This is a genomic window from Burkholderia sp. BE17, from assembly GCF_009362305.1.
GTDB lineage: Bacteria > Pseudomonadota > Gammaproteobacteria > Burkholderiales > Burkholderiaceae > Burkholderia > Burkholderia pyrrocinia_C.
Map to the genome: position 1 here is coordinate 1 of NZ_WHNU01000031.1, position 112169 is coordinate 112169.

Sequence of the window (112169 nt, forward strand, 5' to 3'; positions counted from 1 at the left end):
ACCCGCCGCCGCCCCCGCCGCCGCCCGACGACGCGGCAGCGGCCGCCGCCGCGCTCGCCGAGGAACTGCAGCGCGTGCGCGACGCCGCGCACGCCGAAGGCCATGCGGCCGGCCACGTCGAAGGCCAGGCACTCGGCTACCAGGCCGGTTTCGAGCAGGGCCGCGAACAGGGTTTCGAGGCCGGCCAGGCCGATGCGCGCGAACAGGCCGCGCAGCTCGCGGCACTCGCCGCGTCGTTCCGCGAGGCCGTGTCGAGCGCCGAGCACGACCTCGCATCCGACATCGCGCAGCTCGCGCTCGATATCGCGCAGCAGGTCGTGCGCCAGCACGTGAAGCACGACCCGGCGGCGCTCGTCGCCGCCGTGCGCGACGTGCTCGCGACCGAACCCGCGCTGTCCGGCGCGCCGCATCTCACGGTGAACCCGGCCGACCTGCCCGTCGTCGAAGCCTATCTGCAGGACGATCTCGATACGCTCGGCTGGAACGTGCGCACCGATGCGTCGATCGAGCGCGGCGGCTGCCGCGCGCACGCCGCGACCGGCGAGGTCGACGCGACGCTGCCCACGCGCTGGCAGCGCGTCGCCGCCGCGATCGGCAAGGTGAGCACGTGGTGACGCGGTCGCCCGAATCGCTCGCGCATGACGGCATGACGCCGCTCGAGCGCGAACTCGCGCTCGCGTCGTTCGGCCCCGCCGGCGCGCACGACACCGCACCCGACACGAAACCGCACACCGGCGTGGCCGCCGCACACGAAACGGCGCCGCGCGCGCCGCACAATCCGCATCTCGCGCACTGGCGCACGCACCTGAACGGGCTCGCCGCGCGCAGCCATCGCGCGCTGCCGCTGCGGCCGTGCGGGCGCCTCACGCGCGCGGCGGGCCTCGTGCTCGAGGCGATCGGGCTGCGCCTGTCGGTCGGCGCCGAATGCACGATCGAATTGCCGCCCGGCAGCACGCTGCCGCACGCGGAAGCGGAAGTCGTCGGCTTTGCCGGCGACCGCCTGTTCCTGATGCCGACCACCGACGTCGCCGGCGTGCTGCCCGGCGCGCGCGTGTGGCCGCTCGAAAGCGCGCCCGTCGCCGATCCGCTCGCGGGCGCGAAGCGGCTGCCGGTCGGCTGGGAGATGCTCGGGCGCGTCGTCGACGCGTCGGGCCGCCCGCTCGACGGCCTCGGCCCGCTCGCGTCGAAGGTCGATGCGCCGCTGTCGGCGCCGTCGATCAACCCGCTCGAACGCGAACCGATCCACCACGTGCTCGACGTCGGCGTGCGCGCGATCAACGCGCTGCTCACCGTCGGCCGCGGGCAGCGGATGGGGCTGTTCGCGGGCTCCGGCGTCGGCAAGTCGGTGCTGCTCGGCACAATGGCGCGCTACACGAGCGCGGAAGTGATCGTGATCGGGCTGATCGGCGAGCGCGGCCGCGAAGTGAAGGAATTCATCGAACAGATCCTCGGCGAGGACGGGCTCGCGCGCTCGGTCGTCGTCGCAGCACCGGCCGACGTGTCGCCGCTGCTGCGGATGCAGGGCGCGGCCTACGCGACGTCGCTCGCCGAGTATTTCCGCGACCAGGGCAAGCACGTGCTGCTGCTGATGGATTCGCTGACGCGCTACGCGATGGCGCAGCGCGAGATCGCGCTGGCGATCGGCGAGCCGCCCGCGACGAAGGGCTATCCGCCGTCGGTGTTCGCGAAGCTGCCCGCGCTCGTCGAGCGCACCGGCAACGGGCCGGAGGGCGGCGGCTCGATCACCGCGTTCTACACGGTGCTGACCGAAGGCGACGACCAGCAGGACCCGATCGCCGATTCGGCGCGCGCGATCCTCGACGGCCACATCGTGCTGTCGCGTGCGCTCGCCGAGGCCGGCCACTATCCGGCGATCGACATCGAGGCGTCGATCAGCCGCGCGATGACCGCGCTGATCGACGAAACGCATCTCGACCACGTGCGGCAGTTCAAGCAGATGCTGTCGCGCTACCAGCGCAATCGCGACCTGATCGCGGTCGGCGCGTACGCACCCGGCCGCGACGCGCAGCTCGACCGCGCGATCGCGCTTTATCCGCGCATCGAGACGTTCCTGCAGCAGGGCTTTCGCGAATGCGCGCCGTTCGCATCGAGCCTCGCCGGGCTCGATGCGCTGTTCGACGCTTACGGAGGCTGATCACGATGGCTCACGGCTTTCCCCTTCAACTGCTGCTCGACCGCGCGCAGGAAGATCTCGACTCGGCCGCGAAGCAGCTCGGCACCGCGCAGCGCGACCGCACGTCGGCCGCCGAGCAGCTCGACGCGCTGCTGCGCTATCGCGACGAATATCACGCGCGTTTCTCGCAATCCGCGCAGCACGGGATGCCGGCCGGCAACTGGCGCAATTTCCAGGCATTCATCGACACGCTCGACGCGGCGATCGCGCAGCAGCGCAACGTGCTGACCGCGGCCGAAGTCCGCATCGACGAGGCACGCCCGAACTGGCAACAGAAGAAACGCACCGTCGGCTCGTATGAAATCCTGCAGGCGCGCGGCGTCGCGCAGGAAGCGCGGCTCGACGCCCGGCGCGAACAGCGCGACGCCGACGAACACGCCGCGAAAATCCTGCGCATGCGGGCCGACGCGGCCCGCTCGTCGTAACCGACCACCGCATTCGAACGAGAGAACCGCCATGCTTCCCCTGCCCCTGCTCGGCGCGCTGATCGACACCGCCGGCGCCGCACTCAAGGCCGCCCGCGGCTCGGGTTCGTCCGGCACCGCCGCCGGCAACGACACCGCGACCACCACGGCCGCCGTGCCGTTCGCTCAGACGCTGAAGCAAAGCGTCGTCACACGGCGCGACGCGGCGCCTTCCGGCACGCCGGATGCTTCGACGACGCAGGCTTCGTCGAAGCCGGCCGCCGGCGCGAAGCCGTCCGGCACCGACGATGGCCCGTCGACCGACGACACGAAGGCCACCACCAACCCCGACGCCGGCGCACTCGCGGCCGCCGCGGCCGTGCAGGCGCAACTGCAGGCGCGCACGGACAACACGACGCCGGCCGATGCCGCCGCCGCTGCCACCGCCACCGTCACCACCGCCGCTGCCGCGCAACAGACGGCCGTGTCCGGCCAGCCCGACGCGACGGCCGCTCTGGCGGACCACGCGGCCAAGGATGCGGCCGCCCAGCCGGCCACGCCGGCGTCGAGCCGCGACGCGCTGCAGGCGGCGCTCGCCAAGCTGACCGGCGGGTCCGGCGCGATCGCGACGCCCGCGAGCGGCACGACGGCTTCGACATCGACATCGGAACCGGCATCTTCTGCATCGACCGCCGCCACCGCACCGCTGACGCCGAAGGTGCCGACGTTCGATCGCACGCTCGCCGACGCGAAAGGTGCGCTCGCCACGCAGCAGACGCCGACGCAGGCCACCGCGCAGGCGCTGCAGGCCGACGCGAGCGTGCAGTCCGGCGCGCAGCATGCGCTCGCGGCAGCCAGCGAAGCAACGGACCCTGCCGCCAGCGCAACGCTCGCGGCCGGCGCATCGGCTGCGGCCGCGGCGCAGGCGAACCTGCAGTTGTCGCCCGCCGCGAGCGCGATCGCCGCCGCCAACCCGCACGTGCTCGCGCCGCACGTCGGCACCGCCGACTGGACGGACGCGTTGAGCCAGAAGGTCGTATTCCTGTCGAACGCGCACCAGCAGACCGCCGAGCTGACGCTCAACCCGCCCGATCTCGGGCCGCTGCAGGTGGTGCTGCGCGTCGCGGACAACCACGCGCACGCGCTGTTCGTGTCGCAGCACGCGCAGGTGCGCGACGCGGTCGAAGCCGCGCTGCCGAAGCTGCGTGAAGCGATGGAAGCCGGCGGGCTCGGGCTCGGCAGCGCGAGTGTCAGCGACGGCGGCTTCGCGTCGCAGCAGCAGAACCCGCAACAGACCTTCGCTCACGGCCAGTCGCCGCGCCGCGGGCACGGCGGATCGTCAGCCGTCGATGCACCGGCCGACGTTGCGCAATCCGCACCGGCCGCCGCGAGCGTGAGCCGCGCCGGCCTCGTCGATACGTTTGCATAGGGCCTGTTCCCGCTAATAACGGGCTTGCGAGCGTGCGTTGCCGGTCGTCCCCCAAGGGGACTTCCTTCGGGCGCATGCAAGAGGTGAGGAGCACCGTTTGGCCGTGCCGAACGCGCCGACGGAAGTCCCCTTGCCGCCGCGCGGCCCGGTGCACGCTCAGCGGCCGTGCACCGCCGCGGCCGCCTCGCCGCGCGGCACGCCGCCCTTGCGCGCCGCGACGATGAAATCCGCCGCGCGTTCGCCGATCATCACCGACGGCGCATTCGTGTTCCCGCCGACCAGCGTCGGCATCACCGACGCATCCACCACGCGCAGCCCTTCGACGCCGCGCACGCGCAGTTGCGGATCGACGACCGCGCGCGCATCGGAGCCCATCCGGCACGTGCCGACCGGATGATAGATCGTGTCGGCATGCGCGACGATCGTCGCGCGCAGCTCGGCTTCGCTCTGGTCCGCCCGCGTGTACAGCTCGCGCCCGCCCTGCGACGCGAGCGGCGCCTGCGACAGGATGCGGCGCATCGCCTGCGCGCCGCGCAGGAGCAGGTCGAGATCGCGCGGATCGCTGAAGAAACGCGGATCGATCAGCGGCGCGTCGCGCGCATCGCCGCTCGCGAGCGCCACCGTGCCGCGGCTGAACGGCCGCAGCGCGCATACGTGCAGCGAATAGCCGAAGCCCCAGTGCATCTTGCGGTTGTGGTCGTCGACGAGCGCCGTGCAGAAATGCAGTTGCAGGTCGGGACGCTCGAGCGACGGATCGCTCTTGATGAAGCCGCCGGCCTCCGCGACGTTGCTCGTCATCATCCCCGTGCGGCTCGAGAAATAGCGCGCGAGCGCCGGCGTCATCTTCGCGATCCCGCGCAGGCACACGCCGACCAGTTCAGACGAATTCACGCGCGTGTTGATGATGAAGTCGATGTGGTCGATCAGGTTCGCGCCGACGTCCGGCGCATCCTGCACGACCGCGATCCCGTGCCGGCGCAATTGCTCGGCCGGACCGATCCCCGAACACATCAGCAGTTGCGGCGAATTGAACGCGCCGGCGGACAGGATCACTTCCGCACGCGCGCCGAGCGTCTCGACGCGGCCGTTGCGCGACACCGCGACGCCGACCGCGCGCTTGCCGTCGAAGCCGACGCGCAGCACCGTCGCGTCGGTGATCACGTGCAGGTTCGGCCGGTTGCGGCCATAGATGTAAGCACGCGCGACGCTGCAGCGCGAGCCGTCGCGATGCGTGACCTGATAGAAGCCGACGCCTTCCTGCGTCGCGCCGTTGAAGTCGTCGTTCAGCGGATAGCCGGCCGCGTGCGCGGCCTGGATGAATCGTTCGGAGAACGGATTGCGAAAGCGCAGATCCGACACCGACAGCGGGCCGTCCGCACCGTGCCACGCATCGGCGCCGCGCTCGTTGCCTTCCGCGCGACGGAAATACGGCAGCACGTCCTGCCAGCCCCAGCCCGTTGCGCCGAGCTGCGCCCACTCGTCGTAGTCGCCCGGGTGGCCGCGCGTATAGATCATCGCGTTGATCGCGCTCGAACCGCCCATCCCGCGCCCGCGCGGCTGGTAGCCGCGCCGCCCGCCGAGGCCCGGCTGCGGCACCGTCTCGTAGCCGTAGTTCGTGCCGAGCTTGAACGGCACCAGCGCCGCGATGCCGACCGGCATGTTGACGAGCAGGTTGCGCTCCGTATGCGAGCCGGCTTCGATCAGCGCGATCGTCGCATCGGGGCAGGCATCGGCGAGACGGCCGGCCAGGCTCGAACCGCCCGAACCGCCGCCGACGATGATGTAGTCGTATTGCATGTCACGTCTCCGTCGTGTCATGGAAGGCGCCCGGCACCGCCGCGCGACCGCGTCCCCTCTTGTAATGTTCGGGCATTGTAGGAATGGCCGTCGTGCGCGCGGCGTGCGGATTCAAGAGCGATTCCTCTAAACGCCCGCGTGAACTAAATTTAAGATGTATCGATTCACTTCGCGCGATGCGCCGGCCACGAGAAGCCGATCCGTCGCGAAACGGGAGAGACGAAGATGCAGCGCCAGATTCTGCAGGCCGTGTGCCGACCGGGTTGCCCGGATGCGACGCGCGCGGCCCGCATTTCATTTCAAACGACTGCCCGCGCGGAGACCTGCGGCGACATGCGCGCGGCCGATCGAAATCGAACGGCACGTGTCGTCGCCGACCGTTTGGACGGCCGTCTGACTCAGCGGCACGATGCGCGGCAACCCACATTGGAGTGCGCGTCTCGCTGTCCCGCTTCGTTGCACCGGCAGGCGCTCGCGCTGCAGCGTCGCATGTCCGCCAACAGTCGTATCGCGCGGCACGCGCACACGCCGCGGCGCAGTTTTCGGATGCGGATACCGTCGCGCGGATGCGACGCCCGCCGCGCGCTGCAACCGATTTTCGAGCATGCGTCGCGTCAGGCCCCGCGCCGCGCGACGCGCACCACCCCGATCCGCGTCGCCGCGCTCGCCGAGCGCTCGCGTGCGGCGTGACGGCTGGCCGACAAGCCAGGCCCAACTGGAGGAGACAACATGAAAAACGACCTGCCCGAACTGGCCCCGCAAGCACTGTCGTCGGCCGATGCGCTGACGTCGCTGCTGCGCGACCAGCGCGCGGCCTACCTGCGCGCACCGTACCCGGCATGGGAAACGCGTGTGCAGCACCTGCGCGCGCTGCGCACGATGCTGATCGACAACGCGGACGCGCTCGCCGAAGCGATCAGCGCCGATTTCGGCCATCGCGCGAAGCAGGAAGTGCTGCTGTCGGAAATCTGGATGGCGAAGGAAGAGATCGACGACGCGCTCAAGCACGGCAAGCGCTGGATGAAGCCGATCCGCAAGCCGATGAACAAGTGGCTGCGCCCGGCGCGCGCGAAGGTGATTCCTCAGCCGCTCGGCGTGGTCGGCATCGTCGTGCCGTGGAACTACCCGGTGCTGCTCGCGGCCGGCCCGCTGATCTGCGCGCTCGCGGCCGGCAACCGCGCGATCGTCAAGATGTCCGAACTGACGCCGCGCACGTCGGCGCTGTTCGAGCAGTTGATCGCGAAGACCTTCACGCGCGACCACGTCGCGGTCGTGAACGGCGATGCGGAGGTCGGCGCCGCGTTCAGCGGGCTGCCGTTCGATCACCTGCTGTTCACCGGCTCGACGCAGGTCGGCCGTCACGTGATGCGCGCGGCCGCGGACAACCTCACGCCCGTCACGCTCGAACTCGGCGGCAAGTCGCCGGCGATCGTCGGACCGAATGCACGCTTCGATGCGGCCGTCGACGCGATCGTCGCGGGCAAGACGCTGAACGCCGGCCAGACCTGCATCGCGCCCGACTACGTGTTGCTGCCGCGCGGCATGGAAGCCGCGTTCATCGAGCGCGCGCGGGCGCGGTTCGCGAAGATGTATCCCGACCTGTCGGCCAACGGCGACTACACGACGATCGTGTCGCCGCGCCATTACGCCCGGCTGCAGCAACTCGCGAGCGACGCGCAGGCCGCCGGCGCGCAACTGCACCCGCTCTCCGACGCGCAGTCCGATCCCGCGTCGCGCCGCTTCGTGCCGTGCGCGATCACGCAGGTGCCGCCCGCGTCGCAACTGATGCAGGAGGAAATCTTCGGGCCGCTGCTGCCGCTCGTGCCGTACGAGCGGCTCGACGAGGCGATCGCATACGTGAATGCGCGCCCGCGCCCGCTCGCGCTCTACCTGTTCGACGAGGACGGCGGCACGATCGACCGCGTGATGCGCGAAACGATTTCGGGTGGCGTGTCGATCAACGAAACGCTGATGCACATCGCGTGCGGCAGCCTGCCGTTCGGCGGCGTCGGTGCGAGCGGCATGGGTGCGTACCACGGCTACGACGGCTTCGTGACGTTCTCGAAGATGAAGCCCGTGCTCACGCAGCCGCGCCTGAACGCGCGCAACCTGCTCGCGCCGCCGTACGGCAAGCGCTTCGCCGCGCTGATCAAGCTGATGCTGAAGTTCTGAGCCGGCCGGGCCGCGCGCATCGCGCCGCGGCCCCGCGCAAGCCTGCCGCGCGGCGCCGGTGCCGCGCGCGCCGTCACACGGGCCAGAGCGGCCCTTCCTGCATCGCGCCGATCTGCTCGCGCAGTTCGAGAACGCGCGCCTCCCAGTAACGATGCGTGTTGAACCACGGAAATGCGGCCGGGAACGCGGGATCGTCCCAGCGCCGTGCGAGCCATGCCGCGTAGTGGATCAGCCGCAGCGTGCGCAGCGCTTCGACGAGATGCAGCTCGCGCGGCTCGAATTCGCAGAAATCCTCGTAGCCGGCCAGCAGGTCCGCCAGCGCGCGCGACGCGCCTTCGCGATCGCCCGGCAGCAGCAGCCACAGATCCTGGATCGCGGGCGCCATGCGGCTGTCGTCGAAATCGACGAAATGCGGGCCGCCATCGGTCCACAGCACATTGCTCGGATGACAATCGCCGTGCGTGCGCAGCAGGCGGATCTCGCCCGCACGTTCGAACGCGGCCTCGACACCTTCGAGCGCGAGCGTGACCGCAGTCTCGTACGCGGGTCGTACGTCATCCGGAATGAAATCGTGCGTGAGCAGGTAGTCGCGCGGCTCGTAGCCGAAGGTATCGATGCCGAGCACGGGACGCGCGACATACGGCTGCGTCGCGCCGACCGCATGAATCCGGCCGATGAAGCGGCCGAGCCATTCGAGCGTGTCGCTGCGATCGAGATCGGGCGCGCGGCCGCCGCGCCGCTCGAAGATCGAGAAGCGAAAGCCGTCGAACGCGTGCAGCGTGCGGCCGTCGAATGTGCGCGCAGGCACCGCGGGAATCTCGCGCTCGGCGAGTTCGGCGACGAACGCGTGCTCCTCGAGGATCGCATCGTCCGACCAGCGCGCCGGGCGGTAGAACTTCGCGACGACCGGCGGGCCGTCTTCGATGCCGACCTGGTAGACGCGGTTTTCGTAGCTGTTGAGGGCAAGCAGGCGCCCGTCGGTGCGCAGGCCGGCCGGCATCAGCACGCTGTCGAGCGCGTCGAGCACGCACTCGGGCGTGAGGCCGGCGAACGGCGGGCCGGCGGGAGAAGCGGGAGCGGAAGTGGCGTCTGTCATGCCCCGCATTGTGCCGCCAGCCGGGCCGAAAGACGAGCGTCCGGTGCAGTGTGCGCTTAGTGGAGCGCCGCGCCGGCCGGCAGCACGGATTCGCCGGTGTCGATCAGATCCTCGAGAAAGAACGGCTCGGTGTTGAGTTCTTTCGACTCACCCGGCACGCCCGCGTACCAGGTCACCATGGCCATGTCGCCCAGGACGCGCTGGACGATGCCGCGCGCGCCCTTCGGCACCGCGATATGGGTAGTGCAGACAATCGACCCGACATGCATGATGGTTCCCCACTCTTGAATCTTGAAACCCGGCCCGCTGGCGAGCCGGCAAATGCGCGATCCGCGCCGCTCTCGGCGGAGCGTTGCGCGTAATCCCATTGTTCACGGTTTATCGAAGCGCGAAAAGAAGAAGAAGCAGGCGAAGTGCCGCGAATTCGTCAACTGTCTCCAATCAACCACTGCGCCGCGCGTGCGCTTGCACGGGCGGACACCCCCATCATACCCTGTCGAATGTGACTGCCCGCCGAATCCGCCCGGCGCCGCGGCGCACCCGCGATCGACGCAACGCGCGCATCGTTTGCCGCGTGCCGGGCCGCCAGGAGATTTCGCGTGACCGAGCCTGCCGGAATCACGCCGCTGGTCTCGCACGCCGCCGCCTCCTTCCCCTGTCTCGAACCCGGCTCGCGCAGCCGCCGCGCACAAGCGTCGCCCGGCATCGCCGCAACGCGTCTTTCGTCATGCGCCGCCACCGACAGTTGTTGCGCCGGATGCCGGCCTTGCAGTACCTTTGCGTTCAATCGCGTTCAACCGCATTCCGACACGATGCATTCGCTCACGTCCGCCCTCGCAAAATCCCGGCCGCAGTTCGACGCGCGGCCGCAGGCGTGCGCGCATCCGTCGGTCCTCCCGCCTCCTGTCGCACCGCCGCTCGTCGGCGCCGCGCCGCCCCCTCCGGCGGCACGCGCCGGCTGACCGGCCGGCTTCCGTTTCGTTTTCCATTCGCCCGTCGGCTTCCGTTCGTGCGTCGTGACGCACGGCGCCTTGCCGCGCGCGCGGATGGAACGTTCCGATCCGTTCGACAGGTGGACTCACATGGTTTCGTTCAAACGCGCGCTTGCCGCGCATGGAGCGACGTCGCTCTTCGTGCTGCTGTGGAGCAGCGGCGCGATCTTCGCTGAACTCGGCCTGCGTCACGCATCCGCGTTCGTCTTTCTCACCGCGCGTTTCGCGCTCGCGTCGCTCGTGCTGCTCGCGCTGGCCTTCGTGCGCAAACGCTGGCTGCCGCCGCGCGGCGAGCGGCGCATGGCCGCGCTGACCGGCTTGCTGATGATGGGCGGCTATTCGATCTTCTATCTGCTCGCGCTCGAGCGCGGGATCGCGCCGGGCGTGCTCGCGACGATCCTCGGCGTGCAGCCGATCCTCACGCTCGCGATCGTCGAGCGGCGCTGGCAGCCTGCACGCGTCGCGGGGCTCGCGCTGTCGCTGGCCGGCCTGGCGCTCGTCGTCTGTCGCGGCGTGGGCGACGCCGGCCTGCCGGTCACGGGCATCGCGTGCGCGCTCACGGCACTCGTCGCGCTGACCGCCGGCTCGCTGCTGCAAAAGCGCGTACGCGCGGCGCCCGCCGACGTGCTGCCGCTGCAGAACGCGATCGGCCTCGCACTATGCGTGGCGATCGTGCCGTTCCGGCCGATTTCGTTGGACATGAGCTGGGCGTTCGTCGTGCCGCTCCTGTGGCTCGGCATCGTGATTTCGGTGATCGCGCAACTGCTGTTCTACCGGTTGATGCAGCGCGGCGATCTCGTCAACGTGACGAGCCTGTTCTATCTCGTGCCCGTCGTCACCACGCTGATGGATGCCGTGTGGCTCGGCAACCGGCCCGAGCCGCTCGCGCTCGCCGGCATGGGTGCGATCGTCGCGGGGCTCGCGCTCGTGTTCCGTGCGCCGGCCGCCCGCACGCAACCCGACCGCGCATGAGCGGGCGGGCCGCCGCACCCGCGGGCGCGGCGGCCCGCATCGGACACGTAAGACAATTCCGCGAAAACCGAAAGGGACAGGAAAGATGCGTGCAAGGCGTTCGTCGAACTTGCGGGAAAAATGCGCGACTCGCCAGGCTTTCCGCTGATTTTTAATGGTTCGGATAGCGAAAAACGCGACCGGTTGCCTATACTCGAATTGACCGCCCTGCTCGCAATCGGGTCGGACCAAGACTAGAAATACCCGGCATGGGACTGGAGTCAGCACTGAAGCGCCAACTCCGGCCGACGTCCCGCAAGGGGATGGGGCCTGAGTAAGCGCTAAAGCGCTAACTCAGGCCAACACTGGAGACACGCATGACGACTTATTTCACGATCGGCGACTTCATCCTGTTGATTCCGATGGCGCTGGCCGGAGCGCTATTTCTCGGCGCGGTGCCGTGCGCAACCGAATTCCGCCACAACCTGCTGCGCGTGCTGGGCGTCATCCTCGGCGTCGGCGTCGCGGTATTGCTCGTCGAAGGCCTGCCTGCACTGCTCTAGCCGCACACCGCGTGTCTGACGCGCATCGCTGCGCCGCAGCGATGCGCCCTGCTACCTGAAAGCCCGCGATACCGGCACGCGATGCTTCGCATGCCGTATCGACCGCCGGTCAGATGGCCTGATCGGTGGACGGTTTTTCCCACAGATTGATGCCGCCTTCCGTCGCGTAACGATCGATCTCCGCGAGTTCCTCCGCCGAGAATTCGAGGTTCTTCAGCGCGCCGACGTTTTCACGCACCTGCTCCGCACGGCTCGCGCCGATCAGCGCGGACGTCACGCGGCCATTGCGTAGCACCCACGCAAGCGCCATCTGCGCGAGGCTTTGCTCGCGCCGTTCGGCGATCGCGTTGAGCTTGCGCACATGCTCGAGGTTGTCCGCGCTCAGGTGATCCTGCTTCAGCGATCCGCCGCCCGGCTTGTTCACGCGCGCGTCGGCCGGCACGCCGTTCAGGTACTTCGACGTGAGCAGCCCCTGCGCGAGCGGCGTGAACGCGATGCTGCCCGCGCCGACGTCGTCGAGCGTGCCGAGCAGGTCGCTCTCGATCCAGCGGTTCAGCATGTTGTACGAAGGCTGGTGGATCAGCAGCGGCACCTTGTACTGCGCGAGCAATTCGGCCATCTCGCGCGTCTTCGCCGCCGAATACGACGAAATGCCGATGTAGAGCGCCTTGCCCTGCTGCACGGCCGACGCGAGCGCGCCCGCCGTTTCCTCGAGCGGCGTATGCGCGTCGAAGCGATGCGAATAGAAGATGTCGACATAGTCGAGCCCCATCCGCTGCAGGCTCTGGTCGAGGCTCGCGAGCACGTACTTGCGCGATCCGCCGCCGCTGCCGTACGGCCCCGGCCACATGTCCCAGCCGGCCTTCGTCGAGATCAGCAACTCGTCGCGATACGGCCGGAAATCCTCCTTCAGCAGCCGGCCGAAGTTGGTTTCCGCGCTGCCGTACGGCGGCCCGTAGTTGTTCGCGAGATCGAAGTGGTTGATGCCGAGGTCGAACGCGGTGCGCAGGATCTCGCGCTGCGTCGAGATCGGCGTCGAGTCGCCGAAGTTGTGCCACAGGCCGAGCGACAGCGCGGGCAGTTTGAGTCCGGATTTGCCGCAGGTGCGGTATTGCATGTCCGCATAACGTTCGGAAGCTGCTTCGTAGGCCATGAGTATTTCCCGTCAGGACGTCGGAGGGAGGGGCGCGCACCGGCCGCGCCCAGCGCGCGACGGCGGCGAAGAAAACGCACGACGGCTATGGTAACGAAGGCGGCCGATGCGCGCACGGCGATGGACGCGAACGCGATCGTCGCCTACACTGCGGCGTCTCGAATCACCGTTTCAGCGAGGTTGGTATGTCCCGGGTCATCTCGGTCGCGCTGCTCGTCGGCGGCGTCGTGCTGCTGTATTTCGGCGGCCAGTCGTTCCATTCGATCAACGACAACGTGTCGCGCTTCTTCACCGGCTCGCCCGCCACGAAGACGATCCTGCTGATCGTGGGCGGCGCCGTCGCATCGTTCGCCGGCCTGATCGGCCTCGCGATGCCGGGCGGCAAGCGCTGATCGCGCAGCCGCGCGAACGGCCCGCGTCACCCGGAACGGGCCGCGCAAAACGAAACGGGCGGCTAGGCCGCCCGTTGCTTCATTCGCCCGCGATGCGCCGCATCGCGTGATCGTCGCGGCCTTGCCGCGCCGACCGATCCGCACCTAGAACTGCACTTCCGGCTTCGCCGCCGAGCGCGTGCCGGGCATCGGCCGGTTGCTCGCGCCGTGGTACGTGTACACGAGCGAGAACTTCACCTGGTCGGAACGGTTCTGCCCGGCCGAATGCAGCGTGTTGCTGTGGAAGAACACGACGTCGCCCGCCTGGAGCGTCGGACACGTGGCCGCGTCGATCATCTTCCGGTTCTCAGGCAGGTCACTGCGGAAGAACTTCGCTTCGTCGAACGCTTCAGGCCCGAATTCGGCCGCATGCGAACCCGGCACGAGCCACAGCGCGCCGTTCTCGTTCGTTTCCGGCCCAAGTGCGAGCCATACCGACACCATGTCCGAACGCTCGAACGCCCAGTAGCGGAAGTCGCGATGCCAGCCCGTCAGGCTGCCGTACGCGGGATGCTTCGTCATCATGCAGTTGTGATGCGCGCGCGACAGCACGGGCTCTTCGCCGAAGTACTCGCGCATCCACACGCCGATTTCGGGTGCGACCGCGCGCTCGGCGAACGCCGGATCGCGCGAATACGCATCGAGCAGCCGCCGCACCGTGTGCCCGCCCGGCGCATGCTTCGACTCGGGCGCGCCCGGGTAGCGCAGGTCCGCCTCGAACTCGATCGGTTCGGCGGCCTCCTGCAACTGGCGCTCCGCAATCCGCTTGAGCGCCGCGCATTGCTGCTCGCCGACGAGGCCACGCGCGACGACGAACCCGCGTTCGCGCAATTCCGCGACTTGAGCGCGGATCGATTCCGACTGCAATGGAGACGACATGGGATGCCAGACGTTTATTGTGTGAATGTGACGATTGTAAATCGGCGCCGGATGCCGCGAACAGCGCCATTGTCGTACGCAGGAGCATGCCAATCGCCGATTTGATCTGGCTCAAGGGAACTGTGCGGCGCGGCGTTGGCCTCACCGACAGGCGGTATGCGGCACACGCCTTGCGGCACAAGGGTTTATCGCGACTTTTGCCGGTCATGAATCCCCTGTAGCCTGACGCGGCCTGTCAATTCTGGCGGGCGCGGCGCGCAGCGGCTTTCAGTAAGATCCGTTGCGCAATCCGAGGCCGTTCATACCAGTGCGCTCTTCAAGGGCGCCATCCATACAAGCGAAGCATCGTTCACATGCCATTCCGTCTGACTTCCCGTCTCAACCGCGCTGCGAAGCGCGTCGCGCCGTCCGCTCCCGCCCGCCCGCTGCGCCATCACCGCGCACGCACGCAGGCGCTGGCCGAGCGCGCGCCCGCGCACGGCCGGCTCGACGGCATCCGCGCGTGGTTCCACGCGTTTTTCTCGATGATGAGCGCGCAGACGTTCGCACGCCGTGCCGGCCTGCGCTCGCTGCTGCAGAAGCCTTCGTCGCTGCGTGCGCTCGCGCTGCGCCGCGCGCTCGGCCCGCAGCGCCGCGTCAACCGCCCGCGCCGCCTCGCGGCCAGCAACGGCTGGTTCGGGTTCGGCGCGCGCTGAAGCCGCGCCGGCGGGCACTGCCCGCCATGATCGCCGCCGTTGCGCCGGCGATCGGAATCCATAAAAAAACCCCGGCAATGCCGGGGTTTTTCGTTTCGGAGCGAACGACGCTTACGCGACGCGTGCCGTCGGCTCCACGCCGGCCGCTTCGGCCAGTGCGAGCGCCTTGTCGGTCGCTTCCCACGAGAATTCCGGCTCTTCGCGGCCGAAGTGGCCGTAGGCAGCGGTCTTCTCGTAGATCGGGCGCAGCAGGTCGAGCATCTTGATGATGCCCTTCGGACGCAGGTCGAAGTGCTCGCGCACGAGCTTCGTGATCACCGCATCCGACACGCGGCCCGTGCCGAACGTGTTGACCATCACCGAGGTCGGCTCGGCAACGCCGATCGCGTACGACACCTGGATCAGCGCGCGCGACGCGAGGCCGGCGGCGACGATGTTCTTCGCGACGTAGCGGCCTGCATACGCAGCCGAACGGTCGACCTTCGACGGATCCTTGCCCGAGAATGCGCCGCCGCCGTGCGGTGCGGCACCGCCGTACGTATCGACGATGATCTTGCGGCCCGTCAGGCCGCAGTCGCCCTGCGGGCCGCCGATCACGAACCGGCCGGTCGGGTTCACGAGGAACTTGATGTCGCCCTTGATCAGGTCGGCCGGCAGCGTCGGCTTGATGATTTCCTCGATCACGGCTTCGCGCAGCGCGGGCAGCTCGATGTCCGGCGCGTGCTGCGTCGACAGCACGACGGTGTCGATCGAATCGGGCTTGCCGTCGACGTAGCGGACCGTCACCTGCGACTTCGCGTCCGGGCGCAGCCATTGCAGGCGGCCGTCGCGGCGCAGGCTGGCCTGGCGCTCGACGAGACGGTGCGACAGGTAGATCGGCAGCGGCATCAGTTCCGGCGTTTCGTCGCACGCGTAGCCGAACATCAGGCCCTGGTCGCCCGCGCCTTGGTCGAGGTTGTCGTCGTGGGCACGATCGACGCCCTGGGCGATGTCCGGCGACTGCTTGTCGTACGCGACGAGCACCGCGCAACCCTTGTAGTCGATGCCGTAGTCGGTGTTGTCGTAGCCGATGCGCTTGATCGTGTCGCGCGCGATCTGGATGTAATCGATGTTGGCCGTCGTGGTGATTTCACCGGCCAGGACGACGAGACCCGTGTTGCACAGCGTTTCCGCCGCAACGCGCGAATATTTGTCCTGCTCGAGGATGGCGTCGAGAATCGCGTCCGAGATCTGGTCCGCGACTTTGTCCGGATGGCCTTCGGAGACGGATTCGGACGTGAAGAGATAATCGTTTGCCACTTTTTCAGGCTCCTGTGTGGTTACGGTTGGTTTCACGTAGCCAGCTTCGTTGGGCCTGAAGCGGCGACGCTTTAGCGGATTACCAGGACCGGGCAGCGCGCTTCGCGCCAGCCGGCTTCGCCCCGCAAGTTGTCAGTTAACTCGGCGAAGCCCGTATTATAGCGGCTTTCCTGAATTGTCACAGAGCGCCGCCCGTGCTGTTTCTTCCGCTGCCTTACCACCCTGTTCGCAACGCGCCGGCCAGCCGGTCCCACGGAGGTTCCGCATGCTAGGCCGCCTCGGCACGCATCTCGCCATCGGCTTCCTGAAGCTGCTCGCCCTGTTGCCGTACGGCCTGACCGCGCGGCTCGGCGACGGTCTCGGCTGGCTGCTGTACCAGATCCCCAGCGGGCGAAAGCGCATCGTACATACCAATCTGAAACTCTGCTTCCCGGACTGGAGCGACGAGCGGCGCGAGGAAGTGGCCGGCCTGCATTTCCGCCACGCGATCCGCAGTTACGTCGAACGCAGCTACCAGTGGTTCGCGTCGGAACAGGCCTACCGCAAGCTGTTTACGGTCGAGAGCGAGGTCGACCTCAGCGATCCGGATATGCCGCCGACGCTCTTGCTCGGTTTCCATTTCGTCGGCATCGAGGCCGGCTCGATGGCGATCAATCTCGCACTTGGCCGCACGTGCGGCTCGCTCTACACGCCGATGAAGAACCCGGAAATCGAAGCCGCGGCCAAAGCCGGCCGCAGCCGCTTCGGTGCGGAGCTGGCGAGCCGGGCAGACAGTGCGCGTACCGTGCTGCGCTGGCTGCGCGACCGCAAACCGGTCATGCTGGGCGCCGACATGGACTACGGGCTGCGCAACTCGACGTTCGTGCCCTTCTTCGGCGTACCCGCCTGCACGCTGACCGCTGTCGGCCGGTTCGCCAAGACCGGCCACGCGCAGGTTCTGCCCTTTATCGGCGAGGTGCTGCCGAACTACAAGGGCTACCGGCTGAAGGTCTTCAAGCCGTGGGCCAACTACCCGACCGGCGACGACGATCTCGACGCGCGGCGGATGAACGAATTCCTCGAGGAACAGATCCCGCTGATGCCCGAGCAGTACTACTGGGTCCACAAGCGCTTCAAGACGCGCCCGCCCGGCGAACCGAGCCTGTACTGACCTGACCCTGCCGGGGCGAAAGCCGCGGGCGCGCCGTCATGCGCGCGCCTGCGCTCTCGCCACCTTCGGCACGCCTTTCGCGCGCGCCCGCCACAGATCGAACGCAACCTGCTGCGCGAGCCATAGCTCGGCACGCCCGCCATTGTCCTCGCCCAGCCACGCTTCGAGACGCAGCGCCATTTCCGGCGAGATGCCGGCATGCCCGTGCAGAATTCGCGACAGTGCCGCGCGCGTCACCCCGAGCTGTGCGGCGGCCTCGGTGACGGTCAGGCCGAGCGCCGGCAGCACGTCGTCGCGCAGCGTTTCGCCCGGATGAGGCGGATTGAAGATGCGTGTCATGGCTTGAATCATCTCAGTGATAGTCCTGGTAATTGACCAGGATGACATCGGGGCCATCGAACCTGAACGCACGCGCCAGTTGCTGCTCACGCTCACCGAGTAGTAACCGTCCAGCCCGCCGGCAAGGCCGTGAAATCGCCAGCCGGGAACGTTCATGTCGAGCGGCCGGCTCGCCACGTCGAGACGGGCAAGCTGGCGCCGCAGTCTTGGAGCATGGTCCGGCCGGATGCCCGCCTTGCTCCCGTTCACGAAAAACGCTTCCAGCCCCTTGTGCTGCCATGACTTGATCATGGACCTCCCGCGCTCGAGTCGCGATGTCGACAGCATGGCCTGCATGCGTATAGCCACACTATACGAATCGCTCGATTACCTTGTCAATTTGACCCGTACGAAAACGCGCGTCCGGGTCGTTCCGTGCTTTCGCCGCGCGTCGGGCACGCATCGCCGGCCTCGCCTCTGCCGCGACAACACTCGCCACACCGCGTCAATTTGTCCCCTCACCAATGACCCGACCAGTCGACCGATCGACAGATGCCGCCCATTCCGTCTCCGCCGGCAACGCGAAACGCCCGCCCGCGCAGGACGCCCCTGTCGGCTGCATGTATCATTTGCGGTTGAGATCGGCACGACGAACGAGGCCGCCCGGTGTGGCGGCGCGCCGTTCGCGTCGTGCCGACCGCCTTGTTCGCCATGGAATCCCGGACCCAGTGAAACTCTCGTTCACCAAGATGCACGGCGCGGGCAACGACTTCGTCGTGCTCGACGGCTATTCGCGCGCGTTGCCGCCGCTCACCGAAGCGCAGGTGCGCGCGCTCGCCAACCGGCACTTCGGCATCGGCGCCGACCAGTTGCTGCTCGTCGAAAAGCCGACCGTCGAAGGCGCGGATTTCAAGTACCGGATCTTCAATTGCGACGGCGGCGAGGTCGAGCACTGCGGCAACGGCGCGCGCTGCTTCGTGAAATTCGTCAGCGACCGCGGCCTGACCGACCAGCGCAGCGTGCGCGTGCAGGTCATGAAGGGCCTGATCACACTGACGTTGCAGGACAACGGCGAAGTCGTCGTCGACATGGGTGCGCCCGTGTTCGCGCCGGCGCAGGTGCCGTTCGATACGGCCGGTCCAGGCGCATCGGGCCTCGAGGGCCGCACCGAAGGCCGCGACACGCTGTGGCCGCTCGACGTCGGCGGCGCGACACGCTGGATCTCGACCGTGTCGATGGGCAATCCACATGCGGTGCAGATCGTCGACGATACCGAAGCGTATCCCGTGCTGGAAGAAGGCCCGCTGATCGAGCACCACGCGCGCTTTCCGCAGCGCGTGAACGCGGGCTTCATGCAGATCGTGTCGCGCAATGAGGTGAAGCTGCGCGTGTACGAGCGCGGCGCGGGCGAGACGCTCGCGTGCGGTACGGGTGCGTGCGCGGCGGTCGCGGCCGGCATCCGGCGCGGCCTGCTCGATTCGCCGGTGACCGTGCACACGCACGGCGGCACGCTGACGATCGGCTGGGACGGCGCGCGCGACGAAACCGCCGCGCTGATGATGGCCGGGCCCGCCACGACCGTGTTCGAAGGCGAGATCGACCTGAACGCCTGACCCTGCAACGCCCTTGATAACTGAACGCTCCAGCCACATGAACGATCGCGAAGTCGCCGACTACCTGCTCGCCAATCCCGAATTCTTCGCGCAGCACGCCGAACTGCTCGCGACGATCCGCCTCGCGAACCCGCACGGCAAGGCCGCGATCTCGCTGCAGGAGCGGCAGATGGAGATGCTGCGCGACAAGAACAAGCATCTCGAGCGCCGCCTCGCCGAACTCGTGCGCTATGGCCACGAGAACGACAGCCTGTCCGCGAAGTTCAGCCGCTGGACCGCGCGCGTGATCGCGGAACGCGATCCGTACGCGCTGCCGCGCACGATCTCCGACGGCATCGCCGACGTGTTCGACGTGCCGCAAACCGCGCTGCGTGTGTGGGACGTCGCCGACACCTACGCGCAGGCCGACTTCGCGCGCCAGGTCGGCGAGGAGGTACGCCTGTTCACGAACGGCCTGTCGACGCCGTACTGCGGCGCGAACACGGGCTTCGAGGCCGCGCAGTGGCTCGCGCCCGCGGTAGCCGCCTCGGCCGCCTCGGCCGCGAATGCGGCGGAAGGCGCTGAAGCCGCGCCGGCCGGCGACGGCTCGGCCACATCGGTCGCACTTCTCGCGCTGCGCGCGCCGCTCGCCGGCACCGACGCGCCCGCGTTCGGCCTGCTGGTGCTCGGCTCGCCCGACCCGCGCCGCTTCCACGACGGGATGGCCACCGACTTCCTCGCGCAGATCGCGACGCTCGCGAGCGCGGCGCTCACACGCCTGCTGCCGCACTGACCGCACACGCGATGACAGACGATCCGGTCGCCGCCTACCTGTCGAACCTGAAACACGTCAGGCAGCTGTCGGAACATACGCTGCGCGCGTATACGCACGAACTCGACGAACTGAAGAAGCTCGCGGCCGGCCGGCCGCTCGAAGCGCTGACGGCCGCCGACATGCGCGGCGCGGTCGCGCGCGCGCATGCGGGCGGGCTGTCCGCGCGCTCGATCTCGCACCGCCTTTCGGCATGGCGCGCGTTCTACCGCTGGCTCGCGCAGCGCATCGAGATGCCCGCGAACCCGGTTGCCGCGGTGCGCGCGCCGAAGCGGCCGAAAACGCTGCCGAAGGCGCTGTCGGTCGACGACGCGTCGGCGTTGATGGACGCGCCGCTCGCCGGCACGACCGAGAGCATCCGCGATCACGCGATCCTCGAGCTGTTCTATTCGTCCGGGCTGCGCCTGGCCGAGCTGATCGGGCTCGACGTCAGGTACACGCAGGCCGACGGCTACCGCTCGGCGGGCTGGCTCGATCTTGCCGAAGCCGAAGTCACCGTGCGCGGCAAGGGCAACAAGGAGCGCAAGGTGCCGGTCGGCCGCAAGGCGATCGACGCGCTGAATGCGTGGCTCGCAGTGCGCGGCGAGTTCGTGAAGCACGACCCGCATCCGCTGTTCGTGTCCGTGCGCGGCAACCGGATGTCGCCCGGCGTCGTGCGCGAGCGCGTGAAGCGCGCGGCGCTCGCCGCCGGCATTCCCGCCAACGTCCACCCGCACGTGCTGCGCCACTCGTTCGCGACGCACGTGCTGCAGTCGAGCGGCGACCTGCGCGCGGTGCAGGAACTGCTCGGCCACGCGAGCGTCTCCGCGACGCAGGTCTATACGTCGCTCGACTTCCAGCATCTCGCGAAGATTTACGACAGCGCGCATCCGCGCGCGAAGAAGCGCGACTGACGCGCGTCCCGTGTTACCCGCCGCGCGCGGCGACCGGCAACGGTCGGCGACGGGCGCGGCCCATTTCGATCCCATCATGCAAACCGTCACACTCAAGCCGTCCAAGGAAAAATCGCTGCTGCGTCGCCATCCCTGGATCTACGCCAATGCGATCGACCGCGTCGACGGCAAGCCCGCGCCCGGCGCAACCGTGATCGTGCGCTCGCACGACGGCCGCTTCCTCGCGCGCGGCGCGTACAGCCCGCAGTCGCAGATCCGCGTGCGCGTATGGAGCTTCGACGAGAACGAGCCGATCGACCACGCGTTCTTCAAGCGCCGCGTGCAGCGCGCGGTCGCGCACCGCACGACGATGGTGTCGGGCACCGGCGCGGTGCGGCTCGTGTTCGGCGAGGCCGACGGGCTGCCGGGGCTGATCGTCGACTACTACATCGCGGACACCGCGGAAGCCGGCGCGGCGCCGCGCGGCCAGCTCGTCTGCCAGTTCATGGCCGCGGGCGTCGAAGCGTGGAAGGACGCGATCGTCGCGGCGCTCACCGGCGCGACGGGCTGCCCGAACGTGTACGAGCGCTCGGACGTATCGATCCGCGACAAGGAAGGACTCGAACAGACGACCGGCGTGCTGGCAGGAGACGCGCCGCCCGCGACGCTGATCGCGAACGAAAACGGCGTGCGCTATCACGTCGACGTGCCGAACGGCCACAAGACCGGCTTCTACGTCGACCAGCGCGACAACCGCGCGCTCGTCGCGCAGTACGCGGCCGGCCGCGACGTGCTGAACTGCTTCTGCTACACGGGCGGCTTCTCGCTCGCGGCGCTCAAGGGCGGCGCGAAACGCGTGGTGTCGATCGACTCGTCGGGCGATGCGCTCGCGCTCGCGCAGCAGAACGTCGTCGCCAACGGCTTCGACGCCGAACGCGCGACCTGGCTCGACGCCGACGCATTCAAGACGCTGCGCCGCCTCGTCGACGAAGGCGAGCGTTTCGACCTGATCGTGCTCGATCCGCCGAAGTTCGCGCCGACCCGCGACAGCGTCGATCGCGCGGCGCGCGCATACAAGGACATCAACCTGAGCGGCTTCAAGCTGCTGCGTCCGGGCGGCCTGCTGTTCACGTACTCGTGCTCGGGCGCGATCGACATGGACCTGTTCCAGAAGATCGTCGCGGGCGCGGCCGCCGACGCGAAGGTCGACGCGCGCATCCTGAAGCGGCTCGGCGCGGGCGTCGATCACCCGCTGCTCGCCGCGTTCCCGGAAGGCGAATATCTGAAGGGCCTGCTGTTGCAAATCGTCTGATCGCCCCGATCTTGGCGGACACCCTCGCCCGCCGGCCCCGCCTGGCGGGCCAGCGCTTTCGCCTGTCGTCCGGACGACGGGCGAGGGCTTGACAGGTATGTTTCAATGGATGGTTGTGCGCCCCGGCTCGCAGCGCGAGGGCGCGACGCACATCCTGGTTTTGACCCCGATTCACGAACCACAGGCGACCGACATGGCCACTCCCGTCACCATCCTTACCGGCTTTCTCGGCAGCGGCAAGACGACGCTGCTCAAGCGCATCCTGAACGAACAGCACGGCATGAAGATCGCCGTGATCGAGAACGAGTTCGGCGAAGAGAACATCGACAACGAAATCCTCGTGCAGGATTCGAACGAGCAGATCATCCAGATGAGCAACGGCTGCATCTGCTGCACGATCCGCGGCGACCTCGCACGCGCGCTCGGCGATCTGGCCGCGAAGAAGCGCGAAGGCAAGCTCGACTTCGACCGCATCGTGATCGAGACGACCGGCCTCGCGAACCCGGGCCCCGTCGCGCAAACCTTCTTCATCGACAGCGAAATCGCCGACGACTTCCTGCTCGACGCGGTCATCACGCTCGTCGACGCAAAGCATGCGGACGCGCAGCTCGACGAACACGAAGTCGTGCAGCGCCAGGTCGGTTTCGCCGACCGCCTGTTCATCACGAAGTCGGACCTCGTCGACGACCAGACCGTCGCCGATCTCAAGCACCGCCTGATGCACATGAACCCGAGGGCCGCGATCAAGGTCGTGAATTTCGGCGAAGCCGACATCAAGGAAATCTTCGACCTGCGCGGCTTCAACCTGAACGCGAAGCTCGAGATCGACCCCGACTTCCTCGCCGAGGACGATCACGCGCACCATCACCACGGTCACGACCATGATCACGATCACGCCGATTGCGACCACGATCACGGCCAATGCGCGCACGATCACGACCACGGCCACCATCACCACCACGCGCACCACGACGACAAGATCAAGTCGTTCGTGTACCGCAACGATCGCCCGTTCGACCCGAACAAGCTGGAAGACTTCCTCGGCGGCATCCTGCAGATCTACGGCGAGCGGATGCTGCGCTACAAGGGCGTGCTGTTCATGAAGGGCGTCGACCGCAAGGTCGTGTTCCAGGGCGTGCACCAGATGATGGGCAGCGACCTCGCCGCCAAATGGCTGCCGGCCGAGAAGAAGACCAACAAGATGGTCTTCATCGGCGTCGACCTGCCGCAGGACCTGATCACCGACGGCCTCGACGCCTGCCTCGCCTGACGCGCGCGGGCGCCGCGTTTGCGGCCCTTTTTGCCCCTTTGCGCCCCGCCCGCGCCGCCGCTTTCGCGGCGGCCCCGGCGGCGGCGTGCGGGCAGGGTTTCGCCGTCATCGCTTTTTCGCGATTTGCGCGTTATATTTTCTAGATATTGGCGCAGCCGACGGGGATCGACCCGATACGGCGCCCGCTTGCGATTCAGTTACAATACGTGCCCGCTGGAGTACGGCAACAAACAGGCCCGGTTCTTGCTGAACCAGTTTTCCGGGCATCGCAACCGCGCCGGATCGCCAATCCGCCACCCGGCCGCGGCCGATGCGATCTGCCGCGCAGCACACCGGTTCGCCGCGCGCGCAAATCCGCGCCAGGCCTATCCTGGTATTTGAGAACCGGTTTTCCAGAGGCTTTCGGCCCCGCGGCGGCAAATCGCAAATGAATGCAAACGCGGTTGCGGGTAATCCCAAAGTGCAGGCAATATCTCTTGATTTGCCGCACATTGAAGAAGCAAGCAGATGACGAAGAAACTCTTGACCGAAGCCGAAATCCTGAAGATGAGCGACAAGGATTACATGAATGAGGATCAGCTCGCCTTCTTCAAAAATCGGCTCGAACAGTTGCAGGCGGACATCCTCAAGAATGCAGGCCAGACGACCGAGAACCTGCGCGAGACGGTGATCGTGCCCGATCCCGCCGATCGCGCGACGATCGAGGAAGAGCACGCGCTCGAGCTGCGCACGCGCGATCGCGAACGCAAGCTCCTCAAGAAGGTTCAGCAGTCGCTCGCCCGCATCGATTCCGGCGATTACGGCTGGTGCGAGGAAACCGGCGAGCCGATCGGCATTCCGCGCCTGCTCGCGCGTCCGACGGCCACGCTGTCGCTCGAGGCGCAAGAGCGCCGCGAGCTGCGCCAGAAGCTGTTCGGCGACTGATCGAGCGGCGTTCCGCTCCGACACGCTGCTTCCCGAAAGCGCGCGGCCTGCCGCGCGCTTTTTGTTTTTCCGGCACCGGTCCAGAGCCGGTTCCCGGCCGGCCGATTTGCCTCCCGCCTCTTGATATCCCCGCGCCCGCCCTAAAATGAAACGGACGCGCGCCGGGCCGCTCCCCGGCGCACTGCGATTCACGCGGCGGCGCCTCGCGCCGCCCGACTCTTCCCCGTTTTTCTCAAGGAACGCAGATGGAGCAATTTCACGGCACGACCATCGTTTCGGTCCGGCGCGGCGACAAGGTCGCGCTCGGCGGCGACGGCCAGGTAACCCTCGGCAACATCGTCATGAAGGGTGGCGCGCGGAAAGTGCGGCGGATCTACAACAACCAGGTTCTGGTCGGATTCGCGGGCGGCACCGCCGATGCGTTCTCGCTGCTCGACCGCTTCGAGGCGAAGCTCGAGAAGCACCAGGGCAACCTGACCCGTGCGGCCGTCGAGCTCGCGAAGGACTGGCGCACCGACCGGATGCTGCGCCGCCTCGAGGCGATGCTGATCACGGCCGACGCAACCACCACGCTCGTGATCACCGGCAACGGCGACGTGCTCGACCCCGAAGGCGGCATCTGCGCGATCGGCTCGGGCGGCGCGTACGCGCAGGCCGCGGCCCGCGCGCTCGCCGAGAACACCGAGCTGTCGCCGCGCGAGATCGTCGAGAAGTCGCTCGGGATCGCCGGCGACATGTGCATCTACACGAACCACAACCGCATCATCGAAACGATCGAGTAAGGACCGCCCCATGAGCACCATGACCCCTGCCGAGATCGTCTCGGAACTCGACAAGCACATCATCGGCCAGAACAAGGCGAAGAAGGCCGTCGCGGTCGCGCTGCGCAACCGCTGGCGCCGCCAGCAGGTCGCCGATCCGCTGCGCACGGAAATCACGCCGAAGAACATCCTGATGATCGGGCCGACGGGCGTCGGCAAGACCGAAATCGCGCGCCGCCTCGCGAAGCTCGCCGATGCGCCGTTCATCAAGATCGAGGCGACCAAGTTCACCGAAGTCGGCTACGTCGGCCGCGACGTCGACAGCATCGTGCGCGACCTGATCGAGATCTCGGTCAAGCAGACGCGCGAATCCGAGATGCGCAAGGTGCGCAGCAAGGCGACCGACCAGGCGGAAGACCGCATCCTCGACATCCTGCTGCCGCAACCGCGCGCGGTGGGCTTCGGCGGCAATGCCGAGCACGCGAACGACGACAACAACGCGACGCGCCAGACGTTCCGCAAGCGCCTGCGCGAAGGCCAGCTCGACGACAAGGAAGTCGAGCTCGACCTCGAGCAGCCGTCGGTCGGCATGGACATCATGGCGCCGCCCGGGATGGAAGAGATGACCGAGCAGATCCGCTCGATGTTCTCGAACCTCGGCAGCGGCAAGAAACAGCGCCGCAAGGTGAAGATCAAGGAAGCGCTGAAGCTGCTGACCGACGAGGAAGCGGCGAAGATGCTCAACGACGAGGAAGTGAAGACGAAGGCCGTGCAGAACGTCGAGCAGAACGGCATCGTGTTCCTCGACGAGATCGACAAGATCACGTCGCGCAACAACGAAGGCAGCGGCGGCGAAGTGTCGCGCCAGGGCGTGCAGCGCGACCTGCTGCCGCTCGTCGAAGGCACGACGATCAACACGAAGTACGGGATGGTGAAGACCGATCACATCCTGTTCATCGCGAGCGGCGCGTTCCACCTCGCGAAGCCGAGCGACCTGATTCCGGAACTGCAGGGCCGCTTCCCGATCCGTGTCGAGCTCGACTCGCTGTCGGTGGAAGACTTCGAGGCGATCCTCGATGCGACCGACGCGAGCCTCGTCAAGCAGTACCAGGCGCTGCTCGCGACCGAGGACGTGCAGCTCGAATTCGCCCGGGACGGTATCCGCCGCCTCGCGGAAATCGCGTATTCGGTCAACGAGAAGACCGAGAACATCGGTGCGCGCCGGCTGTACACGGTGATCGAGAAACTGCTCGAGGAAGTGTCGTTCTCGGCCGGCAATCACGCCGGCGAGTGCGTGACGATCGACGCGACGTATGTCGACCGCGCGCTCGGCGAAGTGGCGCAGGACGAGGATCTGTCGCGCTACGTGCTGTAACGCGCGCAGCGGCGAATGCGAAACGGGCGACCCGACGGGTCGCCCGTTTTCGTTGGTGCGTCCGGCAGACAGCCAAGCACGGCCTGCCCGCATGCGCGATCGCCCATCGCAACCCGCAACGCCCGTCGTGCGGCATCGACACCCGCCGCGACGACCGCGTCGCGCCGCTTACTGCCGCACCGGCTTCTTCGCGAGCTTGCGCTGCAGCGTGCGGCGGTGCATGTTCAGCGCGCGCGCGGTCGCCGAGATGTTGTTGTTGTTCTCCGCGAGCACGCGCTGGATGTGCTCCCATTCGAGCCGGTCGACCGACAGCACGACCGGATTCTCGAGCGCCTCGTCGGCCTGCACCTCGGTCGCGTTGGTCTGCAGCGCGGCCAGGATCGACTCGACGTTCGCGGGCTTCGCGAGATAGTTGTCGGCGCCTTCCTTCACGGCCTGCACGGCAGTCGCGATGCTCGCGTAGCCGGTCAGCACCAGAATCCGCGCATCGGGCTGCAGGTCGCACAGCGGCGCGATCAGGCTCAGGCCCGAATCCTCGCCGAGATGCAGGTCGACGGTGATGAACTGGAACTTGCCGCCCGCGGCGAGCCTGAGCGCCGTCTCCTTGTCGTGCGCCTGCTGGACCGCGTAACCGCGGCGCTCGAGGCCGCGCGCGAGCGTGCCCGCGAACACCTCGTTGTCGTCGATCACCAGGAAATTGTTCTCGCTCATGTGGTTTCTCCGTCTACGTGTTGGTTGAGGCGGCCGGCGCCGCGACGCGCACGACCGGCAGGCGCAGCACGGCCCGCGTGCCGCGCCCGGCGGTTGCGCCGGCCGCGCGGCTGTCCGGCGTGCCGGCCGTTCGTTCGGCCACGCGTTCGCCCGCGCGTTGGCCCGAGGCAGCGGCGTGGCCGTTCGCCGCACCGCCGGAGCGTCCGTTGCCGCCTGCCGCGCGCGGCGTGACATCGGACAGCTCGATCTCGCCGCCGAGCCGCGCGGCCGCACTGAACGCGAGATACAGGCCGACCCCGTGCCCGCCCTGCGTGCTGTCGACCGGCATCGCGCCGAGCGATTCGCGCAGCGCGGCCGGAATGCCGGGCCCGTCGTCGCATACCTCGAATTCGATCGCATCGGCCGCGCGATCGTGCGCGACCTTCGCGGCCAGCGTCACGCGCTGCGGGCTCGCGCGCGCGGCGTTGTCGAGCAGGATCGTCAGGATCTGGCCGGCCGCGACCGTGTCGTCGAGCGCGACGCCCGCCGGACGCGCGCCGAGCAGATCGAACTGCACGTGCGGATGCCGCAGGCGCCAGTGCTCGACGAACGTGTCGAGCCAGTCGTCCACCGGCTGGCGGCTCGCCGGCGCACTCGCGCGGCTGCGCAGGCGCGCGAGCGCCGACGTGCAGAGCGTCATCTGTTCCTCGAGCACCTTCAGGTCGGCCTCGTAGCGGGCCAGCCCCGGATCGGCGCGCGCCGCGTCGCGCAGTTCCTCGGCGAGCATCGCGATCGTCGACAGCGGCGTGCCCATCTCGTGCGCGACGGTGGCGGCCTGCACGCCGAGCGCGACCGCCCGCTCGTCGCGCAGCAGGTGCTGCTGCGCTTCGCCGAGCGCCGCATCGCGCTGGCGCAGCGCATTCGACATGCGCGCGACGAACCACGCGATCAACCCGACGCTGACCATGAAGTTCGCCCACATCCCGGTGCGGTAGTAGTCGAACAGGTTCGCGGGATTGTCCATGTTGAGCGGCACCGAATCGAAGCCGAGCGCCGCATAGCACGCGACCGCGAACGCCGCGAGCCAGATCATCAGGTGCCACGGCAGCACGGCGGCCGCGATCGCAAGCGACGGCAGGTACAGCGACACGAACGGGTTGGTCGTGCCGCCCGACAGGAACAGCAGCGCCGACAGCGCACCGAGGTCGACCCACAACTGGCCGAGCAGCTCGAAATTGGTCTCGGGCCGCGCGCGCAGCACGCGCACCCAGGTCAGCGCGTTGAAAACGATTTCGAGCGCGATGACCATCAGCATCGCCGGCAACGGCAGATGCACGCCGAAATAGGTCTGCACGACGCCGATCGTCACGAGCTGGCCAATGATCGCAAGATTGCGAAGCCAGAACAGGTGACTGAGGTTGACGCGCCCGGTGGTGGTGATTCGTTGCATCCGGGCAGTTTACCCGTTTAGCGGGCGGCGCCTCCAGCGGGGCCGGATCGGAGCGGGCGAACGGGGCGCACCGCGTGCCCGGCCGGTGCCGTCAGCCGGCCGGGCCGGCCATGCGCCGCGCGATCTCGTCGGCCAGGCACTCGGGGCACCGGCAGCGCGTGCCGGCCGCGGGCTGCGTGCCGCCGGGCAGCGCCGGCATCGACGCACACCAGCATTCGAACGGCTGCGTGCGCGCGCCGCAGTCGAAGCCGCGCCCGCAGTGCGGGCAGCGCGCGCGGCGCGGGGCGGAACGGGCGTCGGCGGCGGAATCGGTCATGGTGCAATCGCGAAAGCGGGCGTGAAGTCACCCCACGCGACAAGCATAGCGCGGCGCACGGATCTTGCACGCCGGTCTGCCGGCCGTCGTTCGTCGCGAACGCACGCGAACGAACCCGCCGCCGCTGCCCGCGCGCCGCCGCCCGCATCGCGCAGCGCCATAGCCGGCGGGCCGCCGCGTATGGTGTCCGAGCCGCGCCGATCACCTTCCGGCCAGCCCAAAAACCCGATGCTGCGCTGCGCCACTCCTGTACAATTCGCCGTGTTTCAACCGTTCCCAGCCTGAGCCGCCGCCATGTCCGAGCCAATCGACCTCTCGCAGATCGCCCCGACGCTGAAAGCAGAAATCCTTGCCGAGGCGCTGCCGTACATCCGCCGCTACCACGGCAAGACCGTGGTCATCAAATACGGCGGCAACGCGATGACGGAAGAGCGGCTCAAGCAAGGCTTCGCGCGCGACGTGATCCTGCTGAAACTGGTCGGCATCAACCCGGTGATCGTCCACGGCGGCGGTCCGCAGATCGACCAGGCGCTGAAGAAGATCGGCAAGGCCGGCACCTTCATCCAGGGCATGCGCGTCACCGACGAAGAGACGATGGAAGTCGTCGAATGGGTGCTGGGCGGCGAAGTGCAGCAGGACATCGTGACGCTGATCAACCACTTCGGCGGCCACGCGGTGGGCCTGACGGGCAAGGACGGCGGCCTGATCCACGCGCGCAAGCTGCTGATGCCGGACCGCGACAACCCGGGCCAGTACATCGACATCGGCCAGGTCGGCGAAGTCGAGGCGATCAACCCGGCAGTCGTGAAGGCGCTGCAGGACGACGCGTTCATCCCGGTGATCTCGCCGATCGGTTTCGGTGAGGATGGTCTTTCGTACAACATCAATGCAGACCTCGTCGCGGGCAAGCTCGCCACGGTGCTGAACGCCGAGAAACTGCTGATGATGACCAACATCCCGGGCGTGATGGACAAGGACGGCAACCTGCTGACCGATTTGTCCGCGCGCGAGATCGACGCGCTGTTCGAGGACGGCACGATCTCCGGCGGCATGCTGCCGAAGATCTCGTCGGCGCTCGACGCGGCGAAGAGCGGCGTGAAGTCGGTGCACATCGTCGACGGCCGGATCGAGCACTCGGTGCTGCTGGAAATCCTGACCGAGCAGCCGTTCGGCACGATGATCCGCTCGCATTGAGCGCGCGCCGCAAGACCACCAGCCCCGACCTGCCGGCCCCGCTGCGGCGCCGGCGCATCTCGCGCAGCCGGCCGCGTGCCGGCGCGCCCGTCTGGCTGTTCGATCTCGACAACACGCTGCACCACGCATCGCACGCGATCTTTCCCGAGATCAACCGTGCGATGACGCAATACATCATCGACGCGCTCAAGGTCGAGCGCGCCGAAGCCGACCGCTTGCGCACCGGCTACACGCAGCGCTACGGCGCCGCGCTCCTCGGCCTCACGCGCCACCATCCGATCGATCCGAACCACTTCCTGCGCGCGGTCCACACGTTCGCCGATCTTCCCGCCATGGTGCGCGCCGAGCGCGGCCTCGCACACATCATCGCCGAGCTGCCGGGCCGCAAGTTCGTGCTGACCAATGCGCCCGAGAACTATGCGCGCGCGGTACTGCGCGAGCTGCGCATCGAGCGGCTGTTCGAGCGCGTGATCGCGATCGAGCACATGCGCGACCGCCGCACGTGGCGCGCGAAGCCCGATCACACGATGCTGCGCAGGACGTTGCGCGCCGTGCATGCGCGCGCGTCCGACGCGATCCTCGTCGAGGATACGCTCGGCCACCTGAAGCGCTACAAGCGCCTCGGCATCGGCACGGTCTGGATTACCGGCCATCTTCCCGGCCACCTGCCGGGTACCGGCCGCCCGCATTATGTCGACCAGCGGATTCGTTCGTTAAAATCGCTTCGACTGGGCACTCGATCGGGGCGAAAGAAATGCAGCCGACTCACCCGCAGGACCAAGCCGTAACGGACGATCAGGCATCACCTACCCGCACCCGTACGCGTCCGAAGCCGGGCGAGCGCCGCGTGCACATCCTGCAGACGCTCGCGACGATGCTCGAGGCGCCGAAGCGCGAGAAGATCACGACGGCCGCGCTCGCGGCCCGGCTCGACGTGTCGGAAGCGGCGCTGTACCGCCATTTCCCGAGCAAGGCGAAGATGTACGAAGGGCTGATCGAGTTCATCGAGCAGTCGCTGTTCGGCCTCGTCAACCAGATCGTCGCGAAGGAGCCGAACGGCGTGCTGCAGGCCCGCACGATCGCGCTGACGATGCTCAATTTCGCTGCGAAGAACCCCGGGATGACGCGCGTGCTGACCGGCGAAGCGCTGGTCGGCGAGGACGAACGGCTCACCGAACGCGTGAACCAGTTGCTCGATCGCATCGAGGCGACGGTCAAGCAGTGCCTGCGGGTCGCGCACACGGAGGCAAATGCACCCGACGGCGCGGCGCCGTTCGCACTGCCGGCCGACTATGATCCGGCCGCACGCGCGAGCCTGCTCGTCAGCTACGTGATCGGCAGGTGGCATCGCTTCGCGAAGGGCGGGTTCCAGAAGCCGCCCGGCGAGCAGGCCGATGTGCATTTGCGGCTGATTCTGCAGTAAGCGAAGCGTTGCCGACCGCGAAACCCCGCTCGCCGCTCCGGCACGAGCGGCGGCTGCGCGTCGCCTCTGTTCATGCCGGGCGCCTCGCCCTCGACACGCGACACTCCACGATTCGCGCCTGCAAACCGACGGCTGCGCCATGAAATCCGTGCCCTGCGGAATTCCGCTATACTCTTCCGACCTGCCGCCCCTTGGCGGCAGGTCGGAAGCGCGCCGATTTGCTGACTCGATTGCGGGCGCGCGAACCGGCCGGGCCTTGATTCGTCTTGCCCCGGCGGTTCACTACAAATGCGGCTAAAGAGGTCGTCAGCCGCGCATCTCCGACTCCGCGCCTCGCCGACACCATTTAGCCGCCCAGTCACAAGGCATAAGGCGGAACGAATGGAATCGATCGGCATCGTCGCTCCACAGACCATGCACTTCGCCGAACCGCTGCGCTTGCAAAGCGGCAGCGCGCTCGGCAACTATCAGCTCGTCGTCGAGACGTACGGCGAACTCAACGCCGCGCGCTCGAACGCGGTGCTCGTCTGCCACGCGCTCAACGCGTCGCATCACGTCGCCGGCGTCTACGCGGACGATCCGCGCAGCACCGGCTGGTGGGACAACATGGTCGGGCCCGGCAAGCCGCTCGACACCAACCGCTTCTTCGTGATCGGCGTGAACAACCTCGGCTCGTGCTTCGGCTCGACCGGCCCGATGAGCATCGATCCGTCGTCCGGCAAGCCGTACGGCGCGCGCTTCCCCGTCGTCACCGTCGAGGACTGGGTGCACGCGCAGGCGCGCGTCGCCGACGCGTTCGGCATCGAGCGCTTCGCCGCGGTGATGGGCGGCAGCCTCGGCGGCATGCAGGCGCTCGCGTGGAGCCTGATGTATCCGGAGCGCGTCGCGCACTGCATCGACATCGCGTCGACGCCGAAGCTGTCCGCGCAGAACATCGCGTTCAACGAGGTCGCGCGCTCGGCGATCCTGTCCGACCCCGACTTCCACGGCGGCGACTACTACGCGCACGGCGTGAAGCCGAAGCGCGGCCTGCGCGTCGCGCGGATGATCGGCCACATCACGTACCTGTCCGACGACGACATGGCCGAGAAATTCGGCCGCGCGCTGCGCCGTGCCGACGGCGCGCTCGACGCGTACAACTTCAGCTTCGACGTCGAGTTCGAGGTCGAGTCTTACCTGCGCTACCAGGGCGACAAGTTCGCCGACTACTTCGACGCGAACACGTACCTGCTGATCACGCGCGCGCTCGACTATTTCGATCCGGCGAAGGCGTTCGACGGCAACCTGACGGCCGCGCTCGCGCGCACGCAGGCGAAATACCTGATCGCGAGCTTCTCGACCGACTGGCGTTTCGCGCCCGCGCGTTCGCGCGAGATCGTGAAGGCGCTGCTCGACAACAAGCGCACGGTCAGCTATGCGGAAATCGATGCGCCGCACGGCCACGACGCATTCCTGCTCGACGACGCGCGCTATCACAACCTGATTCGCGCGTATTACGAACGAATCGCCAACGAGGTGGGCGCATGAACCAGCAAGCGCTGAATTCCCTGTCCGCGCGCGCGGACTTCCGCACGATCGCACGCTGGGTCGAGCCGCGCTCGACCGTGCTCGACCTCGGCTGCGGCGACGGCTCGCTGCTCGCGCTGCTGATGGAGGAGCTGGACGTCACCGGCTACGGCATCGAGCTGAACGACGCGGGCGTGCTCGCGAGCGCGAAGAACGGCATCAACGTGATCCAGCAGAACCTCGAGGACGGCCTGCGCCTGTTCGAGGATCATAGCTTCGACATCGCGATCCTGTCGCAAACCTTGCAGACGATCCACCAGACGGCCGCGATCCTGCGCGAAACGGCGCGCGTCGGCCGCGAATGCATCGTGTCGTTCCCGAACTTCGGCTACTGGCCGCACCGGCTGTCGGTGCTGCACGGCCGGATGCCCGTGTCGAAATCGCTGCCGTACCAGTGGCACAACACGCCGAACGTGCGCGTGCTGACCATCGAGGATTTCGAGGCGCTCGCGCCCGAAGTCGGCGTCACGATCCTCGACCGCGTCGTGCTGCACGAAGGCCAGCCGATTCGATGGGGAGCGAACTGGCGTGGTAGTCTTGCTGTCTACCGCGTCAAGCGCAGCTGAGCCGGGGGGCCGTTGACGGACGCCGGGCCCGGCCCGCGCTGCTCCCCCGCCGCGCGCTGCCGCCGCAATCAGTCAACGCTACCCAGTTCCAGTCCATGTCGAAAACGCCACACGAGGCGCCCGCACTCACCGCTCACGAGGATCACCCCGGCTGGCGAGCCTATCTGAACACGCACATGCTGATCTGCGTGTTCCTGGGCTTCACGTCGGGCCTGCCCCTGTTCACGCTCGTCTACCTCGTGCAGGCATGGCTGCGCTCCGAGGGCGTGAACCTGAAGGAAATCGGCCTGTTCGCGCTGATCCAGTTCCCGTATACGTGGAAGTTCCTGTGGGCGCCGCTGATGGACCGCTATCTCCCGCGCCTGCCCGGCTGGCGGCCGGGCCGCCGGCGCGGCTGGATGCTGCTCACGCAGGTGCTGGTCGCGGGCGCGATCGCCGCGCTCGGCTTCGTATCGCCGCGCGACTCGATCTGGACGGTTGCCGCGCTCACGACGCTCGTCGCGTTCTTCGGCGCGAGCTCCGACATCGTGATCGACGCGTACCGCCGCGAGCTGCTGCGCGACACCGAGCAGGGCCTCGGCAACGCGGTGCACGTGAACGCGTACAAGCTCGCCGCGCTGATCCCCGGCTCGCTGGCGCTGATCCTGTCCGACCACATGCCGTGGGACGTCGTGTTCGCGATCACTGGCGCGTTCATGCTGCCGGGCATCCTGATGACGCTCGTCGTGCGCGAGCCCGAAGTGGTCGGCGCACCGCCGCGCAACCTGCGCGACGCGATCGTGCTGCCGTTCCGCGAATTCATCCAGCGCGACGGCTGGACCGGCGCGCTGCTCGTCATCGCGTTCATCTTCCTGTTCAAGATCGGCGACACGATGGCCACCACGCTGTCGACGTCGTTCTTCCTCGACATCGGCTTCACGCGCACCGAGATCGGCATCGTCGCGAAAACCACCGCGCTCGTCGCGAGCGTCGCCGGCGGCATCATCGGCGGCGTCTGGCTCGTGAAGATCGGCATCGGCCGCGGGCTGTGGATCTTCGGCGCGCTGCAGATGGTGTCGACGCTCGGCTTCGCGTGGCTCGCGCAGCTCGGCCCCGGTTCGCCCGTGCTCGCGATGCTCTACGACTTCACCGTTGCGACGAGCCACGCCATCGCATCGGGGCTGTCGATCTTCGGCATTGCCGTCGCGCCGCAATTCAGCCCGATGACGGTCGCGCTCGCGCTCGTCTACGGCGTCGAAACCTTCACGACCGGCCTGACGATGGCCGCATTCGTCGCGTATATCGCCAGCACGACCGACCCGCGCTACACGGCCACGCAGTTCGCGCTGTTCACGAGCCTCGCATCGGTGCCGCGCACGCTCGCATCGGCCGCGAGCGGCTTCATCGTCGCGAAGATCGGCTGGTTCGACTATTTCATCGTGTGCACGGCACTCGCGATTCCCGGCATGCTGCTGCTGTTCAGGATCGCGCCGTGGAACGGCGCCGCCCGCAACGGCGAGGCCAGCCGTGCGCAGTGACCGACTGCCTCGCCTCGCGCGCGTTGCGGCTTCGTTGAGCGTCGGTGCCGCGGCACTCGCCGCGGGGTTCGCGCACGCGGCCGACACCGGCGCGGCCGCGGCAGGCTCCGCGCCGGCCGCCGCGCAGGCAACGCCATCCACGCCGGCAACTTCCGCCGCGCCCGTCCCGCCGTCTGCCGCCGAAGCCGCGCAGCCGACCGGCGGCGCCGCGTCGGCGAAGGCTTATACGCCGACGCCGCAGCAGGTCCGCTACGGCAACGAGATCGCGTTTCGCACGCTGCTTCCGTCGCCGCTGCTCGAGCAGCTCACCGGGAACGAATACGCGCAGATCGTGCAGGCGGCCGCCGACAGCAACCGCCTGATCCCCGCGAACCAGCCGCGCGTGAAGCGCCTGCGCGCGATCGTCGCGAAGCTCGCGCCGTATTCGGTGAAGTGGAACGATCGCGTGAAGAACTGGACGTGGGACGTCAACGCGATCCGCTCGCGCGACATCCGCCTGACCTGCCTGCCGGGCGGCAAGGTGCTCGTGTACGGCGGCCTGTTCGACCGCATCCGCCTGAACGACGACGAGTTCGGCGTGCTGCTCGCGCACGGCATCGCGCACGCGCTGCGCGAACACGCGCGCAGCAACTTCAGCGCGACCTCGCAGACGTCGCTGCGCGCGGCCACGCTGCCGCCGCTGTTCGGCGTCGGCGATCCGCTGCCGCAGGCACTGAACCTCGGCGAGCGCCTGCAGGCGCTCCATTACGACCCGACCGACGAGACCGAAGCCGACGTGATCGGCGGCGACATCGCCGCACGCGCGGGCTTCGATCCGCGCGCGGCGATCACGCTGTGGGACAAGCTCGCGGTCGCGACGCGCGCGAACAAGGCGACGGGCTACATCTACACGCACCCGTACAGCACCGCCCGGCGCCAGGATCTGCTGAACCGCCTGCCGGACCTGATGCCGCTGTACGCGAAGGCTACGGGCAAGCGCGTCGAAACGCTGCCCGACTACGCGGGCATCAGCGCTCAGCGGCGCAAGGCCGCGCGGCGCTGAGCGGTGCGCGAAGCCGATCGTTTCATGCGCCGACGTCGGCCGCGGCCGGCTTGGCCGACGCCGCGCCCGCCGGACGGCTGCCGCTCTCGCGCATCCAGCGCACCTCGTCACCCGGGCTGCGGCCGAACAGCCGCTTGAACTCGCGGCTGAACTGCGACGCGCTCGCATAACCGACGCGCGCGGCGGCCGTGCCGGCGCCGACCCCGTCCTGCACCATCATCAGCCGCGCCTGATGCAGCCGCGCGGCCTTCACGTACTGCATCGGCGACGTCGCCGTCACGTGCTTGAACTGCGCGTGGAACACCGCCAGGCTCATCCCGGCCTCGCGTGCGAGCGTCTCGACGTCGAGGTCGGCCTTCAGGTCGACGTGAATGCGCCGCAGCGCCTTCGCAATGCGGCCGAAATGATGCTGCTGCACGAGCGCCGCGCGGATCGCGTCGCCCTGCGCGCCCGTCAGCACGCGATACGCGATCTCGCGCATGATCGCCGGCCCCAGCACGCGCGTGTCGTGCGGCGACGCGAGCGCTTCGAGCAGCCGCACCACCGCGTCGGCCAGCGGCGCGTCGAGCGGCGTCGAATAGACGCCGAGCGGCTCGCTGGCGGCCGCGCCGAGCGTCTCGTCGAGCAGGATCGCGAGCTCGGCGATCACCGAGAGATCGACGCGGATCGAGATCGCGAGAAACGGCTCGTCCATGCTCGCGAAGGTCTCGCATTCGAACGGCAGCGGCACCGACAGCACGAGATACTGCTGCGCGTCGTAGACGAACGAGCGGTCGCCGAGATAACCCAGCTTGCGCCCCTGACATACGACGATGATGCTCGGTTCGTACAGCACGGGCATGCGCGGCACGGGGCGGCTCACGCGAAAGAAGCGCACGCCGTCGAGCGCCGCGAGCGTGTCGCCCTCGTTCGGTGCGAGGCGCGTGTGCAGCTCGATCATGCGGCGCTGCACTCGGTCGCCCGCATCGGCAAAAAGGGGCTGGAAGCTCATCGGCGTGGTCCTGTCCGGCAAGAGAATCTGGCTTGCAATGTAGCACCTTGAATGCGTTTTGACGGGCGTTTGCATGCAATTCGAGAGGAATAGGCAAATCTTCGAGACCTTCGTGTATTTCGCCGCGGCGCCGCGCTCCTTACGATGGCGTCCTGCCTCGCCGCATCGCCACATGGTGCGACGGCAGTCTGTTTCGCCGGATGTTTTTCCCGGACAAGGAGCCCCCTGCATGAGCACCACCTACGCTTACGCGGCGACCGATTCGCAGTCGCCGCTCACCCCGTTCGAATTCCAGCGTCGCGCGCTGCGCGATCTCGACGTCCAGATCGACGTCCTCTACTGCGGCGTCTGCCACTCGGACCTGCATCAGGCCCGCAACGAATGGCGCAACACGATCTATCCGGTCGTGCCGGGCCATGAAATCGTCGGCCGCGTGACTGCGACCGGCTCGCAGGTATCGCGCTTCAAGGTCGGCGAGCTGGTCGGCGTCGGCTGCCTCGTCGATTCGTGCCGCACCTGCCCGAGCTGCGCCGACGGCCTCGAGCAGTATTGCGAGAACGGCTTCGTCGGCACCTACAACGGCCAGGATCGCGTGACGGGCGACGTCACGTACGGCGGCTATTCGACGCAGCTCGTCGTCGACGAGGCGTTCGTGCTGCGCGTGCCGGAGACGCTCGACCCGGCCGGCGCCGCGCCGCTGCTGTGCGCGGGAATCACGACCTACTCGCCGCTGCGGCAGTGGAACGTCGGCCCCGGCAAGAAGGTCGGCATCGTCGGCCTCGGCGGGCTCGGCCACATGGGCGTGAAGCTGGCGCGTGCGATGGGTGCGCACGTCGTGCTGTTCACGACGTCGCCGTCGAAGATCGACGACGGCAAGCGCGTCGGCGCGCACGAAGTCGTGATCTCGAAGGACGAAGCGCAGATGAACGCGCACCTGAACAGCTTCGACTTCATCCTGAACACGGTCGCCGCGCAGCACGACCTGAACCCGTTCCTGAACCTGCTGAAGCGCGACGGCACGATGACGCTCGTCGGCGCGCCGGAACACGATCATCCGTCGCCGCAGGTGTTCAACCTGATCTTCAAGCGCCGCCGCCTTGCGGGCTCGCTGATCGGCGGGATCGCGGAAACGCAGGAAATGCTCGACTTCTGCGCGCAGCACGGGATCACGTCGGACATCGAAACGATTCCGATGCAGCAGATCAACACGGCCTACGAGCGGATGCTGAAGAGCGACGTGAAGTATCGGTTCGTGATCGACATGGCGTCGATCAAGCACTGAGCGCCGCCGGGCGGCATGCACGATCGCCGCGCCGAAGCAAAAACGAAACGGGCCGCATGTTCGACATGCGGCCCGTTTCGCATCCGGCGACCGGAGGGTTCGACCGCTACGCGCGCTGCGTAGCGCCGGCGCTCACTTCTTGTAGTCGTAGTCGATCGTCAGCGGCGCATGATCGCTGAACTTGATGTCCTTGAAGATCGACGTGCTCTTCGCGGTGCCGGCCACGCCCGGCGTCGCGATCTGGTAGTCGATCCGCCACCCGACGTTCTTCGCATACGCCTGGCCGCGGTTGCTCCACCACGTGTACTGCTCGGCGCGCTGGTCGAGCGTGCGGAACACGTCGACATAACCGACATCGTCGAACAGCTTCGTGAGCCACTCGCGTTCTTCCGGCAGGCAGCCCGAGTTCTTCTGGTTGCTCTTCCAGTTCTTGATGTCGATTTCCTTGTGGACGATGTTCACGTCGCCGCACAGGATCACTTCGCGCTTCTTCTTGAGCTGGGCGAGGTGCGGCATGAATTCGTCCATGAAGCGGTACTTCGCCTGCTGGCGCTCTTCGCCGCTCGAGCCGGACGGCACGTACACCGACACGACCGACAGCTTGCCGTAGCGCGCCTCGACGTAGCGCCCCTCGGAGTCGAATTCGCTGCTGCCGAAGCCGATGATCACGTCATCGGGCTCGTGGCGGCTGTACACGCCCGCGCCGCTGTAGCCCTTCTTCTCGGCGTGGTGGAAATAGCTCCTGAAGCCGTGCGGCTCGACGAATTCGGCCGGCAGGTCGTCGGCCGATACCTTGATTTCCTGCACGCACACGCAATCGGCATTCTGCTCGCCGAGCCAGTCGAAGAAGCCCTTCTTCGCGGCGGAGCGGATGCCGTTCAGGTTGGCGGTAATCACTCGCATCATGTCGGGTTCCGTTCAGTTCGATGTTTTACAGGGTGGCAGCTTAACGGATCTTCACGCCTTCGAGCTCGGGCTTCGGCGGCGGGAATTCCAGCTTCATGTCGGTCATCGTGCGCAGCAGCAGTTCGGCGATCATCACGTTGCGGTGCGTCTTCGAATCCGCCGGGATCACGTACCACGGCGCATGCTCGGCCGACGTCGCGGCGAGCGCGTCGCGGTACGCGGACTGGTACGCGTCCCAGTGCTTGCGCGCGTCGAGATCGGAGATGTCGAACTTCCAGTGCTTGGTCGGATCGTCGATGCGCGCCTGCAGCCGCGCGCGCTGCTCGTCCTTCGAGATGTGCAGGAAGCACTTGACGATCGTCGTGCCGTTCTCGACCAGCATCGTCTCGAAATCGCGGATCTGCCGGTAGCGGCGCTCGCATTCCTTGCTGTCGATCGTATCGAGCACGCGCGGCACCAGCACGTCTTCATAGTGGCTGCGATTGAAGATCGCGAGCTCGCCCGCGGCCGGCACCTGCGCGTGTACGCGCCACAGGAAATCGTGCACGGCCTCGATCGGCGTCGGCGCCTTGAACGACACGACGCGCAGGCCGAGCGGATCGACCTCGCGGAACACCGCGCGCACGGTGCCGTCCTTGCCGCTGGTATCCATGCCCTGCAGCACGAGCAGCACGCGCTTCTGCTGCTGCGTGTGCAGGCGCTCCTGCTGCACGTCGAGCTCGGTCGACACGGCCGACAGCCGTTCTCGATCGGCATCCTTCGAACCGGACGAGAACGGCTTCGCGGCCGGGTCGAACGCATCGAGCTTGAATGCGGCGGCTTCCTTCTCGCGCGTGCTGTACGGCACGCGGAAATCGTCGAGCGACGGTTGTTTCGCCATGCGTTCCTCCGTTGGACGGTGTGGTGCATACGATAACGCACCCACCAAACGCGACGGGCCGCCCGGAACAAGTTCGGGGCGGCCCGTCGTCAAGCGCGGTTCAGGCGCGCGATCATGCTCAGCCGAGCTTCTTCTTCAGCAGTTCGTTGACCTGCTGCGGATTGGCCTTGCCCTTCGTCGCCTTCATCGCCTGGCCGATCAGCGCGTTGAACGCCTTTTCCTTGCCCGCGCGGAATTCCTCGACCGACTTCGCATTCGCCGCGAGCACCTCGTCGATGATCGCTTCCAGCGCGCCGGTGTCGGAGATCTGCTTCAGCCCCTTCGCGTCGATGATGCGGTCGGCTGCGCCTTCGTCGTCCGCCTTCTCGTCCCAGATCGTCGAGAAGATTTCCTTCGCGATCTTGTTCGAGATCGTGCCGTCGGCGATGCGCTGCAGCACGAGTGCCAGCTGCGCCGCCGACACCGGAATCGCGTCGATCTCGATGCCGTCGCGGTTCAGTTGCGACGACACGTCGCCCATCAGCCAGTTCGCGGCGATCTTCGCGTTCGCCGCGCCGGCCTTCGCGACGACGGCCTCGAAATACGCGGCCATCGCCTTGCTCGACGTCAGCACGCCCGCGTCGTACGCGGACACGCCGTACTGCTCGACGAAGCGCTGCTGCATCGCGGCCGGCAGCTCGGGCATCCCGGACTGCACGCGCTCGATCCAGTCCTGGCCGATCACGAGCGGCATCAGGTCGGGGTCGGGGAAGTAGCGGTAATCGTGTGCGTCTTCCTTGCTGCGCATCGAACGCGTCTCGCGCTTGTCCGGATCGTAGAGGCGCGTTTCCTGCACGACTTCGCCGCCGTCCTCGATCAGCTCGATCTGGCGACGCACTTCGTAGTTGATCGCTTCCTCGAGGAACCGGAACGAGTTCAGGTTCTTGATTTCCGCGCGCGTGCCGAACTTCTCCTGGCCGACCGGCCGCACCGACACGTTCGCGTCGCAGCGGAACGAGCCTTCCTGCATGTTGCCGTCGCAGATGCCGAGCCACACGACGAGGCCGTGCAGCGCCTTCGCATACGCCACGGCCTCGGCCGCGCTGCGCATTTCCGGCTCGGTGACGATCTCGAGCAGCGGCGTGCCCGCGCGGTTCAGGTCGATCCCCGTCATCCCGGCGAAGTCTTCATGCAGCGACTTGCCCGCATCTTCCTCGAGGTGCGCGCGGGTCAGGTTGACCGTCTTCTCGTACGCTTCCTTGCCGGCCTTTTCGTTGGCGGGCACCTGGATCGTGATCTGGCCGCCCTGCACGACCGGAATCTCGTACTGGCTGATCTGATAGCCCTTCGGCAGATCGGGGTAGAAATAATTCTTGCGCGCGAAGATGCTGCGCGGCGCGATGGTCGAGCCGATCGCGAGGCCGAAGCGGATCGCGCGCTCGACCGCGCCGCGGTTCAGCACCGGCAGCACGCCCGGCAGCGCCAGGTCGACCGGGCACGCCTGCGTGTTCGGCTCGGCGCCGAACTGCGTCGGCGCGCCCGAGAAAATCTTCGAGACGGTCGACAGTTGCGCGTGCGTCTCGAGACCGATAACGACTTCCCATTGTGTAGTCATTGCTTACGCCCCCGCCGGAACTTGCTTGTGCCAGTCGGTCGCGCGCTGGAACGCGTCGGCGACCTGCAGCATCCGGGCTTCGTTGAAATAGTTGCCGATGATCTGCAGACCGACCGGGCGTTTCGCGTTCGCGCCGGCGCCGAAGCCGCACGGCACGCTCATGCCGGGGAGACCTGCGAGGCTCACCGACAGCGTGTAGATATCCGCGAGATACATCTGCACCGGATCGTCGCCCTTCGCGCCGAGATCCCATGCGACCGTCGGCGATGCCGGGCCCATGATCACGTCGCAGGACTTGAACGCTTCCTGGAAATCCTGCGCGATGATGCGGCGGATCTTCTGCGCCTGCAGGTAGTACGCGTCGTAGTAGCCGTGCGACAGCACGTACGCGCCGACCAGAATCCGGCGCTTCACCTCGGGGCCGAAACCTTCCGCGCGCGACTTCTTGTACATGTCGAGCAGGTCGCCGTACTGCGCGGCGCGGTGGCCGAAGCGCACGCCGTCGAAACGCGACAGGTTCGACGACGCCTCGGCCGGTGCGATCACGTAGTACACGGGGATCGACAGTTCCGTCTTCGGTAGCGACACGGGCACGAGCGTCGCGCCGAGCGCTTCATATTGCTTCAGCGCCGCGTCGATCGTCGCGCGCACGTCGTCGGCGAGGCCGTCGCCGAAATACTCGTTCGGCAAGCCGATGCGCAGGCCCGCGAGCGGCTTGCCCGCATCGTTGCCGGCCGCCCACGGCTGGCCGAGGTGGCGCGTGAAATCCTCATCGTCGCGCTCGAGGCTCGTCGAGTCGCGCTCGTCGAAACCGGCCATCGCGTTCAGCAGCAGCGCGCAGTCGGACGCGCTCTGCGCCATCGGGCCGCCCTGGTCGAGCGACGACGCGAACGCGATCATCCCGTAGCGCGACACGCGGCCGTAGGTCGGCTTGATGCCCGTCACGCCCGCGAACGACGCGGGCTGGCGGATCGAGCCGCCGGTGTCGGTGCCGGTCGCGGCCGGCGCGAGGCGCGCGGCGACGGCGGCCGAGCTGCCGCCCGAGCTGCCGCCCGGCACCGCGTTCGTGTCCCACGGGTTCTTCACCGCGCCGAACGCCGAGTTCTCGTTCGACGAGCCCATCGCGAACTCGTCCATGTTGGTCTTGCCGAGCGTGACCATGCCGGCCGCCTGCAGGCGGGCGACGACGGTCGCGTCGAACGGGCTTTCATAATTCGCGAGCATCTTCGAGCCGGCGGTCGAGCGCCAGCCGCGCGTGACGAAGACATCCTTGTGCGCGATCGGCAGGCCGGTCAGCGCGCCGCCCGCGCCGCGCGCGAGCTCCGCGTCGGCGGCTTTCGCCTGCGCGAGGGTCAGATCGGCGTCGACGTGGACGAACGCGTTCAGGTCGTGCGCGGCGTCGATCCGTTTCAGGTAGTGCTGCGCGAGCTCGACGGCCGAGCATTCCTTGGCGGCGAGCGCGGCGCGCAGTTCGGTCAGGCTTTTTGCGTGCATTGAGTGGTTTTCCTGGGAATTCTGGGTGGCGCGCGGCGCTGGCCGGCGCTTGTCGTCGAATGCTTACTCGATCACCTTCGGCACGAGATAGAGGCCGTCCTGGACGGCCGGCGCCGGACGCTGGTTGTCGTCGCGATTGACGACTTCCGTCACGGCGTCGTCGCGCAGGCGCTGCGCGACTTCCTGGATCTGTTCGATCGGGTGGGCGAGCGGCGCGATGCCGGCGGTGTCGACCGCCTGCATCTGCTCGACGAGGCCGAAGAATTCATTGAGCTGGCCGAGCATGTGCTCGGCGTCTGCGTCGGCCATTTCGAGTCGCGCCAGGTGCGCGATGCGTTTCACATCGGTCAGGGTCAGGGCCATGCGATCACCGGAAAAACAAGGCTGCGCAGCGCATCGAAAGCAGCGCCGCGGCGGGGGGTTGGAGGGTGCGATCCCACCCTCAAAAATCGGGACCGAAGCGGCAAAAATACCGCCCGTTTCGATTCAAATACCGTGAAATTATAAGGTATCATTACGCGTTCGACCCAAACCCGGCAGCCTTTTCCCGCACCGTTTCGCCTCGCTTCGGCAAGCCGTGCGTGCTTCGTGCGATCCCCGGTAGACATCACTCGCAGCTTCGTGCGCCGCGGCGGCCGCTTCCGCCACGCTTCCCGAGGCTGTTATTTTTTCCGCTGCCGCCCTCAGCGCTCGCTATACAGGGCCGGCCCAGAGCGAAACAGGATTCTGAATGTTCGGTTTTTTGCGCAGCTACTTCTCCAACGATCTCGCGATCGATCTCGGCACCGCAAACACCCTGATCTACATGCGCGGCAAGGGCATCGTGCTCGATGAACCTTCCGTCGTGTCGATTCGCCAGGAAGGGGGCCCCAACGGCAAGAAGACGATCCAGGCGGTCGGCAAGGAAGCCAAGCAGATGCTCGGCAAGGTGCCGGGCAACATCGAGGCGATCCGCCCGATGAAGGACGGCGTGATCGCCGACTTCACCGTCACCGAGCAGATGATCAAGCAGTTCATCAAGACGGCGCACGAGTCGCGCATGTTCTCGCCGTCGCCGCGCATCATCATCTGCGTGCCGTGCGGCTCGACCCAGGTCGAGCGCCGCGCGATCAAGGAAGCCGCGCACGGCGCCGGCGCATCGCAGGTCTACCTGATCGAGGAGCCGATGGCGGCCGCGATCGGCGCGGGCCTGCCGGTGTCGGAAGCCACCGGCTCGATGGTCGTCGACATCGGCGGCGGCACGACGGAAGTCGGCGTGATCTCGCTCGGCGGCATCGTGTACAAGGGCTCGGTGCGCGTCGGCGGCGACAAGTTCGACGAGGCGATCGTCAACTACATCCGCCGCAACTACGGGATGCTGATCGGCGAGCAGACCGCCGAGGCGATCAAGAAGGAAATCGGCTCCGCGTTCCCGGGCTCCGAAGTCAAGGAAATGGAAGTGAAGGGCCGCAACCTGTCGGAAGGCATTCCGCGCAGCTTCACGATCTCCAGCAACGAAATCCTCGAAGCGCTGACCGATCCGCTGAACCAGATCGTGTCGTCGGTGAAGATCGCGCTCGAACAGACGCCGCCGGAACTCGGCGCCGACATCGCCGAACGCGGGATGATGCTGACGGGCGGCGGCGCGCTGCTGCGCGACCTCGACCGCCTGCTCGCCGAAGAAACCGGCCTGCCGGTGCTCGTCGCGGAAGATCCGCTCACCTGCGTCGTGCGCGGTTCGGGCATGGCGCTCGAGCGCATGGACAAGCTGGGCAGCATCTTCTCGTACGAGTGATCGTCTAGGCAGTTTCGTTGATATGACGCACCTGCGGCGTGGCCGGATCGCTCGTTTAGAACGAACCGCCGCGCCGTTTGCGCGTCTGAGCATCATTTAACCGATCACACGCGCCCGGCGCCGACCATGGAATACAGTCCGCCGCCCCTTTTCAAGCAAGGTCCGCCCGCGCTCGCGCGGCTCATCTTCTTCGTTGCCCTCGCCATCGCGCTCCTCGTGTCGGACGCGCGCTTCAGCACGCTCGAAATCCTGCGCGGCGTGCTCGGCACCGTGCTCTATCCGCTGCAGCGCGCGGCGCTCGTGCCGCGCGACCTGTTCATGGGCGCGGCCGACATCGCCGTCACCGGCTCATCGCTGCGCCACGAGAACGACGACCTCCGCAAGCGCAACCTGCAACTGTCGACACAGGCCAACCAGGCCGCCGTGCTCGCGCAGGAAAACATGCACCTGCGCGCGGTGCTCGAGCTGCGCCAGCACATCGCGACACAATCGACGCCGGTCGAGATCCAGTACGACACGAGCGATCCGTTCACGCAGAAGATCGTGGTCGGGCAAGGTTCGCAGCAAGGCATCCAGAACGGTTCGCCCGTCGTCAGCGAGGACGGCGTGATCGGCCAGGTCACGCGCGTGTTCCCGCTGCAGTCCGAAGTCACGCTGGTCACCGACCGCGATCTCGCGATTCCGGTGCAGGTGCTGCGCACCGGCCTGCGCAGCGTGATCTACGGCACGCCGAAGGGCGATTCGCTCGACCTGCGCTTCGTGCCGACGAGCTCGGATCTCGTCGCCGGCGACGAGCTCGTCACGAGCGGCCTCGACGGCGTCTATCCTCCCGGCCTGCCGGTCGCGAAGGTCGTGCACGTCGACAAGCTCGCCGATACCGCATTCGCGCGCGTGACCTGCGCGCCGGTCGCGGCCGTGCGCGGCGCGCGCCAGATGCTCGTGCTGCATTACCAGAACGACATCCCGCCGCGCCCGGCCGAGCTCGAACCGGCCGCCGACAAGAACGCGAAGGGCGGCAAGAAAGGCGCGAAAGCCGCCGCGAAGGGTGAGAAAGCCGACAAGGCCGACGCGAACGCGAAACCGGCCGCCGCGGCCCAGCCCGGCGCGAAGCCCGCGCCGGCCGCGCCCGCCGCCGCAGCCGCGAAGCCCGCGGCCGCGCAACCGGGAGCCCAGCGATGAACCGCCCGCAATACATCCTGCAGCCGGTCAATCCGTACTTCATCGTCTTCAGCCTCGCGGCCGCGTTCCTGCTGAACCTGATGCCGTGGGGCCGCCTGCCCGGCGTGCCCGACTTCGTCGCGCTCGTGCTGCTGTTCTGGAACATCCACCAGCCGCGCAAGGTCGGGATGGGCGTCGCGTTCGCGCTCGGCATCCTGATGGACGTGCATGACGCGGGGCTGCTCGGCGAGCACGCGCTCGCCTATACGCTGCTGTCGTACGGTGCGATCACGATCCACCGCCGCGTGCTGTGGATGCCGATCGGCGTGCAGGTGCTGTATGTCACGCCGCTGCTCGTCGTCGCGCAGCTCGTGCCGTTCGTGATCCGTCTCGCGATGGGCGCCGCGTTCCCCGGCTGGCGCTACCTGGTCGACGGCTTCGTCGAGGCCGCGCTGTGGCCGATCGCGAGCCACCTGCTGCTGATGCCGCAACGCCGCCCGGTCGATCCGGACGATACGCGCCCCATCTGAGCCGGACGACCTTTGAATACCCGCCGCCCCCAAACCCGCCGCGCGCCGCGCTCCGGGGCGGCACCTCGCCCGCCCGCGCGCGGGTCAGATCGACGCTAACCGCATGACCGATTTCAACGACACCCAACAGCAGCTCTCGAAGTTCCGCCTGCGCGTCGCGGCGGCGGGCCTGTTCGTGTTCGTCTGCTTCGGGCTGCTCGCGAGCCGCTTCTTCTACCTGCAGCTGATGCAGCACGGCAAATACGCGCTGCAGGCTGAGGAAAACCGCATCTCGGTTGCGCCGATCGTGCCGAACCGCGGGATCATCACCGACCGCAACGGCGTGATCCTCGCGAAGAACTATTCGGCGTACACGCTCGAGATCACGCCATCGAAGCTCGACGACACGCTCGACAACACGATCGACAAGCTGTCCGCGATCATCCCGATCGACGCACGCGACCGCCGCCGCTTCAAGAAGCTGCAGGAAGACTCGAAGAACTTCGAGAGCCTGCCGATCCGCACGCGGCTCACCGACGCGGAAGTCGCGCGCTTCACCGCGCAGCGCTTCCGCTTCCCCGGCGTCGACGTGCGCGCGCGGCTGTTCCGCCAATATCCGCTCGGCACGACGGCCGCACACGTGATCGGCTACATCGGCCGGATCTCGAAGCGCGACCAGGATCGTATCGACGCGATCAGCGACGACAACGACAGCGACCAGGAAAACTACGATCCGCGCCGCGACGCGAACAACTACAAGGGCACCGACTACATCGGCAAGATCGGCGTCGAGCAGAGCTACGAGACCGAGCTGCACGGGCTGACCGGTTTCGAGGAAGTCGAGGTGACGGCCGGCGGCCGGCCCGTGCGCACGCTGTCGCGCACGCAGGCGACGCCCGGCAACAACCTCGTGCTGTCGCTCGACATCGGGCTGCAGCAGGTCGCCGAGCAGGCGTTCGCCGGCAAGCGCGGCGCGCTCGTCGCGATCGAGCCGAAGACGGGCGACGTGCTCGCGTTCGTGTCGTCGCCGAGCTTCGACCCGAATTCGTTCGTCGACGGCATCGACCAGCAGACCTGGGACGAGCTGAACAACTCGACCGACAAGCCGCTGCTGAACCGTCCGCTGCACGGCACCTATCCGCCCGGCTCGACGTACAAGCCGTTCATGGCGCTCGCCGGCCTGACGCTCGGCAAGCGCTCGCCGGGCTGGGGTTTCCAGGATCCCGGCTACTTCACGTTCGGCGGCCACACGTTCCGCAACGACGTGCGCTCGGGCCAGGGCTGGGTCGACATGAACAAGGCGATCATGGTGTCGAACGACACCTACTTCTACATGCTCGCGCGCGACCTCGGCGTGAATGCGATCGCGAACTTCATGAAGCCGTTCGGCTTCGGCCAGATCACCGGGATCGACATCCAGGGCGAAGCGCGCGGGATCCTGCCGTCGACCGACTGGAAGAAGAAGGCGTTCAAGAAGGCCGCGCAGCAGAAGTGGTTCGACGGCGAGACGATCAGCCTCGGGATCGGCCAGGGCTACAACTCGTTCACGATCCTGCAGCTCGCGCACGCAACCGCGACGCTCGCGAACAACGGCGTCGTGATGAAGCCGCACCTCGTGAAGGAAGTCGAGGATCCGATCACGCGCGGGCGCCGCCTGACCGTGCCGAAGGAAAGTGAAACGATCCCGCTCAAGCAGGCCGACATCGACGTCGTGAAGCGCGGGATGGAGAACGTGATCGAGAACCCGTCCGGCACCGCGTACAAGGTGTTCCGCGGCGCGCCGTACCTCGCCGCCGGCAAGACCGGTACCGCGCAGGTGTTCTCGCTGCAGGGCTCCAACTACAAGGGCCACCTGCTCGCCGAGCATCTGCGCGACCACGCGCTGTTCATCGCGTACGCGCCGGTCGACCATCCGCAGATCGCGTTGGCGCTGGTCGTCGAGAACGGCGGCTGGGGTGCGCAGGCCGCCGGCCCGATCGCGCGCCGCGTGCTCGACTTCTTCCTCGTCGAGCGCCAGAACCCGCAGAACGAAGCCGCGGCCGTGGCTGCCGCGGCGTCGGCGACCGAACCCGTGAATGCACCGGTGATCGGCGATGCGAACAAGCCCGCCGCCGTCGCCACCGGCTTCAAGGCGCTGCCGCAGCCCGTCGTGCCGACCGCGGCCAGCGCGGCGGATGCGGCATCGGCCGCATCGGCGCCCGATGCGTCGGGGGCGGCCGGAGCAAGCGCGGCGCAACCGGCCGACGCGAGCGCCGCGGCGCCCAGGGCCGCGAGCCTGCCGCCGATCCGGCGCCCGCACCGGCCGCGCCGGCCCGCCAGCGACGCGCAGCCGCTCGTCGCCACGCCGCGGGACGACAACCACCGTGCGACGGCCCCCGCGAAAGCGGCGGACGCCGGCACCGCTCATTAACGGAGAAAGGCATGCAATTCGACAAGCGCGCCTGGCTCGACAAGATCAAGCAGATGTTCGCGGGCTTCGACCGCCCGCTCGCCCTCATCGTGTTCCTGCTGCTGTGCGTCGGCATCGTCACGCTGTACAGTGCGGCGATCGACATGCCGGGCCGCGTCGAGGACCAGTTGCGCAACATCCTGCTGACGTTCGTGCTGATGTGGGTGATCGCCAACATCCCGCCGACCACGCTGATGCGCTTCGCGGTCCCGCTCTATACGTTCGGGGTCGCGCTGCTGATCGCGGTCGCGCTGTTCGGGATGACCAAGAAGGGCGCGAAGCGCTGGCTGAACGTCGGCGTCGTGATCCAGCCGTCGGAGATCCTCAAGATCGCAACGCCGCTGATGCTCGCGTGGTACTACCAGCGCCGCGAAGGCGGCCTGCGCTGGTACGACTTCCTCGCCGCGTTCGGGATCCTGATGGTGCCGGTCGGGCTGATCGCGAAACAGCCCGACCTCGGCACTGGCCTGCTCGTGTTCGCGGCCGGCTTCTTCGTGATCTACCTCGCCGGCCTGTCGTTCAAGCTGATCGTGCCGGTGCTCGTCGCGGGCGTGATCGCGGTCGGGTCGATCGCCGTGTTCGAGGACCGCATCTGCCAGCCCGAAGTGCAGTGGCCGCTGATGCACGACTACCAGAAGCACCGCGTGTGCACGCTGCTCGACCCGACTTCCGACCCGCTCGGCAAAGGCTTCCACACGATCCAGGCCGTGATCGCGATCGGCTCGGGCGGTGTGCTCGGCAAGGGCTACCTGAAAGGTACGCAGGCGCACCTCGAATTCATTCCGGAGAAGCACACCGACTTCATCTTCGCGGTGTTCTCGGAGGAATGGGGGCTCGTCGGCGGGCTCGTGCTGCTGACGCTGTACATGGCGCTGATCGCGCGCGGGCTCTATATCGCCGCGCAGGGCGCGACGCTGTTCGGCCGCCTGCTCGCGGGCTCGCTCACGCTCGCGTTCTTCGTCTATGCGTTCGTCAACATCGGGATGGTGAGCGGCGTGCTGCCGGTCGTCGGCGTGCCGCTGCCGTTCATGAGCTACGGCGGCACCGCGCTCGCGACGCTCGGCATCGCGATCGGGATGATCATGAGCGTCGGGCGACAGCGGCGGCTGATGAAGAGTTGACCGTGCGGCACGGCCGCGGCCAAGAAAAACGGCGCTCCGGCGCCTTTTTTTTATCGTGCGTGTCGAACGCGGCAACGCGGCGCCCGCTCACTGCGGCGCCGCGCGCGGGCTCCCCGGCTCCGCACCGACGCCCAAGGCCGGCCCCTGCGACTTCAGCCGCGCGCTCAGCTCCTTGAATTTCAGCCCGGCCGTCTCGTCGCCCTGCGCGGCCGCCGCCGCGTAGTACGCGCGCGCGATATTCAGGTTCTGCTCGACGCCGTCGCCGCCGCGCTCGTAGAACGACGCGGTCACATACTGCGCGGTCGGCTCGCCCGCGTCGGCGGCCTGCTTGTACCACGCGAACGCCTGCCGGTTGTCGCGCGGCGTGCCGCGCCCGTCGAGGAACTGGTTCGCGAGCGACAGCTCGGCCTGCACGTGCCCCTGCTTCGCCGCACGCAGGAACCAGCGATGCGCTTCGGCCGGATTGCGCGCGACGAACTCGCCGTCGTCGAACATCCGGCCGTATACGTACTGCGCATGCGACATGTTCGAGTCGGCCGCGCGCTTCAGCCAGCGCAGCCCTTCGTCGACGTTCGCCGTCACGCCTTCGCCCGTCAGCAGCATCATCGCGTAGTTGAACTGCGCGAGACGATCTCCGCGCTCGGCCGCGTCGTGGAACTGCACCAGCGCCGCGCGATAGTCGCCGGCGTTGTAGTCGGCGACCGCCGATTGCGTCTCGCGCGACGGATCGGGCTTTGCTTGCGGCGCACCCTGCGCGGCCGCCGCGACACACACGGCCCACAGGCCGAGCATCGCGCCGAACCGCCCGCTTGCACCGCCCGCACCCTGCGCGCGCCTGCAAGACGCGCCGTCACCGCCGTTCATGACCGTACCTCCTGCAGCGCTTGCCGCGTCGCACGCAGCAGCCAGCTCACGTCGGCCGACAGCGTGATCATCCGGTAGCCGGCCTCGCGATACTGCCGCGCGCCCGCCGCGTCGCCCGCGAAAATGCCGACCGCGACGCCGGCCTGCCTGCCGGCCGCGAGCACGCGCGCCATCGCGGTTTCGACGTCCGGGTGGCGGATGTCGCCGAGATGCCCGAGGCTCGCCGCGAGATCGGCCGGGCCGATGAACAGGCAATCGACACCGGGCGTCGCCGCGATCCGCTCGACTTCGTCGACGCCGCGCGCCGATTCGATCTGCACGATCACCGCAACCTGCGCGTTCGCCGTCTGCACGTAATCGCGACGCATGCCGTACGCCGCCGCGCGCACCATGCCCGCGACGCCGCGCAGCCCGTCAGGCGACTCCGGCGACGGGAAGCGCGTGAGCCGCACCGCGTGCGCGGCGTCGTCGGGCGTCTCGATGCACGGAAACATCAGCGTGCGTGCGCCGGCGTCGAGCGCGCGCTTCACGAGCCACGGCTCGCGCGCCGGCACGCGCACGACGGGTTCGCTCGGCAGGTGCGCGGCAGCGATCGCGCGCAACTGCGAAGTGACGTCGCGGCTATCGTTCGGCGCGTGTTCCATGTCGATGCAAAGCCAGTCGTAGCCGGCGTGCGCGAGCGCTTCCGCGGCCGAATCGCTGCCGAGCGACAGCCACAGGCCGTACAGCGGCTCGTCGCCGTCGCGCAGGCGTTGTTTGAGGGAATTGGTGAGCGTGCTCATCGATACGGCCTCCTGGACGGAACGGCAATCGAACGGGACAAGCAACAGGCGAAGGGGCGCCACACGCCGGGCAACGCGGCACGACGGCGGCGCCAGACCGCGCCCTTCAACGTTAGTCGACCGTGGGCGGCCGATCTGACAGCGCGGGAAGTGCGACCGCGCACCGATGCGTTTTCCGGTGCCACGCAACGATCATAGCGCGGCGCTACGCGGAATGTGGGAATGGGCGGGGAGCAGCGCCGGCGCGGGACGAGGCCGCGACGCGCAGTGGCGGGCAGCCCGCGCCGGACGGCGGGGCTGCCGGGAAGGCAGGATCAGCGGCCGGGCTGGCGCTCGACGTCGGCCCAGCAGTTCGGCGTTTCGTACAAGCGCACGCGCTCGAGGCGCAGGTTCACGCCGTAGTGCGCGTCGTACACGTTCGCGAGCAGGTCGAACGCGATCGCAGCAAGGTTCTCGACGGTCGGGATCCGGTCGATCACGACGGTCTTGTGGTCGGCCATCTGCTCGAGGAACGAGCGCACGACCTCGTCGCGCGCGTAGACCAGAAACGCGTGGTCCCACTTGCTGACCAGGTGCTCCATCGCGAGCGCCTTCACGTCGGCGAAATCCATCACCATGCCGCGGTCGGGCGCGCCCTCGGTATCGACGAGATCGCCGCGCAACGTGATTTCGAGCACGTAGCGATGGCCATGCAGGTTCCTGCACTGGCTGCGGTGATCGGGAATGCGGTGGCCCGCGTCGAATTCGAGTTTTCGGGTAATCAGCACGATGTCAAAAGCCGTGGCTCAGGGAATGTTCAGATATTTGTGGGTCTGCATCGACAGGCGCCACTGCGGATGACGCTTGCACCAGTCGATCGCGAGCTTCGTATTGAGGTCGCGCGACGGGCCGTCCATCGGCTGGACGAGGAAATACTCGAAGTCGAGCTTCGCATAGTCGGCCAGCCGCTGGTTGTCCTGCGGGATCACGACCTTCAGTTCGTTGCCCTTCGTGACGACGAGCGGCGCGTCGGCCTTCGGGCTCACGCAGATCCAGTCGATCGATTCGAGCACCGGCAGCGAGCCGTTGGTCTCGATCGCGATCTCGAAGCCGGCCGCGTGCAGCGCGTCGACGAGCGGCTGGTCGAGCTGCAGCATCGGCTCACCGCCCGTGCAGACGACGAAGCGGTGCGCTTCGCCGTCCGGCCACAGGCCGGCGATCGTCGCGACGAGCGCTTCGGCGTCCTTGAACTTGCCGCCGTTCTCGCCGTCGGTGCCGACGAAGTCCGTATCGCAGAAGCGGCACACGGCCTCCTCGCGATCCTCTTCGCGGCCCGACCACAGGTTGCAGCCGGCGAACCGGCAGAACACGGCCGGCCGGCCCGCGTTCGCGCCCTCGCCCTGCAACGTGTAGAAAATTTCCTTGACCGCGTAAGTCATCGTCCTTCGTCCGGCTCGCGCCGCTCGTTGTCGATCAGAATCCGTTATCCATCAAGCGCTGCCGGCGCGCCGCGTCACAGCGGCGCTTCGGTCACCCGCTCGCCCTTCAGGTAGGCCTCGTAGCCGCGCTTGCGCAGCTTGCAGGCCGGGCACTCGCCGCAGCCGAAACCCCAGTCGTGCAGTTCCGCGCGCTCGCCCACGTAGCACGTGTGCGTCTCGACGCGGATCAGCTCGACGAGCGCTTCGCCGCCGAGCTGTTCGGCAAGCTGCCACGTCTGCGCCTTGTCGAGCCACATCAGCGGCGTCTCGAGCACGATGCGCGTGTCCATCCCGAGGTTCAGCGCGACCTGCAGCGCCTTCATCGTGTCGTCGCGGCAGTCGGGGTAGCCCGAAAAATCAGTCTCGCACATCCCGCCGACCAGCACGCGCAGCCCGCGGCGATAGGCGATCGCCGCGGCGATCGTCATGAACATCAGGTTGCGGCCCGGCACGAACGTGTTCGGCAGGCCGTTCGCCGCCGTCTCGATCTCGATCGTGCGCGTCATCGCGGTATCGCTGATCGCGCCGAGCACCGACAGGTCGATCATGTGATCGTCGCCGAGCCGGTCCGACCACGCGGGAAACTTGTGCTTCAGTGCTTCGCGCACGCCTTCGCGACATTCGAGCTCGACCCGATGGCGCTGGCCGTAATCGAAGCCAAGCGTCTCGACCGTCTGGTAGCGTTCGAGCGCCCATGCCACACACGTGGCCGAGTCCTGCCCGCCGGAAAACAACACGAGCGCGCCGTCTTTAGCGTCTGTCCGAATCACCGTGATACTCCGTGAATGTGTAGGCTCGCGTCGCGCTGCGCCCCGGGGCCGGCTGCCGCCGGGCGGCCCGACGCGTGCCGGCCTGCGCCGGCTCGACCAGTATAGGCAGCGCGGTCGGCCGCGGACGCGGCGGTGCGCTTATACCGCCCATCGCGCGGCATCGTTGCCGCGCGTCACGGCGGCGCATCACTGGCAGCCTGCCGTGCGCATGTAGCGATGCGCTAAGTCATTGAGCGGGCACGGATTTTATCATGCTCCAGCGAATGCTGCCGCACGCGCGACGCCCACCACAAACGAAAAACCCCAAGAACCTTCCGATTCTTGGGGTTGGAACTGCTGGTGGCCTGGGACGGAATCGAACCATCGACACGCGGATTTTCAATCCGCTGCTCTACCAACTGAGCTACCGGGCCAACGAAGAATGAAAGTATATCGAGCTTTTCTCACCTGCTCAAGCGTTTTCGCAAAAAATTTATACGGCGCCTTCGGCCGGCTTCTTGCCGAGCTCGACGCCGAGCTGCTTGAGCTTGCGATACAGGTGCGTGCGCTCGAGGCCCGTCTTCTCCGCGACGCGCGTCATGCTGCCGTTCTCGCGCGCGAGGTGATATTCGAAGTACGCGCGCTCGAACGCATCGCGCGCTTCGCGCAACGGGATGTCGAACGGGATCGCGGCCGTCTGGCCCGCAAGGCCGAGTGCCGCCGCCATGTCATCGCCGAGCGTCGGCAGCGCAGCCGCGGACGCAACCGCCGCGGACCCCGCTGCCTGTCCGGCGCCGGCCTTCGCCGCCGCGTTGGCGGACACCGGCGTCGCGCCGCGTGCGAGACCGTGCTCGACAGACTTCAGCAGCTTCTGCAACGCGATCGGCTTCTCGAGGAAATCGAGCGCGCCGATCTTCGTCGCCTCGACGGCCGTATCGATCGTCGCGTGCCCGGACATCATGATCACGGGCATCGTCAGCAGCCCCTGCGCCGCCCATTCCTTGAGCAACGTGACGCCGTCGGTATCGGGCATCCAGATATCGAGCAGCACGAGATCGGGCACCTGATTCAGCCGGTATTCCCGCGCGGCCTGCGCGTTCTCCGCTGCCTCGACGACATGTCCTTCATCGCTGAGGATCTCCGAGAGCAATTCCCGGATGCCCATTTCATCATCTACCACCAGGATGGTTGCCATTTACGCTGCCCTTGTCTGCTCACTTGCTTTTGTCTTAGCGGGGGTCGTCCCGCCCTGCGCGCCTGTTTCGGCGCCTGGCGCATCGCTCGCCATCTGCAGGAACAGGATCGACACCTGCGCACCCTCGACGGTCTCGCCGTGCATGCGATTGCGCAGATCGATCCGCGCACCGTGCTCGTCGACGATTTTCTTGACCGTGGCCAGCCCGAGCCCCGTGCCCTTCGCCTTCGTCGTCACGTAAGGCTCGAACGCGCGGGTCAGGATGCGTGCCGGAAAACCGGGCCCGTTGTCGGACACGGTAAGACGTACCGCGACGCGCGTTTTGCCCTCGGCGTCGGGATCGCCATATTCTACTGTCTTGGTTTCGATCAACACACGCGGATGCGCGACTTCCGCGACCGAATCCTGCGCATTCTGCAGCAGGTTGTGGATCACCTGGCGCAATTGCGTCGCGTCGCCACGAATCACCGGCAGCGACGGCGCGAGCTCGGCGACGATCGGGCTCTTGCCCTCGCCGACACCATACAGCCCGAGCACCTCGCTCGCCAGTTCGTTCAACTGCAGGTTCGCGAGCACCGCCGGCGGCGTGCGCGCGTATTCGCGGAAATCGTCGACCATCCGCTTCATCGCGGCCACCTGGTTGACGATCATCGTCGCGCCGCGCTTGAGCACATCCGCGTCGGGCGGCGCGAGCTTGTCGGCCAGCTTCATCTGCAGCCGCTCGGCCGACAGCTGGATCGGCGTCAACGGATTCTTGATCTCGTGCGCGAGCCGCCGCGCGACCTCGCCCCACGCGACCGAACGCTGCGCGGAAATCACGTCGGAAATGTCGTCGAACACGACGACGTAACCGGATGTCTGCGGATCGTCGGCCTGCCCCTCGACCGTCAACACGAGGCGCGTGCCGCGCACGAGCAGCGTCAGCGGATCGGCTTCGCCCGGCACCTCGATCGCGAACTGCTGCTGCCAGTGGCCGCGATCGCCGCTGGCGCCGTCGGACGCCGCCTCGCGATCGGCGAACGCCTTGCGCACCATCGCGCCGAACCCCGCGGCAACGCCGATCCGGTCGAGCGTCGTGCCGATCAGCGCGTTGAACGGCTGCCGGAAGATTCGCTCGGCACCGCGATTGGCCGTCGTCAGCCGGAACTGGCGGTCGAGCACGAACACGCCGGCCGTCAGGTTCGCGAGGATGCTTTCGAGATACGTCTTCGAATGCTCGAGCGCGATGCGGTTCTTCTCGACCGCGAGCCGCGCCTCGGACAACTGGCGCGTCATCGCGTTGAACGACTGCGTGAGGAAACCGAGCTCGTCGCGCGTCTTGATCTCGCGCTTCGGCGTGTAGTCGCCTTCCGTGATCTCCTTCGTGCCCTGCGCGAGCAGGAACAGCGGCCGCGCAAGCTGCTGGCCGAGCGCAAGCGCGAGCATCATCGCGATGAAGGTCGCGAGGAACAGCGCGAGCGTCAGCGTGCCGATGTACATCTTGCGCAAGCCGGTGCGGCCGAGCGCCTTTTCCTGGTACTCGCGATACGCGCGCTGCACGGCGTCCGCGTTGTGCGCGAGCGTCGGCGGCACCGGTTGCGTGAGCTGCAGGAAGCGTTCGGCCGGCTGCAGCAGCGACGTCGTCGCATCGGGAATCGGCCGCACGACGCGCAGCCGCAGCGCGCCCTTCGCACCGCGCGCGCGCGGGTCGCCGTCGACTTCGCCTTCGATCGCCGCATACGCGCCGTGTTCGCGCGCCTGGCTCAGCATCAGCGGCGTCGGCAGGTCGTCCGGAATCAGCGTCGCGAAATTGCCCGACGCCTGCGCGACGATATGCAATTCGGGCGCCGCGCCCGAGCCGCCGCGGCTCGGCTCGACGATCGTAGCGTCCTGCACGCCGAACTGGTCGCGCAGCCGCAGCAGCGTGAGCGTCGTGCCGTTCGTGTTCGCATCGACGCTCGCGAGCTGGTCGGACATCAGTCGCGCCTTCGTCTGCAGATCGGACAGCGACGCATCGAGCATCCCGCGGCCGAGGTTCAGGCCGGCCGTCAACGCCGTCTCGACGTTCACGTCGAACCACGACTCGATGCTGCGCGACACGAACTGGTACGACACGATGTAGATGATCCCGCCCGGCACCACGCCGACGAGCGCGAAGAACACCGCGAGCTTCGCGAGCAGCCGCGTGCCGAACTTGCCCTTCCTCAGGCGCACGACGATCATCCCGATCAGCCCGAGCACCACGAGCAGAAATACGAGCGCGACGACGATGTTGGTCGCGTACAGCCACGAGTAGTAGCGGTCGAAGAATTCGGTGTTCGCGCTCGCGGCCGCGAGCAGCACGAGCAGCAGCAGCGCGGTGAGCGCGACGGTCGAGACGATCACGCGAACGAGGAGGCTCTTCCCGCTGGCCGCGCGGCGCACTTTATTTAGCACGTTCGGTCACCGTGAAGTTGAAGCGCTTCCAGTCCGACCCGAGCGTCCAGTCGCGGTTGTTCACGGCGTCGACCTGGAATGGCTTCGGCATCAGCGCCGTATCGAGCTGCATCCGCACCGATGCCATGTAGGTTTCCCCCAGGCGCACCTGGTTGCGGTCGATCACATGCCACGACGTGATGTGCCGGACGACCGCGAGCGCGTCCTTCAGCGACGGGAAGCCGAGCTGCAGGCCGCCCGTCGACACGCGGTATTCGCGTGTGAGCGGCTGGAACGACAGGCGGATCGTCTGCGTCACCGACACCGGCTGCTCGTCGAACCAGTACCAGCGCGCGCGGCTCAGCTCGAAGTCGGTCGTGAAGTAAAGCGGGATGCCCTTGTTGACGGCATCCTCGAGGTTCGGATTCAGCTCGAAGTCGAAACGGGCGTCGAGGCTCCAGCCGCTTCCGTCGGCCTGGAGCGACGCGCGCTGCACGGCGATCGACTGGGCATGCGCCGGCCGGACGACGGCCAGGCACAGCGTCAACGCGACCATCAGGACGGCCGCGAGCCGAAGTGGAAAAAGGTGTTTGATCGTCACCGTTTCTGAAACCGCGCGTAGAAAAATCCGTCGTGATCGGTGTTCTGGTCGAGTGCGCCGGCGGCCGCCCCTCCCTGCACTCCGCCCGGCAGCAGCTGGCCGGGGGCGTCCAATCGTACCGCATCTTCACAAGCCGCTTCAAACCAGCGGGCCTGCAACTCGCCTTCTTCGGGGAAGATCGAACAGGTCACGTAAAGCAGTTCGCCGCCCGGTTTCACGAGCGGCCACAACGCCGACAGGATGCGGCGCTGTTCCGCGACGAGCGCCGGGATGTCGGCCTCGCGGCGCAGCCAGCGAATGTCCGGATGCCGCCGCACGATGCCGGAGGCCGAGCACGGCACGTCGGCCAGGATACGGTCGAACGGGCGCCCGTCGTACCACGCGTCGGGCGCGCCAGCATCGCCGACACGCACGTCCGCTGCGAGCGACAGGCGTACGAGGTTCTCGCCGATGCGCGCCGCGCGCGTCGCATCGCTTTCGAGCGCAACGACTTCCGCATCGGCCAGTTCGAGAATATGGCCGGTCTTGCCGCCGGGCGCCGCGCATGCGTCGAGCACGCGCATGCCGTCACGCGCGCCGAGCCATTCGGCCGCGAGCTGCGCGCCGGCATCCTGCACCGACACCACGCCGTCGGCGAATCCCGGAATGCGCTCGACCGGCAGCGCCGATGCGAGCCGCACCGCATGCCGGCCGATCGCGGTCGCGTCGATCCCGCTCGCGCGCAGCGTGTCGAGATACGCGTCGACGCTCGCGCGGCGCGCATTCACGCGCAACGTCAGCGGCCCCTGGCGCTCGCCGGCCGCGAGGATCGCCTGCCATGCGTCGGGCCACGCGCGCTTCACCGCATCGACCCACCATGCGCGGTAGTTCCAGCGCGCGACAGCGTCGTCCCGCATCGCCGCGACGAGCGCGTCGCGCTCGCGCAGGAAACGGCGCAGCACCGCGTTGACCATTCCCTTCGCGAACGCATATTCGCGCCGCGCGCCGATTACGGTGACGGCCTGGTCGACCACCGTGAACGCCGGATACGCGGCATCGTCCGCCGGGTCGAGCAGCAGCGCGAATGCGCCCGCGAGCACCGCGTGCACGTGCGCGGGCGGCGCCTTGCTGACGAACTTGCCGATCAGCCAGTCCGCGCTGCCGAGGCGACGCATCGTCCGGTACGCGACGTCCTGCGTCGCGCCGCGCGCGAGCGCCTGCGCACCGGACGCCATCTGCGCGAATACAGCCGACAGCGCTGCCGGCAGCGCGGTGCCGCGCCGTACCGCATCGACCGCCTGCGCGGCCGCGTCGAGTGCGAAGCCGAGCGATTCGGGCGCAAGGTGCAGCGCGGACAGGCGCGCCGGGCGGCCGGAAGAAGACGGAGCGGAAGAACGGGTTCGTGTCATCGGAGCGGAATCGGCAAACAAGCGCAGCAAGCAAATGCGGCAAACGGCGGGATCGCAGGGCCACGCGGCCCTGCGATCCCAAACCGCGCATTGTAGCGTGCGGCCATGCGGCCCCTTTGGCCCCTTTACGGCGCGCACAAATGAAACACCCCGCAGCGCGAAGCGTGCGGGGTGGCGACGCGGACGCCACGCGGCAACGGCCGCGCGGTGCGCCGAGACTTAATCGAAGCGACCGGTACGCGCCATTTCCATCAGGCGCGCGATGCGCTCCTCGGTGGCCGGGTGCGTCGAGAACAGGTTCTGCAGGCCGCCGCCGTGGAGCGGGTTCATGATCATCATCTGCGCGGTGGCCGGATGCGCTTCGGCAGCCTGGAACGGGATGCCGGCCGCATAGCGATGGATCTTGTCGAGCGCGGTCGCGAGCGACTGCGGATCGCCGGAAATCTGCGCGCCGCCGCGGTCGGCCTCGAACTCGCGTGCCCGCGAAATCGCCATCTGGATCAGCGCGCCGGCGATCGGCGCGAGCAGCGCGACCGCGATACCCGCGATCGGGTTGGCCGGCCGGCCGTTCTCGTCGCGCCCGCCGAAGAACATCGCGAAGTTCGCGAGTGCCGAGATCGCACCCGCCATCGTCGCGGTGATCGTCGAGATCAGGATGTCGCGGTGCTTCACGTGCGCGAGCTCGTGCGCCATCACACCGCGCATCTCGCGCTCCGACAGCACGCGCAGGATGCCCGTCGTCGCGGCGACCGCCGCGTGCTCGGGGTTGCGGCCCGTCGCGAACGCGTTCGGCGCATCCTCGTTGATCAGGTAGACGCGCGGCATCGGCAGGTTCGCGCGCGTGGCCAGCTCGCGCACCATCCGGTAGAACTGCGGCGCCGTGTTCTCGTCGACTTCCTGCGCGTTGTACATGCGCAGCACCATCTTGTCGGAGAACCAGTACGAGAAGAAATTCATGCCGAGCGCGAACAGCAGCGCGATCGTCATGCCGCGCGAGCCGCCGATCATGCCGCCGATCACGATGAACAGGGCCGTGATCGCGGCCATCAGCATCGCCGTTTTGACCCAATTGAACATACCCACTCCTTATCCGTCAGGGGACCCGCCGCGCATCACAGGGCGCGACGGAAAATTGTAAGCGATTTGTTAGATAAGGTCTTGCCGGAAAAATTCAATCTCAGCGTTGCGATGTTGCAAGACGCAGGCCGAGGCCGACGAAAGCACTGCCGACCGTGCGGTCGAGCCACTTCTTGACGCCCGGCTTGCCGGAAAAGCGTTGCGTGACACTGCCCGCGACCCATGCGACCAGGCTGGTCCAGACCGTGCTCATCGCGACGAACACCGCGCCGAGGGTCAGGAACGCCAATGCCTTGTGCGGGCTGTCGACCGAGACGAACTGCGGGAAGAACGACACGAAGAACAGCACGACCTTAGGGTTCAGCACGTTGGTCCAGAAGCCCTGCATGAACAGTTGCCGCAGCGGCTTCGCGGCCTGCGCGGCCGCGGCGCCGGACGTCACAGCCGCCTGCTTCGCGACGATCATCCGCACGCCCAGATAGATCAGGTACGCGGCGCCGACCAGCTTGATCACCGTGAACGCGGCAGCCGACGCTGCAAGCAGCGCGGTCAGGCCGAATGCGCACGCGAGCGCGTGAACGCAGCAGCCGGCCGAAATGCCGAGCGCCGACATCAGCCCCGCACCGCGGCCCTGCGCGACGCTGCGGCCGACGATGTAGGCCGTGTCGGGGCCGGGCGTGACGTTCAGCAGGAAAACTGCCAGCACGAAGAAGCCGAAATGGGTGATGCCGAACATGAAAACCTCGAAACCGGAGAGCGCAGGGAAATTCTACGCGCGCCTGCCGCGCTGCGCGACTCGGCCGTCCGGCCGATTGCGCAGGGCCGGCAGGCCGTGTCGAATGGCAGTCAGGTCACGTTACGCAACGTCGGTCGGCGCGAAACGCCGGCCCGCGGCGAGCGGCGAGCCGGCCAGGAATTCGCGCGCGGGCAGCCGCTTGCCGCCCGGCTTCTGCAACTGCGTGACGCGCAGCGCGCCGCTGCCGCATGCGACGACCACGCCTTCCGGCGCGGCTTCGACGATCGTGCCGGGCGCCGCGTCGCCGCGCGCCACCACCGGCTCGGCCGCCCACAGCTTGATTGCCGCGCCGTCGAGCGTCGCGACGCCGCCGGGGAACGGATCGAACGCACGCACCTGGCGCGCGAGCACGTCGGCAGGCTTGCGCCAGTCGAGCGCCGCTTCGTGCTTGCCGATCTTTTCCGCATAGGTCACGCCGTCGGCCGGCTGCGGCGTCGCCGGCAGCGTGCCGTCGCGCTCGAGCCGCACCAGCGCGTCGACGATCAGCCGCGCGCCGTCGGCGGCCAGCCGGTCGTGCAGCGTCGCGGTCGTGTCGCCGGGCGCGATCGCGATGCGCGCCTCGTCGATCATCGCGCCGGTGTCGAGGCCGGCGTCCATCTGCATCAGCGTGACGCCCGTCTCGGCGTCGCCGGCCTCGATCGCGCGGTGGATCGGCGCGGCGCCGCGCCAGCGCGGCAGCAGCGACGCATGGATGTTGATGCAGCCGCCGCGCGGAATGTCGAGCACCTCCTGCGGCAGCAGCAGGCCGTACGCGGCGACCACCATCACGTCGTGCGGCGTCGTGCGCAGCAGCTCGATCGCGTCGGCCGCTTCCGCGGGGTACTTGCCCGCACGGCGCAGCGACGGCGGCTGCGCGACGGGCATGCCGTGCTCGACGGCGTAGCGCTTCACGGCGCTCGCCTGCAGTTTCATCCCGCGGCCGGCCGGGCGATCGGGCTGGGTGAGCACGAGCGGCACCGGAAAACCGGCCTCATGGATCGCGGCGAGCGCAGCCGCGGCAAATTCCGGCGTGCCGGCAAAAATCACGCGCAACGTACGGGTCATGACAGCGTTCTGGGTCGGGCAGGATGAACGCGCGTCACATCGCGCGTTCGAGTTTCTTCATCTTCGTCTTGATGCGCGTCTGCTTGAGCGGCGACAGGTATTCGACGAACACGCGCCCCATCAGGTGATCCATCTCGTGCTGGACGCACACGGCGAGCAGGCCCTCGCAGTCGAGCTCGAAAGCCTCGCCCTGCTCGTTGAGCGCGCGCACGCGCACGTGATCGGGACGCTCGACTTCGTCGTAGATGCCGGGTACCGACAGGCAGCCCTCTTCATAGATCTGCTTCACGTCGCTCGACCAGACGATCTCGGGGTTGATGAACGCGCGCAGCTCGTTCTTTTCCTCGGAAACATCGATCACGATCACGCGCTCGTGCACGTCGACCTGCGTGGCCGCAAGGCCGATGCCGGGCGCCGCGTACATGGTCTCGGCCATGTCGGCGACGAGCTTGCGGATCCGGTCGTCGACCTTGTCGACGGGCTTGGCGACCTTGTGCAGCCGCTTGTCGGGGTAATGAAGAATGTTGAGCAAAGCCATGGTGTTCGGTATTCGGTGGCGCGGCGTGCCGCATCGGCCATCCGGCCGGCTGGCGCCGCCGCCGCGATGCAATGAAGATGAGGCGGATGCGCGGCGTATCAATGCCGCGGATCGCGCCTCCTGCAATTGGCCGGGCGCCTGCGCGCGCGGCCCTGTCGAGTATTTCGGATGATGAAAATTTTATCATGGCGCCACGCGGTCCGCTGGCCGTCGCGTTCGAGGGCAGCCTCATGTCGCCGCACGCGCTGACCACCTCCGCGTTGCGCGCGTGGCTGCAGCTCGCACATGCGCCCGGCCTCGCGCCCGCCGTACTGCAGGCGCTGCTCGACGCGTTCGGCTCGCCGGGAGCGCTGCTGCGCGCGTCCGACCAGGCCATCGCCGCCGTGAGCAGCCCGGCCGCCGCGCAGGCCGTGCGCGCAAGCGAACGCGACGATCTCAATGCGCGCACCGATGCCGCGCTCGCGTGGCTCGATGCACCGGGCAACGCGCTCGTCACGCTCAGCGATCCGGCCTACCCGCCGCGGCTGCGCGACCTGCACGACCCGCCGCCGCTGCTATATGTAAAGGGCCGGCTCGACCTGCTGCACGCACGCGGCTTCGCCGTGGTCGGCAGCCGCCACGCGACGCCACAGGGGCTCGCCGACGCGACGCGCTTCGCACGCGAGTTGTCCGACGCAGGGCTCCCGATCGTCTCGGGCCTTGCGCTCGGGATCGACGGCGCCGCGCATCGCGGCGGGCTCGACGGCCGGTCGGGCACGGTCGCGGTGATCGCGACGGGCGCCGACCTCGTCTATCCGGCACGGCACCGCGCACTCGCCCACGAGATCGCCGCGCACGGTGCGATCCTGTCGGAATGGCCGCTCGGCACGCCGGCCCGCGCCGCACATTTCCCGCAGCGCAACCGGCTGATCGCCGCGCTCGCGATCGGCGCGCTCGTCGTCGAGGCAGCCCCGCGCTCCGGCTCGCTGATCACCGCGCGGCTCGCGAACGAACTGGGGCGCGATGTGTTCGCGATGCCTGGCTCGATCCACGCACCGCTCGCGCAGGGCTGCCACGCGCTGATCCGCGACGGCGCGAAGCTCACGGCAGCGCCGCTCGATATTCTCGAGGAATACGGGCTGGGAGAACCGATGACCGGTGTGGCATGCCCCGGAATTCAGGGCGCGAACCCCGGCCAGATCCGCGCAACCGAAGCCTCCGGCCAGCACGCCTCCGCCGGCATCATGGAAGCGGCCGCCTCCGGTCCGACCGCCGCGCCAGCCCGAATCGAGGCATCCCCGCCTCTCTCGCTCGGCACCCCGTCCGAACAGGCCGTGCTCGCCGCACTGGGATACGGCCCCGTCACATACGAATGGCTCGCCGAACACAGCGGCCTGTCCGACGACGTGCTGCACCGCGTGCTGCTCGCGCTCGAACTGGCCGGTCGCGTCGCGAGTCTCCCCGGCGGACGCTTCGCGCGGCTTGACGCGGCCCCCACCCCGCCTGCGCGCGGCGTGCTACATTTCCCCGAATAGGGGCGGCCGCGCCGCCGACGATACTCAAGGAAATCCATGCCCGCGCTGAATCTCGACACCGATGCGGATCGGATCGCCGAGCGCCTCGCCGATCCCGGCACGTTGCTCGTCGCCTGCCTGTGCGCCGAGTGGTGCGGCACGTGCCGCGACTACCGGACGGCCTTCGACCAGCTCGCTGACGCGCATCCCGACGCCTGCTTCGCCTGGATCGACGTCGAAACGCACGCCGACCGCCTCGACGATCTCGACGTCGAGAACTTCCCGACGATCCTGATCGAGGATGCCAACACCGCACGCTTCTTCGGCACGGTGCTGCCGCACGCGGCGATCGTCGAGCGAATGCTGACCGATCTGAGCGCGGTACCCGGTGCGCCGCACGCACCGAAATTGCGCAACGTCCTGAACGTCGAAGCCTGAATTCGCACGCCGGCCCGGCGGTTTCTCGCGCGTTTGCGCGCAGCGCCGCGCCGGGCGCTTGCCGCCGCTGCAACCCCCCTCTATGATGACCCGCTTTTTACACGCCGAGCCGCCGTCGCTTCGGCGTGTGCTATAAAGCGGTCGTAAAAGGGACCCACACCGGCGAACCCGGTCTACCATCACACACCTGTCATGTCCAAAGCACTGATCATTGCGGAAAAGCCTTCTGTCGCGAACGACATCGCGCGCGCTTTGGGCGGCTTTACAAAGCATGACGAATACTACGAGAGCGACGAATTCGTCCTTTCGTCCGCTGTCGGCCACTTGCTCGAAATCGCCGCCCCGGAAGAGTACGAGGTCAAGCGCGGGAAATGGAGCTTCGCGCATCTGCCCGTCATCCCCCCGCATTTCGACCTGAACCCGATCGCAAAAAGCGAGTCGCGCCTCAAGGTGCTCACCAAGCTGATGAAGCGCAAGGACGTCGACCGCCTGATCAACGCATGTGACGCGGGGCGCGAGGGCGAACTGATTTTCCGCCTGATCGCACAGCACGCGAAGGCGAAGCAGCCGGTCCAGCGCCTGTGGTTGCAGTCGATGACGCCGCAGGCGATTCGCGACGGCTTCGCGAACCTGCGCAGCGACACGGACATGCAGCCGCTCGCCGACGCCGCACGTTGTCGCTCGGAAGCCGACTGGCTCGTCGGGATCAACGGCACCCGCGCGATGACCGCGTTCAACAGCAAGGGCGGTGGTTTCTTCCTGACGACAGTCGGCCGCGTTCAGACGCCAACGCTGTCGATCGTCGTCGAACGAGAAGAGAAAATCCGCCGCTTCATCCCGCGCGACTACTGGGAAGTGAAGGCCGCATTCGCGTGCGCGGGCGGTTTCTACGAAGGCAAGTGGTACGACCCGAAATTCAAGCGCGACGAATTCGATCCGGAAAGGCGCGACTCCCGCCTGTGGAGCCTGCCGGCCGCCGAAACGATCGTCGCCGCATGCCGCGACCAGGTCGGCACGGTCTCCGAGGAATCGAAGCCGTCGACGCAGCTGTCGCCGCTGCTGTTCGACCTGACGAGCCTGCAGCGCGAGGCGAACGGCCGCTTCGGCTTCTCCGCGAAGAACACGCTCGGCCTCGCGCAGGCGCTGTATGAAAAGCACAAGGTGCTGACCTACCCGCGTACCGACGCGCGCGCGCTGCCGGAAGACTACATTTCGACGGTCCAGTCCACGCTCGAGATGCTCAAGGAGAGCAACAACTACCTGCCGCATGCGAAGCAGGTGCTCGACAAGGGCTGGGTGAAGCCTAACAAGCGGATCTTCGACAATTCGAAGATCAGCGACCACTTTGCAATCATCCCGACGCTGCAGGCGCCGAAGTCGCTGTCCGAGCCGGAGCAGAAGCTGTACGACTTGGTCGTGAAGCGCTTCCTCGCCGTGTTCTTCCCGGCAGCCGAATTCCGCGTCACGACGCGGATCACCGAAGTCGCCGGCCATCACTTCAAGACCGAGGGCAAGGTGCTCATCGAGCCGGGCTGGCTGCAGGTGTACGGCCGCGACGCCGAAGGCGCGGACGCGAACCTCGTGCCGGTGCAGAAGAACGAGAAGGTGAAGACGGACGAAATCGCCGCCGTCGCGCTCGTGACGAAGCCGCCCGCACGCTACTCGGAAGCGACGCTGCTGTCGGCGATGGAAGGCGCGGGCAAGCTCGTCGAGGACGACGAGCTGCGCGAGGCGATGGCCGCGAAGGGCCTCGGCACGCCTGCCACGCGAGCGGCGATCATCGAAGGCCTGCTCGGCGAGAAATACCTGTTGCGCGAAGGCCGCGAGCTGATCCCGACCGCGAAGGCATTCCAGCTGATGACGCTCTTGCGCGGGCTCGGCGTGAAGGAACTGACCGCGCCGGAGCTCACCGGCGAATGGGAATACAAGCTGTCGCAGATGGAGCGCGGCAACCTCGGGCGCGATGCGTTCATGCAGGAAATCGCCCGCATGACGCAGCAGATCGTCAAGCGCGCGAAGGAATACGATTCCGACACGATCCCCGGCGACTACGCGACGCTCGAGACGCCGTGCCCGAACTGCGGCGGCCAGGTGAAGGAAAACTACCGCCGCTTCGCGTGCACGAAGTGCGAGTTCTCGATCTCGAAGATTCCGGGCAGCCGGCAGTTCGAGATCCCGGAAGTCGAGGAGCTGCTGCAGAAGAAGGAAATCGGTCCGCTGTCCGGGTTCCGCAGCAAGATGGGCCGCCCGTTCTCGGCGATCCTCAAGCTGTCCTTCGACGACGAGACGAAGAATTACAAGCTCGAGTTCGATTTCGGCCAGGACCAGGGCGGCGAGGAAGGTGAAACACCCGACTTCTCCGCGCAGGAACCGGTCGGCGCGTGCCCGAAGTGCAAGGGCCGCGTGTTCGAGCACGGGATGAGCTACGTGTGCGAGCACTCGGTTGCGAACCCGAAGACCTGCGACTTCCGCTCGGGCAAGGTGATCCTGCAGCAGGAAATCACGCGCGAGCAGATGGGCAAGCTGCTTGCCGACGGCCGCACGGATCTGCTGCCGAACTTCAAGTCGTCGCGCACGGGCCGCAACTTCAAGGCGTTCCTCGTGAAGCAGCCGGACGGCAAGATCGGCTTCGAGTTCGAGAAGAAGGAACCGAAGGCCGCTGCCGCGAAGAAGACGGCGAAATCGGCGACGAAGGACGCCGAAACCGTGACGGAAGGCGCCGAAGAGAAACCGGCACCGGCCCGCAAGGCTGCCGCCAAGACCGCAGCGACCAAGACCGCCGCCCGCAAGACGACGGCGCGCAAGACGGGCTCGTAACGGCCAGGCCGCCGGGGCTTCCCCCGGCGCATCGGGCTCCGGCAGGCAGCCATAAAAAAACGCGGATCGATCGCTCGATCCGCGTTTTTTCCTTGTGCCGACGGGAACCGCCGCCCGGCCGTCGCGCCGTTACAGCGGCGACGGCACCGCGACGCGCGTGCGTGTCGAACGCGGCAGGCGCGGCGACAGGTTCGGGTCGGCCGATTCGGGCTGCTCCGTACGCGTCTCGACGCCGATCGGCGCGAGCGTCGCACCCTGCGCGGCCCACTGCTCGCCGATCGTCGCATCGGTCGCGTGACTGAAATACTCGACGAGGTGGTCGATGAACGTGCGCACCTTCGCGGGCAAATGGCGCCGGCTCGGGTAAGCGATGTTGATTTCGACCTGCGGCAGCCGGAAATCCGGCAGCAGCCGCACGAGCGCGCCGCGCGCGATGTCGCTGCCGATCAGGTAGCTCGGCAGGATCGCGACGCCCATCCCGAGCAGCGCGAACTGGCGCAGCATCGCGGTGTTGTTCGCGACGATCACGTTGGTCGGGCGCACGCGCACTTCGCCGTCAGGCCCCGTGAACACGCGCTCGTCGCCCCAGTATTCGGCCGGCAGGCTCAAGCTCGGATGCGCGACGAGCTGCTCCGGATGGGTCGGGACGCCGTGCTTCTCCAGATAGCTCGGCGTCGCGCACACGGTCATGCAGCCCGTGGTCAGCCGCCGCGTGACAATGCTCGCGCTGCGCATCTGGCGCGTGACCACGATGCCGACATCGAAACCTTCCTCGACGAGATCGACCTGCCGGTCGACCAGCGTGAGATCCGGCACCACTTTCGGGAAATTCTCCGTGTACGTCTGCAACACGGGCGCGAGGTTATGCAGGCCGAACACGACCGGCGCGACGATGCGCAGCGTGCCGACCGGCTCGTGATTGCGCGCGACGACCATCTGCTCGACGTCCTCGAGCTCATCGAGGATCTGGCGAGCACGCTCCAGATAGACCTGGCCCGACTCGGTCAGGGAAAGGCTGCGTGTGGTGCGGTTCAGCAAACGCGTGCCGAGCCGGCCTTCCAGATCGGCGACGTGACGCGTCGCAACCGCGTTGGAAATATCCATTGCACTCGCGGCCCGCGCAAAACTGCCGAGATCTGCAACCTTGACGAACACGCGCATCGACTGCAAATGATCCATAAACGACTCCTGCCGCTGTTACAACTTCAAAAAGATGAAGCAAATGCGTAATTCTCCTACGACAGCGGAAATGATGCAGAGTTGCTCAACAAGGCACCGGTTGACGATAAAAATAGTCAAAAATCCTCGCCATTTGCGGATGGTTGATCCAATTATTCTGATTGGAGCAACAATTGGGTGAACCTCGTCGAGTAAGCGGCCGAATCAGGAAAGACGTATTTGATGCGACACAGCAGCGCACCCTTGCGCACCGCACGCGAGCGGCGCCGGGCGAGGCTGCCGCCAATTGCCGCGGAGCGTAACAACCTGTTAAAAAGACCCCACGAAGGCGACCGACGTAGCATCATGTCGGCCCCGGCCGGGCGGGACGGGTGCGCGACGTGCGCCACCGCCACTGCCGATTTCAACGCGCGACACCGTTCACCATGAAAATTGCCATCCTCGACGACTACCAGGACGCCGTCCGCAAGCTGAACTGCTTCGAGATGCTTGCCGGCCACGACGTGAAGGTCTTCAACAATACGGTGCGCGGCCTGGGACAGCTCGCGAGCCGTCTGGCGGAAGTCGAGGCGCTCGTGCTGATTCGTGAACGGACCCCGATTTCGTCGCAACTGCTCGCCAAGCTGCCGAACCTGCGCATGATCAGCCAGACCGGCCGCGTCTCGAGCCATATCGACCTCGAAGCGTGTACCGACCGCGGCATCGCGGTGCTCGAAGGCACGGGTTCGCCGGTCGCGCCCGCCGAGCTGACCTGGGCGCTCGTGATGGCCGCCCAGCGCCGGATTCCGCAGTACGTCGCGAACCTGAAGCAGGGCGCATGGCAGCAGTCGGGCCTGAAGACGTCGGCGCTGCCGCCGAACTTCGGCCTCGGCCAGGTGCTGCGCGGCCAGACGCTCGGCATCTGGGGTTACGGCAAGATCGGCCGGCTCGTCGCCGGCTACGGCAAGGCGTTCGGGATGAACGTGCTGATCTGGGGCCGCGAGCATTCGCTCGAAGCCGCGCGCGCCGACGGCTACACGGCCGCCGAAAGCCGCGAGGCGCTGTTCGAGCAGAGCGACGTGCTGTCGCTGCACCTGCGCATGCACGACGACACGCGCGGCATCGTCAAGCAGGAAGACCTGATGCGGATGAAGCCGACGTCGCTGCTCGTCAACACGAGCCGCGCTGAGCTGCTCGAGGAAAACGCGCTCGTCAACGCGCTGTCGCACAACCGCCCGGGGATGGTCGCGATCGACGTGTTCGAGAGCGAGCCGATCCTGCAGGGCTACAGCCTGCTGCGGATGGAAAACGTGATCTGCACGCCGCACATCGGCTATGTCGAGCGCGAGAGCTACGAGCTCTATTTCAGCGCGGCGTTCAGGAACATCCTCGCGTTCGACGACGGCGACATGTCGAGCGTCGCCAATCCGGAAGCGCTGACGCCGATCCGCAAGCGCTGATCGCGCGGGCTGCGCACGCCGCGCGGCCCGATTCTCCATTCCCCGCCATCAGGCGGCCGCGCGGCCGCCTGTCATCGCATCGACGCGCGTGAGGAAATGCTCGCCGTCGCGCCGCCCGAGGTCGTATGCATGCCGCATCTGCGACGGGCTCGTGTAATCCCAGCTCGAAATCGGCACCTTGCTCGACGGCTGTACGTACAGCCGCCGCTGCTCGCCGTGCGCGACCGTGAACATCTGCGGGCGCGGATACAGCCGCGTGACGAGCACCAGCACGTCGCCCGGCGACGGGTCGAGCGCGTCGACCGGCACGTTGTCGACCATCCCGCCGTCGAGCACGGGCCGGCCGCCGCGGCGCAGCACCGGCGTGAACGGCGGCGTGCAGGACGACTGCAGGATCAGGTCGGCAAGTTCGTCGACTTGCGTGCAGGCCTGCGCACGCACGAACTCGGGCCGAAAGCCGAGCGTGCGCCCGAGTGTCGGGTGCAGCGTCTTGCGCACATATTTCTCGATGTTGTACGCGACGAGGCCGGCAGCGACCGCACTGCGCGCACCGAGCCAGCGCGGCACGTGCGACACGCCGATGCGGATCTCCGGCGCCGCGGCGAGCTTCGCGAACGGCTCGCCGTAGATGTCGAGCAATGCCTGACGGTAGATGCGGTAATGCGGAAACACGGGCTCGCGCCCGAATAGGTTGCCCCAGTACGCGTTCTTCCGGTTGTGGCGCAGCGCCTCTTCGTAATAGCGCATCACCCACGCGGCGTCGCGCGTATACAGCATGCACGCGGTCGCCGCGCCGGCCGAGATGCCGGTGATCACGCGCGGGCGCAGCCCGAGGGCCGGCTGCGCGACGTCCCAGAAGCCGGCCTGCCACCAGCAGCGATTGCCACCGCCCGCAAAGACGATCTGGTCGAACATCGCGCCGCTCAGCTGACGAGTGCGTAGGTCGACGTCGCGTGGACGGCCATCTTGCCGTCCTCGTCGAACAGCTCGACTTCGCCGAACACGAGGTTGCGGCCCATCCGCAGCACCCGCGCGGTGACGTGCACGTCGCCCTTGCGCACGGGGCGCATGAAGTTCGTGTTCAGCGACACGGTGGTCATCGGCCGGAACTCGCCGAGCGCGGCCGAGATCGCGACGACCATCGCGGTGTCGGCGGCCGCCGTGAACACCTGGCCGCAGATCACGCCGCCCGAATGGCGGAATTCGCCGGAAAACGGCAGGCGCATCGTGACGCTGTCGTCACCGATCGACACGGGGACCAGACCGAGCGAGCGGACCCACGGGGCCAGCAGGCGATCCAGCAATTCGCGGACTGCGTTTTCGTCCATCTTCGAATGTCCAGAAAACGTTGCGCGACCGCCGCGCAACACGTGTGGCGTCATCATACCGGGAGCGCGCAAACTGCGACCGCTCGTTACCGCGTCGACAGCCGCCGTTGGCGTGACGAAATATTTTCAGGAAATTTGCACAAAGGGCTTGCCATGCCCCAAAAACTCGTGCATAATTTTTCTTCTGTTGGGGGGGCGTTAGCTCAGTTGGTAGAGCAGCGGACTCTTAATCCGTAGGTCGAGTGTTCGAGTCACTCACGCCCCACCAGGAATTCAAAAGGCCGGTCAGCGAAAGCTGACCGGCCTTTTTCATTTCCGCACGCCACGCTCGTGGCGCGCGCCCTCTCTCGGCACACATCCGCACGCCCCTTCCGCACCGTTTCCGCTAGAATCGTCCGACAAATATCACACGACCGGCCCAGGCACCGCCGTTTGTTTGCCCGCCGGCACTGAGAGAACATGGGACGTCAGACATGGAAGCATGTGAACGAGACGCGACCATTCAGAGGGCATGGTTGCGCCGATATCGGCCTGTCCGTCGGGACACACCGTTCACCCGATCGCACTCGAATCCGCCGCACGACGCACGAGCCGGATCCGGTCATGCCGGGTAAGGACGCACTCGCCGCGCTGGCGCTCGGCGTCGCGCTGCTCCTGCTCGCAGGCGTGCTCGCCCTCACGGCCGGCCGCGCGACCGGCCACTTGGTCCGCGCGCCGGGCACGGTCGTGCGCATCGTGCAGGACAGCGACGCGATGCGCGCGTACCGGCCGATCGTCGCCTACCTCGCGAACGACGGCCAGCGCCGCGAAATCGCCGGCAATACCGCGTCGACCGTCCCCGCGTACGACATCGGCGAGAACGTCGACGTCTTGCTCGATCCGGCCCATCCCGACCGCCCCGCACTGATCGACGATTTCGCGCAACGCTGGTTTCCGGTTGCGGTGCCGACGCTGCTCGCCATCGCGTCGTTTGCGATCGGCGGCCTGCTGATCGCCGGCGAGCGCCGCCGCCGGCAATCCGACCCGCCGCCGGCCCGAACCGCAAGCAAGCAGGCGCGGCGCCGCTGGGATATCGCGATCGTGCTGATTCCGATCGCGATCGGCACGGGCTTCCTCGCCGGCGCCGGCGCAGCCGGCCTGCGTCAGTGGCAGATCGTCCGCGACTATGCGCACTCGACCGGCCATGTCGTCGAGATCGCGAAAAACGCGCGGTCGCCCCGGGCGCGCACATCGCTGTATTCGGCAATCGTCGCGTTCACGACCGACGGCGGGCGCCTGATCACGTTCGCCCAGGGCTCGGCGTCGTCGCATCCGGGTCTACGCGAAGGCGAAGCGGTCAACGTGCTGTACGACCCCGTTACCCCCGAGCGAGCCGTCGTCGACCGCTTCTGGGATCGCTGGGGCCTCACGGCCATCCTGTTCGCGATCGGCGCGCCGTTCCTCGCGGCCGGGCTGTTCGTCGCCGCGACACTATGGCCGGACCATCGGACGCACGAAACCGCTCAGTAACGATCGCGCGCCGGCCGCGCGCGGCGTGCCCACCGTCACGGCGCGCGCTTCACCGTTCCCTGAACGCTTCCACCTTCGCGCGATTCCCGCACGTGCGCATGTCGCACCAGCGTCGCCCGACGCCGCGGCCCCGATCAACGAAGAACCACGTACAACGGCCGCACTGCCGCACGCGCGCGAAATCGTCGCTGCGCAGCAGATGCTCGAAACCGAGCGCGGCCGCATCGACCCAGCGCGACGCGGCGCGCGCATCGGGCCGCCACGCGAACCGGCCATCGACCGCGTCGAACGCGCTGCGCCCGATCGCATCGCGGATCGCGACTGCGAGCCGGCCCGCCGCGCGCGCACCGGCGCTGCCGCCGCCTCCGGCCGTCAGGTGCGCGATCGCGGCGTACGCATCCTCGCGAAAGCGATGCAGCGCCGCCAGCTCGTCCGGGCCGTCCTGCCGCGCATGACGCAGAAGCCGCGCCAGATCGGCCGGCGCCAGCAATCCCGCTTTCCCGGCCCACGCGCGCACGGCCGGCCAGTCGACGAGCTTGTCCTCGTCGCGCGTCTTGCCCGTATCGGCCACCGTGTTGAGGAAGTCGAGCGCCGGATGGCCGCCGACGAAATCGGCCGCGCCCCATTCGTGCGCGTGTCGCGCAGGCTCGTTTCGAGTAACCATTTATTCTCACCTATCGGTTTCATGTCCGGATAATCCGGAGTAACCTGTTAACAACCAAAACAGGTTAGCACGGAGAAGCCGATGCTCGAACTCGCCAACCGCTTCCTTTTCGAAGGCCACCGGATCGCATGGGGCATGCTCGGTGAAGGCCCACCACTCGTGCTCGTGCACGGCACGCCGTTTTCGTCGCAGGTGTGGCGCCGGATCGCGCCGTGGCTCGCGCGGCGCCATCGCGTGTACTTCTACGACCTGCTCGGCTATGGCCAGTCCGACATGCCGGACGCGGACGTGTCGCTCGGCCGGCAGAACGTGCTGTTCGGCGCGATGCTGGATGAATGGAACATTGCGCGCCCGCGCGTGCTCGCGCACGACTACGGCGGTGCGACCGTGCTGCGCGCGCACTTCCTAGACGGCATCGCGTATGCGGACCTCACGCTCGTGAACCCGGTCGCGATTGCACCGCAGGGATCGCCGTTCGTGCGCCATGTCGCGCAGCACGAAGCCGCGTTCACCGGGTTGCCGGCGTATGCGCATCACGCGCTCGTATCGGCTTATATCGGCAATGCCGTGGCACGGCCGATGAGCGACGACGTGCTGTCGATCTACCGTTCGCCGTGGCTCACGCCAAGCGGCCAGTCAGCGTTCTATCGCCAGATCGCGCAGATGCGCCAGCACTATATCGAGGAAGCGGAGGCTCGCTACGCGCCGCCGGACTTTCCGGTGCGCATCGTGTGGGGCGAGGACGACGCGTGGATTCCGCTCGAACAAGGGCAGGCGCTCGCCGATCGCATCGCGAACGGCGAATTGATCCGGGTGCCGCGCGCGGGCCATCTCGTGCAGGAAGATGCGCCGGAGGCGATCGTCGCAGCGGTGCTCGACGGGCAAGCGCAGGGCTGAGCGCCGCCGGAATCGCGTATCGCGTCAGAACGCCGGCACGCCTTGCGCGAGCGTCGCGATGAACTTCGCGGTGCGCGGATCGCGCGGCTGGCTAAACAGGTCGCGCGATGCACGGGCCTCGACGATGCGGCCATCGGCCAGAAACACCGCATCGTGCGCGATCGACGCGGCCAGGCGCAGGTCGTGCGTGGCCATCAGCATCGTCGTGCCTTCGCGTGCGAGCTGGCGCAGCACCTCGACCACCTCGATGGACAGCTCGGGATCGAGCGCCGACGTCGGCTCGTCGCACAGCAGCACCTGCGGCGACGGCGCGAGTGCGCGTGCGATGGCAACGCGCTGCTGCTGGCCGCCCGACAGCGTCGCGGGCCATGCGTCGGCCTTGTCCGCGATGCCGACCTTGTCGAGCAGCGCAAGCGCCCGTTCGCGCGCACGCTCGCGCGGCCAGCGCTGCACGGTCACGAGCCCTTCCATCACGTTCTGCACGACGCTCAGGTGCGGAAACAACTGGAAGTTCTGGAATACCATGCCGGTCTGCCGGCGCACCGCGAACACGGCGTCGCGCGACGGCCGGCGCGCCGGTGCAAAGTCGACGCGCGCTTCGCCCACCGTGAGCGTGCCCGCCTCGGGCACTTCGAGCAGGTTCACGCAGCGCAGCAGCGTGCTCTTGCCGCTGCCGGACGGCCCGATCAGCGCGGTCACGCTGCCCGGCTGCAATGCGAGGTCGATCGCGCTCAGCACGCGGTGCGCGCCGAACGACTTGTCGATGCGTTCGAGACGAATCATCGCAACTCCGCCTGGAACAACGCATGACGGCCGAAACGGATTTCGAGGCGACGTTGCAGCGTGGAGAGCACCGAACTGAACAGCAGGTAGATCAGCGCGGCTTCGGTATAGAGGATCAGCGGCTCGTAGGTCACGGCCGCGATGCGCTGCGCGGCCTGGAAGATCTCGGGCACCGTCAGCACGGCCGCAAGCGACGTGTCCTTCACGAGCGAGATGAACGAATTCGACAGCGCGGGCAGCGCGACGCGCGCGGCCTGCGGCAGGATCGCGCGGCGCAGCGCCTGCGCGCGCGTCATCGCCATCGAGTACGCGGCTTCCCACTGCCCCTTCGGGATCGATTCGATCACGCCGCGGATCACCTCGGCGTTGTACGCGCCGACGTTCAGCGAGAAGCCGATCACGGCGGCGGTCAGCGGATCGAGCACGATGCCGACGCTCGGCAGCCCGTAGAAGATCACGAACAGTTGCACGAGCAACGGCGAGCCGCGAAACAGCCAGATATAGAAACGCACGACGGCCTGTGCCCAGCGCGGCCCGAACAGCCGCGCGAGCGCCGCGCCGAACGCGAGCAACAGGCCGATCGCGAACGACGCGAGCGTGAGCGGAACCGTGAACACGAGCCCCGCGTAAAGCAGGGGCCGCAGCGATTCCGCCATCAGGTGCAGCCAAGGCGGCATCGTTCAGCCTCGCGTCACGGCTGCGACACGTCGCGGCCGAAGTACTTCTGCGAGATCTTCGCGTAGGTGCCGTCCGACTTGATGTCCGCGAGCGCCTTGTCGATCGCGGCCACCAGGTCGGGGCTACCCTTGCGCAGCAGCACGCCCGACGCGTCGCCGGCGCCAGTCGTGTCGGTCGCCGCAATCTTCAGTTTCGCGTCGGGCTTGTGCTTGCGGAAATCGAGGTACGACAGCGAATCGTTGATCGTCGCGTCGACGCGCCCGGACGTCAGCAGGTCGATCGATTCGTTGAAGCCCTGCACGGGCACCACGTCCGCGCCGTGAGACGCCGCGAGCTTGCCGAAATTGCTCGTCAGCGTGTTCGCGGATTTCTTGCCCTTCAGGTCGTCGAACGAGCGGATCGTCGTGTTGTCCGTGCGCACGATCAGCACCGCGTGCGACGTGATGTACGGCGACGAGAAAGCGTATTTCGCCTTGCGCGCGTCGGTGATCGACACTTCGTTGACGACCGCGTCGTAGCGGTTCACGTCGAGGCCCGCGATCAGCCCGTCCCACTTTCCTTCGACGAATTGCGGCTTCACACCGAGGCGCTGCGCGATCGCGGTGGCGATGTCGACGTCGAAGCCCGTCAGCTTGCCGGTCTCGTCGTGGTACGTGAACGGCGCGTACGTGCCTTCGGTGCCGACCCGGAACACGCCGGAAGACTTGATCTGCGCGAGATCGTCGGCGGCGAATGCGCTCGTGGCCGCGACGGCCTGCAGCAGCGCGACGAGCAGAATGGAGCGAAGGAATTTCATGGTGCGGACCCCGAACGATGGAAGGGAGTAACCCGCCGGCCCGAGCAGCCGCGCGAGAGGTCCGCGAATTCTACCGACGCGCCGATGCCCGGCAAAAACGCAAATCCGCTAACGATATGAGCGCGTCGAATAACGCGCCGGCCAGCCACGCATTCCGCAGACGAAATCCGTCGCGATACGGCGCGGCAATCGTCCGACGATTCGTTACCGGCGGTTACATAAGCGACACCGCGGTATCACCCATTCTGTACGCGCTACGTACCATGAAAGCAGGTGAACCGATTGCTCGCGGGCCCTGCCGCCCGCGAACGGAGGGAACGGCAAATGAAACGCATCCTGTTGTCCTGCGCCCTCGGCATCGCGGCCGCCTGCCTGTCGGCAAGCGCATTCGCGCGTGCCGACATCGGCGTGTATTTCGGCGTGCCGGGGCCCGTGATCGAAGCGCCGCCGCCTGTCTACTACGCGCCGCCGCCGCCCGTCGTGTACGAGCCGGCACCCGTCTATTACGGCCCGTACTACGGCGACTACCGTTACCGCTACTACCGGCATGACAACGGCTGGCATCGCGGCTGGCGTCATCACCATCACGACGACGATTGACCGTCGTCGGGCGGCCGTCGCGGCCGCGTCCCGCCGGGGGAAATTCCGCGCGCCGGCCTTCGAGCCGGCGCGTCCGCATCACGCGCTGCTTACCAGGGCAATGAATACGTCTTCGTATTCGTGAAGCTCTTCATTGCTTCCTGCACACCTTCCTTGTAGCCGAGCCCCGAATCCTTCACGCCGCCGAATGGCGTCAGCTCGAGCCGGTAGCCCGGCACCTCGCGCACGTTCACGCTGCCGACTTCCAGCTCGGTGATGAAGCACGTGATGTTGTCGAAGCGGTTCGTGCACACCGACGACGACAGCGCATAGTCGGTGCTGTTCGACATCCGGATCGCTTCGTCGATGTCGCGAAAGCGCATGATCGGCGAGACGGGGCCGAAGGTTTCATGCTTCACCAGCGGCATGTCGGGTGTCACGCGATCGATCACCGTCGGCGAATACAGCGCGCCGTCGCGCACGTTGCCGACCAGCAGCCGCGCACCGCGCGCGATCGCATCGTTCACCTGCTGCTCGCAGAACTTCGCGGCTGCTTCGTCGATCACGGTGCCCATGTCGACCGACGGATCCGATGGATTCCCGTACGACCACGCGCGCGTCTTCTCGACGACCAGTTCGGTGAAACGATCGGCCACCGCTTCGTGCACGAGCATCCGCTTGATCGCCGTGCAGCGCTGCCCCGAGTTCTTGTACGAGCCCGACACCGCGAGCGTGCTCGCTTCGTCGAGATCGGCGTCTTCCATCACGATGATCGGATCGTTGCCGCCGAGTTCGAGCACCGCGCGCCGGTAACCCATCCGCGCGGCAATCGACTTGCCGATCGATACGCCGCCGGTGAACGTGATCAGGTCGATCGCCGGGTTCGTGATCAGCTCGTCCGCGATCTCCGTCGGGTCGCCGGTGAGCACCTGCAGCATCTGCGGCGGCAGGCCGGCTTCATACAGGATGTCCGCGAACAGGTAGCACGACAGCGGCACCTTCTCCGACGGCTTCACGACGATCCGGTTGTTGGTCGCGACCGACGGCACGATCTTGTGCGCGACCTGGTTCATCGGGTGGTTGAACGGCGTGATCGCGGAGATCACGCCGAGCAGCGGATCGCGCTGCGTGTACACGCGGCGCTTCTTACCGTGCGGCGTCAGATCGCAAGAAAAGATCTGCCCGTCGTCCTTCAACACTTCACCGGCGCCGAACGTCAGCACGTCGGCCACGCGACCCGCTTCGTACGTCGAATCCTTGATGCACAACCCGGCTTCGGCCGTGATCAGCGCCGCGATCCCGGCGGTGCGCGAGCGCACGATGTCGGCCGCGCGGCGCAGGATCGCCGCACGCTCGTGGCGCGTGAGCGTCGGTCGGTACGCGCGCGCGACCGCGAATGCGCGCCGCACGTCTTCCAGCGTCGCCTTCGGCACGGTGCCGACCAGCGAGCCGTCGTACGGGTTGCGCACGTCGATCACCGCATCGCGATGAATCCGTTCGCCGTCGATTCGCAGTGCTTCGCGACGAATCTCGCGGACGGCCGTCGATCCCGCAATGGCGTTCATGAGTATGTCCCCTTGCCGATGCGTGCGCATCACTGCAGATGGTTTAGCGCGATGTCGATGATGTCGAAGTTGCGCAGCCGCGCGCGGCCCGTGACGTCGGCGGCGACCGGCTTGCTGAAGATCAGCGGCACGATCTGCTCGGAGATCCCGCCGTGCGAGCGCAGCGGCACGTCGAGCCCCGACAGGTCGTGCCTGATGCGGCGCGTGCCGAGCACGACGTCCTGCTTCGAGATCACGATCAGGTCGCCCATCCGCGCCGGCGGCAGTTCGAAGCGCGCGCAGCCCTCGGCACCCGTCAGCACGAGCTCGATACCGTCCACCGCCGCAAGACGCGCGCGCAGCGCATCGGCATCGGCCGACGCCGGCACGTAGACGGTCGCGAACGAGCCGAGCGCGCCGTGGTGCACGACGTACGGATCGGTGATCGGCAGGATCACGCGCGCCGCGTCGTGCCCGAGCCATTCGTCGAACAGCTCCTGCAGGTAGATCACGTTCGGCTCGCCGGTGGTGGCGTCGTGCTTCGCGTTCATCCCGTGGTCGGCCGTGATCGCGACGATCGCGCCGAGCGCGTCGAGGCGCTGCAGGTACTTGTCCATCATTGCGTAGAACGCGTTCGCGCCGGGCGTGCCGGGCGCGCACTTGTGCTGCACGTAGTCGGTCGTCGATAGGTACATCAGGTCGATCGGCCGCGTCTCGAGCAGGCGCACGCCGGCCGCGAACACGAATTCCGACAGATCCGCGCTGTACACGCCCGGCACCGGCTTGCCGACCAGCTCCAGCACGTTGTCGATGCCGTTCTCGTCGATGCTCGCCTCGTCGGCCTTCTCCGACGAGAAGCAGATGCCCTTCAGCCCCTTGCCGAGCAGGCGGCGCAGCTTGTCCTTCGCGGTGACGACCGCGACACGCGCGCCCTGTTCGGCGAAGGCCGCGAGCACGGTGGGCGCGACCAGGTACTTCGGATCGTTCATCAGCACCTCGGCGCCGGTGTCGCGATCGTAGAAGTAGTTGCCGCTTATCCCGTGGATCGCCGGCGGCACGCCGGTAACGATCGACAGGTTGTTCGGGTTCGTGAAGCTCGGCACCACGCATTCGCCCTTGAGCGCCGTGCCGGGCTTCAGCAGCGTGCGCAGGAACGGCGCGACGCCGGCCTCGGCCGCTTCTTCCAGATATTCGTATGCGCAGCCATCGACGCAGACCACCACCACGGGCCGGCTCATCCAGTTGTAGCGGCGGCCGTTCACTTCCACCGATACAGGCGTTTCAGTCATGACGTTCATTCCTTTCAGGTCGAAGGGGTTGAGCCGTCGGCGCCCGCGCCGCGCCGAACGGAGGTGCTTTCCGTGCTTGACATTAAAATCGATGGTTTGTAGATTGTCAACAACATGCAGAGAACAGAAAGCAAAGTAGCGCAGTGAAAGGAGGGCTGGCCTCTACTCACCCGCCGCGTGCCGCGACGCCACGGTCAATGAGTCTGAAGATGATCCGAACCACGACTTCAAGCGGTTTTATCGGGAGGTCAAAAAGCGCGGCTACATTTCGTATCCGGGCAAGCCGACCGAGGTCGAGGCGGTCCGGGTCGGCTGCATCGGCCACTTCGGCGAGGCCGGCATTGCGGGCGCCGTCGCGGCGATCGCCGACACGCTGCGGGCGATGTGCGTGCGCCGCGTATCGGCCGAGACGGCAGCCTGACATGACGTGATGCAATCGGCCGCGTGCCCATGCGATCGCCGACACACTGCGGGCGATGGGCGTGAGCCGTGTGTCGGCCGAAACGGCAGCCTGACATGACGTGATGCAACCGGCCGCGCGCCCATGCGCGCGGCCCACCCCGCCGTGTGTCGCCGCGCGGCGACCAGGTTTTCCGACCGTGCGCGGCACGACCCCCGCCCCTTATTGAAGAAACAACCGATGCGCCCCTTCTGGATCGAACAAGCGCTGTTCAACGACGGCGATCTCGCCCCCGCGCTGCAAGGCGCGACGCAGGCCGACGTCTGCATCGTCGGCGGCGGCTTCACCGGGCTGTGGACCGCGATCCAGGCGAAGCAGCAGAACCCGGCGCTCGACATCGCGATCCTCGAAGCCGACCTGTGCGGCGCCGGCGCGAGCGGCCGCAACGGCGGCTGCCTGCTCACGTGGTCCGCGAAATTCCTGACGCTGCGGCGGCTGTTCGGCGAAGCCGAGGCGATCCGGCTCGTGAAGGCGTCGGAAGCGGCCGTCCAGCACATCGCCGATTTCTGCCGCGCGCACGACATCGACGCCGAATTGCGGCTCGACGGCACGCTGTACACCGCGACGTCGCACGCGCAAGTCGGCACGCTCGCGCCGGTGCTCGACGCGCTCGCCGCATGCGGCATCCACAGCTACGAGCCGCTGCCGCCCGCCGAAGTCGCACGCCGCTCGGGCTCCGCGCGCAATCTCGACGGCGTCTACTCGCCGATTGCCGCGACCGTGCATCCCGGCAAGCTCGTGCGCGGGCTGCGCCGCGCGGCGCTCGCGATGGGCATCCGGATCCATGAACGCACGCCGATGCTCGACTTCACGCCCGGGCAGCCGGCCGTCGTGCGCACGCCGTCCGGCAGCGTCACGGCGAGCCAGCTCGTGTTCGCGATCAACGCGTGGATGGCGAGCCGCTTCCCGCAGTTCGAGCGGACGATCGCGGTCGTGTCGAGCGACATGGTCATCACCGAGAAATGCCCGGAACTGCTCGAAAAGACCGGGCTCGTGGACGGCGTGTCGGTGCTCGATTCGCGAATCTTCGTCTACTACTACCGCACGACGGCCGACGGGCGGCTGATGCTCGGCAAGGGCGGCAACACGTTCTCGTGGCGCAGCCGCATCGTGCCGGTGTTCGACCGGCGCTCGCCGTACGAGGCGCAGCTCACGCAAAGCCTGCGCGAATTCTTCCCGTCGCTCGCGGGCGTGCCGGTCACCGCGAGCTGGAACGGCCCGTCGGACCGCTCGGTGACGGGCTTCCCGTTCTTCGGCCGCCTCGACGGCGCGCCGAACGTGTTCTACGGTTTCGGCTATTCGGGCAACGGCGTCGGGCCGACCTACATGGGCGGGCAGATTCTGTCGTCGCTCGTGCTCGGCGTCGACAACGCGTGGACGCGCAGCCCGATCGTGCGCGGCCCGCTCGGCCATTTCCCGCCGGAGCCGATCCGCTATGTCGGCGCGCACGTCGTGCGCAATGCGATCCGCCGCAAGGAGCGCGCGGAAGACGAAAACCGGCAGCCGTCGGCCGTCGATACGTGGCTCGCGAAATTCGCGAGCGCGGCCGGGAAGGCCGACAAGGCGTGACGATGCGTTCGACGTGACGACGGTAACGTCGCAATGAAAAAGGGACGCTGCGAGGCGTCCCTTTGCTTTTTATGCGGCGACTCTTGCGGCTGCGTCAAGCGCGCGCGGTTTTCTCCCGCGCCGCCTTGCCCGCCGCCGGCAGCCCCTGTTCGTGCGTCCGGCGCATCCGTGCAAGACCGTGCGCGACGTGCTCGCGCACCAGCGCGACGGCCTTCTTCTCTTCGCCGCTCGCGAGCGCCTGCACGATCTTGTCGTGCTCGGCCGCCGACACCGCGATCGCATCTTCCTCGGCCTCGATCGCGGCCTGCCGCAGCAGCCCGAGCTGGCGCACGAGCCGGCGGTAGGTGTCGGTCAGGTGCGTATTGCCGACGCCGACGACCATCGCGTCGTGGAACTGCACGTTCAGCTCGGTATAGCGCGTGACGTCGTGCGTTTTCGCGGCTTCCTTCATCGACTGGGTGATGCCCTTCAGCACTTTCAGCGTGTCGGGCGAGATGCGCTTCGCGAGCGCGCGCGCGACCGACTCGTCGAGCATCGCGCGCACTTCGTAGATCTCCTCGGCCTCGCGCAGCGGCACGACGCGCACGGTCACGCCGCGGTTCTTCTCGTTGCGCAGCAGGCCGGCCTGCTCCAGCGCGCGGAACGCTTCGCGCACCGGGCCGCGCGACACGTTCAGCTTCGTCGCGATCTCGACTTCGTTGAGCTTCTCGCCGGGTGCGTATTCGCCGGAGACGATCGCGCGCTCGAGCATGTCCTGGACGATCATCGCGAGCGACTGGCTTTGCAGGAGTTCGATGGCGCTGAGCGTGTTCGGGGCAGTCATGGTCGGGCAAGCAGCGGAGCTGCGGGTGAAAACGAGGGCGCCATATCGGCGAATGATCCTTCTATACCCTCGGCCCGACACATTGTCAACAGTCTTCAGTTTCCAAAAACCAGTTCCTCCTGCCGGGATGCATCCGGCAGGCGGCCGTCGCACGGCGGGCGGACCTCACCCGAACCGCGCGACGTGTGCTGGCCGTCAGGCCGTGTGCTTCACCGGCCCCGGGTCGCTGTGGCTCGGCCGGCCCGTTTCGACGTGGCCCGCGAAGCGGCGCACGACCTTGTCGTCGCCGCCGCGCAGCGTGGTCGCGGTGATCGTCAGATCGTACCAGCCGTGGCTCGACGACAGCTCGAAGTGATCCTCGACGCGCTCGCCCGGCTCCAGCGTGTAGGTGCGCGCATGCGCATGGCTGTACGCGTTGTCGACCGTCACGCGGCACGTCGCGCGCCCGCTGTTGCGCAGTTGCAGGTACACGTGGCGGTTGCGCACGTCGTAGCCGATCTTCGCTTCGGGGTTCGCGTGGCGGCCATCCGCGGCGAGCCGCGTATTGCCCTGGAACTCGCACAGATAGCCGTTCGGGCCGTATGCGGCGAGATGGTACTCGCCGTGCGCGGCCGACGTGCTCCACGTGTCGACGAAGCGGTCGTGCGCGGACACCGCATAACGACGCGGCGGCGTCGCCGGGTTGCGGCGGTCGTACACATAGAACGCCGCGCCCGCGTCGCCGGCGTTCGCGAAGTCGAGCGACACGGTGTCGTCGTGCCCGATCACGCGGCTGTGCACGAACAGCTCGTACGGCAGCGCACGCGCCGGACGCGTGCCGGGCTCCTGCGCCGGCATCGACTGCTGCGCGGGCACCTGGTACGCCTGGCCGGCCGTCGCGATGTGCTGCGGCACCGTGAAGCTCACCGTGCGCGTGTCGGGGCGCGCGGAGAAGTCGAATGCCGACGTGAGGTCGCCGCAGATCGACCGGCGCCATGCGCTGATGTTCGGCTCCTTCACGCCGAAGCGCGCTTCGAGGAAACGCAGCACCGACGTATGGTCGAACGTCTCCGAGCAGACCCAGCCGCCCTTCGTCCACGGCGAGATGATGATCAGCGGCACACGCGGCCCGAGGCCGATCGGCTGGATGCCGCCCGGGTCGGCACCCGGCACGAGCGGGCTCATCTCGCCCGGGTACTTGTTCAGGTCGAGCAGCTCGTCGCCGAGGTTCGACAGCAGGTTCGACGACACGATGCCCTGGCCGCCCACGCCGCTCGTCACCGGCGGCACCGGCGGCACGACGTGGTCGAACAGCCCGTCGTTCTCGTCGTAGTTGAGGATGAACACCGTCTTCGCCCACACCTCGGGGTTCGACGTCAGCGCCTCGAGCACCATGTTGATGTAGAACGCGCCGTCGGTCGGCGATGCCTGCGGGTGCTCGCTGTACTTGTACGGCGACACGATCCACGACACCTGCGGCAGCCGGTTCGCCTGAACGTCGGCCTTCAGCTCGGCGAGCGTGTGATCCGACGCGCCCTTGTCGACCAGCGGGCCACTCGCGCCTTCCTTCACCTGGAAGCGCTTGAAGAACATCAGCGAATTGTCGGTGTAGTTGTCGGTCGGGTCGCCCGGGATGCCCGTGCCGCCCTGGTACACCTTCCAGCTGACCTTCGCGTTCTCGAGGCGCTCGGCGTAGGTCGTCCACGTGTAGCCGTTCACGTCGTCGCGCTCGCCGATGCCCGGGCCGTTCGGCGGGTTGCCGTAGATGTTGCGCGGGTCGACCGTGCCGGTCCACAGATAGATGCGGTTCGGCGCCGTATCGGCGTGCGCGGAGCAGAAGTACGAATCGCAGATCGTGAACGCGTCGGCCAATGCGTAGTGGTACGTGAGATCCTGGCGCTTCAGGTAACCCATCGTCAGCACGTCCTGCTTCTGGTTCACCCACTGGTCCCACTGGCCGTTGTTCCAGGCGAGGTGGCCGCTGCTCCAGCCGTGGTTGGTGCCCGGCTGGAATTCGGTCGTCTGCTTCGGATCGAGGTAGAACGGCAGCACGTACGGCGCCGACGGATCGAGGCCGCGCGAATGGTAGTTCTTCGTGAACGCCGACGCCGGCGGCTGCTGCCACACCGGTGCGCCGCTCGGCAGCAGGTGCGGGCGCGGGTCGTTGAAGCCGCGCACGCCGCGCAGGCCGCCGAAGTAATGGTCGAACGAGCGGTTTTCCTGCATGAAGATCACGACGTGTTCGACGTCGCGGATCGTGCCGGTGCGATAGGCGGCCGGCATCGCCAGCGCGTTGCGGATCGCGGGCGGGAAGCCCGCGTAGGCGGCCATCGCGCCGGCCGACTGCGCGGCGAGGCGCAGGAAATCGCGTCGATTGTTCGAGGACATGAAGAAGACCCTGTGGTCGGTAGGAGTGGGGTCGCCGGTCGAGCGGGGCCGGCGGTCGGTGCGTTGCCGTTATTACCCCGCACCGGCATGTCCCGGCCGTGACCGGTTCCCGCAGGTTTCTTGCGGTGACCCCCAGCTTTTTTTCGAAGCGGCATACGACGCGCCTTTCATCCGGCCGACACACGCATGCGCTACGCTGACGCGCGATGAAGAGGGGGGAGAAGCCGAGTCGTGTTCGATCAGCTGAAGGCGTTCCACGCGACCGTCCGGCAGGGCAGCATCACGCGCGCCGCGCGCCACCTGGGCGTGAGCCAGCCGACGATTGCCGCGCAGATCCGGCAGGTCGAGCAGGTGTACGGCGTCGAGCTGTTCTACCGCAGCGGCCGCAAGCTCGAAGTCACCGAGACCGGCATCGAGCTGCTGCCGCTCGTCGAGAAGATGATCGCGCTCGAGGCGCAGGCCGACATCATGCTGCGCAACGTCGGCGGCCTGTTCGAAGGCCACCTGCGGATCGGCGCGACGGGCCCGTACTACATCATGGACGCGGTCGGCCGCTTCTCGAACGCGCATCCGTCGATCGCGCTCACGTGCCGGATCGGCAACTCCGAGGAAATCCTGCAGGCGCTGCAGGAATTCCGCATCGACCTGGCCGTCTCGTCGCAGCGCAACGACGCCGACGGCCTCGAACGCAAGGTGATCTCGACCGATCCGCTCGTGCTCGTCGTGCATCGCAACCATCCGCTCGCGCGTTTCGACACGATCGACCCGGTGCAGCTCGCCGACGTACGGCTGCTGATGCGCGAGGAAGGCTCGGTCACGCGCCGCTGCACGGAGACGATCCTCGCGACGGCCGGCGTCGCGGCCGCGTCGGTCGCCGAGATCGGCAGCCGCGAAGCGATCCGCGAGGCGATCCTGCATGGCGTGGGCGGCAGCCTGTTTCCGCTCGGCGAGGCCGAGCGCCATCCGGACCTGCGCGTGATCGCGCTGCGCGGCATCGACACGACGATCGACGAATACGTTTACTACCTGAAGGCGCGACGCCAGAGCCCGGCGATCGATGCGTTCCTCGCATGCATCCTGCCCGCGGAGCACGTCACGCGCGACGCGGCGCAACGGGCGAACCCGCGCTGAGCCGCCGCGCGTTCGCCGCTTTCGCGCGTCTCTTGCCACATTTCCCGGCGCTTTTCGTCGCGCCTTTCGTCGTTATTTCCTCGTGCCTTCCTTCTCGCGTCCGGCCACGCGTCACTTCGGCAGCGCCGGAATCATCCACGTGAACACGTGCTGCTGCAGGAACACGAGCACGCCGAGCAGCAGCGTGAGGATCACGCTGTGCCAGAAGGTACGCGCGAACACGACGCCTTCCTGCCCCTTCAGGTCCGTCGTCGACACGCCCGTCGCGATGTTCTGCGGCGAGATCATCTTGCCCATCACGCCGCCCGACGAGTTGGTCGCGGCCATCAGCACCGGATCGAAGCCGAGCTGCCTGGCGGCGACGACCTGCAGGTTGCCGAACAGCGCATTGCCCGACGTGTCGCTGCCGGACAGGAACACGGCGATCCAGCCGAGCGACGCGGACACCAGCGGGAACAGCGCGCCCGTCGACGCGACGCCGGTGCCGAGCGTGTAGCTGATCCCCGAGTAGTTCAGCAGGTACGCGAGCCCGACGATCATCATCACCGTGACGATCGCGATCCACGTCTGCCGCCAGGTCTTGACCACGCATTCGAGGAACGCACCGGCACCGGTGCGCGTCAGCACGGCCGTGACGATCGCCGAGAGCAGGATCGCGGTGCCCGTGCCGAGCGGCTGGAAATCCCAGATCGCCGCGTACGGCTTGTGGTACAGCGACACGAACACCGCATTGTGCAGGCCCGGCCACTTGATCTTCACGTCGCCGATCGCCGCGACGTTCGCATGCACCCACACGATCACGATCACCGACACGACGAGCCACGGCAGCCAGCCGCCGAAGCCCGCGCGCGCGGCGCCGGCCGCCGCCGGCACGCTGCGCGCGAGCGCGTATTGCGGATCGGGCTGCGGCTTCCACAGCTGCAGGAAGCCGATCGTGACGATCAGCGACGTGAGCGACGACAGCACGTCGGTGAGCTGGTAGCCGAGGAAGTTCGACGTGACGAACTGCGCGATCGCGAAGCTGGCGCCAGACACGAGCAGCGCGGGCCACAGCTGCCTGATCGAACGCAGCCCGCCATACGCGCCGACCACGTAGAACGGCAGCAGCAGCGCGAAGAACGGCAGCTGGCGGCCGACCATCTGGGCGAGCGTCGCGGGCGGCAGCGACGTGACCGCGCCGAGCACGGTGATCGGCACGCCGAGCGCGCCGAACGCGACCGGTGCCGTGTTGAACAGCAGCGTATAGGTGAGCGCTTCGAGCGCGGGGAAGCCGAGTGCGATCAGCAGTGCGCTCGTGATCGCGACCGGCGTGCCGAATCCGGAGATCCCTTCGAGCAGGCAGCCGAACGAGAACGCGACGACGAGCAGCACAAGGCGGCGGTCGTCGGGCAGGTTGTCGAGCATCCACTGCCGGAACTGGTCGAAGCGGCCCGACTTCACCGCGATGTTGTACAGCAGCAGCGCGTTGAAGACGATCCACATCACGGGCACGACCGCGAGCGCCATGCCCGCGCCGACCGCGTTGAACGCGAGCCCGGCCGGCATGCCCCACGCGCCGATTGCAACCGCGAGGCCGGCGACGAGCCCGGCGAGCGACGCCTGCCACGCGGGGCGGCGCAGCACGCCGAGCGCGATCAGCGCGACCGCGATCGGGATCGCGGCGACGAGGAAGGACAGGAGCAGCGAGTTGGCGACCGGCGTCAGCGGCTGCGCGAAGACGATGCCGGGCGGTAGGGCGTCGGTGGGGTTCATCGTGTCTCCAAATGTCGGCCCGGTTGGCGCTTCAGCGCTTATGTCGGACCGAGTGAGTGCTTCGGCACTTGCTCGGAACCCATGCCTTGCGTAGGGTCCCTTGCCTTGGGCGAGCGCCCCGGGTTGGCGCCTCAGCGCCCCCGGATTCGGTGCAAAGCGGTCGTTCTGCTATCGCGACAACGATCGGGCGCTTGCGCACGCAACCACGTTGCACGGCCAACCGATCAGTCGCTTAAAAGAGGTTAGGAGGCGCGGGGCGCTTGTACAAGGGGGACAAGCCCGATGCGTGGCGCCCCGATACGGACCGTCCGCCGCACGATGACCGGCAGTTGGCCGGCCGCTGTCGCGCTCGACAGGAAACCCTTCACGAACGGTTCGCCGGGGCACTCAACGCCAGCGCCCGCGCAATGTTGCGCGCGCTACAAAGGTGACTACCGGCAAGCGGGATGTTTCGTTTGGCGTCCGAAGCCTAGACTGGCCCCATCGATTCCGCCCGCGCCGACGACGGCGCGGCACCGGAACCTCACGGAGCAAACACGATGAAGACGATGAAACACGCGGCATGCGCATTCCTGCTGATCGGCGCGGCCTTCGCCGCGCACGCGCAGGCCGCATCGACGCTGACGCGTGCGGAGGTCCGCCAGGAACTCGCTGAGCTGCAGGCCGCCGGCTACCGGACGAGCCTCGCGAGCAGTCCCGACTTTCCGGAGAACATGCAGGCGATCATGCAGCGAGCCGCGCAGGTGCGCGGCGACGATGCGAGTTACGGCAACGGTGGCCGGGCGAACGTGGAATCGGGCAAGCCGGCGCTGCCGCATACGATCGATCGCGGCACGTACGCGCATCACTGATTGCTGACCGAACCGGATTGATCGCGTAACGGTGCGGCGCGACCGGCAACGGAGATGAGCAGACGGAGATGCGCATCGTGCACCGCGCCGATCGACGCGGTGCACAAGCGCGATCGTTACACGCTGAAGCGGTTCAGCGTATACGCGCGATAGGCCGCGACGAACGCGTCGAACGATCCGGCCTCCTTCGCTTCGAGCTCGGCCTGCTCGGCCAGCGACTTCGCGGCGAGCGCCTGCTCGGCGCGCAGCGTGTCCGCCGACGGCGGATGTGCGCGGAAATACGCGGCATGCGCTTCGCTCTGCGCCAGCGCGAACGCGAGGAACGACTGCCCGTTCTCGCGCATCGTGTGCAGCACGCGCGCGGACGGCGTGCGCTCCGGATCGGCGAGCTTCTCGCGCTGCGCGGCGATCGCGCGCGCGTGCTCGTCGCCGCCGCGGATTTCATCGAGACGGCGGCCGACGGTTTCGATATCGGCCATCAGGTCGTCCGCCCACGCCTGCAGCGTGATCGGCTGCCCGTCGCGCGACAGCGTAAGCCCCGGCTTGCGGCCTTCCATCGTCACGCTGCCGAAGTTTGCATTCGCTTCCTTGTACGCGTCGCAGTCGAGCGGCGCGCTGTCGTCGAGCGCGCACGCGAGCAGGAACGCGTCGATGAAGCGCGCGGTCTCCAGCGCGATGCCGATCGGCTCGAACGGATCGATGTCGAGGCAGCGCACCTCGATGTACTGCACACCGCGCGATGCGAGCGCATGCAGCGGGCGTTCGCCCGAATACGTGACGCGCTTCGGCCGGATCGTCGAGTAGAACTCGTTCTCGATCTGCAGCACGTTCGTGTTGATCTGGATCCACTCGCCATCGCGATGCGTGCCGATCGCCTCGTATGCGGGATACGGCTCGCTGACGGCCTTCGACAGCGCATCGAGATAGCCGGGCAGCGTGTTGTAGTCGACGTGCAGCGCGGCCTGGGCCGTCGTGTTCGAGTAGCCGAGATCGCTCATCCGCAGGCTGGTCGCATACGGCTGGTACAGCGTATCGGCGTCGAACGTATCGAGCTTGTGCGGCTTGCCGCGCAGGAACTTCGTGTCGAGCGCGGGCGACGCGCCGAACAGGTACATCAGCAGCCAGCTGCGGCGGCGGAAGTTGCGGATCTGCGCGAGATAGCGCTCCGACTGGTAATCGACGAGCGTGGCCGTCGACCCTTCTTCCGCATGCAGGCGCCGCCACACTTCCTCGTGCAGCGAGTAGTTGTAGTGGATGCCGGCGATGCACTGCATCGTGCGGCCGTAGCGATACGCGAGGCCGCGCCGGTACACCGTCTTCAGGCGGCCGATGTTCGACGTGCCGTAGTCGGCGATCGGAATCTGGTCGTCGGCCGGCAGCAGGCCCGGCATCGAGTCGTTCCACAGCATCTCGTCGCCGAGCGCCGCATAAACGTAGCGATGCAGTTCGTCGAGGCGTTCGAGCGTGATCGCGGCGTCGCGTTCCGCGGGCGTAATCAGCTCGATCAGCGCTTCGGAATAGTCGGTCGTCAGCGCCGGGTGCGTGAGTGCCGAACCGAGCGCGCGCGGATGCGGCGTGAACGCGATCGTCCCGTCGCGCGTCACGCGCAGGCTTTCCTTTTCGATGCCGCGCAGGCCGTCGGGCAGATGCTGCCGCGTCGGGCCCGAGCTCAGTGCTTCGAGGCGATTCAGCAGCAGTTCGGACTGGCGGTGAGTCATGGTGTTCGACATGGAGACGCAAGTGCGTGACGGCCGCGCGCAGAACGCCGCGCGCGGCCGGCTGGATTGTTGGTCGCTTCGTTGGTAGCGGGCACTTTAACATCTCGCCGGAACACGCGCTTGAGGTGGCCGCTGGCATGGCTCGCGGGCCGGAGCGGGCCGCCGGACGGGCCGATCGCGGCCGTCGCGGCTCGTGCCACCGGTTTCACGCAGCGCCGATCGGCACGCCGGTCGCGCAAATTCGTCCGACGGAACGTGAAGCGCGGACAGGCGGCGGCAGGTGCAACCGTGCGGCCGAACTGACAGAGGAAAGAGGTATACGCGCGCGTTGCGCGCCCGGCATCCGGCAGGCACCGGATTCGCCGAATCGTCGTGATGGCCCGCATCCGGCCGGCAGCCGGCGAATGGCGGCACGGCCTGCGCAACGGGTTGCATCGCGGCCTCGTCCGGTCGCACCCGAGCGCGGGCCGCCCCAGTCACCCGCCGCGCGCGCCGCCCGCCCGGTCGGCCACTTCGTTCCACAAATGCAGCGCCGCGTACGCGCGCCACGGCCGCCAGCCTTCGGTGCGGCGCTTCTGGCTCGCGAGACGGTCGAGCGACGGATCGCGCGCGGTGATCGACTGCATCAGCACGAGATCGGATGCCGGCCACGCGTCCGGGTCGCGCCACGCGCGCATCGCGATGTATTCGACGGTCCACGGGCCGATGCCGGGCAGATCGAGCCACGCGCCGCGCAGCGTCGCGAGGTCGGCATGCGCGCGATCGACCGGCACGTCGCCGGCCGCCACCGCGCGCGCCACGCCCGTCAGTGCCGCCACGCGCTTGCCGGGCATCCCGATCTTGTCGAGATCGCACGCGGCCAGCGCGTCGGGCGTCGGGAAACGCCAGGCCGGCGCGCCATCGTCGATAGGCACCACGCGCTCGCCCGCCCGTTCGACGAGCCGGCCGACGATCGTCGTCGCGGCCTTCACGCTCACCTGCTGGCCGACGATCGCGCGCACGGCCAGCTCGAACCCGGACCATGCGCCCGGCACGCGCAGCCCCGGCGCGGCCTCGACGAGCGGCGCGAACCACGGATCGCGCGCGAGCCCGCCGCCGATCGCAGCCGGATCGGCGTCGAGGTCGAACATCGTCGCGACGCGCGCGGCGAACGGTTCGTCGACATGACGCGCGACCGCGCCTTCGACCGTCGCGATCAGGCAATGCTTGCGCGGATGTTTCGTGACGGTGAGCCGGCCCGAGTCGCCATGCAGGTCGACGATGCGGCGATACACGCCGTCCGCGACCTGCTCGACACCCGGAATCGCGCGCCCGCTGAAGAAGCGCAGCACGCGCGCCCAGTCGTAGGGCGCGTTGAAGCGCAGTTCCATCTGCGCGGACGGCGGCACCTGGCCGCCGTTCACGGTCGACGTGATCGTTGTTTTCGCGATGCTCAAACTGCACTTCCCTCCGTCACGGCTTCGTTTTCATCGTCGTGCGCATGACGCGCCTCGGCCGCCAGCAGCGTCGCCTTGCGGCGCACGCCCCAGCGATACCCGGCGAGCGCGCCGCCCTTCTGCACGACACGGTGGCACGGAATCGCGAGCGCGACCGGGTTCGACGCACACGCGGACGCCACGGCGCGCACCGCGCGCGGCGAGCCGAGCGCCTCGGCGATCTCCGAGTAGCTGCGCGTTTCGCCGTACGGAATATGCGTCAGCGCTTCCCACACGCGCTGCTGGAACGCGGTCGGCGCGATGTCGAGCGGCAGGTCGAATGCGTGTCGCGTGCCGTCCAGGTACGCGCGGATCTGCGTGACGAACGGCGCGAGCCGCGCGGACGATTCGACCAGTTCGGCGCGCGCGAACGCATCCTTCAGCTCGCCGACCAGCAACGCCGGTTCGTCGCCGAACGCGATCCGGCAGATGCCCTGTTCGGTCGCGGCCACGAGCACCGTGCCGAGCGACGTCGACGCGGTCGCATAGTCAATCCGCAGGCCCGCGCCCTGACGGCGGAACGCGGACGGCGCCATCCCGAGCTCGCGCGGCACCGACGCATAGAGCCGCGACGGCGAGTTGAAGCCCGCATCGACGGCCGCCTGCGTGACCGGCTGCCCGCTTTGCAGCGCCTGCCGCAGCGCGGCACCGCGCTGCGCGGCCTGGTACTGCCGCGGCGATACGCCGACCACGCGCTTGAAGAGCCGCTGAAGGTGGAACGGGCTCACGTGCACGGCATCGCTCAGCTGCTGCAGCGTGAGCCGCTCGGCATGCGCGTCGAGCACCGCGCACGCGCGGTTGACGATCTCGAGCTCGCGCGGCAGCCCTTCCGGCTGGCAGCGCTTGCAGGGCCGGAAGCCGGCCGCACGCGCGGCCGCCGGATCGGCGAAGAAGGACACATGCTCGCGGCGCGGCAGCCGCGACGCGCAGGTCGGGCGGCAGAACACGCCGGTCGTGCGCACGGCATAGAAGAACGCGCCGTCCGCATGCGGATCGCGCTCGGTCACGGCGCCCCAGCGGGCATCGTCGGTCGGATAGGCGGTTTTCATCTGAACCTCGCACTCTCAAGTGTAGATGGTGCCTACTCTAGACATCGGCACGTGCCGTCGCGCCCTGAATCTTGCTCTGTGATTCGTACCGGCGAACCGGGGGCGGATCACCCCGGAATAAATCCGACAAAACGGCCGCGCCGGCTGCTCCGGCGCGGTTTTCGTCATCGTCCCGTCACCATTTTGCTGCAGTGCGAATGCGACAAATCGCCGTCCTGACGTTTTTTTGCATTTGGAATATTGCGTCGCACCATCGCCGTGTGTATAGTTGGAACTGTCTCCTCCATGTCTCCTCCTGATATGGATTAAGCCCGTTCCGCTCTGCGTGAACGGGCTTTTTTTCGTCTGTCGATTGTGCCGCGTTCCGGCCGGCGGCGCAGGCGCGATGCGTCTACACTCGATGCTCGTCGACTGCGAAGGAGTATCAGCCCATGAAACCCACCATCCGCGCGATCGATCACATCGTGCTGCGCGTGACCGACATGGCCGCGATGACGCGCTTTTACTGCGACGCCGTCGGTTGCCACGTGGAGAAGGAACAGCCCGATCTGGGCCTCGTGCAGTTGCGCGCCGGCGATGCGCTGATCGACCTGCTGTCGGTCGGCGGCCCGATCGACCGTCCCGACAGCGGCCCGCCCGGCACGGGACGCAACCTCGATCACCTGTGCCTGCGCGTCGAGCCGTTCGATCCCGACGCGCTGATCGCGCATTTCGCCGCGCATGGCGCGCGGCCGGGCGCCCCCGCGGAACGCTACGGCGCCGGCGGCTACGGGCCGTCGATCTACCTGTTCGATCCCGAAGGCAACATGCTGGAATTCAAGGGGCCGCCGGCCGCGATCGGCTGAGCACGGCCGGTGCGCGGGCGGTCACGCGTCCGCGCGCGCCTTCAGCACCGTCCATTCGACCGCGATCGGATCGTGGTCGGCGCTCGAGATCCACGCCGCGCCGTCCTGGACCGTGCACTGCAGGCGCATCGTGCGCTCCGCGAGCTGCCCGAGCTCGGCCGCGACGCCATCGGCCAGCGACAGCACCTGCACGTTGCGCAGCCGCTCGACCTTGCTGCGCACGCCCTGCCACCAGATATCCGACGTCTTGCCGCCGTACGCGATCACCGTGACCTGCCCGGCGCGGCCGGCCGCCTTCGAGATACGCCGCTCGTCGGGCTGGCCGGCCTCGATCCACACGTCGATCGCGCCCGTCAGGTCCTTCTGCCACAGATCGGGCTCGTCGACGTCCGACAGCCCCTTGCAGAATTCGAGCCGCTCGTGCGCGAACAGCGCGAACGCGACGATGCGCACCATCATCCGGTCGTCCGTTTCCGACGGATGGCGCGCCACCGTCAGCGCGTGATCGGCGTAGTAATGCCGATCCATGTCGGCGATTTGCAGTTCGGCTTTGTAGATCGTGGATTTCAGCGCCATGCGGATGCGGCCCGGGCGGGCATTCGGTTCGGTCGGGCCGTGATGATACCGAATGCGCGCCGTCCGGCGCGTGTCATGTGCGCCCCACAGTGCAACGGCGCGGCATGCGCCGGGCCGCGTTCGCTTCGCGCCGCCGGCTCATCGGGCCGGCGCGCTCGCGCGTCGTACGACTGCGCGGTGACTGCGCGGTTATTGCTTGACGAAGCGCGAATCGGTCCAGAGACCCTGCTGGTCGCTGTTGTCGGCGCTGACGAACTGCACGTCGCCCTGGTCGACCGACACCACGCGGAAGCGCTGGCCTTCCGGCACCGACAGGCAGCGGTAGTCGTCGAAATACTGCTGCTTCGCCTGCGACTTGCCGTCGCGTTCGTGACTCAGTACGGAGTCCAGATTGTCTTTCGACAGGCAGCCCCACGCGTTCTTCGTCAGCTGGATTTCCTGCGTCGGCTTGACCGCCGAATCGCCGCCGGCCTGGGCAATCGACACCGCGCAAAATGCGCCGACGAGGGCAAAAAGGATACCGGTACGCTTCATCATTTTTTGTCTCCAGGCTTGCGGGCACCAGGCTTGGGTTAGCTATGTGTTTAAAGGTAATCGTCAACCCGCATTTTTCACTTTAGAAGACCGGCAAGCGATAGCAAGCACATTTGTTGTGCGACCGCAATAGCGGCGGATTGTCGCACCCCGTGCGCAGCCCGTTTTTCGCGCGATGCGCGCGTGGGACAAAGCCTGCCGTGCGCCGGACAGGCCCGTGGCGCCGGGCGGAAAGCGTTACCCGGCAAGACTTTCAGCAAAGTTACAAGGCGACGATTGAACGGTTTGGATAATCCATTTCTATATCCGGATCATTTTGATGCGTTGCACATAAAGTCATCCGAAACGATCCGACATTACCGCAGCGCGGAATCGCATTTACCTGATACAAGAAAAATGCCAGGTATAAGCGCGTCCGTATTTATCCGTGTTTCCCCGCATGCATCCTGCGCCCGCGGAGGCCGTGCCGCGGGCGTCGTTCGTCAGCGTGTTTACCCTGCTTTATTCAGGCCGATTGCTGGCGCTCGAAATAATCGCGCTGGAAGATGCACATGCGATATGCGTTGTGATACGCGCCGTTGCCGAAAAATTCTTCCTTCAATTCAGCCTCGTGCTGGAAACCGCATTTTTCGTACACGTGAATCGCCGCCGCATTCGACGTATCGACGATCAGGTACAGCTTGCGCATGTTCAGTACGTTGAATGCGTACTTGATCGCGAGGCGCGTCGCCTGGCCCGCATAGCCGCGCCCCTGGCATTGCGGCGCGATGATGATCTGGAACTCGCCGCGGCGATGGATGTAGTCGAGCTCGATCAATTCGACGAGACCGACCAGGTCGTCTTGCGCATCGACCGCGACGAAACGGCGCTCGCGCTGGTCGTGCACGTGGCGGTCATACAGCTGCGACAGTTCCGAAAAGGTTTCGTACGGCTCCTCGAACCAGTAGCGCATGATCTTCGCGTCGTTGTTCAGCTCGTGGACGAAGCGCAGGTCCTGGCGCTCCAGCGGCCGCAGCGCAAGCGTATTGGTATCGTTCTGGAGTTGCATGTTCATGTCCTTTTTGATGCCGGCGCACGTGCGGAACGCCCGTGCGGCGCGGCCGCGCTCGGGCCTGTTCCGCACTGTGAGAAGTTGAACGCGGGCGAAGTTCAGAGCCTAGAATGTGAGCAAGGGTTCCTGCCACTGCAGGGAGGCTATCGTGATCGAGCAAGTCATACTCGGTATTTTTCTCGTGCTGCCGCTCGTGATCGTCGCAGCGTTGTTTTCCGACGAACTTTGGCAGGAACATCGGCGCCAGCATCCGCGCGACGAAAACGCTCCGCACATCGACTGGAAGCATCCGTGGCGCCGCGTGCGACGCGGGCATTGAGCCGATCGCCGTCGATCCGCAGCGCGCACCGGCCGGGCCGCCCCGGGCCGGGCAACGCGTGGTGCACCCTTATTCCGCTTCGAACCGATTCCCGCCCAACCCGCGAGACACCGACGTGAACGACAAGCCCGCCCTCCCTCCGCACGATATCCCTAACGAAACCATCGACCTGCAGATCGCCGACGTGCTGGCGGCCGTCCGCTACCCGGCGAACAAGGATGCGATCGTCGATGCCGCGCGCGATGCCGGCGCCAGCAACGAGGTGCTGTCGATGCTCGACGGCCTGCCCGAACAGGACTACGCGGACGTCAACGCCGTCACGCACTGGGTCGCCGGCAACTTCGGCCCGGGGCTCGGCATTTGAGCGCGCGCCAATAACGCGATAGGATCGGGCCGCACCGGTCGCGCCGCGGCCGGGATGCGTGGCGCCCGGCGCAAGACCGGGCGTTTGCGCACGCGTGTCCGGGGGACTCCATGGAAGGCATCCTGATCCAGCACACGACGCGCCGTCAGCTCTGGTTCGGCGCGCTGACGGCGCTCGTCATCCTGCTTGCGCTCGGGATCGCCGCGCCGCACGCGAACGTCACGCTGCCGGCCGTCGAGCCGTTCATGCCGATGTGTGCGCTCACCGTGTTCACGACCGCGAGCATCGCCGCGTTCTTCCTCGGCGCGCAGTTCACCGTGACGCGCCAGCCGGTGCTCGGCGCGCTCGGCGGCGCCTATGCATTCACCGCGCTCGCCGTCGCGCTGCAGTTGCTCACCTTTCCGGGCGTGTTCGCGCCGCAGGGCCTGCTCGGCGCTCGCCCGCAAAGCGCCGCGTGGATGTGGATCTTCTGGCATGCGGGCTTCCCGTGCTTCGTGATGGCCGCGCTGCTCGCGCGCGAGCGGCTGACGCACGCACCGGTCGGCGAGAAACAGACGCGCCGGTGGGCCATCGCGCTGGTCGGTGGGCCGGCCGCTGCGGCCGCGCTGCTGTGCGCGCTCGCGCTGAACGTATCGCTGCCGCCCGCGTTCCATCCGCCCGGCGACGCGGCCTTGCTGCCCGTCAATGGCGTCGCGCTCGTCGTGTGGATACTCAACGCGCTTGCGCTCGTGGCCGTGCTGGCCTCCGGCCGGCTGCGCACGACGCTCGACCTGTGGCTTGCGATCGCGGTGCTCGCGTGCCTCACCGACACGACGCTGAACCTGCTGACCACGAACCGCTTCACGGTCGGCTGGTATGTCGCGCGCGTGTTCAGCATGTTCACGCCCGGCGTGCTCGTGTGCGTGCTCGCATGGGAAGTGACGATGCTGTACCAGCAGCTGTTCGAGGCGCATGCCACGCTGATTCGATCTTCGTCACGCGACGGGCTGACGGGCGCGTTCAACCGCAGCCACTTCAACGATCATTTCCATACGCTGTTCCTGCAGGCGCGGCGGCAAGGCGAACCGCTGTCGATGCTGATGGTCGACGTCGATCGCTTCAAGGCATACAACGACGCGTTCGGTCACGTGAAGGGCGATGCGTGCCTGATCGCGGTCGCGAACGCGCTGGCCGGCGCCGTGAGGCGGCCCGCGGATATCGTCGCGCGCTACGGCGGCGAGGAGTTCGCGATCGTGCTACCGAACACGGGCGCGCGCGGCGCGCGGGTCGTTGCCGAAGAGGTGCGCGAAGCCGTGTTGCGGCTCGATCTCGCGATGCCTGCTTCGCCGGCGGGGCGCGTGAGCGTCAGCGTCGGCTGCGCGACCGTGTCGGCCGACGAGCTGTCGACACCCGACGCGTTGATCGAAGCCGCCGATGCCGCGCTGTATCGTGCGAAGGATGCAGGGCGAAACAGGGTCGCCGCCGCCTGAAAACGTCTGCTGTTTGGGGCATTTGTTACGGTCATTTTGACCGGAATAATGCGCCGTTACGCAATGCGGGGCAGGGATACCAATGCTTACAGCCCGTGTTGCGGGCGCTCGCTATGCTGGGTTTAATAACGAACCCGAGCAGGTGAGCGCCATGAAGAAAACCCTTTTGCTGATTGCCGGCGTCGCCGTGTTGCTGAGCGGCTGTATCGTGGTGCCTGACGGTGGTGGGTATTACGGTGATGGCGGGTATTACCACCATCATCGGCATTGGGATTGACGCGGGTGAGGGTCCGGACGCGTCGATCGGCATGCTTGCCGATGCGGGATCGACGATCCGGATCGCCACGCAATCAGGCCGGCGTGGTCAGTTCGGCATGCATCAGAAATACCTGTAGCGCGGCGAGCGTTTCGTAGTGGAGACACTTGAGGCGGGCATCCTGTTCGAGTCTTCGATCAGAGTGTCGTCGGCATCCAGTTGGTACGGTTCGCCCAGCAGTTCGTGAATCGTCGACATCGACGTGATCTGCTACGGGAGTCGCGCAAGCATCTTGTCAAGAAAGGTCGGCGGCAAACTGATTTCACCGAGATCTAGCTCTTCGCGGTACATCAATGTCTCTTTTCCCCAATGGAGCTTAACGGGTATGCCCGATGTGTCTCGATACGTTCGTTCGGCAATAGGGCGCGCCCCCCCCTCATCGTACAGTCTGAGAACGATCGTATCTCCGAAATAGCAGTATCCAGCCCAATAACCGCCATGCGGAGAGCGCTCGCTGTTTCGCTGACTCTGATCGCAAATCGCACGCAGTTGTGCATCCTTCCAGTAGCTCCAGGTGATGCCAAGGGCAACAACTATAGAAACTACCGCGAAGGTTCGTCGAATTAAAATTCCGACCTCCTCCGCAATAGCGCCCCCCCAACCGCCCGGCTTGGATAAGATCGAATGCAGCAATCGCACCAGAAAAGCAAGCGCGACGACCGGTAATATTACAGTCAGAAGAATTACCATCATGGCGATACCGGTTTCGTTGATGGTCGCGCTCATGCGAATCGAAGTTTAATAGGTTCCCGCAACCTGACGTAACGGTAGTCGGAAAAAATAACGAAATCACCACCACGATGATAGCGCTTCTGCCATTGACGAAACGAGTTGTTCCGGACAGGGTAATAAACGTTCCCTGGTACTCGCATGTCGCCAACCGCAATGGGGTAATCTATCCATGGGATGCCCGCCGCCCCAGCAGCCACTGAAGCGGGTACGATGGCGGCACCGTTTCTGTTCCAGTGCCCGAGATATTGCGATGGTTGCCCCGCTTCTGTAGTGAACGTGTAATTGTCCTTGATGTAAATTATAATAGAGGTGATCGTCACATGACTGCCATCTTGATTGAAGTACGCATAACCGATTGCAGCGTAAAAACCAAATGAACCAAGTGCGCCAGTCAGATCATCCGGTATTCCACCATTACGCACTCGCTGAGCAAAGAACGTTTCAATCTTTTGACTGAGCGAGCTTTCCACTCCTGCGCGCTGGAACTGAAAGCGCCTGTGCAGTTCCTTCAAATCTCCGTTGCAAAGGCCTAGAGCGTCGATCTCTCTATACGAAGCCCTGAGCGAGAACAGTGCATTCCCAATTGCGTTCATCGAGTTCCGAGTAAGCAAGTATTCTATCTGTTGCAAGGCATCATACTGCACCTTTGCTCGCTCATATTTAAGCACCCAGTCAAGCTTGATTGTCTTTGTGTCGTACATTTCGGGCGGATATGGCTCGCCATCCTGATTGATATAAGCCATCTCATCACCATCGGTTGGCGAATAGTTTAGCGAGCCGGCAAACCACCGCTCCATCAACTTTGCCGAGATAGGCATCCAAAGCTTACGCATCGCGCCTGGAATCTCCTGAATATCAAACGGCGGTACGAATTCCTTCTTTTTTGTGATCGGGGCAGGACTAGGAATTTCCGGTGGGTCGGGCGTGTTCAGCCAAGTCTTGAAGCGTGAAATCGCATCGGCTATCCGAGCAATGTCATCAACCATTTGATCCAGTGTATCGGGCTTCGGGGATTTTGGTGCAGGTTTGGTCGGCACCGCCTCCGATGCCGGTCGTTTTGGCAACGGTGGCGGATCCATATCCATCGATAGCGCGATATTGGGAACAATCTTGCAGCCGTCCGCGCCGTCGCGAAGCTTCCACCGCCAAAGCAATTTGCTTGCTATGTAGTACGGAATTTTCTCGTTCGTCATCGACTTTTATCCGGAGTATAGAAGAGAGCCGTACGGGCGCTTGTCGAGTGCGGCCTCAATCGGCGTGTATGCCGGGCTTTCCCCGCCTCAATGAAACGGACTCCGGCGATCTCCGACGAAATCAACCTGCTCGGTCAATCATCGAGCCAGCGGCATACCGATCAATTTCCAGTACATAAGGAAATCCATCATGAATATGACAGAGACCCGACTGGACTCGGAGAGAGAATCGCTTGTGCGACATGGTGAAATGAGCCGCCGATTGCCAACACATCAAGCACCATGGTGCGTCGAACGGCGACTCCACGCACACGGAGAATACTTGCGAATTGTCACGGCCGGTCGCGGCTTGCAGTGCAAGGCTGCCGAGATTTTGGCATCGCCCCCGACAAACGATATGCTCATGGTATTCCTACGGACCAATCTTCCATGAGCAATACGCAAAATAAATCGAGTAACAAATCACCTCAAAGTACTTTTGCAGTTTCCAGAGTTTCCCGCACACTGCTCGTTATTGTGCTTATCGTTTTTTTCGCCATTGATCGCACACCGTACGGAGAAGAGTGCAGAAAATCGACATCCCCGGACGGAACATATATTGCCAATCTATGCCTGCTAACCCGGGTTCCGGGCGGAAATCCCCAGTACGCTGGCCGCGTATATAGTGCGCAAACCGGAAAATTGCTGGCTCAACATACATTTAGCACACCTGTTCCGGAAATTTCCTGGCATAGCTATAGTGACGTATACGTATCCTTTTCAAGGGGTGACGGCGGCGATAACTCTGTTTATATATCGCTGCCTCCATTGCTTAGCGACAGACTATTAGCAGCGCGTCCGCGCTTGTAAAACGACTCTGCGCCGGCCCGTTTGATGATCGCCACGCCGACGGCCGTCCAGGCAACGGCAGACCATTCTCGCCTGCAACTTTTTGCGACCGCTCACTTCCCGATACAAAACCTGCTGAAAATCACCCCCAGCAGATCATCCGAGGTGAACTCCCCGGTAATCGCATTGAGCTGTTCCTGCGCGAGCCTCAGCTCCTCGGCAAACAGATCGAGCGACTGCGCTCTTTGCTCCGCATGATCCGCCGCCTGCGCCAGATGCTCCTGCGCCGCTCGCAATGCGATCAGATGCCGCTCGCGCGCGAGATACACGCCTTCGGCTCCCGCCTGCCACCCCGCGATCCGCAGCAGTTCCGCACGCAGCATGTCGATCCCGTCGCCGCGCTTCGCCGACAGATGCACCTCGGTCAGATCGCCTTCCGCAGCCGGATGCTCGACGCGGGCCGGCACGCCGGTCAGATCCGTCTTGTTCAGCACGCGCACCACCGGCACGCCGCCCGGAAACCGCGCTGCGATCGTCTCGTCGTCCGGCGTCAGCCCCGTGCGCGAATCGAGCAGGTGCAGCACGACGTCCGCGCGCTCGATCTCGCTCCACGTGCGCGCAATCCCGATTCGCTCGACTTCATCCTCCGTCTCGCGCAACCCGGCCGTATCGATGATGTGCAGCGGAATTCCTTCGACCTGGATCGTCTGCGCGACCTTGTCGCGCGTCGTGCCCGCGATCGGCGTGACGATCGCCAGCTCCGCGCCGGCCAGCGCATTCAGCAGCGACGACTTGCCGACGTTCGGCTGCCCCGCAAGCACGACCGACAACCCTTCGCGCAGCAGCGCACCCTGCCGCGCATCGCCAAGCACGTGCGCGAGCTGCTCGCGGATCTTCGCGAGCTTGCCGCGTGCATCGGCCGCTTCCAGGAAATCGATCTCCTCTTCCGGAAAATCGAGCGTCGCCTCGACCAGCATCCGCAGCGTGATCACGTCTTCGACGAGCGCATGGATCTGCCGCGAAAACGCGCCATCAAGCGAACGCCCGGCCGAACGCGCGGCGGCCTCGGTGCTTGCCTCGATCAGGTCGGCAACGGCCTCGGCCTGCGCGAGGTCGAGCTTGTCGTTCAGGAACGCGCGCCGCGTGAACTCGCCCGGCTCCGCGAGCCGCAGCCCGAAACCGCGCCCCGCATCCAGGCAGCGCTGCAGCAGCAGCTGCATCACGATCGGCCCACCATGCCCCTGCAGCTCGAGCACATGTTCACCGGTGTACGAATGCGGCGCCGGGAAATACAGCGCGATCCCGCGGTCGAGCGGCGCGCCGTGCTCGTCCAGGAACGGCACATAGCTCGCATGGCGCGGCGCGAGCTTCTGCCCGCACAACGCGTCGATCAGCGGCCGCGCGGCCGCCTCGCCGCCGCGCCCGAACGACACGCGGACGACGCCGATGCCGCCCCGGCCGGCAGCAGTGGCAATGGCGACGATCGGATCGGAATCGGTAGCGAGCATGGGAATCGGATGAATCGGGTAATCAGGCAATGAGTGGTGCGCCCGCGCAACAGTTCGGGCATCGGAACGCCGGCATTGTAGCGTGCCGGCTCACACGCCACCGGACGCCACGCGGTATTCGGACTCGCCCGAATTTATCCCACCGGGGATAAGTCGAGTATCAGTCCAGCGTGATGACACAGCCACCGTTTCGGACGAGTATGCCTGCCGGAGCGGGCTGACACGGCGTCCCTCAATTCCGCGGCTCATCCTGCGCAAGCCCGGGATTAGTCCGAATGAGATACGTTTATCCCATATGGTTGTCTGAAACGCATCGGTGGAATTGCACAATCTCCCCCATGCCGACATCCGAAGAAAAAGCCGCGTTCTCGGAACGCCTGAAATTCGCCCTGCGGCGCAGTCCGGAGAAGGTCACCGGTGCGACGGAGCTTGCGAATCGGTTCAATCTGCGCCACCGCGGAACGCATCCCGTTTCGCCGCAAACCGCGCACAAGTGGCTGACGGGCCGCACGATTCCGACGTCGGACAAACTCGAAACGCTCGCCGAATGGCTGCGCGTCGAACTGCACTGGCTGCATTACGGGCCGTCGCCGAGCGTGATCGAACACCCGACGCCCCAACCGTTGCCGCGCGACGAGCGCTATCCGCCGACGCCCGAGACGATCGAACTCGCGTCGAAGATCGAGGCACTGTCTCCGCATCAGCGCTACCTCGTTCAGGAACTGGTCGAGCAGTTCTACGGCGAACCGAAAATCGAAGCGAAGAAAGCCTGACCGGGAACGGCACGCGCAACGCACACCGCGCGCCGCCGCCGAGAAACAAAAAAAGCCGCATGGGCGAACCATGCGGCTTTTTTACGTGCATCGCGGGCGGCTCGCCGCCCACGGATGCGACGGGCGTCAGGCCGGTTTCTTCTTGACCCCGCCGAGCTTGCGCGTGATGTAGTACTGCTGCGCGATCGACAGCACGTTGTTCACGACGTAGTACAGCACGAGGCCGGCCGGGAAGAAGAAGAACATGACCGAGAACGCGATCGGCATGAACTTCATCATCTTCGCCTGGACCGGGTCCGGCGGCGTCGGGTTCAGGCTCGTCTGCACGAACATCGACACGGCCATCAGCACCGGCAGGATGAAGAACGGATCGCGCTGCGACAGGTCGTGAATCCACAGAATCCACGGCGCACCGCGCATCTCGACCGACGCGAGCAGCACCCAGTACAGCGAAATGAACACCGGGATCTGGATCACGACCGGCAGGCAGCCGCCGAACGGATTGACCTTCTCGGTCTTGTACAGCTCCATCAGCGCGGCGTTCATCTTCTGCGGATCGCTCTTGAAGCGTTCGCGCAGCGCCTGCATGCGCGGCGTGATTTCCTTCATGCGCGCCATCGACTTGTAGCTCGCAGCCGACAGCGGGAAGAACACGGCCTTGATCAGCACCGTCAGCAGCACGATCGCCCAGCCCCAGTTGCCGACGTAGCCGTGGATCTTCTCGAGCAGCCAGAACAGCGGCTTCGCGATGATCGTCACCCAGCCGTAGTCCTTCACGAGTTCCAGGCCCGGCGCGATGCCTTCGAGCATGCGCTCTTCTTCCGGACCGGCGAACAGGCGTGCCTGCACGTCGGCCGACTGGCCCGGTGCGATCGCGGCGACCGGCTGCTTCACGCCGACGCGATACAGCGTCGGATCGATCTTCTCAGCGTAGATGTCGCGCTTCGTGCCCTGCTGCGGAATCCAGGCCGACGCGAAGTAGTGCTGCACCATCGCGACCCAGCCGTTGTCGGCGGAGGTCACGTAGTCGGCCTTGTTCTTGTCGAGGTCGCTGAAGTTGATCTTCTGGAAGTGCTTCGCGTCCGTGTAGACCGCCGGCCCGAGGAACGTATGCGAGAACATCGGCGTTTCGACGGCCGTGTTGTCGCGGACGAGTTCCATGTAGACCGTCGGCGTGACAGGCGCCGTGCCGACGTTGTCGATCTTGGTATCGACGCCGATCACGTAGCTGCCGCGCGTGAACGTGTAGGTCTTCACGACCTTCACGCCGCCCTTCACCGGCGATTCGAACGACAGCTTCAGCGCGTTCTGGTCGCCCGTCATCGACGTCGAGCCGGTGTTCACCTGCGTGTAGACGTCGTTGTGATTCGGGAAGTCGCCGCCGAGCAGGCCCGAGCGTGCGAGATACGTGTGGCCGGCCGTGTGGTCGAACAGCGTGATGTACAGGTCGGGCTGCTTGCCGTCGCCCTGCTTCTTCAGCGTCAGCTTCGCGAGCGTGCCGCCGCGCGTGTCGATTTCGCCGTCGTACACGTCGGTCGAGAACTTCACGAGCTGCGCCTGGGCGGCCGGTGCCGTCGTCGACGGTGCGGCGCCGGCTGCGGCGGCAGGCACTTCACCTGCGGTCGTCGTCGTCGCGCCCGTGCCCGATGCGCCGCCGGCAGCGGCCGCGGGGGCAGTCTGCGTGGCGCTCGGGAAGAACATCGACGGGCGTCCATGGGAACGCTGCCAGTTGTCGTACAGCATGACAGCTGACATGAAGAAGATCACCCATAGGACGGTGCGTTTGATATCCATGCGTTGTCTCAGAGTCGATGGGACCGCGCGTCGGCTTCGCCGCGAGCGCGATTGTCGGAGTTGGGCGGCGGGACGAGGTCGATGCCGCCCGCGGAAAACGGATGGCATCGGCACACGCGCCTGACGGCGAGATACGTGCCGCGCGCGGCGCCATGATACTGGATTGCCTCGCGCGCGTAATCCGAACAGGAAGGATAAAAACGGCAACGGTTGCCGAGCAGGGGGCTCACGGCAACCTTGTAGAAGCGCAGCAACGCGATCAAGACCGTTTCCATACCTTGGGCGACGCCGTTCGGCGCCGCGTCAAAACCGGCCGGGCGGGCGCGAACGCCGCACCGCGAACGGATGCGTCACTCGGACGCGGGCTTCGACGCACGGCGCGCGATTTCCCGGACTGCCCTGTCGAGCAGCTCGCGGATCTCGGCCGCGCACATCGCCGCGAGCGGGGCGGAAGCCGCGCTCGGCAGCGCTTTCTTGTCGAAGCGCGTGTGCTGCCGCAGCAGCAGGTCGTAACCGGCGAATTCAGCCTGGCGCAAGCGAAACGCGTCGCGCGCCAGCCGCTTCACGAGATTACGCGTGACTGCACGCGGCGCATACTTCTTGCCGACGACGAGCCCCAGACGCGCGGGCTCACCAGTCGGCTTGCCGTAAATCACGAAGTGCGCGGAACGCCGCCAGGGGCGCAAACGAAAAACGGATGAAAATTCATCCGTTTTCAGAAGTCGCGCAGCTTTCGGGAAGGCGGCTTTCGTCTGCGACGGATTCGCACCCGGCTCGACGGCACCTTCCGCGGGACTGCGGACGGCGGACACAGCGCGCAACCTGCCTTAGATGGCGAGGCGCTTGCGGCCCTTCGCGCGGCGAGCGTTGATGACCTTGCGGCCACCTGCCGTCTTCATGCGGACACGGAAGCCATGGGTGCGCTTGCGGCGCGTCACGGACGGTTGGTAAGTACGTTTCATGATGTTCTCACTTGTTCGAGAATGTCGAAATTCAGGGGACCGCGTGCCCTTAACCGGAGGCATTCGGGCGAACGCAATCGCCGGGAATACAGGATTGGTTTTCGCGGAACCCGCTATTTAAACCGTTTTTCTCTTGACGGTCAATACTTTACGAGTCACGCGCCTGTGCCGGCCCGCGCCGATCCGGCCCCGCGACCCACAATCACAGCCTGTGGATAAGTCCCGCTGTGGCCGCGTTTGGCGTTAGAATCTCGCCTTATCTCCAAGAATCCCGCACGCCGCCCCGGCTCCCGCCTGCCTCTCCACGACTGTGACGCAGGCGTCCGAGGCACGCTCGCACGACCGCTTCGGGCCTTGTTGCGCCATCGCGACAAGGGCGCCGGCGAGCCGCGCTGTGCATGCAAAAAACGACAGCTACTTGATGAACGATTTCTGGCAACACTGTTCCGCACTGCTGGAGCGCGAGCTGACGCCCCAGCAGTACGTGACGTGGATCAAACCCTTGGCCCCGGTGGCCTTCGATGCGTCGGCGAACACGCTGTCCATCGCCGCGCCGAACCGCTTCAAGCTGGACTGGGTCAAGAGCCAGTTTTCGGGCCGGATCTCCGATCTGGCCCGGGATTTCTGGAACGCGCCGATCGAAGTCCAGTTCGTCCTCGATCCGAAGGCCGGCATGCGCAGCGCCGCAGCCGGCGCCGCGTCGGCAGCCCCGCGCGCGCCGCTGCAGCCGAGCGGCCCGGCCGCCACGGTGGCCGCGATCGCCGCCAACCTGACCGCGCATGCCGCGGCTGCGCCCGCCGCGCCGGCCGACGTGCCGATGACGCCGTCGGCGGCCGCCGCGCACCACCTGAACGCCGACGACGCCGACATCGACCTGCCGAGCCTGCCCGCGCACGAAGCGGCCGCCGGCCGCCGCACGTGGCGCCCGGGCCCCGGTGCCGCACCCGCCAATGGCGGCGAAGCCGATTCGATGTACGAGCGCTCGAAGCTGAACCCCGTACTCACGTTCGACAACTTCGTGACCGGTAAGGCCAACCAGTTGGCGCGCGCCGCCGCGATCCAGGTCGCGGACAACCCCGGCATCTCGTACAACCCGCTGTTCCTGTACGGCGGCGTCGGCCTCGGCAAGACCCACCTGATCCACGCGATCGGCAACCAGCTGCTGCTCGACAAGGCCGGCGCGCGGATCCGCTACATCCACGCCGAGCAATACGTGTCGGATGTGGTGAAGGCGTACCAGCGCAAGGCGTTCGACGACTTCAAGCGCTACTACCACTCGCTCGACCTGCTGCTGATCGACGATATCCAGTTCTTCTCCGGCAAGTCGCGCACGCAAGAGGAATTCTTCTACGCGTTCGAGGCGCTGGTCGCGAACAAGGCGCAGGTGATCATCACCAGCGACACGTATCCGAAGGAAATCTCGGGTATCGACGATCGCCTGATCTCGCGTTTCGACTCGGGCCTGACCGTCGCGATCGAGCCGCCCGAGTTGGAAATGCGCGTCGCGATCCTGATGCGCAAGGCGCAGTCGGAAGGCGTGAACCTGTCTGAAGATGTCGCGTTCTTCGTCGCGAAGCACCTGCGCTCGAACGTGCGCGAACTCGAAGGCGCGCTGCGCAAGATCCTCGCGTATTCGAAGTTCCACGGCCGCGAGATCTCGATCGAGCTGACCAAGGAAGCGCTGAAGGACCTGCTGACCGTGCAGAACCGGCAGATTTCGGTCGAGAACATCCAGAAGACCGTCGCCGACTTCTACAACATCAAGGTCGCCGACATGTATTCGAAGAAGCGTCCCGCGAACATCGCGCGGCCGCGGCAGATCGCGATGTATCTCGCGAAGGAACTCACGCAGAAGAGCCTGCCGGAAATCGGCGAGCTGTTCGGCGGGCGCGATCACACCACCGTGCTGCACGCGGTGCGCAAGATCGCCGACGAGCGCAGCAAGGATGCGCAGCTCAATCACGAGCTGCACGTGCTGGAACAGACGCTGAAGGGCTGAGCGCGCGGGCGCGCTTGATAATTCGGCATCCGCCCCAAATTAAGGGGGGCGGTTCGGTTTTGAGGCACAATACTGGTTTGACCGCCCCGGCGGTGGTGGGCCAAGAGCCCGGCTGGCGGGGCGCTGCGAGGCTGCTGCGCTGCAGGCCGTTACTCAACGAAGGAACTCTATGCAACTGGTCAAGACCGAACGAGACACCCTCCTCAGGCCGCTGCAAACGGTCAGCGGCATCGTCGAACGCCGCCATACGTTGCCGATCCTCGCCAACCTGCTGATCACCAAGAACGGCCCGGACGTTTCATTCCTGTCGACCGACCTGGAGCTGCAGATCACCACGCGCGCCGATTTCGGCGTCGGCGGCGACCAGGTGGCCACCACCGTCGCGGCCCGCAAGCTGCTCGACATCCTGCGCGCGATGCCTGACGGCCAGGTCACGCTGTCGCTCGCCGACAAGCGCCTCACCGTGCAATCGGGCAAGAGCCGTTTCGCACTGCAGACGCTGGCGGCCGACGAGTTCCCGACCGTCGCGCAGGCGAAGGATTTCGGCGCGACCCTCACCGTCCCGCAGAAGTCGTTCCGCCAGCTGCTCGGCATGGTGCACTTCGCGATGGCGCAGCAGGACATCCGCTACTACCTGAACGGCATGCTGCTCGTCGTCGACGGCGACCAACTGATGGCCGTGGCCACCGACGGCCACCGCCTCGCGTTCTCGTCGATGAAGCTCGAAGGCGGCACGTTCGGCCGCCAGGAAGTGATCGTCCCGCGCAAGACGATCCTCGAGCTGCAACGCCTGCTCGAAGACATCGACGACACCGTCACCATCGACATCGCGCAAACCCAGGCCAAATTCACGTTCGGCCAGGTCGAGCTCGTGTCGAAACTCGTCGAGGGCAAGTTCCCCGACTTCCAGCGCGTGATCCCGAAGGCGCACAAGAACACGTTCGAGATCGGCCGTGAAGAACTGCAGCGCTCGCTGCAACGCGCGGCGATCCTGACCTCGGACAAGTTCAAGGGCGTGCGCTGCATCATCGCGCCGGGCCAGCTGAAGATCATGTCGACCAACGCCGATCAGGAAGAGGCGCAGGAAGAACTGGAAATCGCCTACCAGGGCGACACCGTCGACATCGGCTTCAACGTCACGTATCTGCTCGACGTGCTCGCGAACCTGAAGGTCGACACCGTGCAGGTGAGCCTCGGCGACGCCAGCTCGAGCGCGCTGATCACGGTGCCCGAGAACGACGAGTTCAAGTATGTCGTGATGCCGATGCGCATCTGACGCGCGCGACATCAAGACACACACCAGGGGGCGGCAAGCCCCTTTGGCGTTTTTATGGCGAACCGACAACCCGTCCTTTCGGTGCCTGACCGGCACCGTGGACGAGCCAGGAAACTGGAGCGGCCCGGCGATTTCTCGCTGAAACGCACCGCGCCGCCACTAGAGTGGCCTCGCAGAACCGGAAGATATCCATGAGTGAACAGCACAATTCGCAACCCGATAACAGCAGCTACGGCGCCTCGTCGATCCAGATCCTCGAAGGTCTGGAAGCGGTGCGCAAGCGCCCCGGGATGTACATCGGCGACACGTCGGACGGCACCGGTCTGCATCACCTCGTGTTCGAGGTGCTCGACAACTCGATCGACGAAGCGTTGGCCGGGTACTGCAACGACATCCACGTGACGATTCACGCCGACAACTCGATTTCCGTGACCGACAACGGCCGCGGGATTCCGACCGACGTGAAGATGAACGACAAGCACGAGCCGAAGCGCAGCGCCGCCGAGATCGTGATGACCGAGCTGCACGCCGGCGGCAAGTTCGACCAGAACAGCTACAAGGTGTCCGGCGGCCTGCACGGCGTGGGCGTGTCGTGCGTGAACGCGCTGTCGAGCTGGCTGCGCCTCACCGTGCGCCGCGGCGGCAAGAAGCGTTTCATGGAGTTCCATCGCGGCGTCGCGCAGGATCGCGTGCTCGAGATGGTGGACGGCGTGGAAGTGTCGCCGATGCTCGTGACCGGCGATACCGAGAACCGCGGCACCGAAGTGCACTTCATGGCCGATCCGACCATTTTCGGCACGGTTGAATATCACTACGACATCCTCGCGAAGCGGATGCGCGAGCTCTCGTTCCTGAACAACGGCGTGCGGATTCGCCTGACCGACCTGCGTTCGGGCAAGGAAGACGATTTCGCGTTCGCCGGCGGTGTGAAGGGCTTCGTCGAGTACATCAACAAGACGAAGACCAACCTGCACCCGACGATTTTCCACGCCAACGGCGAGAAGGACGGCGTGGGCGTCGAAGTCGCGATGCAGTGGAACGACAGCTACAACGAGAACGTGCTGTGCTTCACGAACAATATTCCGCAGCGCGACGGCGGCACGCACCTGACCGGCCTGCGGGCCGCGATGACGCGCGTCATCAACAAGTACATCACCGATAACGAAATCGCGAAGAAGGCCAAGGTCGAAACGACCGGCGACGACATGCGTGAAGGGTTGTCGTGCGTGCTGTCGGTGAAGGTGCCGGAGCCGAAGTTCAGCTCGCAGACGAAGGACAAGCTGGTTTCGTCCGAAGTGCGCGCGCCGGTTGAAGAAGTCGTGGCGAAGGCGCTGGAAGAGTTCCTGCTGGAAACGCCGCTCGACGCGAAGATCATTTGCGGGAAGATCGTCGAAGCCGCGCGTGCGCGCGATGCTGCGCGCAAGGCGCGCGAGATGACGCGCCGCAAGGGTGTGCTCGACGGCGTCGGCCTGCCGGGCAAGCTCGCGGACTGCCAGGAGAAAGACCCGGCGAAGTGCGAAATCTACATCGTCGAGGGCGACTCGGCAGGCGGCTCGGCCAAGCAAGGGCGTGACCGCAAGTTCCAGGCAATCCTGCCGCTGCGCGGCAAGGTGCTGAACGTCGAGAAGGCGCGTTACGACAAGCTGCTGTCGTCGGAGCAGATCGTCACGCTCGTGACCGCGCTTGGCTGCGGCATCGGCAAGGAAGATTACAACCTCGACAAGCTGCGCTATC

General features: G+C 66.9%; 107 protein-coding genes, 2 tRNA genes and 2 pseudogenes (1 of these 111 running past the window's edge). 55 read left to right on the forward strand and 56 right to left on the reverse strand.

What is annotated here, in order from left to right:
* The 4 genes from fliH to GD429_RS24715 form a co-directional block, all read left to right on the forward strand.
* Positions 1-614, forward strand: a 614-nt coding sequence (gene fliH, locus GD429_RS24700) for a flagellar assembly protein FliH (RefSeq protein ID WP_152860768.1), incomplete at its 5' end; no start/stop codon positions are given.
* Entirely contained in the window at positions 608-2155 is a 1548-nt protein-coding gene (gene fliI, locus GD429_RS24705; RefSeq protein WP_321574846.1) for a flagellar protein export ATPase FliI, read from the forward strand. The genes fliH and fliI, both read left to right, overlap by 7 nt.
* Positions 2156-2160: 5 nt before the next feature.
* Entirely contained in the window at positions 2161-2619 is a 459-nt protein-coding gene (gene fliJ, locus GD429_RS24710; RefSeq protein WP_152860770.1) for a flagellar export protein FliJ, read from the forward strand.
* A gap of 31 nt (positions 2620-2650) precedes the next feature.
* Positions 2651-4027, forward strand: a complete 1377-nt coding sequence (locus GD429_RS24715; RefSeq protein ID WP_152860772.1) for a flagellar hook-length control protein FliK — start codon at positions 2651-2653, stop codon at positions 4025-4027.
* Between the two features lie 156 nt (positions 4028-4183).
* Here the strand turns inward: GD429_RS24715 and GD429_RS24720 are convergent, their stop codons facing one another.
* Complete coding sequence (locus GD429_RS24720; RefSeq protein ID WP_152860774.1) at positions 4184-5824, reverse strand: GMC family oxidoreductase; 1641 nt, start codon at positions 5822-5824, stop codon at positions 4184-4186.
* Positions 5825-6157: 333 nt separating this feature from the next.
* Here GD429_RS24720 and GD429_RS40605 point away from each other — a divergent pair, with 333 nt between their 5' ends.
* Complete coding sequence (locus tag GD429_RS40605; protein ID WP_193727185.1) at positions 6158-6514, forward strand: hypothetical protein; 357 nt, start codon at positions 6158-6160, stop codon at positions 6512-6514.
* 39 nt (positions 6515-6553) lie between these two features.
* A complete protein-coding gene (locus GD429_RS24735) occupies positions 6554-7996 on the forward strand; it encodes a coniferyl aldehyde dehydrogenase (RefSeq protein ID WP_152860776.1) in 1443 nt (480 codons plus the stop codon).
* A gap of 73 nt (positions 7997-8069) precedes the next feature.
* Here the strand turns inward: GD429_RS24735 and GD429_RS24740 are convergent, their stop codons facing one another.
* Both GD429_RS24740 and GD429_RS24745 read right to left on the reverse strand, forming a co-directional pair.
* A complete protein-coding gene (locus GD429_RS24740; RefSeq protein WP_152860778.1) occupies positions 8070-9092 on the reverse strand; it encodes a serine/threonine protein kinase in 1023 nt (340 codons plus the stop codon).
* 56 nt (positions 9093-9148) lie between these two features.
* Positions 9149-9361 (reverse strand): hypothetical protein, encoded by a 213-nt coding sequence (locus GD429_RS24745; RefSeq protein ID WP_011353523.1) that lies wholly within the window; start codon positions 9359-9361, stop codon positions 9149-9151.
* 330 nt (positions 9362-9691) lie between these two features.
* On the opposite strand from GD429_RS24745, the gene GD429_RS24755 reads away from it, so the two are divergent.
* The 3 genes from GD429_RS24755 to GD429_RS24765 all read left to right on the forward strand — a co-directional run bounded on the left by GD429_RS24755 (position 9692) and on the right by GD429_RS24765 (position 11598).
* The gene (locus tag GD429_RS24755; protein WP_152860782.1) at positions 9692-10054 is read left to right on the forward strand and encodes a hypothetical protein; all 363 of its coding nucleotides are present in this window, start codon (positions 9692-9694) and stop codon (positions 10052-10054) included.
* A gap of 120 nt (positions 10055-10174) precedes the next feature.
* On the forward strand, positions 10175-11056 hold the full coding sequence (locus GD429_RS24760; RefSeq protein WP_152860784.1) for a DMT family transporter: 882 nt from the start codon (positions 10175-10177) through the stop codon (positions 11054-11056).
* A 356-nt stretch (positions 11057-11412) separates the two neighbouring features.
* On the forward strand, positions 11413-11598 hold the full coding sequence (locus tag GD429_RS24765) for a hypothetical protein (protein ID WP_014895742.1): 186 nt from the start codon (positions 11413-11415) through the stop codon (positions 11596-11598).
* A gap of 109 nt (positions 11599-11707) precedes the next feature.
* On the opposite strand, the gene mgrA is transcribed toward GD429_RS24765, so the two are convergent.
* A complete protein-coding gene (gene mgrA, locus GD429_RS24770; RefSeq protein ID WP_152860786.1) occupies positions 11708-12751 on the reverse strand; it encodes an L-glyceraldehyde 3-phosphate reductase in 1044 nt (347 codons plus the stop codon).
* Between the two features lie 185 nt (positions 12752-12936).
* On the opposite strand from mgrA, the gene GD429_RS24775 reads away from it, so the two are divergent.
* The gene (locus tag GD429_RS24775; protein WP_152860788.1) at positions 12937-13143 is read left to right on the forward strand and encodes a DUF3185 family protein; all 207 of its coding nucleotides are present in this window, start codon (positions 12937-12939) and stop codon (positions 13141-13143) included.
* A gap of 144 nt (positions 13144-13287) precedes the next feature.
* On the opposite strand, the gene GD429_RS24780 is transcribed toward GD429_RS24775, so the two are convergent.
* Positions 13288-14061, reverse strand: coding sequence for a phytanoyl-CoA dioxygenase family protein (locus GD429_RS24780; RefSeq protein WP_152860790.1), 774 nt, complete (start codon positions 14059-14061; stop codon positions 13288-13290).
* Between the two features lie 353 nt (positions 14062-14414).
* Here GD429_RS24780 and GD429_RS24785 point away from each other — a divergent pair, with 353 nt between their 5' ends.
* Positions 14415-14756, forward strand: a complete 342-nt coding sequence (locus tag GD429_RS24785; protein WP_072437584.1) for a hypothetical protein — start codon at positions 14415-14417, stop codon at positions 14754-14756.
* A gap of 111 nt (positions 14757-14867) precedes the next feature.
* On the opposite strand, the gene metK is transcribed toward GD429_RS24785, so the two are convergent.
* The gene (gene metK / locus GD429_RS24790) at positions 14868-16055 is read right to left on the reverse strand and encodes a methionine adenosyltransferase (RefSeq protein WP_006482984.1); all 1188 of its coding nucleotides are present in this window, start codon (positions 16053-16055) and stop codon (positions 14868-14870) included.
* A 265-nt stretch (positions 16056-16320) separates the two neighbouring features.
* On the opposite strand from metK, the gene GD429_RS24795 reads away from it, so the two are divergent.
* A complete protein-coding gene (locus tag GD429_RS24795) occupies positions 16321-17205 on the forward strand; it encodes a lipid A biosynthesis lauroyl acyltransferase (RefSeq protein ID WP_152860792.1) in 885 nt (294 codons plus the stop codon).
* A 36-nt stretch (positions 17206-17241) separates the two neighbouring features.
* Here GD429_RS24795 and GD429_RS24800 read toward each other — a convergent pair whose 3' ends face one another.
* Positions 17242-17544: a HigA family addiction module antitoxin gene (locus tag GD429_RS24800; protein WP_152860794.1), complete on the reverse strand. Its 303-nt coding sequence runs from the start codon at positions 17542-17544 to the stop codon at positions 17242-17244.
* A gap of 13 nt (positions 17545-17557) precedes the next feature.
* A pseudogene (locus tag GD429_RS24805) lies at positions 17558-17835 on the reverse strand (type II toxin-antitoxin system RelE/ParE family toxin).
* A 416-nt stretch (positions 17836-18251) separates the two neighbouring features.
* Between GD429_RS24805 and dapF the strand changes: the two are divergent.
* The 8 genes from dapF (at position 18252) to hslU (ending at position 26461) form a co-directional block, all read left to right on the forward strand.
* Positions 18252-19136, forward strand: coding sequence for a diaminopimelate epimerase (gene dapF / locus GD429_RS24815; RefSeq protein WP_321574850.1), 885 nt, complete (start codon positions 18252-18254; stop codon positions 19134-19136).
* A gap of 37 nt (positions 19137-19173) precedes the next feature.
* Positions 19174-19908, forward strand: coding sequence for a DUF484 family protein (locus tag GD429_RS24820; RefSeq protein ID WP_152860798.1), 735 nt, complete (start codon positions 19174-19176; stop codon positions 19906-19908).
* Positions 19909-19919: 11 nt separating this feature from the next.
* Positions 19920-20840 carry a tyrosine recombinase XerC gene (gene xerC / locus GD429_RS24825; protein WP_193727186.1) on the forward strand — a complete coding sequence of 307 codons (921 nt, stop codon included), beginning with the start codon at positions 19920-19922 and terminating at the stop codon, positions 20838-20840.
* Between the two features lie 76 nt (positions 20841-20916).
* A complete protein-coding gene (locus GD429_RS24830) occupies positions 20917-22131 on the forward strand; it encodes a class I SAM-dependent rRNA methyltransferase (RefSeq protein WP_152860802.1) in 1215 nt (404 codons plus the stop codon).
* A gap of 97 nt (positions 22132-22228) precedes the next feature.
* Positions 22229-23401, forward strand: a complete 1173-nt coding sequence (locus GD429_RS24835) for a CobW family GTP-binding protein (RefSeq protein ID WP_152860804.1) — start codon at positions 22229-22231, stop codon at positions 23399-23401.
* Positions 23402-23908: 507 nt separating this feature from the next.
* On the forward strand, positions 23909-24325 hold the full coding sequence (gene dksA / locus GD429_RS24845) for an RNA polymerase-binding protein DksA (protein WP_006477498.1): 417 nt from the start codon (positions 23909-23911) through the stop codon (positions 24323-24325).
* A gap of 245 nt (positions 24326-24570) precedes the next feature.
* The gene (gene hslV, locus GD429_RS24855) at positions 24571-25107 is read left to right on the forward strand and encodes an ATP-dependent protease subunit HslV (protein ID WP_006755256.1); all 537 of its coding nucleotides are present in this window, start codon (positions 24571-24573) and stop codon (positions 25105-25107) included.
* A 10-nt stretch (positions 25108-25117) separates the two neighbouring features.
* Complete coding sequence (gene hslU, locus GD429_RS24860) at positions 25118-26461, forward strand: ATP-dependent protease ATPase subunit HslU (RefSeq protein ID WP_152860806.1); 1344 nt, start codon at positions 25118-25120, stop codon at positions 26459-26461.
* 168 nt (positions 26462-26629) lie between these two features.
* On the opposite strand, the gene GD429_RS24865 is transcribed toward hslU, so the two are convergent.
* The 3 genes from GD429_RS24865 to GD429_RS24875 form a co-directional block, all read right to left on the reverse strand.
* Positions 26630-27172 (reverse strand): response regulator transcription factor, encoded by a 543-nt coding sequence (locus GD429_RS24865; RefSeq protein WP_011546464.1) that lies wholly within the window; start codon positions 27170-27172, stop codon positions 26630-26632.
* Positions 27173-27185: 13 nt separating this feature from the next.
* The gene (locus tag GD429_RS24870; protein ID WP_152860808.1) at positions 27186-28601 is read right to left on the reverse strand and encodes an ATP-binding protein; all 1416 of its coding nucleotides are present in this window, start codon (positions 28599-28601) and stop codon (positions 27186-27188) included.
* A 91-nt stretch (positions 28602-28692) separates the two neighbouring features.
* Positions 28693-28917 (reverse strand): cysteine-rich CWC family protein, encoded by a 225-nt coding sequence (locus GD429_RS24875; RefSeq protein ID WP_152860810.1) that lies wholly within the window; start codon positions 28915-28917, stop codon positions 28693-28695.
* A 294-nt stretch (positions 28918-29211) separates the two neighbouring features.
* On the opposite strand from GD429_RS24875, the gene argB reads away from it, so the two are divergent.
* The 7 genes from argB (at position 29212) to GD429_RS24920 (ending at position 36225) form a co-directional block, all read left to right on the forward strand.
* Positions 29212-30111 carry an acetylglutamate kinase gene (argB, locus tag GD429_RS24885; RefSeq protein WP_006754950.1) on the forward strand — a complete coding sequence of 300 codons (900 nt, stop codon included), beginning with the start codon at positions 29212-29214 and terminating at the stop codon, positions 30109-30111.
* Positions 30108-30899, forward strand: coding sequence for a pyrimidine 5'-nucleotidase (locus GD429_RS24890; protein WP_152860812.1), 792 nt, complete (start codon positions 30108-30110; stop codon positions 30897-30899). The genes argB and GD429_RS24890 overlap by 4 nt, the downstream gene beginning before the upstream one ends.
* Positions 30866-31534 carry a nucleoid occlusion factor SlmA gene (slmA, locus tag GD429_RS24895; protein WP_152860814.1) on the forward strand — a complete coding sequence of 223 codons (669 nt, stop codon included), beginning with the start codon at positions 30866-30868 and terminating at the stop codon, positions 31532-31534. Before GD429_RS24890 ends, slmA begins: the two co-directional genes overlap by 34 nt.
* A 381-nt stretch (positions 31535-31915) precedes the next feature.
* Entirely contained in the window at positions 31916-33061 is a 1146-nt protein-coding gene (gene metX / locus GD429_RS24905; RefSeq protein WP_152860816.1) for a homoserine O-succinyltransferase MetX, read from the forward strand.
* Positions 33058-33666: a methionine biosynthesis protein MetW gene (metW, locus tag GD429_RS24910; protein WP_152860818.1), complete on the forward strand. Its 609-nt coding sequence runs from the start codon at positions 33058-33060 to the stop codon at positions 33664-33666. The genes metX and metW overlap by 4 nt, the downstream gene beginning before the upstream one ends.
* A gap of 95 nt (positions 33667-33761) precedes the next feature.
* Positions 33762-35183 carry an AmpG family muropeptide MFS transporter gene (locus GD429_RS24915; RefSeq protein WP_152860820.1) on the forward strand — a complete coding sequence of 474 codons (1422 nt, stop codon included), beginning with the start codon at positions 33762-33764 and terminating at the stop codon, positions 35181-35183.
* The gene (locus GD429_RS24920) at positions 35173-36225 is read left to right on the forward strand and encodes a M48 family metallopeptidase (protein WP_321574854.1); all 1053 of its coding nucleotides are present in this window, start codon (positions 35173-35175) and stop codon (positions 36223-36225) included. The genes GD429_RS24915 and GD429_RS24920 overlap by 11 nt, the downstream gene beginning before the upstream one ends.
* Positions 36226-36247: 22 nt before the next feature.
* On the opposite strand, the gene GD429_RS24925 is transcribed toward GD429_RS24920, so the two are convergent.
* Positions 36248-37216: an AraC family transcriptional regulator gene (locus GD429_RS24925; RefSeq protein WP_152860822.1), complete on the reverse strand. Its 969-nt coding sequence runs from the start codon at positions 37214-37216 to the stop codon at positions 36248-36250.
* A 229-nt stretch (positions 37217-37445) separates the two neighbouring features.
* Between GD429_RS24925 and GD429_RS24930 the strand changes: the two genes are divergently transcribed.
* Positions 37446-38498, forward strand: coding sequence for an NAD(P)-dependent alcohol dehydrogenase (locus GD429_RS24930; protein WP_152860824.1), 1053 nt, complete (start codon positions 37446-37448; stop codon positions 38496-38498).
* 132 nt (positions 38499-38630) lie between these two features.
* Here the strand turns inward: GD429_RS24930 and GD429_RS24935 are convergent, their stop codons facing one another.
* The 5 genes from GD429_RS24935 to gatC all read right to left on the reverse strand — a co-directional run bounded on the left by GD429_RS24935 (position 38631) and on the right by gatC (position 43735).
* Entirely contained in the window at positions 38631-39404 is a 774-nt protein-coding gene (locus GD429_RS24935) for an exodeoxyribonuclease III (protein WP_152860826.1), read from the reverse strand.
* A gap of 40 nt (positions 39405-39444) precedes the next feature.
* Positions 39445-40284 carry a polyphosphate kinase 2 family protein gene (locus tag GD429_RS24940; protein ID WP_152860828.1) on the reverse strand — a complete coding sequence of 280 codons (840 nt, stop codon included), beginning with the start codon at positions 40282-40284 and terminating at the stop codon, positions 39445-39447.
* 118 nt (positions 40285-40402) lie between these two features.
* Positions 40403-41878 (reverse strand): Asp-tRNA(Asn)/Glu-tRNA(Gln) amidotransferase subunit GatB, encoded by a 1476-nt coding sequence (gatB, locus tag GD429_RS24945; protein WP_152860830.1) that lies wholly within the window; start codon positions 41876-41878, stop codon positions 40403-40405.
* A 3-nt stretch (positions 41879-41881) separates the two neighbouring features.
* Positions 41882-43372 (reverse strand): Asp-tRNA(Asn)/Glu-tRNA(Gln) amidotransferase subunit GatA, encoded by a 1491-nt coding sequence (gene gatA, locus GD429_RS24950; RefSeq protein WP_152860832.1) that lies wholly within the window; start codon positions 43370-43372, stop codon positions 41882-41884.
* Between the two features lie 63 nt (positions 43373-43435).
* The gene (gene gatC, locus GD429_RS24955; protein ID WP_006477478.1) at positions 43436-43735 is read right to left on the reverse strand and encodes an Asp-tRNA(Asn)/Glu-tRNA(Gln) amidotransferase subunit GatC; all 300 of its coding nucleotides are present in this window, start codon (positions 43733-43735) and stop codon (positions 43436-43438) included.
* Between the two features lie 367 nt (positions 43736-44102).
* Between gatC and GD429_RS24960 the strand changes: the two genes are divergently transcribed.
* The 5 genes from GD429_RS24960 (at position 44103) to rodA (ending at position 50383) form a co-directional block, all read left to right on the forward strand.
* Entirely contained in the window at positions 44103-45146 is a 1044-nt protein-coding gene (locus GD429_RS24960) for a rod shape-determining protein (protein ID WP_004189550.1), read from the forward strand.
* Between the two features lie 126 nt (positions 45147-45272).
* Positions 45273-46325 carry a rod shape-determining protein MreC gene (gene mreC / locus GD429_RS24965; RefSeq protein WP_152860835.1) on the forward strand — a complete coding sequence of 351 codons (1053 nt, stop codon included), beginning with the start codon at positions 45273-45275 and terminating at the stop codon, positions 46323-46325.
* Positions 46322-46834, forward strand: a complete 513-nt coding sequence (mreD, locus tag GD429_RS24970; protein ID WP_152860837.1) for a rod shape-determining protein MreD — start codon at positions 46322-46324, stop codon at positions 46832-46834. The genes mreC and mreD overlap by 4 nt, the downstream gene beginning before the upstream one ends.
* 103 nt (positions 46835-46937) lie before the next feature.
* A complete protein-coding gene (gene mrdA / locus GD429_RS24975) occupies positions 46938-49223 on the forward strand; it encodes a penicillin-binding protein 2 (protein WP_152860839.1) in 2286 nt (761 codons plus the stop codon).
* Positions 49224-49234: 11 nt separating this feature from the next.
* Positions 49235-50383 (forward strand): rod shape-determining protein RodA, encoded by a 1149-nt coding sequence (gene rodA, locus GD429_RS24980; protein ID WP_152860840.1) that lies wholly within the window; start codon positions 49235-49237, stop codon positions 50381-50383.
* A gap of 87 nt (positions 50384-50470) precedes the next feature.
* Here rodA and GD429_RS24985 read toward each other — a convergent pair whose 3' ends face one another.
* The 14 genes from GD429_RS24985 to def all read right to left on the reverse strand — a co-directional run bounded on the left by GD429_RS24985 (position 50471) and on the right by def (position 63268).
* Entirely contained in the window at positions 50471-51247 is a 777-nt protein-coding gene (locus tag GD429_RS24985) for a tetratricopeptide repeat protein (protein WP_152860842.1), read from the reverse strand.
* Entirely contained in the window at positions 51244-52029 is a 786-nt protein-coding gene (locus GD429_RS24990; protein ID WP_152860843.1) for an HpcH/HpaI aldolase family protein, read from the reverse strand. Before GD429_RS24990 ends, GD429_RS24985 begins: the two co-directional genes overlap by 4 nt.
* A gap of 314 nt (positions 52030-52343) precedes the next feature.
* A complete protein-coding gene (gene queD, locus GD429_RS24995) occupies positions 52344-52796 on the reverse strand; it encodes a 6-carboxytetrahydropterin synthase QueD (RefSeq protein WP_006482561.1) in 453 nt (150 codons plus the stop codon).
* Positions 52797-52814: 18 nt separating this feature from the next.
* On the reverse strand, positions 52815-53447 hold the full coding sequence (gene queE / locus GD429_RS25000; RefSeq protein ID WP_072437609.1) for a 7-carboxy-7-deazaguanine synthase: 633 nt from the start codon (positions 53445-53447) through the stop codon (positions 52815-52817).
* A 74-nt stretch (positions 53448-53521) separates the two neighbouring features.
* A complete protein-coding gene (queC, locus tag GD429_RS25005) occupies positions 53522-54256 on the reverse strand; it encodes a 7-cyano-7-deazaguanine synthase QueC (RefSeq protein WP_174420269.1) in 735 nt (244 codons plus the stop codon).
* Between the two features lie 337 nt (positions 54257-54593).
* Positions 54594-54669 (reverse strand) — tRNA-Phe (locus GD429_RS25010).
* A gap of 59 nt (positions 54670-54728) precedes the next feature.
* Complete coding sequence (esaR, locus tag GD429_RS25015; RefSeq protein ID WP_152860845.1) at positions 54729-55430, reverse strand: response regulator transcription factor EsaR; 702 nt, start codon at positions 55428-55430, stop codon at positions 54729-54731.
* Positions 55431-57845 (reverse strand): sensor histidine kinase EsaS, encoded by a 2415-nt coding sequence (gene esaS, locus GD429_RS25020; RefSeq protein WP_321574856.1) that lies wholly within the window; start codon positions 57843-57845, stop codon positions 55431-55433.
* The gene (locus GD429_RS25025; protein WP_034179354.1) at positions 57835-58425 is read right to left on the reverse strand and encodes a DUF4390 domain-containing protein; all 591 of its coding nucleotides are present in this window, start codon (positions 58423-58425) and stop codon (positions 57835-57837) included. The genes esaS and GD429_RS25025 overlap by 11 nt, the downstream gene beginning before the upstream one ends.
* Positions 58422-59813 carry a 16S rRNA (cytosine(967)-C(5))-methyltransferase RsmB gene (gene rsmB, locus GD429_RS25030; protein WP_152860847.1) on the reverse strand — a complete coding sequence of 464 codons (1392 nt, stop codon included), beginning with the start codon at positions 59811-59813 and terminating at the stop codon, positions 58422-58424. The genes GD429_RS25025 and rsmB overlap by 4 nt, the downstream gene beginning before the upstream one ends.
* A gap of 219 nt (positions 59814-60032) precedes the next feature.
* Complete coding sequence (gene htpX / locus GD429_RS25035; RefSeq protein WP_006485774.1) at positions 60033-60890, reverse strand: zinc metalloprotease HtpX; 858 nt, start codon at positions 60888-60890, stop codon at positions 60033-60035.
* Between the two features lie 100 nt (positions 60891-60990).
* Positions 60991-61626, reverse strand: coding sequence for a LysE family translocator (locus GD429_RS25040; protein ID WP_152860850.1), 636 nt, complete (start codon positions 61624-61626; stop codon positions 60991-60993).
* Positions 61627-61746: 120 nt separating this feature from the next.
* Positions 61747-62730 carry a methionyl-tRNA formyltransferase gene (gene fmt, locus GD429_RS25045; protein WP_152860852.1) on the reverse strand — a complete coding sequence of 328 codons (984 nt, stop codon included), beginning with the start codon at positions 62728-62730 and terminating at the stop codon, positions 61747-61749.
* 34 nt (positions 62731-62764) lie between these two features.
* The gene (gene def, locus GD429_RS25050; RefSeq protein WP_034179358.1) at positions 62765-63268 is read right to left on the reverse strand and encodes a peptide deformylase; all 504 of its coding nucleotides are present in this window, start codon (positions 63266-63268) and stop codon (positions 62765-62767) included.
* 71 nt (positions 63269-63339) lie between these two features.
* Here def and dprA point away from each other — a divergent pair, with 71 nt between their 5' ends.
* The 3 genes from dprA to GD429_RS25065 all read left to right on the forward strand — a co-directional run bounded on the left by dprA (position 63340) and on the right by GD429_RS25065 (position 68016).
* Positions 63340-64782 carry a DNA-processing protein DprA gene (dprA, locus tag GD429_RS25055; protein WP_152860854.1) on the forward strand — a complete coding sequence of 481 codons (1443 nt, stop codon included), beginning with the start codon at positions 63340-63342 and terminating at the stop codon, positions 64780-64782.
* Positions 64783-64818: 36 nt separating this feature from the next.
* Positions 64819-65199 carry a thioredoxin family protein gene (locus GD429_RS25060; protein ID WP_152860856.1) on the forward strand — a complete coding sequence of 127 codons (381 nt, stop codon included), beginning with the start codon at positions 64819-64821 and terminating at the stop codon, positions 65197-65199.
* Between the two features lie 192 nt (positions 65200-65391).
* Entirely contained in the window at positions 65392-68016 is a 2625-nt protein-coding gene (locus tag GD429_RS25065; protein WP_152860858.1) for a DNA topoisomerase III, read from the forward strand.
* A gap of 129 nt (positions 68017-68145) precedes the next feature.
* On the opposite strand, the gene GD429_RS25070 is transcribed toward GD429_RS25065, so the two are convergent.
* Positions 68146-69195 carry a LysR family transcriptional regulator gene (locus tag GD429_RS25070; protein ID WP_152860860.1) on the reverse strand — a complete coding sequence of 350 codons (1050 nt, stop codon included), beginning with the start codon at positions 69193-69195 and terminating at the stop codon, positions 68146-68148.
* Between the two features lie 425 nt (positions 69196-69620).
* On the opposite strand from GD429_RS25070, the gene GD429_RS25075 reads away from it, so the two are divergent.
* Positions 69621-70634: a D-2-hydroxyacid dehydrogenase family protein gene (locus GD429_RS25075; RefSeq protein WP_034179363.1), complete on the forward strand. Its 1014-nt coding sequence runs from the start codon at positions 69621-69623 to the stop codon at positions 70632-70634.
* 48 nt (positions 70635-70682) lie between these two features.
* On the opposite strand, the gene GD429_RS25080 is transcribed toward GD429_RS25075, so the two are convergent.
* A complete protein-coding gene (locus GD429_RS25080) occupies positions 70683-71549 on the reverse strand; it encodes a patatin-like phospholipase family protein (protein WP_152860863.1) in 867 nt (288 codons plus the stop codon).
* An 8-nt stretch (positions 71550-71557) separates the two neighbouring features.
* Positions 71558-71962, reverse strand: a complete 405-nt coding sequence (locus GD429_RS25085) for a PaaI family thioesterase (RefSeq protein ID WP_034179365.1) — start codon at positions 71960-71962, stop codon at positions 71558-71560.
* A 192-nt stretch (positions 71963-72154) separates the two neighbouring features.
* Here GD429_RS25085 and GD429_RS25090 point away from each other — a divergent pair.
* Positions 72155-72230, forward strand: a tRNA-Lys gene (locus GD429_RS25090).
* A 191-nt stretch (positions 72231-72421) separates the two neighbouring features.
* Positions 72422-73471 carry a DUF3592 domain-containing protein gene (locus GD429_RS25095; protein ID WP_152860865.1) on the forward strand — a complete coding sequence of 350 codons (1050 nt, stop codon included), beginning with the start codon at positions 72422-72424 and terminating at the stop codon, positions 73469-73471.
* Between the two features lie 49 nt (positions 73472-73520).
* Here the strand turns inward: GD429_RS25095 and GD429_RS25100 are convergent, their stop codons facing one another.
* The gene (locus GD429_RS25100; protein ID WP_152860867.1) at positions 73521-74135 is read right to left on the reverse strand and encodes a CGNR zinc finger domain-containing protein; all 615 of its coding nucleotides are present in this window, start codon (positions 74133-74135) and stop codon (positions 73521-73523) included.
* Between the two features lie 81 nt (positions 74136-74216).
* Here GD429_RS25100 and GD429_RS25105 point away from each other — a divergent pair, with 81 nt between their 5' ends.
* A complete protein-coding gene (locus GD429_RS25105) occupies positions 74217-75032 on the forward strand; it encodes an alpha/beta fold hydrolase (RefSeq protein WP_152860869.1) in 816 nt (271 codons plus the stop codon).
* A 24-nt stretch (positions 75033-75056) separates the two neighbouring features.
* On the opposite strand, the gene GD429_RS25110 is transcribed toward GD429_RS25105, so the two are convergent.
* From GD429_RS25110 to GD429_RS25120, 3 genes are read right to left on the reverse strand one after another with little or no spacing between them, the layout of a single operon-like run.
* Positions 75057-75815 carry an amino acid ABC transporter ATP-binding protein gene (locus GD429_RS25110; RefSeq protein WP_152860871.1) on the reverse strand — a complete coding sequence of 253 codons (759 nt, stop codon included), beginning with the start codon at positions 75813-75815 and terminating at the stop codon, positions 75057-75059.
* Complete coding sequence (locus GD429_RS25115) at positions 75812-76492, reverse strand: amino acid ABC transporter permease (RefSeq protein ID WP_034179381.1); 681 nt, start codon at positions 76490-76492, stop codon at positions 75812-75814. Before GD429_RS25115 ends, GD429_RS25110 begins: the two co-directional genes overlap by 4 nt.
* Before the next feature lie 14 nt (positions 76493-76506).
* Complete coding sequence (locus tag GD429_RS25120) at positions 76507-77289, reverse strand: amino acid ABC transporter substrate-binding protein (protein ID WP_152860873.1); 783 nt, start codon at positions 77287-77289, stop codon at positions 76507-76509.
* 324 nt (positions 77290-77613) lie between these two features.
* Here GD429_RS25120 and GD429_RS25125 point away from each other — a divergent pair, with 324 nt between their 5' ends.
* Positions 77614-77889: a hypothetical protein gene (locus tag GD429_RS25125; protein ID WP_152860875.1), complete on the forward strand. Its 276-nt coding sequence runs from the start codon at positions 77614-77616 to the stop codon at positions 77887-77889.
* An 89-nt stretch (positions 77890-77978) separates the two neighbouring features.
* On the opposite strand, the gene phnY is transcribed toward GD429_RS25125, so the two are convergent.
* Together phnY and phnA are read right to left on the reverse strand one after the other, a co-directional pair.
* Positions 77979-79433 carry a phosphonoacetaldehyde dehydrogenase gene (gene phnY, locus GD429_RS25130; RefSeq protein ID WP_152860877.1) on the reverse strand — a complete coding sequence of 485 codons (1455 nt, stop codon included), beginning with the start codon at positions 79431-79433 and terminating at the stop codon, positions 77979-77981.
* A 29-nt stretch (positions 79434-79462) separates the two neighbouring features.
* Positions 79463-80701 (reverse strand): phosphonoacetate hydrolase, encoded by a 1239-nt coding sequence (gene phnA, locus GD429_RS25135; protein WP_152860879.1) that lies wholly within the window; start codon positions 80699-80701, stop codon positions 79463-79465.
* 208 nt (positions 80702-80909) lie between these two features.
* Between phnA and GD429_RS25140 the strand changes: the two are divergent.
* A pseudogene (locus GD429_RS25140) lies at positions 80910-81122 on the forward strand (2-aminoethylphosphonate--pyruvate transaminase); the annotation flags it as partial.
* A gap of 219 nt (positions 81123-81341) precedes the next feature.
* On the forward strand, positions 81342-82730 hold the full coding sequence (locus tag GD429_RS25145) for an FAD-dependent oxidoreductase (RefSeq protein WP_152860881.1): 1389 nt from the start codon (positions 81342-81344) through the stop codon (positions 82728-82730).
* A 94-nt stretch (positions 82731-82824) separates the two neighbouring features.
* On the opposite strand, the gene GD429_RS25150 is transcribed toward GD429_RS25145, so the two are convergent.
* A complete protein-coding gene (locus GD429_RS25150; protein ID WP_152860883.1) occupies positions 82825-83553 on the reverse strand; it encodes a phosphonate utilization associated transcriptional regulator in 729 nt (242 codons plus the stop codon).
* 195 nt (positions 83554-83748) lie between these two features.
* Complete coding sequence (locus GD429_RS25155; RefSeq protein WP_152860885.1) at positions 83749-85920, reverse strand: phosphocholine-specific phospholipase C; 2172 nt, start codon at positions 85918-85920, stop codon at positions 83749-83751.
* A gap of 231 nt (positions 85921-86151) precedes the next feature.
* Between GD429_RS25155 and GD429_RS25160 the strand changes: the two genes are divergently transcribed.
* Positions 86152-87051: a LysR family transcriptional regulator gene (locus GD429_RS25160; RefSeq protein WP_321574860.1), complete on the forward strand. Its 900-nt coding sequence runs from the start codon at positions 86152-86154 to the stop codon at positions 87049-87051.
* Between the two features lie 111 nt (positions 87052-87162).
* Here the strand turns inward: GD429_RS25160 and GD429_RS25165 are convergent, their stop codons facing one another.
* Entirely contained in the window at positions 87163-88803 is a 1641-nt protein-coding gene (locus GD429_RS25165; RefSeq protein WP_152860887.1) for an L-lactate permease, read from the reverse strand.
* Positions 88804-89342: 539 nt separating this feature from the next.
* Here GD429_RS25165 and GD429_RS25170 point away from each other — a divergent pair.
* Entirely contained in the window at positions 89343-89654 is a 312-nt protein-coding gene (locus GD429_RS25170; protein WP_152860889.1) for a DUF4148 domain-containing protein, read from the forward strand.
* Between the two features lie 116 nt (positions 89655-89770).
* Here the strand turns inward: GD429_RS25170 and gshA are convergent, their stop codons facing one another.
* The 3 genes from gshA to ada form a co-directional block, all read right to left on the reverse strand.
* Complete coding sequence (gene gshA, locus GD429_RS25175) at positions 89771-91384, reverse strand: glutamate--cysteine ligase (protein WP_193727187.1); 1614 nt, start codon at positions 91382-91384, stop codon at positions 89771-89773.
* Positions 91385-91848: 464 nt separating this feature from the next.
* Complete coding sequence (locus GD429_RS25185; protein ID WP_193727188.1) at positions 91849-92808, reverse strand: DNA-3-methyladenine glycosylase family protein; 960 nt, start codon at positions 92806-92808, stop codon at positions 91849-91851.
* The gene (gene ada / locus GD429_RS25190) at positions 92805-93896 is read right to left on the reverse strand and encodes a bifunctional DNA-binding transcriptional regulator/O6-methylguanine-DNA methyltransferase Ada (protein WP_152860892.1); all 1092 of its coding nucleotides are present in this window, start codon (positions 93894-93896) and stop codon (positions 92805-92807) included. The genes GD429_RS25185 and ada overlap by 4 nt, the downstream gene beginning before the upstream one ends.
* A gap of 431 nt (positions 93897-94327) precedes the next feature.
* Here ada and GD429_RS25200 point away from each other — a divergent pair, with 431 nt between their 5' ends.
* Complete coding sequence (locus GD429_RS25200; RefSeq protein WP_034179392.1) at positions 94328-94741, forward strand: VOC family protein; 414 nt, start codon at positions 94328-94330, stop codon at positions 94739-94741.
* Positions 94742-94762: 21 nt separating this feature from the next.
* Here GD429_RS25200 and GD429_RS25205 read toward each other — a convergent pair whose 3' ends face one another.
* From GD429_RS25205 to speG, 3 genes are all read right to left on the reverse strand, one after another.
* Entirely contained in the window at positions 94763-95317 is a 555-nt protein-coding gene (locus tag GD429_RS25205) for a YaeQ family protein (protein ID WP_152860894.1), read from the reverse strand.
* Between the two features lie 189 nt (positions 95318-95506).
* Positions 95507-95854 carry a surface attachment protein Sap1 gene (gene sap1 / locus GD429_RS25210; protein WP_027788811.1) on the reverse strand — a complete coding sequence of 116 codons (348 nt, stop codon included), beginning with the start codon at positions 95852-95854 and terminating at the stop codon, positions 95507-95509.
* 502 nt (positions 95855-96356) lie between these two features.
* The gene (gene speG, locus GD429_RS25215; RefSeq protein ID WP_152860896.1) at positions 96357-96899 is read right to left on the reverse strand and encodes a spermidine N1-acetyltransferase; all 543 of its coding nucleotides are present in this window, start codon (positions 96897-96899) and stop codon (positions 96357-96359) included.
* Between the two features lie 151 nt (positions 96900-97050).
* On the opposite strand from speG, the gene GD429_RS40610 reads away from it, so the two are divergent.
* The 4 genes from GD429_RS40610 (at position 97051) to GD429_RS41660 (ending at position 99331) form a co-directional block, all read left to right on the forward strand.
* Positions 97051-97221, forward strand: coding sequence for a hypothetical protein (locus GD429_RS40610; protein WP_006489933.1), 171 nt, complete (start codon positions 97051-97053; stop codon positions 97219-97221).
* A 115-nt stretch (positions 97222-97336) separates the two neighbouring features.
* On the forward strand, positions 97337-97585 hold the full coding sequence (locus GD429_RS25225) for a DUF2795 domain-containing protein (RefSeq protein WP_321574861.1): 249 nt from the start codon (positions 97337-97339) through the stop codon (positions 97583-97585).
* A 110-nt stretch (positions 97586-97695) separates the two neighbouring features.
* The gene (locus tag GD429_RS25230; RefSeq protein ID WP_152860900.1) at positions 97696-99054 is read left to right on the forward strand and encodes a GGDEF domain-containing protein; all 1359 of its coding nucleotides are present in this window, start codon (positions 97696-97698) and stop codon (positions 99052-99054) included.
* A 151-nt stretch (positions 99055-99205) separates the two neighbouring features.
* Entirely contained in the window at positions 99206-99331 is a 126-nt protein-coding gene (locus GD429_RS41660) for a hypothetical protein (protein ID WP_256980637.1), read from the forward strand.
* Positions 99332-99580: 249 nt separating this feature from the next.
* Here the strand turns inward: GD429_RS41660 and GD429_RS25235 are convergent, their stop codons facing one another.
* Both GD429_RS25235 and GD429_RS25240 read right to left on the reverse strand, forming a co-directional pair.
* Positions 99581-100096 carry a hypothetical protein gene (locus tag GD429_RS25235; protein WP_152860902.1) on the reverse strand — a complete coding sequence of 172 codons (516 nt, stop codon included), beginning with the start codon at positions 100094-100096 and terminating at the stop codon, positions 99581-99583.
* On the reverse strand, positions 100093-101295 hold the full coding sequence (locus tag GD429_RS25240; RefSeq protein WP_193727189.1) for a DUF6402 family protein: 1203 nt from the start codon (positions 101293-101295) through the stop codon (positions 100093-100095). Before GD429_RS25240 ends, GD429_RS25235 begins: the two co-directional genes overlap by 4 nt.
* A 429-nt stretch (positions 101296-101724) precedes the next feature.
* On the opposite strand from GD429_RS25240, the gene GD429_RS25245 reads away from it, so the two are divergent.
* Positions 101725-102144, forward strand: a complete 420-nt coding sequence (locus tag GD429_RS25245) for a hypothetical protein (protein ID WP_152860904.1) — start codon at positions 101725-101727, stop codon at positions 102142-102144.
* Between the two features lie 92 nt (positions 102145-102236).
* On the opposite strand, the gene mnmE is transcribed toward GD429_RS25245, so the two are convergent.
* Positions 102237-103631: a tRNA uridine-5-carboxymethylaminomethyl(34) synthesis GTPase MnmE gene (gene mnmE / locus GD429_RS25250; RefSeq protein WP_152860906.1), complete on the reverse strand. Its 1395-nt coding sequence runs from the start codon at positions 103629-103631 to the stop codon at positions 102237-102239.
* 338 nt (positions 103632-103969) lie between these two features.
* On the opposite strand from mnmE, the gene GD429_RS25255 reads away from it, so the two are divergent.
* The gene (locus GD429_RS25255) at positions 103970-104404 is read left to right on the forward strand and encodes a transcriptional regulator (RefSeq protein WP_047899365.1); all 435 of its coding nucleotides are present in this window, start codon (positions 103970-103972) and stop codon (positions 104402-104404) included.
* Between the two features lie 126 nt (positions 104405-104530).
* Here GD429_RS25255 and yidC read toward each other — a convergent pair whose 3' ends face one another.
* From yidC to rpmH, 4 genes are all read right to left on the reverse strand, one after another.
* A complete protein-coding gene (gene yidC, locus GD429_RS25260; RefSeq protein ID WP_152860908.1) occupies positions 104531-106198 on the reverse strand; it encodes a membrane protein insertase YidC in 1668 nt (555 codons plus the stop codon).
* Positions 106199-106206: 8 nt separating this feature from the next.
* Positions 106207-106473 (reverse strand): membrane protein insertion efficiency factor YidD, encoded by a 267-nt coding sequence (gene yidD, locus GD429_RS25265; protein WP_152860910.1) that lies wholly within the window; start codon positions 106471-106473, stop codon positions 106207-106209.
* Positions 106474-106548: 75 nt separating this feature from the next.
* On the reverse strand, positions 106549-107010 hold the full coding sequence (gene rnpA, locus GD429_RS25270; RefSeq protein ID WP_321574862.1) for a ribonuclease P protein component: 462 nt from the start codon (positions 107008-107010) through the stop codon (positions 106549-106551).
* A gap of 15 nt (positions 107011-107025) precedes the next feature.
* On the reverse strand, positions 107026-107160 hold the full coding sequence (gene rpmH / locus GD429_RS25275; protein WP_004198824.1) for a 50S ribosomal protein L34: 135 nt from the start codon (positions 107158-107160) through the stop codon (positions 107026-107028).
* A gap of 421 nt (positions 107161-107581) precedes the next feature.
* On the opposite strand from rpmH, the gene dnaA reads away from it, so the two are divergent.
* The 3 genes from dnaA to gyrB form a co-directional block, all read left to right on the forward strand.
* Positions 107582-109159 (forward strand): chromosomal replication initiator protein DnaA, encoded by a 1578-nt coding sequence (gene dnaA, locus GD429_RS25285; RefSeq protein ID WP_152860914.1) that lies wholly within the window; start codon positions 107582-107584, stop codon positions 109157-109159.
* Between the two features lie 169 nt (positions 109160-109328).
* Positions 109329-110435, forward strand: coding sequence for a DNA polymerase III subunit beta (gene dnaN / locus GD429_RS25290; protein WP_006756934.1), 1107 nt, complete (start codon positions 109329-109331; stop codon positions 110433-110435).
* Between the two features lie 191 nt (positions 110436-110626).
* Positions 110627-112169, forward strand: the 5' portion of a protein-coding gene (gene gyrB, locus GD429_RS25295; RefSeq protein WP_152860916.1) for a DNA topoisomerase (ATP-hydrolyzing) subunit B. It continues 932 nt past the right edge of the window; only the first 1543 of its 2475 coding nucleotides appear in the window; it begins with the start codon at positions 110627-110629; the stop codon falls past the right edge of the window.

What these genes read in the sequence shown, in the direction of transcription:
- fliJ (WP_152860770.1), top strand. Translation starts at nt 2,161, where the DNA reads ATGGCTCACGGCTTTCCCCTTCAACTGCTGCTCGACCGCGCGCAGGAA.
- GD429_RS24715 (WP_152860772.1), top strand. Translation starts at nt 2,651, where the DNA reads ATGCTTCCCCTGCCCCTGCTCGGCGCGCTGATCGACACCGCCGGCGCC.
- GD429_RS24720 (WP_152860774.1), bottom strand. Translation starts at nt 5,824, where the DNA reads ATGCAATACGACTACATCATCGTCGGCGGCGGTTCGGGCGGTTCGAGC.
- GD429_RS40605 (WP_193727185.1), top strand. Translation starts at nt 6,158, where the DNA reads ATGCGCGCGGCCGATCGAAATCGAACGGCACGTGTCGTCGCCGACCGT.
- GD429_RS24735 (WP_152860776.1), top strand. Translation starts at nt 6,554, where the DNA reads ATGAAAAACGACCTGCCCGAACTGGCCCCGCAAGCACTGTCGTCGGCC.
- GD429_RS24740 (WP_152860778.1), bottom strand. Translation starts at nt 9,092, where the DNA reads ATGACAGACGCCACTTCCGCTCCCGCTTCTCCCGCCGGCCCGCCGTTC.
- GD429_RS24745 (WP_011353523.1), bottom strand. Translation starts at nt 9,361, where the DNA reads ATGCATGTCGGGTCGATTGTCTGCACTACCCATATCGCGGTGCCGAAG.
- GD429_RS24760 (WP_152860784.1), top strand. Translation starts at nt 10,175, where the DNA reads ATGGTTTCGTTCAAACGCGCGCTTGCCGCGCATGGAGCGACGTCGCTC.
- GD429_RS24765 (WP_014895742.1), top strand. Translation starts at nt 11,413, where the DNA reads ATGACGACTTATTTCACGATCGGCGACTTCATCCTGTTGATTCCGATG.
- mgrA (WP_152860786.1), bottom strand. Translation starts at nt 12,751, where the DNA reads ATGGCCTACGAAGCAGCTTCCGAACGTTATGCGGACATGCAATACCGC.
- GD429_RS24775 (WP_152860788.1), top strand. Translation starts at nt 12,937, where the DNA reads ATGTCCCGGGTCATCTCGGTCGCGCTGCTCGTCGGCGGCGTCGTGCTG.
- GD429_RS24780 (WP_152860790.1), bottom strand. Translation starts at nt 14,061, where the DNA reads ATGTCGTCTCCATTGCAGTCGGAATCGATCCGCGCTCAAGTCGCGGAA.
- GD429_RS24785 (WP_072437584.1), top strand. Translation starts at nt 14,415, where the DNA reads ATGCCATTCCGTCTGACTTCCCGTCTCAACCGCGCTGCGAAGCGCGTC.
- GD429_RS24795 (WP_152860792.1), top strand. Translation starts at nt 16,321, where the DNA reads ATGCTAGGCCGCCTCGGCACGCATCTCGCCATCGGCTTCCTGAAGCTG.
- GD429_RS24800 (WP_152860794.1), bottom strand. Translation starts at nt 17,544, where the DNA reads ATGACACGCATCTTCAATCCGCCTCATCCGGGCGAAACGCTGCGCGAC.
- GD429_RS24820 (WP_152860798.1), top strand. Translation starts at nt 19,174, where the DNA reads ATGAACGATCGCGAAGTCGCCGACTACCTGCTCGCCAATCCCGAATTC.
- xerC (WP_193727186.1), top strand. Translation starts at nt 19,920, where the DNA reads ATGACAGACGATCCGGTCGCCGCCTACCTGTCGAACCTGAAACACGTC.
- GD429_RS24830 (WP_152860802.1), top strand. Translation starts at nt 20,917, where the DNA reads ATGCAAACCGTCACACTCAAGCCGTCCAAGGAAAAATCGCTGCTGCGT.
- GD429_RS24835 (WP_152860804.1), top strand. Translation starts at nt 22,229, where the DNA reads ATGTTTCAATGGATGGTTGTGCGCCCCGGCTCGCAGCGCGAGGGCGCG.
- dksA (WP_006477498.1), top strand. Translation starts at nt 23,909, where the DNA reads ATGACGAAGAAACTCTTGACCGAAGCCGAAATCCTGAAGATGAGCGAC.
- hslV (WP_006755256.1), top strand. Translation starts at nt 24,571, where the DNA reads ATGGAGCAATTTCACGGCACGACCATCGTTTCGGTCCGGCGCGGCGAC.
- hslU (WP_152860806.1), top strand. Translation starts at nt 25,118, where the DNA reads ATGAGCACCATGACCCCTGCCGAGATCGTCTCGGAACTCGACAAGCAC.
- GD429_RS24865 (WP_011546464.1), bottom strand. Translation starts at nt 27,172, where the DNA reads ATGAGCGAGAACAATTTCCTGGTGATCGACGACAACGAGGTGTTCGCG.
- GD429_RS24870 (WP_152860808.1), bottom strand. Translation starts at nt 28,601, where the DNA reads ATGCAACGAATCACCACCACCGGGCGCGTCAACCTCAGTCACCTGTTC.
- GD429_RS24875 (WP_152860810.1), bottom strand. Translation starts at nt 28,917, where the DNA reads ATGACCGATTCCGCCGCCGACGCCCGTTCCGCCCCGCGCCGCGCGCGC.
- argB (WP_006754950.1), top strand. Translation starts at nt 29,212, where the DNA reads ATGTCCGAGCCAATCGACCTCTCGCAGATCGCCCCGACGCTGAAAGCA.
- slmA (WP_152860814.1), top strand. Translation starts at nt 30,866, where the DNA reads ATGCAGCCGACTCACCCGCAGGACCAAGCCGTAACGGACGATCAGGCA.
- metX (WP_152860816.1), top strand. Translation starts at nt 31,916, where the DNA reads ATGGAATCGATCGGCATCGTCGCTCCACAGACCATGCACTTCGCCGAA.
- metW (WP_152860818.1), top strand. Translation starts at nt 33,058, where the DNA reads ATGAACCAGCAAGCGCTGAATTCCCTGTCCGCGCGCGCGGACTTCCGC.
- GD429_RS24915 (WP_152860820.1), top strand. Translation starts at nt 33,762, where the DNA reads ATGTCGAAAACGCCACACGAGGCGCCCGCACTCACCGCTCACGAGGAT.
- GD429_RS24925 (WP_152860822.1), bottom strand. Translation starts at nt 37,216, where the DNA reads ATGAGCTTCCAGCCCCTTTTTGCCGATGCGGGCGACCGAGTGCAGCGC.
- GD429_RS24930 (WP_152860824.1), top strand. Translation starts at nt 37,446, where the DNA reads ATGAGCACCACCTACGCTTACGCGGCGACCGATTCGCAGTCGCCGCTC.
- GD429_RS24935 (WP_152860826.1), bottom strand. Translation starts at nt 39,404, where the DNA reads ATGATGCGAGTGATTACCGCCAACCTGAACGGCATCCGCTCCGCCGCG.
- GD429_RS24940 (WP_152860828.1), bottom strand. Translation starts at nt 40,284, where the DNA reads ATGGCGAAACAACCGTCGCTCGACGATTTCCGCGTGCCGTACAGCACG.
- gatB (WP_152860830.1), bottom strand. Translation starts at nt 41,878, where the DNA reads ATGACTACACAATGGGAAGTCGTTATCGGTCTCGAGACGCACGCGCAA.
- gatA (WP_152860832.1), bottom strand. Translation starts at nt 43,372, where the DNA reads ATGCACGCAAAAAGCCTGACCGAACTGCGCGCCGCGCTCGCCGCCAAG.
- gatC (WP_006477478.1), bottom strand. Translation starts at nt 43,735, where the DNA reads ATGGCCCTGACCCTGACCGATGTGAAACGCATCGCGCACCTGGCGCGA.
- GD429_RS24960 (WP_004189550.1), top strand. Translation starts at nt 44,103, where the DNA reads ATGTTCGGTTTTTTGCGCAGCTACTTCTCCAACGATCTCGCGATCGAT.
- mreC (WP_152860835.1), top strand. Translation starts at nt 45,273, where the DNA reads ATGGAATACAGTCCGCCGCCCCTTTTCAAGCAAGGTCCGCCCGCGCTC.
- mreD (WP_152860837.1), top strand. Translation starts at nt 46,322, where the DNA reads ATGAACCGCCCGCAATACATCCTGCAGCCGGTCAATCCGTACTTCATC.
- mrdA (WP_152860839.1), top strand. Translation starts at nt 46,938, where the DNA reads ATGACCGATTTCAACGACACCCAACAGCAGCTCTCGAAGTTCCGCCTG.
- rodA (WP_152860840.1), top strand. Translation starts at nt 49,235, where the DNA reads ATGCAATTCGACAAGCGCGCCTGGCTCGACAAGATCAAGCAGATGTTC.
- GD429_RS24985 (WP_152860842.1), bottom strand. Translation starts at nt 51,247, where the DNA reads ATGAACGGCGGTGACGGCGCGTCTTGCAGGCGCGCGCAGGGTGCGGGC.
- GD429_RS24990 (WP_152860843.1), bottom strand. Translation starts at nt 52,029, where the DNA reads ATGAGCACGCTCACCAATTCCCTCAAACAACGCCTGCGCGACGGCGAC.
- queE (WP_072437609.1), bottom strand. Translation starts at nt 53,447, where the DNA reads ATGACTTACGCGGTCAAGGAAATTTTCTACACGTTGCAGGGCGAGGGC.
- esaR (WP_152860845.1), bottom strand. Translation starts at nt 55,430, where the DNA reads ATGGCAACCATCCTGGTGGTAGATGATGAAATGGGCATCCGGGAATTG.
- rsmB (WP_152860847.1), bottom strand. Translation starts at nt 59,813, where the DNA reads ATGACACGAACCCGTTCTTCCGCTCCGTCTTCTTCCGGCCGCCCGGCG.
- htpX (WP_006485774.1), bottom strand. Translation starts at nt 60,890, where the DNA reads ATGTTCAATTGGGTCAAAACGGCGATGCTGATGGCCGCGATCACGGCC.
- GD429_RS25040 (WP_152860850.1), bottom strand. Translation starts at nt 61,626, where the DNA reads ATGTTCGGCATCACCCATTTCGGCTTCTTCGTGCTGGCAGTTTTCCTG.
- fmt (WP_152860852.1), bottom strand. Translation starts at nt 62,730, where the DNA reads ATGACCCGTACGTTGCGCGTGATTTTTGCCGGCACGCCGGAATTTGCC.
- def (WP_034179358.1), bottom strand. Translation starts at nt 63,268, where the DNA reads ATGGCTTTGCTCAACATTCTTCATTACCCCGACAAGCGGCTGCACAAG.
- dprA (WP_152860854.1), top strand. Translation starts at nt 63,340, where the DNA reads ATGAAGATGAGGCGGATGCGCGGCGTATCAATGCCGCGGATCGCGCCT.
- GD429_RS25060 (WP_152860856.1), top strand. Translation starts at nt 64,819, where the DNA reads ATGCCCGCGCTGAATCTCGACACCGATGCGGATCGGATCGCCGAGCGC.
- GD429_RS25065 (WP_152860858.1), top strand. Translation starts at nt 65,392, where the DNA reads ATGTCCAAAGCACTGATCATTGCGGAAAAGCCTTCTGTCGCGAACGAC.
- GD429_RS25070 (WP_152860860.1), bottom strand. Translation starts at nt 69,195, where the DNA reads ATGGATCATTTGCAGTCGATGCGCGTGTTCGTCAAGGTTGCAGATCTC.
- GD429_RS25075 (WP_034179363.1), top strand. Translation starts at nt 69,621, where the DNA reads ATGAAAATTGCCATCCTCGACGACTACCAGGACGCCGTCCGCAAGCTG.
- GD429_RS25080 (WP_152860863.1), bottom strand. Translation starts at nt 71,549, where the DNA reads ATGTTCGACCAGATCGTCTTTGCGGGCGGTGGCAATCGCTGCTGGTGG.
- GD429_RS25085 (WP_034179365.1), bottom strand. Translation starts at nt 71,962, where the DNA reads ATGGACGAAAACGCAGTCCGCGAATTGCTGGATCGCCTGCTGGCCCCG.
- GD429_RS25095 (WP_152860865.1), top strand. Translation starts at nt 72,422, where the DNA reads ATGGGACGTCAGACATGGAAGCATGTGAACGAGACGCGACCATTCAGA.
- GD429_RS25100 (WP_152860867.1), bottom strand. Translation starts at nt 74,135, where the DNA reads ATGGTTACTCGAAACGAGCCTGCGCGACACGCGCACGAATGGGGCGCG.
- GD429_RS25105 (WP_152860869.1), top strand. Translation starts at nt 74,217, where the DNA reads ATGCTCGAACTCGCCAACCGCTTCCTTTTCGAAGGCCACCGGATCGCA.
- GD429_RS25110 (WP_152860871.1), bottom strand. Translation starts at nt 75,815, where the DNA reads ATGATTCGTCTCGAACGCATCGACAAGTCGTTCGGCGCGCACCGCGTG.
- GD429_RS25115 (WP_034179381.1), bottom strand. Translation starts at nt 76,492, where the DNA reads ATGCCGCCTTGGCTGCACCTGATGGCGGAATCGCTGCGGCCCCTGCTT.
- GD429_RS25120 (WP_152860873.1), bottom strand. Translation starts at nt 77,289, where the DNA reads ATGAAATTCCTTCGCTCCATTCTGCTCGTCGCGCTGCTGCAGGCCGTC.
- GD429_RS25125 (WP_152860875.1), top strand. Translation starts at nt 77,614, where the DNA reads ATGAAACGCATCCTGTTGTCCTGCGCCCTCGGCATCGCGGCCGCCTGC.
- phnY (WP_152860877.1), bottom strand. Translation starts at nt 79,433, where the DNA reads ATGAACGCCATTGCGGGATCGACGGCCGTCCGCGAGATTCGTCGCGAA.
- phnA (WP_152860879.1), bottom strand. Translation starts at nt 80,701, where the DNA reads ATGACTGAAACGCCTGTATCGGTGGAAGTGAACGGCCGCCGCTACAAC.
- GD429_RS25145 (WP_152860881.1), top strand. Translation starts at nt 81,342, where the DNA reads ATGCGCCCCTTCTGGATCGAACAAGCGCTGTTCAACGACGGCGATCTC.
- GD429_RS25150 (WP_152860883.1), bottom strand. Translation starts at nt 83,553, where the DNA reads ATGACTGCCCCGAACACGCTCAGCGCCATCGAACTCCTGCAAAGCCAG.
- GD429_RS25155 (WP_152860885.1), bottom strand. Translation starts at nt 85,920, where the DNA reads ATGTCCTCGAACAATCGACGCGATTTCCTGCGCCTCGCCGCGCAGTCG.
- GD429_RS25165 (WP_152860887.1), bottom strand. Translation starts at nt 88,803, where the DNA reads ATGAACCCCACCGACGCCCTACCGCCCGGCATCGTCTTCGCGCAGCCG.
- GD429_RS25170 (WP_152860889.1), top strand. Translation starts at nt 89,343, where the DNA reads ATGAAGACGATGAAACACGCGGCATGCGCATTCCTGCTGATCGGCGCG.
- gshA (WP_193727187.1), bottom strand. Translation starts at nt 91,384, where the DNA reads ATGTCGAACACCATGACTCACCGCCAGTCCGAACTGCTGCTGAATCGC.
- ada (WP_152860892.1), bottom strand. Translation starts at nt 93,896, where the DNA reads ATGAAAACCGCCTATCCGACCGACGATGCCCGCTGGGGCGCCGTGACC.
- GD429_RS25200 (WP_034179392.1), top strand. Translation starts at nt 94,328, where the DNA reads ATGAAACCCACCATCCGCGCGATCGATCACATCGTGCTGCGCGTGACC.
- GD429_RS25205 (WP_152860894.1), bottom strand. Translation starts at nt 95,317, where the DNA reads ATGGCGCTGAAATCCACGATCTACAAAGCCGAACTGCAAATCGCCGAC.
- sap1 (WP_027788811.1), bottom strand. Translation starts at nt 95,854, where the DNA reads ATGATGAAGCGTACCGGTATCCTTTTTGCCCTCGTCGGCGCATTTTGC.
- speG (WP_152860896.1), bottom strand. Translation starts at nt 96,899, where the DNA reads ATGCAACTCCAGAACGATACCAATACGCTTGCGCTGCGGCCGCTGGAG.
- GD429_RS25230 (WP_152860900.1), top strand. Translation starts at nt 97,696, where the DNA reads ATGGAAGGCATCCTGATCCAGCACACGACGCGCCGTCAGCTCTGGTTC.
- GD429_RS41660 (WP_256980637.1), top strand. Translation starts at nt 99,206, where the DNA reads ATGAAGAAAACCCTTTTGCTGATTGCCGGCGTCGCCGTGTTGCTGAGC.
- GD429_RS25235 (WP_152860902.1), bottom strand. Translation starts at nt 100,096, where the DNA reads ATGAGCGCGACCATCAACGAAACCGGTATCGCCATGATGGTAATTCTT.
- GD429_RS25240 (WP_193727189.1), bottom strand. Translation starts at nt 101,295, where the DNA reads ATGACGAACGAGAAAATTCCGTACTACATAGCAAGCAAATTGCTTTGG.
- GD429_RS25245 (WP_152860904.1), top strand. Translation starts at nt 101,725, where the DNA reads ATGAGCAATACGCAAAATAAATCGAGTAACAAATCACCTCAAAGTACT.
- mnmE (WP_152860906.1), bottom strand. Translation starts at nt 103,631, where the DNA reads ATGCTCGCTACCGATTCCGATCCGATCGTCGCCATTGCCACTGCTGCC.
- GD429_RS25255 (WP_047899365.1), top strand. Translation starts at nt 103,970, where the DNA reads ATGCCGACATCCGAAGAAAAAGCCGCGTTCTCGGAACGCCTGAAATTC.
- yidC (WP_152860908.1), bottom strand. Translation starts at nt 106,198, where the DNA reads ATGGATATCAAACGCACCGTCCTATGGGTGATCTTCTTCATGTCAGCT.
- yidD (WP_152860910.1), bottom strand. Translation starts at nt 106,473, where the DNA reads ATGGAAACGGTCTTGATCGCGTTGCTGCGCTTCTACAAGGTTGCCGTG.
- rpmH (WP_004198824.1), bottom strand. Translation starts at nt 107,160, where the DNA reads ATGAAACGTACTTACCAACCGTCCGTGACGCGCCGCAAGCGCACCCAT.
- dnaA (WP_152860914.1), top strand. Translation starts at nt 107,582, where the DNA reads ATGAACGATTTCTGGCAACACTGTTCCGCACTGCTGGAGCGCGAGCTG.
- dnaN (WP_006756934.1), top strand. Translation starts at nt 109,329, where the DNA reads ATGCAACTGGTCAAGACCGAACGAGACACCCTCCTCAGGCCGCTGCAA.